A 113,997-nucleotide genomic window follows, 5' to 3' on the forward strand; every position below is an offset into this window, starting at 1 on the left:
TGCGAGCACCAGATCGTCGTGACCCACGGCGGTTCGTTGACCTTTGTGGTGGCGGCCTGGATCCGGATGCCGGTCGAGTCGGCCGGGTACGTGAGCTTCCGTGCACCGGCGGGCAGCATCACCACGCTGGACGAGGACGACTTCTTCCACAACCGCCGGCTGGCGGCCCTGGGCGACACCGCCCACCTCGCCCCGACGCCGTAGCGAGCGCACCCCTCTCACCGTCCGACGGACCGCCGTACGCCCTTGCTGCACGCCCGCACGCCCGCACGCCCGCACGCCCGCACCTCCGCGCCCGCACCTCCGCGCCCGCACGCGCGCGCCCAGCGCCGACCCTCGCCGGGGTCGGGTCAGGGGGTGTGAGCGGGGGCTTCGACGGGTGCGGGTCTGCCGAAGCGGGTGATCAGCAGTCCGGCGACGGCTGCGGCCGGGCAGCAGAGCACTCCGTAGACGGCGGCGGGCACGGCCAGGCTCACATCACCGAGCACGGCGATGGCGATGGTCATGGCGACCGCGCTGTTGTGCACGCCGATCTCCATGGAGGTCGCGATGGCCTGGCGCTTGTCGACGCCCACCATTCGCGGCACCAGATAGCCGACGGCCAGGCTCAGCGCGCAGAAGATCAGCGTGGCCGGTCCGGCGTCGGCGAGGTGGCTGCCCATGTCGCTCCACTCCGAGACGGCCGTGCCGACGACGATCCCCACCAGCGCGAGGATCGACAGACGGCGTACGGGCGTGTCCATGCGCGCGGCCCACGCGGGCGAGCGACGCCGTACGAGCAGGCCGATCACGACCGGGATCAGGACCACCACCAGCACCGGGACGACCTTGTCGAACTGGAGGCCCACACCGTCCTGGCCGATGTCCGGGTCGAAGTAGTGCAGCGAGAGGTTGGCGACTATCGGCATGGTCACGATCGCCAGCACCGCGTTCAGCGCGGTGAGCGTGACGTTGAGCGCCACGTCGCCGCCGAAGAGGTGGCTGTAGAGGTTCGCGGTCGTTCCGCCGGGGGAGGCGGCCAGCAGCATCATGCCGACCGCGAGCACGGGGGAGAGGCCGAGCGCGATGACCAGGCCGAAGCAGGCGGCGGGCAGCAGCAGCGACTGACAGAACAGCGCCACGACCACCGCGCGCGGGTGCCGCCGTACGCGCCGGAAGTCGTCGACGCTCATGGACAGCCCGAGACCGAACATGATCACAGCGAGTGCGAGCGGGACAAACACGGCGGCGAAAGGGGTGTCCATGCGCTGCTTCGTCTCCTGGCGGGGTGGGAGCGGACGCCGAAACGGGTACGCGTGGCACCGGGGTGGGGCGCTGTGCGCAGGCTCGGCCCTACCGCGTCCCCGTGGTCGGGCCACAGGGAATCGAACGGCTCGGCGCGATGCAGTGTAGGCACTGTTCGGCCGTCCGAAGAACCCTTTAACGCCTTCGTCAATAGGTGTCCGGGGCAGCTTCCGGCCGTGTTTGCCAAACGCTCCCACCAGGCGAACAAGCCGTACCGTGCATGCGGTTTGGCCGCAACCGGCCACAACTGGCCGCAAGTCGCCGCAAGCCCCCGCATTGGCGATCACGGGGTGACCGCGTGGCGACCCTCCGTCGTCAGGCCGGCCGCGGTGCGCCTCCGCCGAGCCGTCCGAACGCCGGCCGGAGGGTGAATCCGGCGGCTTCGCGTACGCGTTGGACTTGGGCGCGGTGGTGTTCGGTGTTGATGCGTGGTGGTGGGGTGGGTTCGCCTCGGCAGGTGCGGCAGAGTCCGCCGGGGAGGGCGTGGGGGCGGCCGGGTTTCTGGCAGAGGGTGCATTCCATGAGGGGGCCGGTGGGGTCGGGTGCGGGTGCGTGGGGTGGGAGTTTGTCGTGGAGGCGTCGTCGGACAAGTGCCGCCGGGTGGTGGACCGTTGACGGCAGCCCCGCGGTCAGCACCCGTACGGCCTCCTGCTCGCCGGTGCCGCGCACGAACCACTGCCGCAGCAGCGGCTCCAGCGCCGCGCACTCGCCCGCACCCAGCGTGAGCCGCGGGTCCGTCCGCCCGAGGCCCGCCAGCACCCGGTACGCCTGCGACCTGGCCGGCGCCGCGGAGTCGGCCGTCCGGCGGCGACCTCCCGGCGGGGCGGCGCCAGTGTCCGCGTGTCCGCCGGCTCCCGTCGCGTCGGTGGGGTGTTCGCCGCGGGTGTACGCCTCCCACCAGCTGTCGGGGCGCGGTGTGCGGGAGAAGTGGGTGCGGGTGATGTGGTGGTAGGAGCCGTCGGTGCCGAGGACGGTTTCGCGGGTGCGGCGCAGATGTCCGGCTTCGGAGATCAGGCGCAGGGCGGTGCGCAGGGCGCACTGGCCGTACGGGGTCGTGCGGGCGAGGGTTTTGACGGAGATGTCGGCGCCTTCGGGGAGGCGGTCGAGGTAGCTGGCGATGCTTGCCTCGCGGGGCGGGAGGTGCCCGAAGTGCGGGTCGGCGTCGCGGTGTTGGCCCGGTACGGCACGCTTTCCGAAGCCGGGAGCGGCCTTCGGACAGGTGTCGGCGGGCAGCTCACAGATAAGCTGGGCCACAGCCATTGGGATCGGTCCTTCTGCTTGGTTTGCGATCTCGGTGGTCAGACCCCGGCACGGTGTTGGTAGCACCTGTCGGGGTCGTCCTATTTGCAGTTGTTGGTCAGAAAGTAACCCCACTCCACCCCGTGTGGCAACTCCGTCACTGAGTGCCATATGCGCTGCTGAGTGCGGCAGTTGGGGAGGGTGGGCGGGTAGGACCCACCACCCATTCCTCTGAGAAGGCGCCCGACCCCCACGACTTGAGCCCCGGGCCGTGCGGCGGGCGGATCCGCCACAGGCCCGACGCGGCAGCTGCCGCACGGCACGGCTCCGACGCAACCGAGTCGCCCGAGCTCGGGGCGAGAGCGGCCAGGAGCTCGACCGTTCGGTGATGTGGCGGTGGCCGTCGTGGTCCCGATGTCGAATCCGCCCGCGTCCGGCGGACGTTGGCACCGCTCCGACCGGCGGCGACGCTGTTTTCGATCGTCCGTTCGGGGCAGGCGGTCGCTGTGCGAGGCGCACCGCCCGCGCACGAGGAGGCGGACGCCATGGGAACAGTGACCTCGACCGTCGACGAGGGCAAGGCCACCGCGCGGCGCGCCGCGAACAGCGACGCGATGACAGCGGCGGCGCGGGCCGGCCTGTCCGCCCGCGGGGCGATCTACCTGGTGATCGGGCTGCTGTCGGTGCAGATCGCGTTCGGCGGTTCGAGCGAACAGGCGGACCGCGGAGGAGCGCTGGCGCAGGTCGCGGAGCAGCCGTTCGGCATGGCGCTGCTCTGGGCCCTGGTGGTCGGTCTGGTCGGGATGGCGCTGTGGCGGCTGTCCGAGGCGTTGTTCGGCGCCGCCGGCCCGGACGGGCACAAGGCGCACAAGCGAGGGCTCTCCGCCGGTCGCTTCGTCCTGTACGCGGTCATCGCCTACTCGGCGGTGACGTTCGCCCTGGGGGGCTCCGGCAGCGGCTCCAGCGACGAGCAGTCCAAGGACGGCACCGCCAGTGCGCTGGAGATGCCGTTCGGCCAGTGGATCGTCGGCGCGGTCGGCGCGGGCTTCGTCATCGGCGGAGTCGTGGTCGCCGTCAAGGCGGGGATGCGCAAGTACCACGAGGAGATGCACCGGTCGCGCATGTCGCCCTGGCAGCGGAAGCTGGTCGACCTGTTGGGGGTGCCCGGCGGGATCGCCCAGGGGCTGGTGCTCGGCGCGACGGGCGTCTTCGCGATCAAGGCGGCGCTCGACTTCGACCCGGACGAGGCCAAGGGCATGGACGACACCCTGCGGGCCTTCACCGACACCCCGGTGGGCCCATGGCTCCTGGTGGCGGTCGCGGTCGGGCTCGCGCTGTTCGGCGCGTTCTCCTTCGCGATGGCCCGTTGGGGACGGGTGTGACACCTCCGCACCGGCTGCCCCGGCCGTCCGGCGGCCCGTGCCCGGGTCGGGGTCGGGGTCGGGGTCGGGATTGGAGAAGGCCCAACTGCTCGGCGGAACGGGATCGTTGGGCGGGCGTCAGAGATTGTGCGGGATCACGAAAGAAGTCCCGCACCGTCTTTCCGGTGCAGGGCCTCCGGTCTGCTCATACCGTGCGCGCTCGGCAGGATTCGAACCCGCAACCTTCCGATCCGCAGCTCTGTCCAGCTCGGTCACCGACGCTAGAGTCTGCGAATGAGACGCGCAGCAACGGGTCTGGTGGCGACGGGGATTGCGGTTCTGGCGGTGAGCGAGTGGCTGAACCGGCGTTGGTCCCGGATGCTCGTGGGAAACAGCCGGGGCGCCTCCACCGCTGTGGTGGTCTGCGGTTATCGGAACCCCCGGACTAGGGCGAACCTCATCAACCGGTGGCGGGTCCGCGCTGGTATTCGTTCCCTCGAAGCTGACCAGGCAGAGGATGCCCGCTTGATCTTCAGCGGTGGCGCGACCAGCGGCAGTGCGGCCACCGAGGCTCAACTGATGGCCGAATACGCGCGGTCGGAGCTCGGATTCAACGGCACTGTGCTCCTGGAGGACCGGTCCACGACGACATGGGAGAACATCACCAATGTGATCCCGCTGCTGGAGGAGGCGGACCGCATCAAAATCGTCTCCCAGCCGGCTCACGCGCTCAAAGCCCGTGCGTATCTGCTGCGGCAGCGCCCCGACCTCGCGGAGAAACTGGTACGCGCCGAGGACTACCGCCCCGGTGAATGGCTGTTCGCCAAACCGCTGTTCGCCGCGTACGGGCTGTGGGCGCTTCACGGCCTCCGGGCAGAGGTGCGAAAACCCCTGCCGTAGGCGGCCGTTGGCGTTCCGCGGGCTGTCGGGCCGGCCGGAGCCTCAGTGCAGGTCGTGGCTGCGCAGGGCGGTGACGAAGGCGGTCCAGTCGGTGTGCCGGAAGGTGAGTACGGGCCCGTCGGGCGTCTTGCTGTCGCGCACGGGCAGCACGTCGTATCCGTCCGCCACCTCGACGCAGGAGCCGCCGTTACCGCTGCTGTAACTGGATTTGCGCCAGGCGCGCAGGCTGATCTGAGCGGGAACGTTCATGGCTTCGGTACTCCTCCGTCACGGATTCGAGGAAGTGCAGAGAGGTCCTGGGCGACAGTGCTGAGGACCGCGTCAAATCATAGGCGTCGCGGCACTTTTGCACGCGGTAGCTTTCGTCTGCATCGACCACCATGTTGGTGTGCACGCCCTCGACATAGGCCAGTTCAGGCGCGTTGTCGAACTTCATCAGGGTCACGAGGGAGTCCATGGCGGCGTGTGCTCCTTCGGAGAAGGGCATCACCTGAAGTCCGATGCGGCCCACTCTCGTCAACGCCGCGATGTGAGCGAGTTGTTCGGCCATCAGGGCGGGACCTCCCACCACAGTGCGCAGAACAGCCTCGGACAGGATGTACCAGAGCTGTGGGTGTTGCTGTTCGAGGATCTTGGTCCGATTCATCCGATTGACAATGAGAGTGTCAAGCTCTTCGGGCCTCCAGGAGAACTGTGCGGATCGGTGCACTTCCAGCGCGTACGGCCTGGTCTGGAGGATGCCGGGTACGAGTACCGGGGCGTACTCCTCGATACGAGTCGCATGGGCTTCTGCTGTTGCCACGCGTTCGAAGCGCCTTGCGTAATCGTCCTTTCTGAGGAACCTGACGAACGTGCCGCCGGTCTTCAGGGTCTGATCGAGTCGGGAGGCGTCCCGAGGACCGGGCATGCGTCTGCCCGCCTCCCAGTGAGCGACGAGGGAAGAGTGAACCGCGAGCAGATCCGCCAACTCCTTTTGAGTGAGTCCTGCCTCCTCCCTGCGGGCGCGCAACTCCTCGGAGTACGGCTCCCGTTCTGCCTTCGGCACTTGCCCTCCCGTTGACCGATGGATTGTCAACCCACGCCCCCTTCCCACGGTACGGGGACTGAACGCATGGTGTGAGGGAAACAGTACGGAGGGCAATGAATACCTCTGTCTTCCATCACGTCGAAGGAGTTGCCGTGATCGCCTGCGGCCTGCTGACCACTGCTGACGGAGCCGTGAACGTGCTCCGCGCCGCACCGCGCCCCATCGGTTCCGCACGTCGTGGACCGAGAGTTGACCCGTATGTGTGGAGTTCCGCGGAGGGCGGGACGGCCGTGCTGCGGGAACCCGGTTTCCGAGGCCCGGAACTGGGCATTCAGCTTGCCGATGTCATGCGCCGAGGAAGTGTGCCGCGATGACCGGCGTCGAACCCGTCTCCCCGTCGGGCAGGCCGCCCTCGCCCTGTCCCGAATGCGCGAGGTGGCGTGCCGAGCGCGCCCGTGCTCGCGCCGCCGGTGACCGCACCCGCGCCTCGGACTGCGTGGTGCTGCTGCGCCGCCACCAGGCCGCCGTACATCTGCGGGTGGTCGGACGGTGAGCGACGTCAACCTCCCCACCGGGCCGAAGGACGCCCCGCGAGAAGGCGCGCCCGCCTCCGGGGCGGAGACCGAGGACGCCGCCCGCGCCCCGAGCGCCGGGCCGGACGCCGACACGGGCGCGACCCGTGCGGGCGGGCCGGCGTCGCCGGAGGCCGTACGTGCCGATCTCGCCGCGCTGGTCGCGGAGTTGAGCGACACGGTGCGGGCCCACCTGGAGAGCCTGGGGCGTCTGCGATGAGCGGGCAGCGGCGCCGCTACCGCTCGTTCACCGTCACCGCGGACCTGGAGCCGGACGCCGAGCCGATCACGTTCGCGATGGCCTGCTGCGTCTGCGGCGCGACCGGGCCCGAGTCGACCGATCCGGACCTCTCCTCCGCCTGGGTCCCCACGCACCTCAAGCACCGCCCGGAGCACCTCAGTTACCGCGAGACGGTGACGCGTCCCTACCGCGCGATACCGGGCCCCTGGCTGTAGCGACCGCGGACCCACCAGCGGCTGGGCCTCGGTCCGCCCGCTGATTCCGTGCGTCGGGTGTCATGGCGTTTCCGGGTGGAGCTGCTCGACCCGGTTTCGCTCTGTGTACATGTCCCAGTACTGCTCGGCGAGGTCGTCGGGGTCGACGACCGGAAACCCCGAGGTGGTCCCGGCGCGGGCGATCAAGGCGCTCAGCTCACTGCGGGCGATCGTCGCGTTCACGGAGAGAGTGCCGGCGTAGATGCCCGCCTCGGCCAGTTCGCCGTGGAGCGAGTGAAGGTAGTTGCGGGCGGCGGCGCCGAGGGGGGCCAGTCCGCTGAGTCGAGGTACGGGGTTAACGGCCGTCGCCCCGGTGGTCAGGAGGAAGGCACCGTCTCCGCGCTCGGTCCATTCCGGCAGGACGGCGCGCACCACCTCCACCGGGGTCAGCAGGAACAGCGGGAGGCCCCTCCGGAGGGTGGCGGCGTCCGTCTCGGCGGCCGGGGCGAAGCCCTGGTCGGTGCTGAACGGCCCGTACTCGACGACGTCGATGCGGCCGAATCGGTCGCGGATGGCCGCGATCAGCGTCGGTACCTCGTCGGGGCGCGACAGGTCGGCCGGGAAACCGGCCGCCTCGATGCCGTCCTCCGTCAACTGCCGGGCAATGGCGTCCAGTTGTTCCTGTCGGCGTGCCACCAGGGCGACTCGGAAACCCTCACGGCCGAAGCGGCGGGCGAGAGAGGTGCCGAGGCCGGTGCCGGCGCCGAGTACGGCGATCACTCGTGACATGCGAGGCCTCCTGATCGATTAAGTTGACCGAGTGGTCAACTTGGTCTTCGACGGTAGCATGTAGATTGACCGAAGGGTCAACTTGTCTGGGTGGGCAGGGCCCGGAAGGTGGTGACAGAGCGGGGAAGGGGCTGGTATGCGGGCGGATGCGCAACGCAATGCGGACAAGCTGCGGGCGGCAGCTGCGGAGCTCTTCCGGGAGCGCGGCCTTCAGGTGCCGCTCAAGGAGATCGCCAGACGGGCGGGAGTGAGCCACGGCACCCTCTACAACCTCTTCGGCACGCGCGAGACGCTCATCGACGAGGTGGTGGCCGATCGGGCGGCACATCGTCTGAACGAGGTGGCCGAAGAGGCGCTGTCCGTCGAAGACGCCTGGGCGGGCTTCGCGCACTACGTCGAGAAGCTCTGTGAACTCCAGGCCGCCGACCCCGCCGTCGCCGACGTGATCAGCGGTCGCTATCCCGGTGCCGAACGCCTCATGGCCGCGTGCCGCCACACCATGGACGCTGCCCGGCAGATCGTCGAACGGGCCCACGAGGCCGGCGCTCTCCGCCGCGACTTCACCAACGCTGACCTGGTGTTCGCCTTCGCCGCCAACGCGCTGCTGGCACGAGCCACCGTCGAGGCGGCCCCGAACGCGTGGCGCCGCCAGGTCGCCTTCCTTCTGGACGGACTGCGTGCCGCGTCCGTCCACGATGCCCCTGCCGAAAGCCCGCCGACGCGACAGGAAGTCCACGCAGCTCTGGAAAGCCTCGCCGACACGTCGTGGTCCGGCAGAACGACACGGTGACGCAGGTCGCGGGTCGAACCAACCGTCTCGCGGTGACGCAGCGCCGTCCCGCACTCGTGGTCGACAGCCGGCGCCGGTGGCGGGCACCTCCCGGTTCCTGCTCGGGGTGCACCGCCATCTGCTGATGTCGGTGCGGCAGTTGGGCTGAGCGCTCTCGCTTTCGCGGTGACCGCGTCGTGTCAGCGCTCCTTGCTAGCGTGCGCTGTTGTGACGGACGAAACGGGACAGCATTCGACAACCGGGCAGCAGCCGACCGCGGGAGAGCCGGTGGAGGCGGGCCGTCGGGCGGTGGAACAGCCGGGGGCGACCTTCCGGATCGGTGGTGAGCGGGAAGTGCGGCGGCTCGGATTCGGTGCCATGCGGCTGCCGACCGAGCAGGGCCCCGAGCGGGCCGAGGCGCTTGCGGTGGCGCGGCGGGCGGTGGAGCTGGGCGTGAACTTCGTCGACACCGCCCACATGTACGGCTGGGGCGCCAACGAGGAGCTGCTCGCCGAGGCGCTGCACCCCTACCCCGACGGCTTGTTGATCGCCACGAAGGTCGGCATCGTCCGGGCCGAACCGGGCACCGGGCAGGAGAGTCCGGTGGGCGAGATCGCCCAGGACGCCCGGCCCGAGGTGCTGCCCGGTCAGGTCGACGAAGGGCTGCGCAGGCTCCGCGTGGAGCGGTTGGAGCTGGTCCAGCTTCACCGCCTCGACCCGCAGGTGCCGATCGCCGACCAGGTCGGGGCACTCGCCGATCTTCAACGGGCCGGCAAGATCGGCCACATCGGGCTGTCCGAAGTGAGCGTCGCCGAGCTGGACGAGGCCCGTCGGCACGCCGAGATCGCGAGTGTGCAGAACCGCTACAGCGTTCTGCACCGGGAGCACGAGCCGGTGTTGGAGGCGTGCGAGGCGGCCGGTGTCGCCTTCCTGCCCTGGCGCCCGGTCGCCGAGGCCACCCCCGGCGAACTGCCCGGCGCCGGAGCGGAGGCGGCAGCCGAAATCGCCGCGGTGGCACAGGAGTTGGGCGCCACCGCCGCTCAGGTCTCGCTCGCCTGGCTGCTCGCGCACTCTCCCGTTCTGGTGCCCATCCCCGGCACGTCCTCGGTGCCGCATCTGGAGGAGAACGTCGCCGCGGCATCCCTGCCGCTCACCGCGGAGCAGCATCTGCGGCTCGCGCGGCTCGGTCGGGCCTGAGCGGGGGCGACCACTGTGGAGCACGGCGCGGACCGGAACCAGGACCGTCCCGGGGAGCGGGCGTCCGTCGGGCCCCGGCCCGAAGCCCGGCCCGAAACCCGGCCCGAAACCCGGCCCGGAACGGCCCGCACTCCGGCCGACACGGCGGCAGACGCACGGTCCGAGGCAGGCCGCACCAGGGCCGACCCGGCGGCCGGACTCGCCCCTGCGGCAGGGGAGTTGCGGGTCGCCGGGCGTGGGCCGGGTGTGCTGGTCAGGTCGGCTGTTCCGGCTGACGCGGGCGGTATCGCGGTGGTTCAGGTGGACGGCTGGCGGGCCGCGTACGCCCACATCCTGCCGCCCGCCGAGCTGGCCGGGCTCAGCCTCGTACGGGCCGAGCAGCTGTGGCACGGCGTGATCGGCGGTGCGCGGGAGAGCGGGAAGCAGGTCCTGGTGGCGGAGGGCGCCAGGGGCGAGGTGCTCGGCTTCGCCGCCCTCGGCCCCGAGCGCGCCCCCGTGCCGTACCGCACCCCCGCCGGCGCCGACTCCGCCGCCGACACCGGGCCGGCGGCCGTGGCGGAGCCCTCGCCGGAGTCCGGGCCGGAGCGGCAACCGGGGCACGAACCGTCGCCGGCGGCGGAGCACACGCTTCCGGCGGGCGAGTTGTACGCCTTCTACGTCCACCCGCGCCACTGGCGGCACGGTGTCGGCCGAGCGCTCATGGACGCCGCGCTCGGCCGCTGGACGCAGAACGGGGTGCGTGCCGCGGTGCTCTGGGTCTACGAGCGCAATGTCTCCGCCCGGGCCTTCTACGAGGACCACGGTTGGCACCACGATCCGCACACTCCGCCGACCGGCACGCCGCCCGACGAGCTGGAGCTCTGCTACCGGCGCCGCCTGCCCCTGCCGGTGCGCGGGCCCGGTCGGCCGCCCCGCGCCTCGTAGCGCGCACCCCCGCCCGCAGCCCCGCCCGGCGACTGCCGCGAGGTCGACTGCCGCGAAGGGGGCTGCCGCGAAGGGGGCTGCTGCGTGAACGGCGGTTGCCCGGACCGGGGCTGCCGGGACTGGGATTGCCCGGACCGGGATTGCCGGGACTGGGATTGCCGGGGCTGGGGCTGCCGGGACGTGGGTTGCGGCGATGGGGACTGCGGTGACGATGTGCGCCGGGACGGTTCCGGCGGCGCGGGCCGGCGGCAGACCAGTGGGAAGAGGTCCGCCCACTGCCGTGCCGAGAGGTGCTTGGGCAGTGCGGTCGGCGCCAGGCGCTGCTGGCCCAACCAGGACCGTACGTGCCGGACCGGCACACCGTCCCCAGCGGCGGTGAGGATCTCCGCGAGTCCGCGTCCGCGGCCGGTGAAGACGCGTCGTACGAACTCCTGGTAGCGCTCGCGTTCGGCGTCCGGCACCAGCGGCACAGTGCGGCGGGTGACCGTCAACAGCCCGCCGTCGACGCCCGGTCGGGGCCGGAACGCGGCGGCCGGCACCCGGCGGAGCAGGCGGAACTCGTACCAGGGCCACCACTGGGCCGTCATCATCGTCGCGCCGCCCACACCCGCCCGGCGCCGCGCCACCTCCCACTGGAGCAGCAGCACGGCGTCGGTCCACCGAGGGGCGTGCAGCACCCGCCGCAGCATCGCCGTGGTCCGGTGGAACGGCAGGTTCCCGACGAGCACATGGGGCGTCCGGGGCATCGGCCACTCCAGGAAGTCCGCGGTGACGACCGCGGTGGACGCTGTGGTGCGGCGTCGCAGCCGTGCGCTGCGGCGGTCGTCGATCTCGACGGCGGTCAGCGGTCTGCCCAGCCGCTCCAGCGGCAGCGTCAACGCGCCGTCCCCCGCGCCGATTTCGACCAGCGGGCCGGAGGTTGCCGCGACGGCGTCGAGGAGGTCGCCGATGACGGCGGGGTCGACGAGGAAGTTCTGTCCGAGCTCGTGCCGGCCCGGTCGGTGGGTACGCATGGGAGGTCTCCGCGGCTCTGTGGTGAGCCGGGCAGCACTGATCGCCCGCCCGGCGCTGACTCACGCAGGCGGCGGTTCCCTCAGGGTGTGCGCGAAGGACCCGCCGCTAGAAGCGGCGCATCCTGATCAGCGCGAAGACACTCATGGCGGGCACGCTACGGAGCCGCCCGCACAGGCGGCAACCGGTTTTCCCCCGCCCGCCACCGGCCCGGCCGGGCGCGTACGAGCCCGCACGAGCGCGTGCGTACGCGCCCCGTCGGGCCCGGAAACGGGCCGGGCAGGGGCCGGGCAGGGGCCGGGCAGAGGGGCCGGACAGAGGGGCCGGCAGCGGCCCGTGCGCGGGGCGAGCGGGCCGCCCGTCCCGCGCACGGGCCCGGGTCAGTCGGCCGGTCCGCCGTAGGCGACGCCCGCCAGATCGGCGATCTCCCGCTTCCAGGCGACGAGGTCGTGTCTGTTGAGCTTCCCGAGGTGGTCGTGGCCGCAGGCGCGTGCCATCACCTGCATCAGCTCGACCGAGGAGGTCATGAAACGGGCCAGCCGCTCCGCCCCCTCGTCGACCGGCAGCCGCTCCCGCAGATGCGGGTCCTGGGTCGCGATGCCCACCGGGCACTTGTTGGTGTGGCAGGCGCGCATTCCGACACAACCGATCGCCTGCATCGCGGAGTTGGAGACGGCCACCGCGTCCGCGCCGAGCGCCAGCGCCTTCAGGAAGTCGGCCGGCACCCGCAGTCCGCCGGTGATGATCAGGCTGACGTCGTCGCGCTCGCGCCGGTCCAGATGGCGGCGGGCCCGCGCGAGCGCGGGGATCGTCGGCACCGAGATGTTGTCGCGGAAGAGCAGCGGCGCCGCGCCCGTACCGCCGCCGCGGCCGTCGAGGATGACGTAGTCGACGCCGATGTCCAGCGCCGCGTCGATGTCGTCCTCGATGTGCTGGGCGGAGAGCTTGAAGCCGATCGGGACGCCGCCCGTCACCTCCCGCACCTCTGCCGCCACCTCGCGGAAGTCCGCGACGGTCGTCAGATCGGGGAAGCGGGCCGGCGACACGGCCGCCTCGCCCTCCGCCAGTCCGCGGACCTCGGCGATCCGCCCGGTGACCTTGTGGCCGGGCAGATGGCCGCCGGTGCCGGTCTTCGCGGCCTGACCGCCCTTGAAGTGGAACGCCTGGCAGCGGGCCACCTTCTCCGGCGAGTAGCCGAAGCGGGCCGAGGCCAGCTCGTAGAAGTACCGGCTGTTGGCGGCCTGTTCCTCCGGCAGCATGCCGCCCTCGCCGGAGCAGATGCCGGTGCCCGCCAGCTCGGCGCCCTTGGCGAGCGAGGTCTTCGCCTCCTGGGAGAGCGCACCGAAGCTCATGTCGGAGACCATCAGCGGGATCTCCAGCCGCAGCGGGCGACGCGCGCCCGGGCCGATCACGACCTCGGTGCCGACGGCGTCCTCGTCCAGCAGCGGCGGCACCGCGAGCTGGGCGGTGACGAACTGGAGGTCGTCCCAGGACGGCAGTTGGGAACGCGGCACGCCCATCGCCGCCATCGCGCCGTGGTGCCCGACCCGCGTCAGGCCGGTCGCGGCGAGCTTCTGGATCTCGCCGACGTGCGGTTCGTCGGGCGTGCCCTTGAGGTCCGCGTAGGTGCCCTGGTAGCGGTCGCGGCGGAAGTGCTGCGGGTTCGTCCTCTCCCACGCGGCGATCTCCTCCTCGTCGACCCAGACGCCGCCGTCCTCGGTCCAGGAGGTGAAGCGCTCCAGATCGGCGCCCTTGTAATGGGTGTTGAGGCCGGTGCGAACGTCGTACGTCGAGCCGTGCAGCCCGCAGACCAGCCGCTCCCCGTACACCTCGGCGTCCGACATCAGCGCCCCGCGGTGCCGGCAGCGGCCGTACATGACCGCGACCTCCGGCCGGTCGGAGGCGGAGCCGCCACCGGCCGACCCGCCGCCGTCCCGACCGTCGCCGTCCCGACCGTCCCCGGCCGGCGCGCCGCTGCGGGCCGGCAGGCGCACGACGACCAGGTCGACGTTCGCCACCAGGGCGTACGCGGGCCGGGACTCCGGCAGGTCGCTCAGTTCGGCGATCCTCGTGGCACGCATCCGGTTGCTCCTCGATCTCATCGGTACGGGGCCTCATCGGTACGGACTCCTGCGGACTCGTACGGGCTCCGCGCCGATCGTGCCGCATTCGCGACGTTCCGGTGCGGAGTTTCCCGCTTCCGCGGCGCGGGCTCCGTGCACCCCGTGCGCAACAGGCGCCCCGCCAGGGCCGGTTGGCGGCCCGACCCGCCCCGGCACGGCGGCCGGCCGACCCGCCCGGCACGGCGGCCGGTCACGCGGCGCGGCAGCCGCACGGCGCACGGCCGGAGTCCGCTCGGCGCGCGTACGTACGGGCGGGCAGGCGTGCGCAGAAGCGGGCGGGCGGCGCTCGGGTGTCGGGGGTCGGTTCAGCGGGTCCAGGTGTGCCGGTAGCCCTCCCGCAGCGGGCCGCCGACCAGGTCGAGCAGCTCGTGGGCGGCCTCCAGGAGCGGGGCGGGATCGGCCCGTTCCGCGAGCACCCGGTGGCCGCTCAGCAGCGCTCCGCCGCGCGCCGGGTCTGCGGCGAGCAGCCTGCGGGGCAGCCATTTGCCGATGCCGGTCCAGGCCCGGTGGTGTGCCGTCAGCAGATGTGCCGCCTCCCGCAACAGGGCGTCCGCCAGGGCCAGTTGCTCGAAGCGCTCGGCGGGGTCCGCGTCACCGAGATCGTCCAGCCGGCAGGTCAGCACGTACCGGCCCAACTGCCACTCGTCCTCGCTCAGCGGTGGCGGCCCGGACTCCAGCACCGCCCGCGCCCGTTCCCGGGCCCGGGCGACGTGCCCGTACGGATCGGTGAGCGTCAGGCCCTCCGCGTACAGGAACACCACGGTCGCCCGCCGCCGCCCGCGGTCCCACTCGAAGAAGCCGGGCAGTTCGGCGATCGCGTTGCGGAAGACCTCCACCTGCCGGCCCTCGTGCCGCACCACCTCGCGCCCGCTGGGGTGGCCCTCCGGCAGCAGCACCCCGATGTCCAGATCGCTGCCCGCTCCAGCCAGGCCCGTCGCCGCCGAACCGCCGAGCACCGCGCCGCGGGCGTCCGGGTACAGCTCGGCCACCGCCCGACGCGCCTGCGCCGTCACCGGCGCTCCCGGACCGCTGACCCCGGGCCGCGCTCGGCGTCCGGGCCGCGCTCGGTGTCCGAGGTCCGCTCGGCGTCCGGGCCGCGCTCGGCGTGCGAGTTCCGCTCGGTGTCGGGGGTGGCGGGGGCCTCGGAGGCGGTGTCGTCGATCCGCTCGAAGGTGTGGGACCGGCCGATGACGGTGAAGTCCCTTCGGCGGTACCAGTGTCGGGGCCAGTCGGACTCGTCGGCGAGCAGGAAGCGCAGCCCGCAGCCGGCCTCGGAGGCCCGGTGCAGAGCCGTGGCGAGGACGGCGTCGGCGTGGCCCTGTCTGCGGTGTGCCGGATGCGTGACCAGGTCCTCCAGCTGTGCGACACCGCGGGCCGGGTCGAGATAGAGGTCGGCCCAGGCGGCCGGCTCGCCGGACTCGGCCCGCGAGGCGAGGAACTCCACCGCCGGCGCGGCGGATTCGCGTGCGGCACGGCGTTCGACGAGGTCGCGCACCACCTGCTCGTCGGTGCCGGCCGGCAGCAGTTCGCGCAGAAAGGCGGCGACCGGTTCGCGCAGGGAGTCGAGGTCCACCGTCTCGGCCCGCCGGCCCCGCGGTGCGGGCGACGCACCGGTGTGACGCATCACCAGCAGCGGCTCGTGGGCGTAGCCGGCGTGCAGCAGCGCCTCCCGGCAGGCGTCCGCCGTCTCCTCCCGGAGCACACAGAGGCGCCGGTACGGGAGATGGCCGAGCGCCGTCTCGGCGGTGCGCAGCAGGGCCTCGGGAGAGGGATCGCCCTCGACGACGAGCTGGTTGTCCGCCCGGGAGTGCGGATACCGCTCGTTGAGCGCCGCGAACCCGCCGGGCACGTCGACGACTTCGCCCGCGCCCGCTCGTGCGAAGTCCGCGAGGAAGGTGTTGGCTCTCGTCAGTGCGCTGTCGCTCATGTGCCGACCCTTGGTCGGGAGACGCGGGGGCGCAACCACTTTTCCCGGCGGGTCGCCCGCGAGGATCGCCCCGTGCCGGAGAGCCGTGCCCGTGGGCGCGGGGCGGTGCGCGCCGCGGGCGGCTGTCGGGCAGCCGCCCGCGGCGGGCTTGTCGGGTGTTACGCGCCGCCGACGATGCGGCCGGTCACCTCGCCGAGGCCCAGCCGTCGGCCGTTCGCCGCGGGTGCCCAGGCGGTGAGCGTCACCTCGTCGCCGTCCTCCAGGAACGCCCGCTGCCCGAAGGGGAGTTGGAGCGGTTCCCGGCCGCCCCAGGTCAGCTCCAGCAGGCAGCCGCGCTGGTGCTTCTCGGGGCCGGAGACGGTGCCGGAGGCGAAGAGGTCGCCGGTGCGCAGCGACGCGCCGTTCACCGTCATGTGCGCCAGTTGCTGCGCCGCCGTCCAGTACATCGCCGCGAACGGGGGTTCGGCGACGACCTCGCCGTTGAGCGTCACCGTGATCCGCAGGTCGAGGCCGGCCCGCTCGACGTCGTCCCCGCTGTCGTCGAGGTACGGCAGCAGGGCGTGGGTTCGCTCGGGCGGCGAGGTGCGGGCGGCGTCCAGGGCGTCCAGCGGGGTGACCCAGGCCGACACCGAGGTGGCGAAGGACTTGCCCAGGAACGGGCCCAGCGGCACGTACTCCCAGCCCTGGATGTCCCGCGCGGACCAGTCGTTGAGCAGGCAGACGCCGAAGACGTGCTCCCGGAACCGCGACTGCGGCACGGACTGCCCCAGCCGCGTCGGGGTGCCGACGACGAAGCCGACCTCGGCCTCGATGTCCAGCCGACGGGACGGGCCGAAGCTCGGCACCTCCTCGGTCGGCGCCTTGCGCTGGCCGTGGGGACGCACCACGTCGGTGCCCGAGACCACCACCGTGCCGGCGCGGCCGTGGTAACCGATGGGCAGATGCTTCCAGTTGGGGGTGAGCGGCTCGCCGTCCGGACGGAAGAGGCGGCCCACGTTGGTGGCGTGGTGCTCGCTGGCGTAGAAGTCGACGTAGTCCGCGACCTCGAAGGGCAGGTGGAGTTCGACCTCGGCCAGCGGACGCAGCAGCGGCAGCAGTCGGTCGTGGATCTCCTCGCCCGCGTCCGGGTGCAGCCAGCCGCGCAGCTCGGCGCGCACCTCCCGCCACACCGTCAGCCCCGAGGCGAGCAGCGGGCCGAGGCTGTCGGCGCACAGCACCTCGGTGTGCGGGGAGCCCAGCGCGCTCGCGGCGCCACCGAGGTCGAGGACGGCGTCGCCGAAGCGGACGCCCAGCCTCCGGCGGCTCTCGACATCGGTGCTGAACAGCCCGTAGGGCAGATTGTCGCGTCCGAAAAGGTGCTCTTCGGGTACCTGAAGCAGGTTCGCTGCTGACATGGGGTACTGCCCTCGCCTTCGAGGTCGTCGCCGGTCGGGACCGGGCACAGGCTATCGAGGGACGCGCCTGCGGTGATCCGGAGGTGACCGGTTACGCTGCCCGTAATGGTGAACAATGCCGCCCTATGAGTCCTTGACCAGCTCAAAGGGCGCTGACCAGCTGAGCAACACTGCAGACAGGAGATCTCGTGGCCGTCGTCGAGCCATTCCGGCTGACCGTGCGGGACCAGGCCCTGGAAGCCGACATTCAGGCCGGGCTCTCTGCTGTCGAGGAGTCCCTGCTCGCGGGGACCAAGAGCGATGTGCCGTTCCTCACCGAAGCGGCCCAACATCTGGTGCTGGCCGGGGGCAAGCGCTTCCGTCCGCTGCTGACCCTGCTCGCTTCGCGTTTCGGCGACCCGCAGGCCCCCGGAGTCGTACCGGCCGCCGTGGTCGTGGAGCTGACGCACCTCGCGACGCTCTACCACGACGACGTCATGGACGAGGCCGATGTGCGCCGCGGGGTCCCGAGCGCCAACGCCAACTGGGACAACTCGATCGCCGTGCTCACCGGCGACTTCCTCTTCGCCCGCGCCTCGCGCATCCTCTCCGACCTCGGTGACGAGGCCGTGACCGTCCAGGCCGACGCCTTCGAGCGGCTGGTCACCGGTCAGATGCAGGAGACCGTCGGCCCGCGCGAGGGTCAGGACCCGATCGACCACTACCTGGAGGTCCTGGCGGGCAAGTCTGGTTCGCTGATCGCGGTCGCCTGCCACTTCGGCGCGATGCTGGCCGGCGCGCCCGAGCAGGTCGTGAGTGTGCTGACGCAGTACGGCGAGCGCATCGGCATCGCCTTCCAACTCGCCGACGACATCCTGGACATCGCCAGCGAGAGCCGCGAGTCCGGCAAGACCCCGGGCACCGATCTGCGCGAGGGCGTGGACACCCTGCCGATACTGCATCTGCGGGCCATGGCGCGCGAGAGCGGTTCCGCCGGGGACCGGGAGCTTCTCGCCCGCATCGACGGCGATCTTTCGGACGACGGCCTGCTCGACGAGGTCCTGGTGAGCCTGCGCGGACACGCCGCGCTCGACCGCGCCCGCAAGGACACCGTCGACCACGCCGAACGCGCCCGCGAGACGCTGGCCCCGCTTCCCGAGGGCCCGGCCAAGGACGCGCTCTCCCTGCTCTGCGACGCCGTGGTGCACCGCGCGGGCTGAGACCCGCCGTCCGGGCCGTACGAGCCGTACGAGCCGTACGAGCCGCCGGTGTGCGCCGTACGCGGGCCGTACGGCGCGGGCCGGGCCTCGCGGACGGGGCGCGGGCCCGAGCCCCGCGGCAGTGCGCGCCGTGCGGCCGGGCTCGTGCACGGGCGGAGCCCGGCGGCGTCCGCGCCACCGCCAACACCCGCGTGGCGTACGCGGGTTCGTGACGTTCCTCTCTCCGGAAGCCGACGCCGAGTGTCGACGCCGAGTGTCGACGCTGACGCCGCCGACGAGCGTCGAACGGACGGCGTGGGGCGGTGTGCGGGGCGCGGTCTCCGGGCCCGACCCGGAGGCCGACCCCTACGGGTGGGGGAGTCGGGATCATCCCCAAGGGGTAGCCATGAGCGACCGGGGGCTGACGCGCACCGCCGCCGATTCTGGTGCCATGGTGAGTACCACCCCGCACGATTGTGGGTCGTACGGGCGAGCGCAGGGGTGGACGTCGCCCGGATACGGAGGTCAACTCAGATGACAGGTACGGAAGACACGACCGGCTCCACGGACGCCGCGGCACCACGTCCACGGCGTCGCGCGGCCAGGTACGCCGTGCCGGTGGCGGTGCTGACGGTGGCGGTGGCGAGCATCGGGCTCGTCCCGGCGCTCGCCGACAACGGCGACCCCGATCTGCCGTCCCTGTCCGCCGAGGAACTGGTGGCGAAGATCGCCGAGTCGGACGTCGAGCACTTCTCCGGCACCGTCAAGACCCGGGCCGACCTCGGCCTGCCGGGCGGCTCCCTCCAGGACATGCTGCCCAGCGGCGACCCCTCTCTCGGTGACAGCGCCGCCGGCGACGTGGACGCCTCCGCCAGGCTCGCCTCGCTGCTGACCGGAAAGCACACGGTCGACGTGGCCGTCGACGGCCCGGAGAAGCAGCGCGCGACGCTCAAGGGCGACCGCGGCTCGTACACGATGGTGCACAACGACGGCTCGGTGTGGGGCTACGACAGCGAGTCGAAGACGGCGTTCCGCGGCGAGGCCCCCGACGGGGCCGACCGCAAGGGCGCGCCCGAGGACGCGCTGCCCAAGGGCGCCAACCCCCAGCAGCTCGCCAAGGAGCTGCTGGACCGGCTGGAGGACACCACCACCGTGTCGGTGCAGGGCACCACCAGGGTCGCCGACCGCGACGCCTACCAGCTGGCGGTCAAGCCCAAGGGCGCACCGGACTCCACCATCGACGCACTGCGCATCGCGGTGGACGCGGAGAACGGCGTACCGCTGAAGGTCACCCTGGACGCCAGGGGCGGTGGCGACCCGATCGGTGAAGTCGCCTTCCAGGACGTCGACTTCGGCAAGCCGGCGGCCTCCACCTTCGACTTCACGCCGCCCAAGGGCACCACCGTGATCGACGAGGAGGAGCTGGCCAAGCACCGCCCGGAGCCGGGCGACGCGCTGGGCTCCCTCCCCGGGCTGGAGGAGTTCCCCGGCATCGACGCGCTGCTCGACGGCAAGCACGCCAAGGACGGCAAGCACCCCGAGGGTCTGAAGGTCCTCGGCAAGGGCTGGAACACCGTGCTGGTGATGGAGGCGCCCGAGTCGGCCAAGGGCGAGAAGGCGCAGGAGCTGCCCGAGGGCGGCCGGATGGGCAAGCTGCTCGACGCCTACACCGACCGCGTCGAGGGCGACTTCGGCAAGGGCCGGGTCGTCGGCACCAAGGTCGTCAACGCGCTGCTGACGGACGACGGCAGCGTCTACGTCGGCGCGGTGACCAAGGAAGGTTTGATCAAGGCGGCCAACGCCGGCTGATCACAGGGCCGTTCGCGGCCCGCGGCGGTTGCCGGTGGACCCGGCAGCGCGTCGGAAGTTCGCCGCAGTGGGAGCGGAGAGAGCAGAAGACCGGAAGAGGGAGAAGAGCAGGGAAGCAGTAGAGCAGTGGGGCGGGGCACCAGGGTATGGGTGCCCCGCCCTCGTTCTGTGCGCGCTGCTCAGACGCAGATCCTGCCGCCCCACTCCGGCTCGTAGCCGTCCTCGACGACGCCCGCCCGGTAGCAGCCGGGGCGGATCGTCGTCGCGGTGCCGAACTCGTGCTTCTGCCCGGCGTCCAGCGTCTCCAGATGCGGACTGGCGACGACGGTCGGGACGGGCGCGGCCGTGTTCGCCGTGTTCTCGGCGTTCGCTGTGTTCTGGGAGTCCGCAGCGTTCTGGGAGTCCGCCGTGTTCTGGGAATTCTCGGAGTTCTCGGCGTTGCCCGTGTTCGCGGCGGTCGGGCTGCTCTGGGCGCCGGTGTCGGCCGGGGCGACGCGTTGGTAGAGAAGGCTGCCCGGTCGGGAGGCCCGGTCGGCGTCCCGCTGGTAGGTGACCTTGATCGTTCCTCGGTGGCCGGTCTCGGTGATCAGCAGGCACAGCCGGCCGGAGCTGACCTGTGTGCAGCTCAGCGCCTCGCGCGGGACCTCCGCCGGGCCCGCGGCGACGTGCTGCCGAGCGACCGAACTGCCCGCGGGCAGCAGCGCGAGCACAGCCGCGCCGGCGACGAGGGCGGTCCCCGCCCTGCGCAGCGCTCGCGGACGGTGGAGGGTACGGCGGGCTGCGGGCATGTGATCTCTCCTCGGATGCGCTGCGTCGGGCGGGCCTCGGCGGCGCGCACGGGGCTGCCGCACGCGCCACCGGCCCACCTTCCTGCGCGTTCCCGCCGCCCGCATCCGCTGCGTCGCGTCCGGGATCCGTATGGGGGAGAGGGCCAGCCGTACAGAGGCACGGGCCCGTGTTCCGCAGGGCCGGCGAACGTCCGGCGGGACCTCGGCCGAGGGCTCAGCGGGGGCCGTCCCCCTCCTCCGGGCTGCGGCGCCCGCCGCTGCCGTCGGTGGGCCCGCGGCCACCGGACTCCTGGCTGCGCCGATAGCGCACGATCGCCAGCGTCACCGCCCCCGCGACGAGGGCGATTCCGGCCAGCAGCAGGAGCACCGAGGTGCCGGAACCGCCGTCCGGTTCGGGCGGGGCGACGTCGGTCAGTCGGATCGTCAGCATGTCGGTCGGCCTTCTCTCTGGTCGCGTTCGGGACGGTCCGGGGGTGGCGGTTCCGGACCGGTGCCGCCACCCCCGGACCGGAGTTCGGAGGTGCGCAGTCGCGGGTCGGCGGTGTGCGGGTCGTCCGGCGGCGGGCGGTGGGTGCGATGGGTGTGGTGCGTGTCGGCGTGGGTGCGGGTGGGTGCCCGGGTGTGGGCCTGGGCGGTGAGTCCCAGCACCAGCGTCAGCAGCACCGGGAACTCCAGGTACGCGTGGTACGTCGCCACCGCCGCGTACAGCTGCTTGCCGGTCGCGTAGTCGCTCGCGAACAGCGCCGCCAGCGCGACCGTACCGGCCAGCCCCAGCAGCCAGACGCGTACGCCGCGCAGTACCGGCACCCGCCGCTCGAACGAGGCGGTGGCCGCGGGCGCGTAGCGCGGCAGGAACCACACCCACACCACGTAGTGCATCGTCTGGAGGAACGCGAACACCGCCAGGAACCGCAGCGCGACCGGCGAATCCGTCCAGGCGGGCGGGGTGTGCGCGGCGGAGAGCCGGTCGGTCTCCGCGCTCCGTTCCGCCAGCAGGCCGTCGAGGGCGCCCAGGAGCAGAAGCAGCGGGAGCACCACCACCCAGACGAGCTGAAGCGCGCGGAACAGCCGCCGCCCGCGGGCCAGTTGGCGCGACCACTCCCACAGGAAGAGCAACGGCACCAGATTGTGCAGATGCGTCAGTACGACGAAGTGGTGCGCCGGGTTGGCCAGCGAACAGGCCGCCGCGAGGCCCAGCACCGCACAGGCGCCGGTCAGCAGCATCGGACGGCCGCGCAGCCCGTACCGGCAGGCGAGGCCCAACAGCCCGTAGGCCAGGCAGATCTCGGCCGCCCGGCTCAGCTCACTCGCGGGGACCGCCCGGCAGAGCACGATGCCGGTGCAGAGCGCCAGCAGCAGCTTCAGCAACGGCCCTGCCAGTACGCCGCCGAACCGGCCCAGTACGTAGCGCAGTTCGGTGACGTTGTGCAGCAGCCCGAAGAGGGCGAGCCCGAACACCGTGGTGGCGGCGGGCAGTTGGAGCGCCAGCGCGAGCGCGACCGAGATCGCGGCGACGAACGCGCACAGCGCGACCGTGCCGGGCGCCGGTTCTTCGGACGCGGTCTGCCCGGAGACGGTTTTCCCGGAGGCGTTCTGCCCGGGCGCCGGGGGCCGTTGGTCCGGCGCTGACGGCAGTGACGGCGGCGCGGCGTCGCCCGGCGGTCCGACTGCCCCGGTCGGCAGGGGAGTCGGCGGTGTGCGGTCCGTGCGCATCGCGCCACCTCTCCCGTGGCACGATCGCACCCGTGCCCTACGCCCTGGCTCTCGGCCTCACCCTGCTGGTCGAAGTCCCGCTCTGCACAGCGGTGTTGACCCGGACGAGCCCCGTTCCGGCGGCTCGGGCACTGGCTGCGGCCGTCCTCGTCAACCTGGTGACGCACCCGCCGTTGTGGTGGTTCCTGAGCACGGCCGGGCACGACGGAGCAGCACCCTACTTGCTGCTCGTCCTGACCGCCGAAGCGGCCGTCTGCCTGGTCGAGGCCCTGCTGCTGCGCCGGTGGCTGCGGTTGAGCGGGGTGCTCCCGTACGCGACCGCGCTCACCACCAACGCCGCCTCGGTGCTCGTGGGCGGGCTTGTGCTCGGCTGAGCGCGCGCGGGCGCCGCCGGGCGCCGTTGCCCGTGCAGGCCGCCGGGTGCAGGTGGGCCGGGTGCAGGTGGGCCTTGCTCAGGTGGGCCGGGTCAGCGGCCCAGGGGGAGCCGTCCTCTGCGCGAGGCGGCGAACAGCGCCTCGACGGTGGCCAGTTTGACCCGTGAGCGGCCCTCCCGCGCACCCGCGGCCAGCTCCACCCGGTGGATGGCCGCCAGCCCCCGGGCGTTCACGGTGCGCCGGGCACGGCGCCGTACCAGTCTGGCGAACGCCCGTGCGCTGCCGCGGGGTTCGGGCAGTCGGCCGGCGATCGCGTCGGCCAGCAGCGTGCCGATCGTCTCCGCGGCGCAGACGCGGTTGGCGCCGATGCCGCCGGAGGGGCCGCGCTTGATCCAGCCCACCACATAAGTCCCCGGCCGGTCCGCCACCCGGCCGGCCTCGTGCGGCACCGTACCGCTGTCCTCGTCGAAGGGGAGCCCGGCGGGCGGCCTGCCCCGGTAGCCGACCGCACGCACCAACGCCCCTGCGGGCAGGTCGACTTCGGCCTCGGCGCCGGTGGCGCGCACCGCCCGTACGGCGTCCTCGCCCAGCGCGGCGACCGGAGCGGAGTGGAAGCGCAGCACGATTCGGCGGCGGCCCTCGCCGGGCGCGCGCGACCAGTCCACCCGCTCGCGTGCCACGTCCGCCAGCACGGCGGCACGGTCGGAGGGCGCCGCGCCGTCGATGGTCGCCCCGATGCGGGCATCGTGGTCGTCGACCACCAGATCCACGTTCGGAAGATGCTTCAGTGCCAGCAACTCCGAGGCGGTGTACGCCGCGTGCTCGGGGCCCCTGCGGCCCAGCAGCACGACCTCCCGCACCCGCCCGTTGCGCAGCGCCGCCAGCGCCGGACCGGCGATGTCGGTGGCCGCGAGCGCGTCCGGGTCGGCGACCAGCAGTCGGGCTACGTCCAGCGCCACATTGCCGTTGCCGACCACGACGACGCGCTCCGCCGCCAACACCGCGGCACCCGCGTCCGGTTCGGCGTCCGGATGGGCGTTGTACCAGGAGACGAGCGAGGTGGCGGCGACGCTCCCGGCCAGCTGCTCGCCGGGTATCCCGATGCTGCGGGCGTCCGAGGCCCCCACCGCGTAGACGACCGCGTCGTGGTGCGCGGCCACCTCCTCGACGCTGAGGTCCTCGCCGATCTCGACGCCCAGCCGCAGCCGAGTCCGGGGGTGGTCGTGGAACCGGGCGAAGGACTCGCCCACCTTCTTGGTCGACGGATGGTCGGGTGCGACCCCGTAGCGCACCAGCCCGCCGGCCATCGGGAGCCGGTCGATCAGCGTGACCTCGGCGTTGGTGTGCAGCAGCAGATCCTCGGCCGCGTACATCCCGGCGGGGCCGGTGCCCACGACCGCGACGCGCAGCGGACCGAAGTCGGCGGGCAGCACGCGGTCGAAGCGCGGCGCGCCCCAGTGGTGGAAGTTCGGCGAGGGGTCGGCGGCGGGTGCGGGCTCGGGCGTGCGGGCCCCGGGCGCGGCGGTTTCGGCGGGTACGGCGGTTTCAGCGGTTTCAGCGGTTTCAGCGGTTTCGGCGGTGGCTTCCGCGGTGGGCGTGGTGGCGGCGTCGGGTGACGACTCGGTCGAACTCGGCTCGTAGTAGGCCGCGTTGAGGGCCGCGTACTCGCGCTGGCTGCTGGGCAGCGCCGGCACCGGGAGGATCGCGTCCACCGGGCAGGCGTCCGCACAGGCACCGCAGTCGATGCAGGCCCGGGGGTCGATGTGCAGCATCTCGGTGCTGCCGAACGCCCGTTCCTCGGGGGTGGGGTGGATGCAGTTGACCGGGCACACCGCGACACAGGTGGCGTCCTGGCAGCAGGTCTGGGTGATCGCGTAGGCCATGATTCAACGTCTCTGTGTCAGGCCCGGCCGAATGCGTTCGGGCTCGTCGGGGGTGTGCGTCGTCGGGTCGCGGGTGCGTGGGGCGGCGCCGGAGCGGGGCGCGTACGAGCACGCGGAGTGGGATGGTGCGGGCGTGCCCGTACGCGGACGGTGGGGTGCTCGCCGCAGGCCGGTCCCGGCTGCCGCGCGGGCAGCCGGGACCGCCGGGGCGGGCCGAACGAACCGGATCGGTCGGACGATCCGGCGGCGGTCGGGCGGGCAGGGTCGGTCGGTCCGGCGGGCAGGGGCGGGTGGGCTCAGATGAGATGGGCCCGCTTGTAGAACACCAGCGCCGGCTTGGTCAGGAGCCCGGCCGAGGCCAGGAACTCCATCAGGCCCGCGCAGCTGGATCGCATCATCGACTTGTGGTGCTCGTTGGCCGCCGCCTCGGAACGCGCGCGCTTCTCGTCCAGACCCGCGTTGCGGTACACGTCGCGGCTCACCATGCTGGTGACGATCACATACGCGGCGATCGAGATGACCAGCGCGCTGAACCGCCTGCGGATCGGGCCGGCGCGGCGCATCTGCCGCAGCGTCTCGTCCCTAGCGAACTTCATGTGCCGGGACTCCTCGACGACATGGATGTTGTTGATGGTGCGCACGAAGGGCACCACCCGCTCGTCGCGCATCCAGTCGCGCTGCATCACGTCGAGCACCTCCTCGGCCACCAGGATCGCCGCGTACGCGGCCTCGCCGACCGCCAACGTCTTGAATCCGCGGCCCAGTTCGATCGCGGCGCGGCGCGGGCGGTACGCCGGGGCGCCCAGCTTCGCCGCGCCGCGGGCGAACATGATCGAGTGCCGGCACTCGTCGGCGATCTCCGTCAGCGCCCACTGGAAACGGGCGTCGGTGGGGTCCTTCGCGTAGAGGTCCCGCAGGATCATCTGCTGGAGGATCATCTCGAACCAGATGCCCGTGCTGGCGACCGACGCCGCCTCCTGGCGGGTCAGCTCCTTGCGCTGGGCATCGGTCAGCTCGTCCCAGTAGGCGGTGCCGTAGAGCGTGCTCCACTCCGGGCTCGCACCGTGGAAATCCTTGTCCAGTGGGGTCTGCCAGTCGACCTCGGTGACGGGGTCGTAGGACAGCATCTCCGAGGACTCCAGCAGTCGTTGCGAGATCTGCTCGCGGCTCTCGTCGCGCGCGGGCTCGTCGTGCGTGTCCGGCCGTATGTCGATGCCTGCCATGCGGGGCTCCTCGTCGAGTTGCCTGAACTTCCTCGAGTCTGTGGGGAGTCGGTCTGTCTCCGGTGGGTTCTCGTGCCGTCGGCGGTGCCGGCGCTGCCGCGCGCCCCCGGACCGCTCCGGACGGGACCCGACGGCCGCCGTCCGACGGGGCGGGCGACGGTCGACCGATCGCTTGTTAGACGGAATGTATAACAAGGTACCCGGTGGGGCCCACCCTCATGCTGTGAAGAATCCATGCAGCCCGAACCGGCCCGTCCGCCCGTGCGGACACGCCGCCGCGCCCCGCCTCCGGCGAGGTGCCGGAAACGGGGCGCGGCGGGAGCGTCCTGCGGTGGGTGGCGTCGTACGGGGCGTACAGGGCGTGTGGGGCGGAGGTGACGTACGCGGCGGGGTGTGGGTGCGTCCCGTCTGTCCGTCGCGGGGCCTCGTGCGGCCGAGTCCCGCCTGTCGGGCCCACCGGCTCAGGGGGCGATGCCGATGCCTTCGATCTTGGACCACCGGCGCTCCTGCGCCGAGGTCATCGCGGGCCAACGGTGGCCGCCCGGGCGGGCGTTGACCCGTGAGGAGTACGGGGCGGGGCGGTAGGTCGGATCGTAGAAGCAGCCGGTGTCGTACTTCTGGTCGAAGTCCGCGCAGGAGGCCGCGAGTGAGCGGGGCGTGGGCCGCCGACCGTCGCGGACCCAACTGTCCAGCGCGGTGACGGAGTTGGCGTACTCGGCCGCGCTCAGTCCGCTGTGCTCGCTCTCCCGGGTGAAGCTCTGCACCAGGTGGTGGCCGCGGTGTGCGGCGCGCAGGGTCGACCGGTAGGCGGACTCGTTCTCCACGTAGACGGTGGGGTCGTCGATGGCGTGCAGGGTGAGGACCGGGACGTCCACCCGGCCGGTGAGGTCGCTGTCCCAGGCGAGGTCGCGGGCGGCGCTCCGGTCCGCGGAGAAGCGTTCGACACCCGCGTTCAGCGCGGCGTCGTCGTGGGAGCCCGAGTAGCGAACTCCCTTGTTGCTGAAGGGGTTTCGCCCGTCCAGCCGGTTGTTGACGAGGTCGCGGAAGGTGAAGACGGAGAAGCGCAGATGGGACGCGAGCTCATGCTCGGGCACCCCGGTGACCGCGAGGATGTCCGTCAGCTTCCGCTGCTGCTCGGCGGTGCGTTCGGCGGGCTGCGAGGAGTGGCCGGTGCATTCCTGGAGCCGCGCGTTCACCTCGCCCGTGGTCAGGTCCGAGTCGGCCGGGAGCCCCTGCCACACCGGGTACTGCGGCTCCGAGGGGCGCGGGAGGTTCTGGCAGTAGAACTGGTAAACGGCGCGCAGGTCGACGCGGAAGTCGTAGCCGCGCGAGCCGCCGGCCAGCAGCCCGTTGGTCATCAGCGCGCCGTCGTACGGCCCGGACCTCGCGCCGCCCGTACCCGGCGCCGCGTCCGCGGACCGTGAACCGCCGTACGTCTCAAGGACTTTGGCGGCCACGTTGCCGCCCCAGGACTGGCCGTGCAGATAGGTGCGCCGCGGTTCGCCGAACTGTGCGACGAACGCGCGCCGCACGTTCTCGGTGTCCGCGGCCGCCATCCTGGTGCCGTAGCCACCGCGCCGGTAGGAGGAGCCGACCCAGGCGTACCCCTCCTCGACCATCACCGACCAGCGCTCCAGGTCCTCGACGCTGCGTTCGGGGTCCGAGCCGTCGCCGAGGCCGGGGCCGCCGTGCGCGTGGACGACGAGCGAACGGTTCCACTCGTCCGGAATCGCCACGGTGTAGTACGCGCCGTTGTGGTCCCTGCCCGCGTAGCAGGTGGCCGCGGCCTTGAGCCCGTCCGGGCACTCGGCGGCCTCCGCGCTGCTTCCGCCGGCGGACGGACCGCCGGCGGGCGCGGCGGGTGTTGCGGGTGTTGCGGAGGAGAACGAGGGGGCGGCCAGCAGCGAGGCCGCCACCGTGCCGGTCAGCACCGCCGCCCACGCCGTACGCCGCCGACGGCTGCTCACGGAGGGCAGCCCGGCGCGGGCCGCGATCCGTCCGGCGGGCCCTCGCGGACGCCGGGCGCCGGAGCCTCCCCAGCGCCGTGCGCCGTCGGCTGCCGCCCCGTCCGGTGCCGCGGCGCCGTCCGGTCTGCTCGGTGTGCTGGGTCTGCGGCCCATGGCGTGCTCCTTCGCTCGGCGCCGTGTCCCTCCGGCGGAGGCCCGATGTTAGGAAGCGCGTGTGACTGGGGCCACAGGGCGAGTTCATTCTTAAGACAGAGTTGTGGTTGGTCCGCCGCCGTGCCGCGCCCCCACCGCGGGGCGCCGTCGCCGTACCGTCGCGCGGCGAGGCGCCCCGCCCGGGTGCCGGGCGCCCGGAGCCGCCCCGCTCGGAGCCGCCCCGCTCGGGTGACGGGCGCGCGGCCCGCCGCCGAGTGGGGCGTTCCGTCCGTGGAGCGTCTGCGGACCGCCCCGGGGCGGTCAGCCGAACTGGCCGGCCGTGTAGTTGCCCCCGGTGTTGCGGGTGGCCACATTGAGCCGGTTGTAGGCGTTGATGAGCGCGATCTGCGTGACCAGCGCCAGCAGTTGCTGCTCGTCGTAGTGCTTCGCGGCGTTCGCCCAGACCTCGTCCGGGACGCCGCCCGCCGCGTCGGCGATACGGGTGGCCTCCTCGGTCAGCTCCAGGGCGGCGCGCTCGGCCTCGGTGAAGACGGTGGCGTCGCGCCAGACCGCGACCAGGTGGAGCCGTACGTCCGTCTCGCCCCGGGCCGTCGCCTCCTTGGTGTGCATATCGGTGCAGAAGCCGCAGCCGTTGATCTGGCTGGCGCGGATGTTGACCAGCTCCGCGGTCGTCGCGGACAGCGCGGCGTCCACGACCTCCTTGTGCACCGCGGCGAGGTGGCCCATCGCCTTGAGCGCCTTGGGCTGGGACATCAGGTTCATACGCGGTTCCATGGGTGCTCCTCGCTCGGTTGCCGAAGGTGTTCACCACTAGGACCGATCCGCCCGGCGAAATGTGACACGAACCCTCGGCCGTGCGCCGAATCCCCCCGTTCGGGCGCGGCACAGGGCCCGGCGGCGCCCGGCCCGCGACCGTACGGGTACGGGATCGGGCGCGACGGGGTACGGGCGCGGCGGCGGGGCCGAGCCGGGGTCAGACCCGGCGGATGTGCTTGAGGCTCGTCCAGCCGCGCCGCAGCGATGCGCGCACCGGGCTCGCGGTGTCGGGTGCCAGCTCCAGCCCTGCCGCGGCGGCGAGCCGTTCCGCGACCGTCGACACGGTCAGCCCGTCGGTCCACAGCTGCTCGTGGAACTCCGGCTCCCGCAGCCGCTCGACACACAGGTCCAGCCGGTCGACCGCCCAGCTCTCCCGTTGCAGCGCCCGCTGCCTGCCGAGGACCCGGCCGAGCCCGCGTCCGCTCAGCCGGTCCAGCACCGTGCCGCGTTCGGCGAGCAGCCCGAAGTGCCGTACGTCGTGGCCCGCTTCGCGCAGCCGTCCGACCGTCTCCCGGAAGTACCGCGGCTCGTACACGGTCATCGGGGCGATGACCGGTCCCGGCCGTCCCTCCTCGCGCTGCTTGCGCAGCACCAGGTCCAGCACCTCGAAGACCCCGCTGCGCCAGGCCGGCAGGTGCTGGAAGTCCTCGCGCAGCGCGGGCGGCGTCATCCGGTGCAGGCCGTAGCCGACCTCCTCGGGGTCGCACACGACGCTGCCCGGCAGTCGCCGGTGCAACTCGTGCGCGGTCTGCGTCTTGCCGCCGCCGTACGGCCCGTTGATCCACAGGAGCATGCCCCGAGCTTAGGCAGCGGCGCCGTGTGCGGACCCGGCCGCCCGGTGCCGGGAAGGTGCAGGGCGGGTGGTGGGCCGCTGGATACGCTGCCCGGCGGAAGCGGCCGAACGGCGACGGCGCGAACGGCGCGAACGGCGCGAACGGCGCGAATGCGCGAAGGTGCGACGGCGTGATGTGGACGGGGGTGGCGGGGGATGCGGGAGCCGGTGGTGAGCGATCTGCTGCGGAGCAAGGTCGAGCGGTCGGGGCCGGCGGGCGAACGGTGGCTCACGGAGCTGGCGGGGCGCGTCCGGGAGTGCGAACGTGCCTGGGACTTCACCGCCGAGGCCGCACTGCCGGGCGGCAGCGAGGCGTACGTCGTACGGGGGCGGCGGGGAACGGGCGAGGAGGCGGTGCTCAAACTCGCCCCGCCCGGTGGGCGGTTCGCCGACGAACTGCGCACGCTCACCGCGGCGCGGGGGCGGGGGTACGTCGCGGTGCTGGCGTCCGATCCCGACGGTGGGGCCGCGCTGCTGGAGGCCCTGGGGCCCTCGCTCGACGAGCGGGCGGCAGCGTCCGGACAGCGGGAGGCCGGCCGTGCGCGGTGGGTGATCGAGGTGCTGTGCGCGACCCTGCGCCGCGCCTGGCAGCCGCCGCCCGCGGACGCCGTACCGTCCGCGGACCGGAAGGCGGCCGAACTCCTCGCGCTGATCGAGCAGTTGTGGCAGGAGCTGGACCGTCCCTGCCCGGAGCGCGTCGTGGCACGGGCACGGACGTACGCCCGTAGGCGCGCCGAGGCGTGGGACCCGGGGCGCGCCGTCGTGGTGCACGGCGACCCGCACCCGGGCAACGCCCTGGCCGTGCGCACACCGCGCAGCGGTGCGGAGCCGGGCCATGTCTTCGTCGACCCGGACGGCTTCGTCGGTGACCCCGCCTACGACCTCGGAGTCGTACTCCGGGACGGGTGCGGGGAGTTGGCGCTCGCCCCGGACCCGGTGGGAACGGTGCGCTCCCCCTGCCTGGGTGCCGCCGCGGCCACCGGCGTCGCGGCCGACGCCGTCTGGGAATGGGCGTACACGGAACGTGTCTCCACCGGTCTGTATCTGCTCGCGCTGGGCGAGGAGGAGTGGGGCCGGGGCTTCCTGCACACCGCCGAACTGTTGTCGGAGTGACGCAGCGCCCCCGCTCATGACGGACGGTGAAAGTCAACTCCCCTGTGTGCTAACGCTGTTACCTGTCGTTACGTCGCTGTTGCAACCGGCCGGGACCGGGGTGACGTCTTGGGCAGCAGTTGGGGAGGAACGCGTCGCGAAGAACTGACGCAACCTCAACTGTTTGTCGGGGAAACGAAGTTCAGGGGGAGAGACCATGCGCCGTCGTGCATCCGCACTGCTGTTGACCGCCGCGCTCGCCGGAGGGGTCGCGTTCACCGCGCCCGCCGCCCACGCCGCGCCTGCCGCGTCCACCGTGTCCGCGTCCGATTCGGCGGAGTTCGGGACCGCTTCCGTCTGCAAGGACAGGGCGAAGACGGCGAAGAAGATCGCCGCGCTCCAGGCCGAGGCCGAGAAGCTCTGGAAGCTGGGCCGCAAGGCCGAGGCCACGAAGAAGAAGGCGGAGGCCGCCAAGCTGGCCGCCGCCCTCCGGAAGTGCCCCAAGCCGATCTGATCCCGCGCACCCACCACCGTGCGCACCGACCACGCGCACCCATCGGCACGCGCACCGACCGGCGCGTGCACCCACCACCGTGCGCACCGACCAGCACGCGCATCCACCAGCGCGTGCGGTCGGCGCGCCCAGCACGACCGCGTACGGGCGCGGCCCGTTCGGGACGCCCCGCGCGGTGCGGAACGTACGCCGCGGCCACCTCGGGCGTACGCCACCCGGTACGGGGGTGCCGGGTGAGCCCGTCGGCGCAGGGGGACGCCGGCGGGTACGACGGAGCCCCGCTGTCCTGTCGGGGGTGACGGGACGGCGGGGCTCTGCCGTGGTGCGGTCGGTCCGCGGAAGTCGGCCGGCGGCCCGCGGCCTGCGGCTGGTGCGCCTGCGCCGCGATCCGACGATGGTCAGGGGCTGACGGCCAGCGCGATGTACGCGGCGAGCAGCGAGAGGTGGACGCCGCCCTGGAGCGGGGTCGAACGGCCGGGGATGACGGTCAGGATGCCGACGACGAAGGTGAGCGCCAGCAGCACCATGTGGACGCCGCCCAGGCCCAGGTGGAGCGGGCCGTCCATCCAGATCGAGGCGATGGTGACGGCCGGAATCGTCAGACCGATGCTCGCCATCGCGGAGCCGAGGCCCAGGTTGAGGCTGGTCTGCACCCGGTCCCGGCGCGCTGCCCGGGCCGCGGCGATCGACTCGGGCAGCAGGACCAGCAGGGCGATGATGATGCCGACCACGGACGCGTCCAGGCCCGCCGCGGAGACGCCGGACTCGATGGCCGGCGAGACCGCCTTGGCGAGACCGACGACGGCGATCAGCGAGACCAGCAGCAGGCCGACCGACTGCCAGGCGACCTTGGCGCTCGGCGGCTCGGCGTGCTCGTCCTCGGAGGAGATGACCTCGCCCTCGGGCGTGACGGGCAGGAAGTAGTCGCGGTGCCTGGCCGTCTGGGTGGCGATGAACAGGCCGTACAGGGCGAGCGAGGCGACCGCCGCGAAGACCAGCTGGCCGGTGGTGAAGGCCGGACCGGGCGAGCTCTCGGTGAAGGTCGGCAGCACCAGGCTCAGCCCGGCGAGCGTGGCGACGGTGGCGAACGCGGCGCCGGTGCCCTCGGGGTTGAAGACCGCGACCCGGTGGCGCAGCGCGCCGACCAGCAGACACAGGCCGACGATGCCGTTCAGGGTGATCATCACGGCCGCGAAGACCGTGTCCCGGGCGAGCGTGGCGCTCTTCTCCCCGCCGTCCATCATCAGGGTGACGATGAGCGCCACCTCGATGATCGTCACCGCGACGGCGAGCACCAGCGCGCCGTACGGCTCCCCGACCTTGTGGGCGACGACCTCGGCGTGGTGCACGGCCGCCAACACGGCACCGGCGAGCACGACGCCCGCGATGCCGATCATGACTCCGGGCAGGTCACGCCCCCAGGTGAGGACGAGCATTACGGCGGCGAGCAGCGGTACGACGACTGTCGCTGCCTGGCCTCCCTTGATCCGTGCGGTCATGAACTCATTCCCTCGTAGTCACAGCTGGCCGATGCACCAACCGCGTATTCTGCCGGTTGGCCGATTTCGTCCGGAGACCGGGCACCTGCCGAAGGGGTTACCGCGCAGTAGTGCCGGAACGGATCACACGCGCGACGCCGGATACCGCGTGCGGCCGGTGGCGAGGGTGCACGCTGTGGGGATGGATCTCGCAGCGGAGCTACGGAAGAACGTGCGCGGCGACGTGGAGTTCGATGCCGCGAGTCGCGCCCTGATGACGATGGACGCCTCCAACTACCGCCGCGTCCCCGTCGGTGTGGTCGCGCCCAGGGACGCGGAGGACGTGGCCGCGGCGCTGGCCGTCTGCCGTGCGCACGACACCCCGATCGTGGCGCGCGGCGCGGGCACCAGCATCGCCGGGCAGGCGACGGGGACCGGCGTCGTACTGGACTTCACCCGGTACATGAACCGCATCCTCTCCCTGGACCCGCACGCCGGCTCGGCCGTCGTGCAGCCCGGCGTCATCCTCGACACTCTGCGGGACGCGGCCTCCGTCCACGGCCTCACCTTCGGGCCCGACCCCTCCACCCACAGCCGCTGCACCCTCGGCGGGATGATCGGCAACAACTCCTGCGGCGCGCACTCCGTCGCGTGGGGCACCACCGCCGACAACGTCCAGCACCTCGACGTCCTCACCGCCGACGGCACCCCCGCCCGCCTCGCACCCGGCGGCGAGGGCGTGCCGGCCGCGCTGCGGGAGCCGGTCACCGCACTGGTGGCGCGCGAACTCGCCCGGCTGCGCACCGGGTTCCCGGAACTGCCGCGCCGCATCTCCGGCTACGCGCTCGACGCCCTGCTGCCCGAGAACGGCGAGAACTGGGCACGTGCGCACTGCGGCAGCGAGGGCACCCTCGCGCTGCTCACCGAGGCCCGGGTCACCCTGGTGCAGACCCCGGCCGCCCGGGTGCTCGCGGTGCTCGGCTACCCGGACGAGACCGCCGCGGCCGAGGCGGCGTCCGCACTGCTGACGCACGGGCCGCTGACCGTCGAGGGCATGGCGAACGATCTGGTCGGCCCCTCCGCCCGCGCCTCGCTGCCGCGCGGCGGCGCCTGGCTCTTCGTCGAGGTGGGCGGATCCGACGAGGGCGCCGCGCGGTCCGCCGCCGAGCAGCTGTGCACCGCCGCGGCCTCGGACGGCACGACCGACCACGCGCTGATCGTCGAACCCGCAGCCCAGCGCGCGCTGTGGCGCATCCGCGAGGACGCCTCCGGCACCGGAACCCGGCTGGCGGACGGCAGCGAGGCGTGGCCCGGCTGGGAGGACTGCGCGGTCCCGCCCGCCCGACTCGGCGCCTATCTGCGGGACTTCCGCGCGCTGCTCACCGAGTACGGGCTGCGCGGACTGCCGTACGGCCACTTCGGCGACGGCTGCATCCATGTGCGGATCGACTTCGACCTGATGAGCGATCAGGGCATCGCTGTATTCCGAAAGTTCAGCACCGAACTGGCCAAGACAGTGGTGGCGCACGGCGGTTCGCTCTCCGGCGAGCACGGCGACGGACAGGCCCGCGCCGAGCTGCTGCCCACCATGTACGGGCCCGAACTCGTGCGCGTCTTCGGTGAGTTCAAAGACCTCTGGGACCCGACGAACATGCTCAACCCGGGAATCCTCGCCCGCCCGCACCGACTGGACGAGAACCTCCGCTTCGAAGTCCTGCCCCGCACGCCGCCCGAGACCGCCTTCGCCTACCCGCACGACGGCGGCGACTTCTCGGCCGCCGTCCGCCGCTGCGTGGGCGTCGCCAAATGCCGGAACACCAGCGCGGGCGCGGGCGTCATGTGCCCCTCCTTCCGGGCCACCGGCGAGGAGCAGCACTCCACCCGCGGCCGGGCCCGACTGCTGCACGAGATGCTCGCCGGCGACGTCGTCAAGGACGGCTGGCAGTCCGACGAGGTCGACGAGGCCCTCGACCTCTGCCTGTCCTGCAAGGGCTGCCGCAGCGACTGCCCGGTCGGCGTCGACATGGCCACCTACAAGGCCGAGTTCCTGCACCAGCGCTACCGCGGACGCCTGCGTCCGGCAGCGCACTACGCGATGGGCCGGCTTCCGCTCTGGCTGCGCCTGACCGACGTCCTGCGCGCCGCACCGCTGCTCAACCTGCTCGCCCGCACCCCGCTGGCCGCCGTCGCCAAACGACTGGGCGGAATCGCACCGGAACGCGACATCCCCGAAGTCGCCGCGCGCTCCTTCGTCCGCCGGTGGCGGGGGCGCGGGGACCGCCGCGAGCACGGCGACGGACAGCGGGTCGTGCTGTGGCCGGACACCTTCACCAACCACCTCTCCCCGGAAGCCGGTGAGGCCGCGGTCGAGGTCTTCCACGACGCGGGGCTGCGGATCGCGGTGCCGCCCAAACCGGTCTGCTGCGGGCTGACGTACGTCACCACCGGTCAACTCGACCTGGCCCGCGCCACGTTGACCCACACCCTGGACGTGATGGAGCCGGCGATCCGCGCCGGGCTGCCCGTCGCCGTACTGGAGCCGCCGTGCGCCGCGGCGCTCCGCACTGACCTGCCCGAACTCCTGCCGGACGACCCGCGCGCCGCCCGACTCGCCGGCCTGGTGCGAACGTTCGCCGAGACGCTGGAGAGCTGCGCCCCCGACTGGCAGCCGCCGAGGCTGGACCGGCCCGTCGCCGGCCAGAACCACTGCCACCAGCACGCCGTGCTCGGCGACCGCGCCGACCGTGAACTGCGCGAACGCGCGGGCCTCACCGGCCAGTTGTCCGCGGGCTGCTGCGGACTGGCGGGCAACTTCGGCTTCGAGAAGGGCCATTACGAGGTCTCCGCCGCCTGCGCCGAGGACACCCTGCTGCCCGCCGTACGCGCCGCCGAACCCGGCACCGAACTCCTCGCGGACGGCTACTCCTGCCGCACCCAGCTGCAGCAGCTCGCCGGCCTCCGCAGCCGCCACCTGGCCGAGGTCCTCGCCGAAGGCCTCCACACCACCCGCGCCGAGGAACTTCCGTGAGGAAGGGGGCTGTTGACGGGGTCCGGCGCTCGGTGCGTTCGGTGCTCGGCGCTCGGGCGGGGTGACCGCGCTCGGGCGGGCCTAGCTCTCGGAGGTGAGCTTCTGTGCGATGCGGCCGAGGGTGGTGAGCTCGTCGGGGGTGAGGCGGTCGACGAAGTGCCGGCGCACGGAGGCGACGTGGGAGGGGGCGGCCTCCCGGAGGGTGTCCCGGCCGGTCGCGGTGAGGGTGAGCAGGCAGCCGCGTCCGTCGGACGGGTCGGGGTCGCGGCGGATGAGGCCGCGGGCCTCCATGCGGGAGGTGTGCCGCGACAGCCGGCTGCGCGACCAGCCCATCTTGGCCGCCTGCGCGTGCAGCGGGCTGGTGCCGTCCGGGTGCTCGGACAGGGTGCTGAGCACCTCGTAGTCCGGTTCGGAGAGGCCGAGTTCGGCCAGGTCCTGCGCGGTGCGGACCTGGACGGCGGTGACCATGCGCAGATACGCCCGCCAGTCGCGTTCCTCCTCGGACGTCAGCCAGTCGACGGGTGGAGCATCCTCGTTCGTTGACATGTAACCAAGCTACCGGTTAATTTCATTTCCATGACAATGAAACGCCTCCGTGTCCTCGTTCTGGTGTGCAGCACCCGCCCCCGGGCGCTCGGTCCGCTCGTCGGGCAGTGGCTGACCGACTCACTCGGGTCGAGCGCCGAGAGCCTGGGCGTGGACCTCGTCCCCGTCTCCCTCGGCGATCTCGACCTGCCGTTCCTCGACGAGGAGGAGCACCCCTCCACCGGCGTCCACCACCACGAACACACCCGTCGCTGGAGCCGGATCGTGGACGAGGCGGACGGCTTCGTCGTCGTGACGCCCGAGTACAACTACGGGATGCCCGCGACGCTCAAGAACGCCCTGGACTTCCTGGGGCCCGAGTGGGCCTGGAAGCCGGTGGGCTTCGTCAGCTACGGCCACACCTCGGCCGGAACCCGCGCGGTCCAGCACGCGAAGCAGGTGGTGACGACGCTGCGGTTGGTCCCGCTGGGGGCCACCGTGGCGCTGCGGATCGCGGACGCCATGCCCGGCGACCGGCTGGAGCCCGCGGCGCGCCACGCGGAAGCCGCCCGCGGTCTGTTGGTCGAACTGGCAAACCTCGCAAGGGCGTTGACGCCGATGCGGGAGCAGGCGCACGCCACCTCGGTCGAAGGGCCGCTGCCCGGTTCGTACGCGCGACGGCTCCGCCCCGACGACGCGCACGAGGTGACCGTGCTCCAGCGCTGCTGCTGGACGGAGGAGGCGATCGCCAACGACACCCTGGCGATTCCGGCGCTCCACGAGTCACCGGCCGATGTCCGCGACTGGCTGGGCGGTTGGCACACGACGGGCCTCTGGCGCCACGGCCGTCTCCTCGGCATGGTCCGCACCCGGCGCGACGGCGCCGACCTGCACGTGGGGCGGCTCGCCGTCGCCCCCGACCTGCGCGGACGAGGTGTGGGGCGCTGGCTGCTGCGCGCGGCCGAGTCGGCCGGCGGAGACTGCGCCCGCATCGTCCTGACCACCGGGGCCGCCAGCCACCGCAACCTCTCCCTCTACCGCCGCCAGGGCTACGTTCCGCTGCCCGACGTCCACGGGGACGGCGTGGTGGGCCTGGTCAAGCCCGTGGCGGCCTGACCGGCGGTCGGCTGCGGGGCGACTGCGGGGTGACTGCGCACGGGGTGCGGGCCTGCGGGCGTACGGGTGCGGGCGTACGGGTGCGGGCGATCGGGCGGAGACGTGCGGGCGGGGGTACGGGTGAAGGCGTGCGGGCCGGCGGGTGTGGGCGAGGCGGGGTGAACGGCCGGTGTGCGCCCGGGTGTTGGGCCGGGGCGTGTCGCGTGTCCGTCTTCTCGCCTCTTCCCTCCCGCATGAGGCTTTTGGCTTCATTGGACGGGTGCGATGATCTTTTCGGGGTGCGGGCACAGTGTTCCGGGCCCGGGGGCGAAGGGGGAGCACGGTGCAGGCGCTCAGGAGTGTCGATCCGCAACGGATCGGCCCGTACCGGCTGTTGGCGCGGCTCGGCGAGGGCGGGATGGGTACGGTCTACCTCGCCCAGGACGCCCGCGGGCAGCGGGTCGCGCTGAAGGCGATCCGTGCGGACGCCTCGCGGGAGGACGGTTTCCGGGCGCGGTTCGTCCGGGAGATCGAGCACGCGGGACGTGTCGACTCGCCGTGGACCGCGCGCGTCCTCGACTCGGAGCCGGGCGCGGAAGGGCGGGAGCCGTGGGTGGCCACGGAGTTCGTGCCCGGCCCCTCCCTGCAGGAACTCGTCGCGGGCCAGGGCCCGTTGCCCGTGCGCAGCGCCGCTGCCCTGGGGGCGGGGCTGGCTCGGGCGCTGGACGCGGTGCACGGGGCGGGGCTGGTGCACCGGGACCTCAAACCGTCGAACGTGATGATGGGCGTGGACGGCCCTCGGCTGGTCGACTTCGGTGTCGCGCGGCTGGTGGACGCCTCCACCACCGGAGGCCTCACACGTACGGGCGCCTCGGTCGGCTCGCCCGGCTACATGTCGCCCGAGCAGGTGCTCGGCAGGCATGTGACCTCGGCGACGGACGTGTTCTGTCTGGGCGGGGTGCTCGTCTTCGCGACCACCGGTCGGCTGCCCTTCCCGATCGACGACACCGCCAACCAGTACGCGTTGATGTTCGCGGTGGTCCAGGACGAGCCCGAACTGAGCGATGTGCCACAGGAGTTGCACACACTTATCACCGCATGTCTGGCGAAGGACGCCGCTGCCCGTCCTGAAGTCGACGCTCTCGTGGACGAGTTGGCCGAGCACGCGGCCAACGGGCCCGGGACGGGCGTCACTTCGGAGCCCTGGTTGCCCGCGCGGGCCCTGGTCGAGGTGGCGAGGATCGCGCAGTACGCGGTGACCCGGGGAGTCTGGCGCGCCGACGAGACCGTCCCCGAAGGCGCCACCGCAGCAGGCCCCGAGGGCGGCCCGGCGGACGCCGGCCCCGACCCCGCAGCGGACGCCGGCCCCGACCCCGCAGCGGCCGACGCCGGCCCCGGCTCGGGCGCCGGGCCCGGCCGTCGCGGCGCCGCGGACCCTCGAATCGCCGGCCCCCGAGCAGCGGACGACCCCCGAGCCGCCGCCTCCCGAGCGGCGGACTCCGGGGCGGCGGACGAGACCGTCGCGCCGCAACCGCCCCCGCCCACCCGGGTGGAGACCGGCGCGCCCGCCCGGCCGTCGCAGTCGCCCCCGCCGTCCCGGCCACCGTCGCGCCCGCAGCCCCGACAGACGCCGTCGGTCCCGCCCGTACCGCCCTCGCCCGTACCGCCGCAGCCGGAGCCGCCTGCCGCGCCGGTGCCGCCTGCCGCGCCGGTGCCGCCTGCCGCGCCGGTGCCGCCGGATCACGTCGTACGAGCGGGCGCCCACTACGTCGCGCCGCCCTCCGGTGTGCACCGCGCGGTGCCGGCCGGCTGGGGCGGTGCTCGGCCTGCGGTGCGCTCGCCGTACGCCTGGGCCACCGCGCTGTACTGGGTGCTCGGCCTGTACACCGCGTTGAAGTGCGGGATCGTGCTCGCCTTCGCCGGTCACTCGGGCGAGATCTCGCAGTGGAAGGAGAAGAACTGGGCCGACTGGGAGGAGATCGACGCGGTGCTGGGCAGCGTCGGCCTGCTGATGGGCCTGGACTCGCTGATGCTGTTGGTGTTCATCGCGCTGCTGATCACCTGGTTCTGGCATGTGCGGAGCAACGCGGAGGCGTTCAGGCCGGGGGAGTGCCGCTACTCGACGGGGATGGCGGTCGGCGGCTGGTTCATTCCGCTCGCCTTCTGGGTGCTTCCCTACCAGATCGCCCGCGACGTCTGGCACGCCTCGCTTCACCGGGGCCCCGACCACGAGTCGGATCTGCGCAGTTGGAGCGCCGGGCACGCGTGGCAAGGCCAGGTGCTGCTGCGCTGGTGGTGGGCGATGTACGTGGTGAGCGGCTTCGCCGGGCTCGGGCTCTACGGGGTCGCGGCGGCGATGGAGGGGGCGCCGGACCGGGAGGCCAACCTCGTCGACTTCGATCTGATGATCTCGATGGCCGACTGGGCGATCGTGCTCAACCTGCTCTGGATTCCCCTGCTGATCCTGACGATCGTGGTGGTCCGTCGGCTCACCGAGTTGCAGGGCCACCGGGCGTGGGAGCTGCGCGAGGGGCGTTGAGGCGGGGCTCCCGGTGCGGCGGCCCGGCCCCGCGCGGGCACCGCGAGAGGTCAACGGGTCGCACGGAGCGAGCGGTGCCGAACCAGGAGAACAGGCCGCGCGGAGCGGGGCGGTGTCCGTGAAACAAAAGAACAAGCACGCTTGATTGTTTCTTCTCCGGCTGTCACGCTGACCGGGCGTCCACCGAGGAGGAACCGACGTGCTGCGTATCGGCAACGCTTCCGGGTTCTACGGCGACCGCTTCGACGCGATGCGCGAGATGCTCGAAGGCGGTCCGCTCGACGTGCTGACCGGGGACTACCTGGCCGAGCTGACCATGCTCATCCTCGGCCGCGACCGGTTGAAGGACCCGGAGCGCGGCTGGGCGCGGACCTACGTCCGGCAGTTGGAAGAGACGCTGGTGCTCGCTCGCGAGCGGGACGTCAAGCTGGTCACCAACGCCGGTGGGCTCAACCCGGCCGGTCTCGCCGAGGCGGTCCGCGCGCTCGCCGAACGCCTCGGGGTGCCGGTCCGCATCGCCCGGGTCGAGGGTGACGATCTGCTCCAACGAGGCTGGGGCGAGGGCGTGTTGACCGCCAACGCCTACCTCGGCGGCGCCGGGGTGACCGCCGCGCTGCGGGCCGGTGCCGACCTCGTCGTGACCGGCCGGATCACCGACGCCGCCATGGTGACGGGCGCGGCGGCGGCCCATCACGGCTGGGAGCTGGGCGACTGGGACGAGCTGGCCGGCGCCACCGTCGCAGGCCATGTCCTGGAGTGCGGCACCCAGGCCACCGGCGGCAACTACGCGTTCTTCACCGAGCTGGACAGCGCCGAGAACCCGCTCGCGGCGCGCCGACTCGGCTTCCCGCTCGCCGAGATCCACGCGGACGGCAGCAGCGTCATCACCAAGCATCCGGGCACCGGCGGCGCCGTCACCACCGGTACGGTCACCGCCCAACTCCTCTACGAAACCGGGCCCGTTCGCTATCTCGGACCCGATGTCACCACCCGGCTGGACACCGTGCGTCTCACCGAGGACGGGCCCGACCGGGTCCGTGTCGACGGGGTGCGCGGCGAGCCGCCGCCGCCGACGCTCAAGGTCGGCCTCACCGCGCTCGGCGGCCACCGCAACGAGGTGACCTTCGTGCTGACCGGCCTGGACATCGAGGCGAAGGCGGCCTGGCTGAAATCGCAGGTGGCCGCCGAGTTGCGCGGCCGGGAGCCGGCCGAGCTGCGCTGGACTCTGGCCCGTACCGACCACCGCGACGCGGCGGTGCAGGAGGAGGCCGCGGCGCTGCTGCGGCTGGTGGTGCGGGACACCGATCCCGAGCGGGTCGGCCGTGCGGTCAGCGGCGCGGCGATCGAGCTGGCGCTCGGCAGCGTCCCGGGCTTCCACGTCACCGCGCCGCCGGGCCGGGCGAGCCCGTACGGGGTGTTCCGCAGCGCACGGGTGCCGGTCGAGGAGGTGCCGCACACGGTCGTGCTCCCGGACGGGACACGGCAGTCCGCGCCGCTGCCGCCCGTCACCGGCGAGGTGCGCGAGGCGCCGGGCGCGGCGCTGCCGGAGCCGCTGCCGGACGGCCCCTGCCGGCGTGCGCCGCTCGGCCGGGTCGTCGGCGCGCGCTCCGGCGACAAGGGCGGGGACGCCAACATCGGTCTCTGGGCGCGCGACGACGTCGGCTGGCGCTGGCTCGCCCACACGCTCACCGTCGAGCGGCTGCGCCAACTCCTGCCGGAGACGGCGCAGTTGGAGGTCGTACGCCATGTGCTGCCGAATCTGCGCGCGCTGAACTTCACCGTCGCGGGGCTGTTGGGGGAGGGCGTCGCCGCACAGGCCCGCTTCGACCCGCAGGCCAAGGCCCTCGGCGAATGGCTGCGCGCCCGTGAACTGGACATCCCGGAGGTGCTGTTGTGACCGTGCTGGCATCCGCGCTGGACCCGGCCGACCCCGAGTACGGCGCCCACCGCGAAACCATGCTCGTACGCCTCGCCGAGCTGGACGCCGAGCACGCCAAGGCGTTGGCCGGCGGCGGCGAGAAGTACGTCAAACGCCACCGGGAGCGCGGCAAGCTGCTGGTCAGGGAGCGCATCGAGCTGCTGCTCGACCCCGACACCCCCTTCCTCGAACTGTCGCCGCTGGCCGGCTGGGGCAGCGACTACACCGTCGGCGCCTCGCTGGTCACCGGTATCGGGGTGGTGGAGGGCGTCGAGTGCCTGATCACCGCCAACGACCCGACGGTGCGCGGCGGCGCCAGCAACCCGTGGACGCTGAAGAAGGCGCTGCGGGCGAACGAGATCGCGCACGCCAACAGGTTGCCGTGCATCAGCCTCGTCGAGTCCGGCGGCGCCGACCTGCCCAGCCAGAAGGAGATCTTCATCCCCGGCGGCGCGCTCTTCCGGGACCTCACCCGGCTCTCCGCCGCCGGCATCCCCACCGTCGCCGTCGTCTTCGGCAACTCCACCGCCGGCGGCGCGTACATCCCGGGGATGTCCGACCACGTGATCATGGTCAAGGAGCGCTCCAAGGTCTTCCTCGGCGGCCCGCCGCTGGTGCGGATGGCCACCGGCGAGGAGGCCGACGACGAGGAGCTCGGCGGCGCCGACATGCACGCCCGCACCTCGGGCCTGGCCGACCACTTCGCGCTGGACGAGCCGGACGCCCTGCACCGCGCCCGGCGCGTGGTCGCACGTCTGAACTGGCGCAAGGCGCACGCCGATCCGCCCGCCGCCGAACCGCCGAGGCACGACGAGGAGGAGCTGCTCGGCATCGTGCCCGGCGACCTCCGCACACCCTTCGACCCGCGCGAGGTGATCGCGCGGATCGTGGACGGCTCGGACTTCGACGAGTTCAAGGCGAGGTACGGATCGTCCCTGGTCACCGGGTGGGCGCAGCTGCACGGCTATCCGATCGGCATCCTCGCCAACGCCCGCGGTGTGCTCTTCAGCGAGGAGTCGCAGAAGGCCACCCAGTTCATCCAACTGGCCAACCAGCGCGACATCCCGCTGCTCTTTCTGCACAACACCACCGGCTACATGGTCGGCACCGAGTACGAGCAGGGCGGCATCATCAAACACGGCTCGATGATGATCAACGCCGTCTCCAACTCCCGGGTGCCCCACCTGTCGGTCCTGATGGGCGCCTCCTACGGCGCGGGCCACTACGGCATGTGCGGCCGGGCCTACGACCCCCGCTTCCTCTTCGCCTGGCCGAGCGCCAAGTCCGCGGTGATGGGCCCCCAGCAGCTCGCCGGGGTGCTGTCGATCGTGATGCGCGAGTCGGCCGCCGCCAAGGGGAAGCCGTACGACGAGGAGGCCGACGCCGGGCTGCGGGCGATGGTCGAACAGCAGATCGAGTCCGAGTCGCTGCCGCACTTCCTCTCCGGCCGGCTCTACGACGACGGGGTCATCGACCCGCGCGACACCAGGACCGTACTCGGCATCTGCCTCTCCGCGATCCACACCGCCGAAGTGCGCGGTGTGCGGGGCGGTTTCGGCGTCTTCCGGATGTGAGGGGCAGCAGCAGTGAGCACATCTTCGATCCAGTGCCTCCTCGTCGCCAACCGCGGCGAGATCGCCCGGCGGGTCTTCCGCACCTGCCGTGAGCTCGGCATCACCACCGTCGCCGTGCACTCCGACGCCGACGCCCGGGCCGCGCACACCCTGGAGGCCGACGCCGCGGTGCGGCTCGCCGGAGACGCCCCCGCCGACACCTATCTGCGCGGCGATCTGCTGGTGCGGGCGGCGCTCACGGCCGGCGCCGACGCCGTGCACCCCGGCTACGGCTTTCTCTCCGAGAGCGCCGACTTCGCCGAACAGGTGCGGGAGGCAGGGCTGTTGTGGGTGGGTCCGCCGCCGTCGGCGATCCGGGCGATGGCCGTCAAGACCCGCGCCAAGGAGCTGATGCGCACCGCCGACGTACCGCTGCTGGAACCGCTGGACCCGGCCGCCGTCACCGAGCGGGACTTTCCGCTGCTGGTGAAGGCGGCAGCCGGCGGCGGTGGCCGCGGAATGCGTGCGGTGCGCGAACCGGCCGCGCTGGAAGGCGAGTTGGGGGCTGCCGCCCAGGAGGCGGCAGCCGCGTTCGGGGACGGCGAGGTCTTCCTGGAGCCGCTGGTCGAGCGCGGACGCCACGTCGAGGTGCAGATCCTCGCCGACGCGCACGGCACCGTCTGGGCACTGGGCACCCGGGACTGCTCGGTGCAGCGCCGGCATCAGAAGGTCGTCGAAGAGGCTCCGGCCCCAGGGCTGGAGCCGGAGCTGCGCGAGCAGTTGCACGCCGCCGCCGTACGGGCCGCCCGCGCGGTCGGCTACACCGGCGCCGGCACCGTGGAGTTCCTGCTCGCGCCCGACGGGCGGCCGTACTTCCTGGAGATGAACACCCGCCTCCAGGTGGAGCACCCGGTCACCGAAGCGGTCCACGGCGTCGACCTTGTCGCCCTCCAACTCGCCGTCGCCGAGGGGCAGTCGCTGCCCGCACAGCCGCCACCGCCCACCGGGCACGCCGTGGAGGCGCGGCTCTACGCCGAGGACCCGGCCCGCGACTGGCAGCCGGGCGTGGGCACGGTGCACCGCTTCGAACTGCCCCTACTGCCCGGACTGCGGGTGGACTCGGCGGTCGTCGACGGCGACACCGTGACCCCGTACTACGACCCGATGCTCGCCAAGGTGATCGCCCACGCGCCGACCCGGGAGGCCGCGGTGCGCAAGCTGGCGGGTGCGCTCGCCGCGGCGCGCCTCCACGGGCCGGTCACCAACCGGGAGTTGCTCGTCGCCACGCTGCAGCATCCGGAGTTCCTCGCCGGTGCACCCGACACCGGCTTCTACGACCGCCACCTCACGGCGCTGCTCCGCGCTCCGGGCGAGCGCGCCGCGAGCGGCGAAGTCGGCGCGGACACCGCCGCGTTGGCGCTGGCGCTGGCGGACGCACAGGGCCGCTCCCGGTTCGGCACCACTGTTCGGTCCGGTTCCGGCGCGGTGGCGGGAGTGGGCTGCGGCTGGCGCAACGTGCGGGCGCAGCCGCAGCGGCGCTGCTACCGACTCCGCCCGGACGACGAGGAGTTCGCGGTCGACTACCGGCTGGGCCGGGACGGGCTGCGGGCGCCGGGCCACCCGGGCACGGTGCTGCTGCACGCCGATCCGGACCGGGTCGAACTCGAACTCGAAGGCGTACGGCGGTGGTTCACCGTCGCCCGGTACCCGGACGGCAGTCGCTGCGTGGACAGCGCACTCGGCTCCTGGACGTTCACCGAGGTCTCCCGCTTCCCCGACGCGAGCACCCGCACCGAGCCGGGTTCGCTGCTGGCGCCGATGCCCGGCACGGTCACCCGGATCGCCGACGGGCTCGCGGTGGGCGGGCCGGTGGAGGCCGGCCGGCCGCTGCTGTGGCTGGAGGCGATGAAGATGGAGCATCTCGTCGCGGCCCCCGCCGGCGGTTCGCTCACCGCGCTGAACGTCGCCGTCGGGGACCAGGTCGAGGTGGGCACCCTCCTGGCGGTGGTCGGCCCACCGACCCCCGAGGACGCCCCCGAGGACGAGACGGCGCACGTCCCCGCGGACGTCCCCGCGGACGACGCGCCGACCGCCGCACCCGCACCCGCACCCGCACCCGCACCCACGGACCGTGCCCCCTCCGGCGACGCCCCCTCCGGAGACGTGCCGCCGGTCCGGCCGCCGCGCACCTGACCCGTACCGACCGGTCCACCTTCCGCCCGTGCAACCGAGGAGAACCGACGCTGATGGCCACAACTCCCGTATCCGCACACGCACTTCTGGAGACCGACGAGCAGCGCGATCTGCGCGCCGCGGTCGCCGCCCTCGGCAACCGCTACGGGCGCGACTACTTCGAGCGCGTAACCCGCGAGGGTGAGCACACCGACGAACTGTGGAGCGAGGCCGGCGCGCTCGGCTACCTCGGCGTCAATCTGCCCGAGAAGTACGGCGGGGGCGGCCGTGGCATGGTCGAACTCTCGCTCGTCCTGGAGGAGTTGGGGGCTGCGGGCTGTCCGCTGCTGATGCTGATCGTCTCCCCGGCGATCTGCGGCACGGTGATCGCCCGCTTCGGCACCGACGAGCAGCGCGAGCGCTGGCTGCCGGGGCTGGCCGACGGCAGCCGCAAGATGGCCTTCGGCATCACCGAACCGGACGCGGGCTCCAACGCGCACCGCATCACCACCACCGCCCGCCGCGATCCGGACACCGGTGAGTGGCTGCTCACCGGGCGCAAGGTCTTCGTCTCCGGTGTGGAGATCGCCGACGCCACACTGATCGTCGGCCGCACCGAGGACGCCAGGACCGGCAAGCTGAAGGCGTGCCTGTTCGTGGTGGAGCGCGACACCCCCGGCTTCGAACACCACCACATTCCGATGGAACTCGCCGCCCCCGAGAAGCAGTTCGAGCTGGTGATGGACGAAGTCCGGCTGCCCGCCGACGCGTTGGTGGGGGACGAGGACGCCGGTCTGCTCCAGCTCTTCGCCGGGCTCAACCCCGAGCGCATCATGACCGCCGCCTTCGCCCTCGGCATGGGCCGCTACGCGCTCGGCAGAGCGGTGGAGTACGCGCGGGTGCGCACCGTGTGGAAGGAGCCGATCGGCGCCCACCAGGCCATCGCCCACCCGCTCGCCCAGGCCCACATAGAGCTGGAGAGCGCCAGGTTGCTGACGCTCAAGGCGGCTCTGCTCTACGACGCGGGCGACGACGCGGGTGCCGGCGAGGCGGCCAACATGGCCAAGTACGCAGCCGCCGAGGCCAACGTCAACGCCGTCGACCGGGCGGTGCACACCCTCGGCGGCAACGGCCTCGCCACGGAGTACGGCCTGGCCACGCTGCTCAACGCCGCCAGGGTCGCCCGGATCGCACCCGTCAGCCGCGAGATGATCCTCAACTACGTCTCGCACCAGAGCCTGGGCCTGCCCAAGTCCTACTGACCGCCGCCCGCACCGCCCGCACCGCCCGCACCGCACCGCCTGCTCGCACCGCACACCCGATACGGCCACTGTGCCCCGCGCCACCCGCCCGACCCCGCCACCCGCCCGATCCCGTCAACCGCCCCCGAACGAAACGGAGTTGGCCCCCGCCATGCCCGCACTCGTCCACCGCGCGGACGCGCGCGGCATCCGCACTCTGACCCTGGACTCGCCGAGGAACCGCAACGCGCTCTCCCGCGACCTGATGGAGCAGCTGCACTCCGAGCTGACCGGGGCGGCCGGCTCCGAGGACGTACGGGCCGTCGTCCTCAGCCACACCGGCAACACCTTCTGCGCCGGTGCCGACCTCACCGACCCCACCTCCACCCCGGAGGCGCTGGTACGGCTGCTGCGGACCATCGTCGAGCTGCCCAAGCCGGTCATCGCCCGGGTCGACGGCCACGCCCGCGGCGGCGGCCTCGGACTGGTCGGCGCCTGCGACATCGCCGTCGGCTCCGTCGCCTCCCGCTTCGCCTTCGGCGAGGTGCGCCTCGGCGTCGCGCCCGCCGTCATCTCGCTCACCCTGCTGCCCCGGCTCGATCCCCGGGCGGCGAGCCGCTACTACCTCACGGGCGAGGTGTTCGACGTCGCCGAGGCCCACCGCATCGGTCTGCTCAGCGATGTCCACGCCGAGGTCGACACTCTGCTCGAAGGCATCACCGACGCGCTGCGCCGTTGCGCCCCGCAGGCGCTGGCGGAGGCGAAACGCCTGGTCATCGCAGAGGTGCTGGCCGCCTTCGACCGCGAGGCGGATAGTCTCGTCGCACTGTCCTCGCGGCTCTTCGCCTCCGACGAGGCCCGCGAGGGCATGACGGCCTTCCTCGAACGACGGGACCCACCATGGGCGCGGTGACACCTCCCAAACAGGACCGCAGCCGCCTCACCCGGCAGCGGCTGCTGGAGTCCGCGGTGACCTGCCTGGCCGAGCGCGGCTGGTCGGGCAGCACGGTGAGCGTGGTCGCCGAACACGCCGGAGTCTCCCGCGGGGCCGCCCAGCACCACTTCCCCACCCGCGAGGACCTGTTCACCGGAGCGGTTGAGTACGTCGCCGAGCAACGCTCGCTCGTACTGCGGGAGTTGCCGCGCCCCGCCTCCGTCGCGGAGGCCGTCGAGGCGATCGTCGGACTCTTCACCGGACCGCTCTTCCGCGCCGCCCTCCACCTGTGGGTCGCCGCCTCGCACGAGCCCCAACTCGGCCCGCGGGTCACCGACTTGGAGGCGCGCATCGGCCGGGAGACCCATCGGATGGCCGTCGCCCTGCTCGACGCGGACGAGAGCGTGCCCGGCGTGCGGGAGTCCGTGCAGGGCCTGCTCGACATGGCGCGCGGGCTCGGCCTGGCCAACCTCCTCACCGACGACTCCACCCGCCGCGCACGCGTCGTCGACCAGTGGGCCGTACTGCTGGAGGAAGCAGTGCGCAAACCGGCCGGCCGCAAACCCGCCGGCCGCCGGCAGCCCGCCCCGCAGACGCGCGACGCCCGCCGCCGGACCGGGAAGGGGTCCTGACGACGGGCGCCACGGGGTGTGCGCCGGGTCGGCGCCTCAGCGCACCAGCGCGTCGTACCCGCCGATGGTGCGCGGGTCCCGGGTGCCGGGGCCGACGTAGCGGGCGGCGGGACGCACCAGTCGGCCGGTGCGCTTCTGCTCCAGGATGTGCGCCGACCAGCCCGCGGTGCGCGCGCAGGAGAACATCGAGGTGAACATCTGCGCCGGCACCTCGGCGAAGTCCAGCACGATCGCGGCCCAGAACTCCACGTTCGTCGCCAGCACCCGGTCCGGACGCCGTGCCTGCAGCTCGGAGAGCGCGGCCTGCTCCAGCGCCGCGGCGACCTCGTAGCGCGGCGCGCCCAGCTCCTTGGCGGTACGCCGCAGCACCCGGGCCCGCGGGTCCTCCGCACGGTAGACGCGGTGGCCGAAGCCCATCAGCCGCTCGCCCCGGTCGAGCTGCTGTTTGACGTACGCCTCGGCGTCGCCGGTGCGCTCGATCTCCTCGATCATGCCCAGCACCCGGGAGGGCGCGCCGCCGTGCAGCGGCCCGGACATCGCACCGACCGCGCCCGAGAGCGCCGCCGCCACGTCCGCGCCGGTGGAGGCGATCACCCGGCCGGTGAAGGTGGAGGCGTTCATGCCGTGCTCCGCCGCGGAGGTCCAGTAGGCGTCGACCGCCGCCACGTGCCGGGGGTCCGGCTCGCCGCGCCAGCGCCGCATGAACCGCTCGACCACGGTGTCCGCCTTGTCGATCTCGCGCTGCGGCACCATCGGCTGGCCGGCCCCGCGCGCCGACTGCGCGACGTAGCTCAGCGCCATCACCGCGGCCCTGGCCAGATCGTCCCTGGCCTGTTCGGCGTCGATGTCCAGCAGGGGCCGCAGCCCCCACACCGGGGCGAGCATGGCCAGCGCCGACTGCACATCGACCCGGACATCGCCGGAGTGCACCGGGATCGGGAACGGCTCGGCGGGCGGCAGCCCGGGGTCGAAGCTCCCGTCCACCAGCAGGCCCCACACATTGCCGAAGGAGACGTGCCCGACCAGGTCCTCGATGTCGACGCCCCGGTAGCGGAGCGCGCCGCCCTCCTTGTCCGGTTCGGCGATCTCCGTCTCGAACGCGACGACTCCTTCGAGCCCGGGTACGAAGTCGGACATCAGGCAGCTCCTTGTGACAGCGGTTTCCACGACGGGCGCGGAAACAGGCTTATGGGTCGAGCGGCGATCGGACGCGAGGCACCACGGCTGTTCGGTTCTGCGCAGGTGCTCCTTCGGTCGGCCCTGGTCGGCACGGGTCTCTCGGCGTTCGGCGGAGCGCGGCACGACGTTGCGTGCTGTACGACTCCCACAGCTCTCGTGTCCGTGATTTTGGCGCCTTCGTCACATGCGGGGAAGCGTGAGAAGCGGCACAGTGCGGGGTTCTTCGACGGCTGGTGTACGGCGGCGGAAGAGTGGGCAGACTCAGCGTCCGCCAGCCACGGCGATGCTGCAAGATATGCCCGTGCCTCCTCGTGACGTGAACCCCGCCGACCCTGCCGCGAGCCCCGACCACGGCTCCGCCGGCCGCCCCGCGACCGACTCCGGCGCAGAGGGCTCCGACACCGCCCGGAGCTCCTCCGGCCCCGCCCGCCGGTCGCTCGACCCGGCCGCGATGCGTGCCCACTACCGCGAGGTCGGCCTCGCCGAGTCCGACCTCGACCAGGACCCGATCGAGCAGTTCGGCCGCTGGTTCGGGCAGGCCGCCGAGAGCGGTCTGCACGAGGCGAACGCCATGGTGCTCTCCACCGCCGACGACCAGGGCCGCCCCAGCTCCCGCACGGTGCTGCTCAAGCAGTACGGCGGCGACGGCTTCGTCTTCTTCACCAACTACGGCTCCCGCAAGGGCCGCGAGCTGGCCGCGAACCCGTACGTCTCACTGCTCTTCCCGTGGCACGCGGTGGCCCGCCAGGTGATCGTCGAGGGCCGTGCCGAACGTGTCGGCCGGGCGGAGACCACCGCCTACTTCCGCACCAGGCCGCACGGGTCCCAGCTCGGCTGCTGGGCCAGCGAGCAGTCCTCCACCGTCGCCTCCCGGCAGCAACTCGACGAGCTGTACGCCGAGTTGGCCGCCCGCTACCCCGAGGGCGAGGATGTCCCGGTGCCGCCGCAGTGGGGCGGTGTGCGGGTCGTGCCGCACGCGGTGGAGTTCTGGCAGGGCCGGGAGAACCGGCTGCACGACCGGCTGCGCTACCGGCGCACCGCGGACGGCTGGCACGTCGAGCGCCTGTGCCCCTGACGCCGTACGCCCCGCGGACGCGTTGCGGGGGGCTCGGGACGTGGGCGGGCGCGGCGCCGCCGCGGACCGCGGGGCGCCGTTGCGGGGCGTCGCTTTCCGGCCGTACCGGCGCGTACCGCACCCGCTTCGGACTTGTGGCGCGCCCGGCGCAACCTCGCCGCCCCCACCGACGTCTACCGGTCCGTCGGACGGCCTCGTGGCCGCGACCGGGTGACCAGGACTCTCGGGTGACCAGGAACACCGCTACCGGGTGTCGACGGCGAAGGGCGGGGGAGCGGGCGCGCGGAGCGCTGCCGGCGCGACAGTGACGACCAGGCCCGAGGAGACCCAGCAGACCGACCGAGGTCACGGGCCCGAGCACGCCCGTCCCCGGAAGCCCGCCGACGAGCACCGCCCCGAAGGCGCCCAACCGCCCGGCCACGACCGGGCCACGGACCACGACCGGGCCGCGCACCACGACCGGGCTGCGCACCACGACCCGGAGACGTACGGCGACCCGGAGACGCACGGCGACCCGGAGACGTACGGCGACGGGGAGACGTACGGCGACAGGGAGACGTACGGCGACGGGGAGGCGGACGGCGAGCGGGAGTTCGCGCGTCGGCTGAGCGCCGGACGCCGCCGCGCCGAGCTGGCGCTGCTCGTTCTCGCCGTCGCCATCGCGGCGGGCGGCCACGCCGGCGCGGGCCTCGCGCTGGAGGGCAGGCTGCCCTCCGGGTACCTCCCGTACGTGCTCGGCCTCTCGACGCTCGCGCTCCTCGCCCACCTCGCGGTGCGCCGCTTCGCCCGGTGCGCCGATCCGCTGCTGCTGCCGCTGGCCGTCCTGCTCAGCGGTCTCGGACTGCTGCTCCTCTCCCGGCTCGACCACTCCTACGTGCGCGAGTACGGCGGCGAGGAGGTCGCCGCGGGGCAGGCGCTCTGGTCGGCCGTCGGCGCCGTCGGACTCGTGCTGCTGCTCGCGGTCGTCCGCCACCACAGGGTGCTCCAGCGCTACCCGTATCTCGTGATGTCGGTGGCGCTGGTGCTGCTGATGGCGCCGGCCTTCTTCTCCGGCGACCGGTACGGCGCCAAGCGCTGGATCTTCGTGGGCCCGCTCTCCCTCCAGCCCGGCGAGTTCGTGAAGATCATGATCGTGATCTTCTTCGCCGCGTACCTCACGGCGAACCGGGACGCCCTCGCCCTCGCCGGCCACCGGGCGTTCGGCGTGACGCTGCCGCGCGGGCGCAACGCGGGCCCGGTCGTGGTGGTGTGGGTGCTCAGCCTGCTGGTGCTGGTCTTCGAACGGGACCTGGGCACCTCGCTCATCTTCTTCGGCGTCTTCGTCGCGATGCTCTACATGGCGACGCACCGCACCAGTTGGGTGCTCTTCGGGGTGGCGATGGCAGCGGTCGGCGCCTTCGTCGTCGGCTCGTTGGAGCCGCACGTCAAGGGCCGCGTCACGGCCTGGCTCAACCCGCTGGCGATATACCTGCCGCCGGACGAGCGCCCCGCCGGGATCGTCTCCGACCAGCCCGCGCAGGCCCTGTTCAGCTTCGCCACCGGCGGGCTGACCGGCACCGGCCTCGGTGAGGGACAGCCGTGGCTGATCAGGTTCGCCGGACGCAGCGACTTCATCCTCACCACGGTGGGCGAGGAGTTGGGGCTGCTCGGCGTGACGCTGGTGCTGCTGCTGTACGCGCTGCTGGTCGAGCGCGGGCTGCGCACGGCGCTGGTGGCGAGGGACCCGTTCGGCAAGCTGCTCGCGTTCGGGCTCTCGGTGACCCTGGCCCTGCAGGTCTTCGTGGTGGTGGGCGGGGTGACCGGCCTGGTGCCGCTGACCGGCAAGGCGCTGCCCTTCCTGGCCCAGGGCGGATCCTCCGCGGTCGCCAACTGGCTCCTGGTGGCGCTGCTGATCAGAATCAGCAACAGCGCCGCGGAAGCCGCGCTGCACGGGGCCGGTACGGGCGCGGGGAGGACTGGTGCGACCGGAAAGGGCGCGACCGGGAAGGGTCCGGCCCGGAAGGGCACGACCGGGAAGGGCGCGGCCGGGAAGGGTCCGGCCAAACCGGGCGGGGCCGACAAGGGCTGAAAACCGAGGGCCGCACCGGGACAGCAGACGACCCGCGGGCCACTCCCCGCGCTCCGGACGGATCCGGGCTGCGGGGGCCGGTCGGACCTGCCGACGGCACCGCGGGTCGGGTGACTGCTCTGAATTGGCCGGAAGGGGCTCCGACCTGCGCTGTGCGCGACTCTCGGCCCCTAGGCCGCAGTCACCTCACGCGTCCGGTTCTTCATCACTCCGGAACCACCTCCCTTCTCGTGTACCCATCACGCTAGACCCGTGAAATCACACCCGGCAACAGGATTTCGGGGGTGCAACAATTTGGTCGAAGACGATGTGTCCTGAGTCACTTTCGCGTTGAATGATCGAGTGCGTGAAGGACGGTCACGGTCCACGGGGAGAAGCGCACGGTGCGTACCGGCCGTACGACGACGTACGGCCACTTCGAGCGGGGGTGCCAGCCATGGCTGCTCAATCAGATATGTCCGAGACCCAGTCGGGTCCGGCCGGCAAACGGGCGCGCCAGGGCCGTGGCGGACGTGCCCGGGCACGCAGCCGGGCGGAGGCCGGTGAGACCCCCTCCGAGGGCGAGTTCACGGCCCGCGACGAGCGCGAGCAGGAGGAGCAGGCCAAGGGCGCGGTCCTGCTCGCCGCACTGCTGGACGGCATGGATGCCGCGCTCTGCGCCTTCGACGCCGAGGGCAGCGTCACCCACTGGAACCGCGAGGCCGAGCGCATCCTGGGCTGGACCCCCGAGGAGGCCGTCGGCCGGCGCGGGCTCGGCGGCTGGGCGGTGCTCGGCGCCGACGCCGACGAGGTCGAGTCGCGGCTGCTGTCGGCGATGCACTCCCCGGACCGGCAGGTGCACGAGTTCGCGCTGGTCACCAAGGGCGGCGGCCGGGTCCTGGTGCGCACCCAGTCCGCCGGTGTGCGGGACGCGGACGGCGTCCCCGCGGGTGTGTACTGCGCGTTCAGCGAGGTGCACACCCAGGTCGACCTTGAGCGCACTCTCGCGCTCAGCGAGGTGCTGTTGGACGACGCGCCCTGGGGCGTGGTGATCCTGGACGTCGATCTGCGCCCGGCGGTGGTCAATCTGCGCGCCGTGCGCTCGCTGCGGATGAGCCGTTCGGCGCTGCTGGGCCGTCCGCTCGGCGAGGTGCTGCGCGCGGGCGCCGAGGAGCTGGAGGCGGCGATCCAGCACGTGATGGCGGACGGGCCGACCGCCGAACTCGCCGACATGTGGGTCACGTTGCGGACATCCGGCAGCGAGTCGGGCTCCGGCGGCGTACCGCACTCCCGGCGCTGCTGGCGCAGCGGCTTTCTGCGCCTGGGCTCGCCGCTGGCCGAGCAGCCGGTGCCGCTCGGTGTCGCGTGGATCTTCCAGGACGTCACCGAGAGCAAGCTCGCCGAGCAGCGCGCCTCCCGGTCCCGTTTCCGCGACGCCCAGCTCCAGCGGGCCGCCAGAGCCGCGGCGGAGTGCGAGGACCCGCGCGAGGCCGCCGCGCTCCAACTGGACTTCGCGCTCGCCGGCTTCGCCGACCACGCCTTCGTGGACCTGGCCTACGGCCGCCGGCTGATCCGCGCCGCACGGAGCCCCGCGCCGGGCGGCGGGCACACCGCTGCGGTGGCCGCGGGCGCGGTCCCCGCCCCCTACGACGACCGGCACCCGGCGTCCCAGTGCCTGGAGCGGGGCGGCACCGTGCGCACCAGCGTCGGCGGGGCCGAGGTCGAGGGCTGGGCACAGCACCGTTCCTGGCCCGCCGAAACGGTGCACGGGATGTGCGTGCTGCTCCGCAGCCGCGGTCGGGACCACGGGGTGGTGACGTTTCTGCGCGGAGCCTCGCGCAGGCCGTTCGACCGGCTCGACGCACAGCACGCGGAGGACGTGGCGATCCGGATGGCGTCATCGCTCGACCTCGCCGCCGCGCTCGACCGTGCGAGGGCGGCCGAGGAGCGCGGCCTCTGCTGACCGGGGACGCGGGTCCGGCCGGGCGGCGGTTGTGAGCCGGTGCGGCCGTTGCCGGCGCGCGGTCGATCGCCGCGCGGCGCACGGGAGTTGAGGCGCGACGCCCCTGCCGGCGGTCGCGCCCGGGGTCGGCGGGCGTGCCCCGGGGTCGGCAGTTCTGCCGGGTCAGCGGTAGAAGATGCGGTCCGCGTGCTCGGTCATGACCTTCTCGTTCCACTCGGTGCCGCCGTCGACGTTGCCCGAGCGCAGCAGCGGGGGCGGAGTGCCCCGACGGGCGAGCTCCGCCGCGGCGGAGGCGACCGTGGCCTGGAGCAGCGCGCTGAAGACGATCGTGGAGGCCGGGGCGAACGGCGCCGGGATGCCGGGCGCGGTGAGCGTCGCGTCGCCGACCGGGACGTGGCAGTCCAGCACGAGGTCGCAGTGGTCGGACATGAAGGTGCCGGAGTGGTGGCGCGAGCCGGTGTCCGCGTAAGCGCGCGAGGTGACACCGATGACGCGCAGCCCGCGGGCGCGGGCGTGCTGGGCCATCTCGACCGGCAGCGCGTTCCGCCCGGACAGCGAGATGATCACCAGCAGGTCGCCCTCCCGGGCGGGGCTGGCGTCGAGCACGGTGGTGGCGAGGCCGTCCACCCGCTCCAGCGCGCTGCCGAGCGTGGCGGGCACGACGTCCACGCCGACCGCGCCGGGAACGGCCAGCAGGTTGATCACCGCGAGACCGCCCGCGCGGTAGACGACGTCCTGGGCCGCGAGCGCCGAGTGGCCGGCGCCGTAGGCGAAGACGCGGTTCTCCGCGGCGATGGTGTCCGCGAGGAGGGCGCCGGCGGCGGTGATCCGCTCGGCCTCCGCCTCGCGCACCCGGGTCAGCAGCTCGATGGCCTGGTCGAAGAACCGCTCCGGCAGCTCGTGCTCACTCATGCGGCGACATTAGTGGTCTGGACCACAGCGGAACAAGGGCGGGAGCAGCCGCGGCGGGCGACGGGCGCCCGTGCAGACGTCGGCGGGGGAGCGGTGCGCGGGCGGTGCGGGAGCGCTCGACCGGGAAGTTGGACCTGCTGTGACTCAGTTGTCGGTGGGATGCGTCAGAATTGGGTCAGGGCCACGCCACGAGCTGACGAGGGGCACGAATGTCCGGACTCATCGACACGACGGAGATGTATCTCCGCACCATTCTTGAGCTTGAAGAGGAAGGCGTTGTGCCCATGCGTGCCCGCATCGCGGAACGCCTGGACCAGAGCGGCCCCACGGTGAGCCAGACCGTGGCGCGGATGGAGCGCGACGGGCTGGTGCGGGTCGCCGGCGACCGGCACCTGGAGCTGACCGCGGAGGGCCGGGTGCTCGCCACCCGCGTCATGCGCAAGCACCGCCTCGCCGAGTGCCTGCTGGTGGACGTGATCGGCCTGGAGTGGGAGCAGGTCCACGCCGAGGCGTGCCGCTGGGAGCACGTGATGAGCGAGGCGGTCGAGCGCCGGGTGCTGGAGCTGCTGCGCCACCCGACCGAATCGCCGTACGGCAACCCCATCCCCGGTCTGGAGGAGCTCGGCGAGCCCGGCGAGGCGGGCCCCTTCCTGGACGAGGCGATGGTCGCGCTCAGCGATCTCGACGCGGGAGCCGACGGCAAGACCGTGGTGGTCCGCAGGATCGGTGAGCCGATCCAGACGGACTCCCAGCTGATGTACACCCTGCGCAGAGCGGGCGTGCAGCCCGGCTCCGTGGTGACGGCGACTCCCGGCTCCGGCGGGGGAGTTCAGGTCGGCAGCGGCGGCGAGAGCGCCGAGCTCAACCCCGAGGTCGCCTCGCACGTGTTCGTCGCCAAGCGCTGAGTGCGGGGCGCGGCCCGTACACCCGCGGCCGGGCGCCGGCGGCGCCCTGCGGCAGCAGGAGGTCCGGCCGGTCTCGCGGTGCCCGGTGGCGGCGAACGGCGGCCGTTGGTCGGCTGCTTGTGCCGGTCGGCGGTCTGCCGGACTGCCGGTCTGTGGGTCTGCCGGTCCGTGGGTCGGCGGTGCGGCGGTCTGCCCGAGGTCCGGCGCTCGTGCCGGGCGCCGGTGGCGGCGGCCCGCTCCGGGAGGCCGGGGTGTTCGGGGCTCGGGAGTGTGCGCGGTGCGTGCGGTGCGTGTAGTGCGCGCGGTGCGTGTGTGCGAGGTGGGCGGGGTTGTTCGGCGGGCGCCCGTCCAGGGGTGCGGACCGAAGTGTGCGGGGGCATTGTGACGCCCAACAAGCCACTTCCGCCCCGAAGTTGACGTAAAGCTCCCACTTCCGTCGCAGACCTGTCACCCTGGCGCTGAGAGCTTCGAGTGGCGGGAGGCGTCACACGGGAGAGCTCGTGAGCTGTCCGGACCGAGGCCCCGGCGGTGCTCCGCCGGGGCCTCGCCCCTCCCTGTCGCCTCCCCCGCTCGTACGGCCCGGAACCCCGAGCGTGCCGGGCCGTGGTGCTCCCGAGCGCGACGATTCCTCCCGACTTGTGTGGCGCTCGGCCCCGTTCGATGTCTTTCCCGGTGGCCGGCCACCAACCTCCGGGGACTGTCACTCGAACGAGGGGTCTCGCCCCGTCGAGCCCTTTGTTCGAATAGAAGTTCGATACCGTGGTTCTGTGATGCAGGCACACGAGGTCGACGGAGGAGGGATGGGGGTGTCAGCCAGCATGGTGCGTCGTACGGACGTCCTGGGAGCCGGTGGAGTCCGGCTCGCTGCCTGGGAGTTCGCGGATCCGCCGGAGGGCAGCCGGCCGGGCCGGGCCGCCGCCGCGGTCGGCGGGCAGACCGTCGAAGCGGTGCGGACAGCGCTGCCGGGCCAGCGGACGGCGGCGCCGACAGCGCCGCGGATCGCCGAGCGCGAGCCCTCGGTGCTGCTGCTCCACGGGCTGATGGGCCGCGCCTCGCACTGGGCCCAGACGGCCCGCTGGCTCGCCGAGCGGCACCGCGCGGTCGCGCTCGACCAGCGAGGCCACGGCCGCAGCGAGAAGCCCTCGGAAGGGCCGTACGACCGCGAGGCGTTCGTCAGCGACGCTGAGGCGGCGCTCGACCAACTCGGCCTGGGGCCGGTGGCGTTGGTGGGCCATGCGATGGGCGCGCTGACGGCCTGGCAGCTCGCCGCCCGCCGCCCCGACCTCGTGCGGGCGGTGGTCATCAGCGATATGCGCGCCTCCGCGCTCGGAGAGCCCTCCCAGCGCGCCTGGCGCGACTGGTTCCGGAGCTGGCCGCTGCCGTTCGGCTCGCTCGACGAGGTGCAGCGCTGGTTCGGCGAGGAGGACCCGGTGCTGGAGCGGCCGAGCCCCGCCCGCGGCCGCTTCTACTCCGAGGTGATGGTCGAGCGCTCCGACGGCTGGCGTCCGGTCTTCTCCCGGAGCCAGATGCTGCTCGCCCGCGAGCCCTGGGTGTACGACGCGCACTGGGAGGAGCTGGCCCAGGTCCGCTGCCCGGCGCTGGTGGTGCGCGGTCTGGACGGCGAGTTGGGCCGGGCCGAGGCGCAGGAGATGGTCAGAGTGCTGCCCAGAGGCCACTACGCCGAGGTGGAGGACGCGGGGCATCTGCTGCACTACGACCAGCCGGGCGGTTGGCGGGCGGCGGTCGAGCCCTTTCTCCAGGAGGCCCTGGAAGCCCCGTAGTCGGGATGCTCGCGGACCGGACTCGGATCTACTCCCAGACCGCGGTGTCCGGGTCGAGGCCGTGGGCGCGAGCGCTCGCGTCGACGATCTCGCGGAACCAGGCGGCGAGTCCGGTGCGCACGGCGTCGTAGTGGGCTCGGTAGCCCGGATCCGATTCGTACATCCGGGCCAGGCAGACCTGCATCTGCCGGCTGAGGGGGAAGTAGGCCGCGAAGACCTCTCGGTGTCGTTCGACGAGCCGGTTCGCCTCGGGGCTGCCGGGTGTCACGCCCGCCTCCATGGCGTCGCCGAGCGCGCGGTCGAGTCCACCGACCGCTTCGGCGACGGCCTGCCACTCCTGCGGCCCGCGCGCCGCCGCGCGCTCCGCGTACTGCTGCCACTGCGGGGTGTCCCCGTAGCGTTCGCGCGCCTGCGCGGGCCACTTCGGGTCCCAGCCGGGACCGAAGACCTCGGTCTGCTGCTCGCTGGTGAGCAGCAGACCGCGCTCGTGGGCGTCGATCATGCGGTCGAGCCCGGTGCCGAGCCTCCGCAGCCGGTCGATCTTCTCGGTGATCCGGTCGCGTTGGGCGCGCAGTGCGTCGATCACCCCGGTGGCGGGATCGTCCAGTACCGACCGGATGCGGTCGAGGCCGAGGCCGATCTCGCGGTAGACGACGACGCGGTGCAGCCGTTCCAGATCGGCCGCGGTGTAGAGCCGGTATCCGGCGGCGGTGCGCAACGACGGCCGGGCGAGGCCGATTTCGTCCCAGTGGTGCAGCGCGCGGACGGTCACCTCCAGATGCGCGGCGACCTGCCCGACGGTCAGCCCGTCCCCGTCCCCGTCCGTGTCACCGTCCGCCCACCGGTCGCCGGGGCCGTCCCCGCCGCCGGTGGCGTGCCCGACGGACCGGTGGTTGCCGGGGTCGTCGGGTCCGCGTTCACCGGGGGCGGGGACGGGGTGATCGATGGAGTGGGGCACGTTGCTCATTGTCGCGGCGGGGCGCCCGGATCGTCGGTCCGGGTGCCCTCCGGCGCGGTGATGCCGATGGCGGCGAGGTTCCGCGCCTCCTCGCTGTCCGGATCGAAGGGCTTGGCGGCGGTCAGCGTGATCCGTGCGTTCTCCGGTGTGATCACCACCGCGTCGCGGGTGTTCCACGGGGTGTCGTACGGGCCCTCGACCGAACCCGGGCGCCTGGCACGGCAGTTGGCGACCAGCTCGTCGAGCTGGCTGAGCACGCAGGCGAAGCTGAGGCTCATGGCCGGTGCCTGCGCCGGGGCTTCTCCCGGCACCAGAAGCACGTCCTGGAACGCCCAGCGCCGCAGATGAACCAGTTGGTCGGTGATGCCGAAGAGCTCGAAGAACCCGAGTCCGTGCACCCAGAACTCCACCGAGGCCGCGAGATCGTCGGTGGGGAGGGTCGCGAAGGCGGGCATCCCGTAGATGCCGCGGTAGGGCTCCGGCGGCACGGCGTCCGGTCCGGGTGCGGGCACGGGACTGACCTCGAACGCGTTGTAGTAGTCGCTCATGGGCACCACGTTCCAGCCTCCCGCGGCGTGAGGGTCAAGTCCGCGGCCGGGCAGCCGGCTCGCCGTCCGCCCTCGGACCCGAAGCCCACACCACCCGTGCCGTCACTCGTCCCCGTACCGCCACCCGTCCCCGTACCGGTGTGCGTACCGGCAGTGGCGGCCGGGTCAGCCCTTGCTGACGGCGCTCAGGATCTCGGGAAGCCGGTCGGCGGTCCGTGCCGCCGCCACGCGCAGCCCGCCGTAGGCGACCGCCGTGCCGTACACGACGCCGAGCGGCAGCAGCACCCAGGTCGCTCCCGCGGCACTGCCGCTCAGCACGGCGAGCAGTGCGATCAGCGGCAGGCACAGCAGCGAGCCGACGACCGCGCCGAGAAAGAAGCTGAGGTACGCCAGCGCGCCCTGCCCCGGTGCCACGTTGCGGTAGCCGCTGTCCTGCGGAATCGAGTACGGGTGGTACGCGGAGGAGACCGCGCCGAGTCCCACGAGCACCCCGGCGACCGCGAGCGCGATGCCGAGCGCGGGTGCGAGACGCCCCCAGTCGTCCAGCATCGCGGCGGAGACGGCGACCACCACGACGGTGAACGGCACCGTGATCAGCGCGATCGCCAACGACCGTGCCCGCAGCTCCACATAGGCGTCCCGGCGGTCGGAGATCGTCGCGGCGACCATCCAGAACGCCGAGGTGTCCTGGCCGAACTGGTTGTACATCAGCAGGCCCATCATGCCCGCGACCCAACAGGCGCTGTAGACACTGCCCGAAGTGATGAACGGCATCAGCAGACCGAGACCGATGGAGGTCGCCCACGCCGTCTTGGTCTTGGGGTCCCGCCAGGCGTAGCGCAGGGTCCGCTCGATCACCACGGCGGTGCGCCCCTCGGGGAGCAGCCTGCCGATTCCGCGCTCGGCCGAGTCGCCGGACGGCTTGCGGGCCTTGTCCTGTGCGGGCTGGATGGTGGAGGAGTCGGGGTCGACCATCAGCCGCGTCAGGCTGCGCAGCCACCACCAGAGCAGGGCGAGGAGCGCGAGTGCGGTGGTCGCCAGCCCGAGCGCCGCGAGGGCGTACTCCCCGGCACCGGCGGCGCGTACGGCTTCGACCGCAGAGGCGGGCGGCAGCCACCGCAGCACATCGGAGTAGGGGCGCAGCGCGCCGAGGCCGCCCTGGTCGCCGATCTGCTGGAGCCCGAGGTTCACGGCCTGCATGCCGAAGGCGATCACCAGGCCGCTGAGCAGCGCGAGGTCCTTGCCCTTGCGGCTGGAGAGCATGCGGCTGTTGGCCGTGGCCACCGCTCTGGCCAGCACCACACAGGTCAGCAGTGTGAGCGGTACGGCCAGTGTGCCGACGAGCGCCCCCGCCGCGCCGTGTGCGAGGGCCAGCGTGCAGCCGAGTGCGAGCAGCAGAGTGAAGAGCGGGCCGACGCCGACCAGCGAGGACGCCGTCAGCGCGGCCAGCAGCGGTCGAGGTCGCAACGGCAGCATGGCCATGCGTCCCGGGTCGAGGGTCTCGTCCCCGCCGCCGGCGAAGAGCGGCAGCACCGCCCAGCCCAGCGCCGTGGTGGCGGTGAGGAAGACGGCGAGCGCGTCCGCGTTGACCCGGCCGCGCATGGCGAGCAGACCGAGCAGCAGCAGCCCGCCGACGACCACCGCGAGCACGGCCGCGGTGACGAAGGCGGCGGTCCGACCGGCCGACTGCTGAAGGCCGTTGGCCAGCAGCGACCACTTCAGCCGCACCATGGTCGCGGTGACAGCGGGGCCGGAGGGCACGGTCCGCGCCCCCGCGGTCACGGAGGTGCCGGCCGTCGCGGCGGGGGTCGCGGGCACGGAGGGGGCCTTCGGGTCGGCAGGGGCTTCCGGAGCGGAAGGCAGGGGCGTCCCGTCGGCCGGCGCGGCGCCCTTCGTGGTCGGGTCGGTGCTCTCCCGGTCCGCCGCCGGCTTCATCGCGAACCGCCGTCCGTGGCGGCCGGGTTGGAGCCGGCGGAGTCGGTAGCGGTGGCGGCGTCCGCGGTGCCTCCGAGCCAGTCCAGTTCGTGGCCGCTGCCGCGCTCGCCGGCGCCGACCAGCTCCAGGAAAGCCTCCTGGAGCGACGACGCCTCGCCGCGCACCTCGCTGACCGGGCCCTGGGCGCGGATACGGCCGGCGGCCATCACGGCGACCCAGTCGCAGAGCGACTCCACCAGCTCCATCACGTGGCTGGAGAAGACGACCGTCGCGCCCGAGCCGGTGTAGCGCTCCAGAACGCCGCGGATCGTCTGTGCGGAGACCGGGTCGACGCCCTCGAACGGCTCGTCGAGGAAGAGGACTTCCGGATTGTGGAGCAGCGCGGCCGCCAGACCGATCTTCTTCCGCATACCGGTCGAGTAGTCCACGACCAGCTTGTGCTGGGAGGCGGACAGGTCGAGCACATCCAGCAGCTGACCGGCCCTGCGCTCCGTCTCGGCCTTGGAGAGTCCGCGCAACTGGCCGGTGTACATCAGCAGTTCACGGCCCGAGAGCCGTTCGAAGAGGCGCAGCCCCTCGGGCAGCACTCCGATGCGGGCCTTCACCGAGACGGGGTCGGCCCACACGTCGTGCCCGGAGATCCGCACCGTGCCCGAGTCCGGCCGCAGCAGCCCGGTGACCATCGAGAGCGTGGTGGTCTTGCCCGCTCCGTTCGGTCCGACCAGCCCGACGAAGCGGCCTGCGGGAAGTTCGAGGTCGACGCCGGCGACGGCGACATGCTCGCCGAATCGCTTCCACAGGCCCTCGATCCGGACCGCCGCGGCGCCCCCGACCGGTGTGTGGACGTCGGGCTCTACCGGCTGGCTGGACACGTGGCCCCCTCGCATGTGTACCGCGGGGCCCGGTTCGCGGCTGCGACGCCGCGGCAGAACCCCCGTTCTCCCGGCCACCCTACGGTCCTCGCGGATGCCTCTGGCAAGCCCCCGGGACGGGCCGCGCCCCGCGCACGGGCAGGCCGTCCCGTCCGTCCCGCTTCGCCCCCGCACGGCGAACGCGGGGTGTGAACGGGACACGGCCACGGGTGACCGCGGGGGCGCACGCGAGCTCGCGGCGCACGCGGCGCCCGCGGGAAGGAGCCCTGCGCGCCGAGCCGGCTTACGTGCCTGGCCGACGTACGCGCCGGTCCGGGGCACGCGCCGAGCCGGGTCACGCGCCGGTCCGACCTACGCGCCGGTCCGGCGTACGCGGGAACGGGTGCGGGGCCCGCTCCGGGCGCTCAGCCGGCGCGGGCGGCGGCGGCCTCCTGCCCGCAGGCGTACGCGAGTTGGGCGATGACCTCCTCCGCGTTCGGCAGCCAGCGGTTGGCGGCGTTGGGCTGTCGCACCCACTGGACCAGGCCCCGGCGCATCCGGGTCGGCGGTGCCGCGACCCAGTGGCCCTCGCCGTGCGTCACCAGGTCGATGGCGCCCGGCGACCAGCCCTGGCGGCGCACCAGATCGGGCACGGTGGCGGCGGCGCCCGGCAGCACCAGGAAGAGCATCCGGCCGTACGGGGTGCAGGTGACCGGTCCGACGTCCAGCCCCATCCGCTCCATCCTGGCCAGGGCGAGACAGCCGGCGACCTCCGGCACGTCGATCGCGTCGAACGCGCGGCCGGTGGGCATCAACACCGAGGCGAGCGGCCTGCGTTCCCACAGCCGGCGGGCGGCGGAGGCGCTTCCGGTGGCCTGCTCGGCCCACCCCCCGTCCCGGGGGTGCGCGCCCGGCGCATCGCAGCGCGCGGTGCCACAGCTGCACCGGGGCACACCGTCGACGGTCTCCAGCCAGGTGCCGGGGAAGACGTCCCAGGCACGTTCCTTCGCGTACCGCACCGCGTGTTCGAGGGTTCCGCGGTCACGCTGCGCGGGGATACGTCGGGTGGGCGCTGCCGGCGAGGCGGCCCTGTCAGCTGCGATGGTCTCTTCCACGCATGTCACAACTCCGTTGCGGGGGAAGGGTTACGGGGCCGGACACTCACGGCGCGCGGTTGCTTCCCGAGGGCGCATCGGAGCACGGCCGGTGGTACTCGTGCGAGCCGATCGGCCCGCGAGCGGGGGTACTTGGGAGTAGGTGCCCTCGGGCGGTTGTTCGGTCGTTGTCATGCTTCGAGCGGTTAGAGCCGTTTCCCGCATTCACGCCGTTTTCGCGGGGAACTGATGCTTCGATCCGAGTACCGCCTCGACCGGGCGGACGACTCGGGGTCCCGGCCGCGCCCGCGCGGCCGGGACCGTCACGACCACCACCACCGACCACCACGACCGACGCGACCGCGGGCCCGGCACGCGACCGCCAAGTCCCGCACGACACCTCACCACCCGCAAGACCCTTAAGACACCGCACGACCAGCACGACACCTCACGACAACCCGGACCGCCGGGACAACCCCGGTCGCCTCGATCACGAGTCGTACCAGACCGCTTTTCTAAGGGGAGCCGCCGATGGCCGCACGACCTCTTGTCGCCAGACAGCCCAACGAACAACTCGCCGGACTGATCCGCGAGGCGTCCTGCTCGCACGCGGGGCTCGCCCGCCGCGTCAATCTGGTGGGCGCCGAGCACGGGCTCGATCTGCGGTACGACAAGACCTCCGTGGCACGTTGGCTGCGCGGCCAGCAGCCGCGCGGCAGGGCACCCGAGGCCATCGCCGAGGCGCTGGGCCGCAAGCTCGGCCGTACGGTCGGGCTCGACGACATCGGCATGTCGCGCGACAGCGGTGCGGGCAGCGCCGGTCTCCACTTCGCCGGCAGCCTGCCCGCGGCCGTCGAGGCGGCCCGCGAGCTGTGGCGCGGCGACGTGGGCGGGCGCGAGTCGCTCGGCAGCCGCTCCGTCGCCGCCTCCGCGCTGGTGGAGCCCAGCCGGGACTGGCTGATCGGCATTCCGGACCAGCGCGTCGCGCACAGCGGGGCAGCCGGCCGGGTGGGACTGGCCGACGTACTGGCGATCGAGGCGACCACCGAGGCGTTCGCCGAGCTCGACCACCGCTTCGGCAGCGGCAACCTCCGTCCGGCGGTCGTGCACTACCTGGACAGCGTGGTTTCCGAACTCCTGGCCGGCACCTACCGGGAGTCCACCGGCCGGCGGCTGTTCGCAGCCGCCGCCCGACTGACCGAACTGGCCGGGTACATGGCCGTCGACAGCGGGGAACCCGGCCTGGCCCAGCGCTACTACATCCAGGCGCTGCGGCTGGCACAGGCCGCCGACGACCGTCCGTACGGCGGCTATGTGCTGGCCGGAATGAGTCATCTGGCCTGCGAGCTGGGCAGCCCCCGGGAGATCACCCAGCTCGCCCGCGCGGCACAGGAGGGCACCAGAGGGCTGGTCTCGCCGCGTGTGTCCGCGATGTTCCACGCCGCCGAGGCGCGCGGTCACGCGGCGGTCGGTGACGCGCACGCCTGTCAACTGGCCGCCGGCCGGGCCCTGACCGCCATGGACCGGGCCGGCAGCGCCCCGGGCGGAGTGGACGAGCCCCGCTGGATCGCCCACTTCGACCACGCCTACCTAGCCGACGAACTCGCCCACTGCCACCGCGACCTCGGCCAGACGCTGCCCGCGATCCGCCGGGCCGAGGAGGCGCTGGCCGCACTGCCCTCGGACCGCACCAGACGGCGAGTGATCGATCTGCTGCTGCTGGCCCAGACCAGGCTGCAACTGGGGGAGTTGGGGCACGCCTGCGGCACCGCGACGGCCGCGGTCAAGCTTCTGGCCGGGCTGCGCTCGGCGCTCGGGCAGCAGTATCTGGACACCTTCCGCAGCCGGTTGGTGCCCCACGGCAGAGAGCGGGAGGTGCGTGACTTCACCGCGCGTCTTCAGGGGCTGACCGTGAGTTGAGACACCGGTCGGGGCGAGGGGAGCGAAGGGCGGTACCCCGGTATGGGCGCGACCAGCGGGGATGGGGGTCGGTGTCCCGGACATGCGGTTTCGTCCGGGGGACGGCGTGGTCTGGTGTGCGAATGAACCGGTAGCGTGAACCGACGGTTTCACGGCCGACGCAGCCCGACACAGGCCCAGCAACGCCCCAGTTACAAGGAGTTCCGGTGACAGCGCAGTACGGACAGGGCGACGCCCCGCGTGAGGGCGTGGTGCTCCCCTCCGGCGGTGACCGGCCAACCGGTGAGGACCGCAACCGGATGGCTGACCAGGCTCCTGCCGCGGGCGCTCCCTGGGGCACGCCCTGGGGACCGGAGTCCTCGCCCGCTCCGGGCCAGGACCCGAACAGCGGGTCCGGGTACGGGTATCCGGCGCACGACGACCGTACGGGCGGCGCCGGCTACGGCTACCCGCAGTCCGCGCCGCCGCAGCCCGGTTACGGATATCCGCAGTCCGCGCCGCAGCCCGGCTACGGGTATCCGCCGGTCGACGGCAGCAGCGGCTACGGCTATCCCGGGCCCGGCGCGTCCGCCCCCGGAGCCGCCCCGCCGCCGTCCCCGCCCGCCGGACTCCAGCCCGTACCGCCCACCGCCTCCGTACCGCTGCCGCCCGCCGGACCGCCCGCGGCTGCACCCGCCGGACCGCCCGCGGCAGCGCCGATGCCGCCTCCGGTGCCCCCGACCGCGCCCCCGGCGCCGCCGGCCGTGCCGCCCACCGCCGCGCAGCCGTTGCCCCCCTCCGCGCAGTCCGGCCCGCCGCAGGGCGCTCCCGAGCTGCACGCCCCGCCCGCGGCGTACCAGCAGCCGGCCCAACTCCCGGGCCCGCTCCCCGAGTCCACTCCCGCGCACGCCCCCGAGCCGTACGCTTCGGGCCCGTACGCCCCCGAGCCGTACAGCCCCGACCCGTACGCGGACCGGTCCTTCGGCGGTTCGCCGTCCGGGGCCTGGCAGCCGGCGGCGCCGGGCGGCGACGCCGACTCGACGCAGTTCCTGCCGCCGCAGAGCGACGGCGGCGCGCACGGGTCGCAGCAGCCGTCCGAGGGGATGGACGCCACCCAGTACATACCGGCGCAGCAGGCCCAGGAGATGGACGCGACGCAGTTCATCCCGCCGCAGTCGGGCGAGGCGCTGGACGCCACCCAGGTCATCCCGCCCTACGCCGACGGCCCTTCCGGTCCGCAGCAGTCCGGCGCCGCCCCGCACGGTCCGCAGGGCTACGAGCCGAGCCGCGACCCGCAGCCGCGGAGCGCGCAGCACGCCCCGGACCAGCCGGTGCCCGAGGCGCCGGGCCGTGCTCCGTACGGCATCCGCCCGGGAGCGCCCGGGGACCGTCAGCCGCCCGCCGAGTTCGAGATGCTCTTCCGTCCCGACAACGGCGATCGACCCACCGGGCGCGCGGGCCGACTGCCCGACAGCGGGACCCAGCCGCTGCCGGTGTTCGAGAACGCCGTCGCCTCCCAGTCGGCCTCGGCCGCGCCCCGCAAGGACACCCTCGGCGCACCGGAGCCCGCGCCGCGCAGCCGACGTGCCGGCGCCTCGGGCGGACAGGGCGGCGGACACGGCACTTCCGGCGGACACGGCGGCGGTTCCGGCGGCGGTCGCAGCCGCCCGCTGCTGATCGGTGCGGGCGGTCTCGCGCTGCTGGTGGGCGCGGGCCTGCTCGGCGGTGCCGCTCTCGGCGGGGGCGACGACGACGGCAAGGACGACAAGAGCTCTTCCTCCCAGGTGGACGAGAAGAAGGACCCGGAGCCGAGCCCCGAGCCCTCGGAGGAGAAGCCGGATCCGGCCGAGGCGCAGGCCAAGGAGCTGGACAAGCTGCTCGCCGACAGCAACAACAGCCGGGACGCGGTGATCCGTTCCGTCGAGAACATCAAGAAGTGCGAGAAGCTGCCCGAGGCCGCGTCCGACCTCAAGGACGCGGCGGCGCAGCGCAACAGCCTGGTCGTCCGTCTCGACAAGCTGACCCTCGACAAGGTTCCGCAGCACCAGGCCCTGACGGAGCAGCTGCGCAAGGCGTGGCGTGCCTCGGAGTCGGCCGACAAGCACTACGCGTCCTGGGCGAACCAGGTCCAGCGGCCGAAGTACTGCAAGGACGGGAAGGCGCGCCCCACCCCGCACCTCGCGCGAGGCAACCGCGAGAGCGGGACGGCGACCAAGGCCAAGGCGGAAGCGGCCAAGCTGTGGAACCCGACGGCCCGCACCTACAAGCTGCCCGAGCGCCAGCCCACCCAGCTCTGACCCACCCAGCTCTGACCCGCGCGGTGCCGGTCGTCGGGCCGGCGCCGGTCGTCGGACTGGGACCGGTCGTCGGACTGGGGCCGGGGCCGGAGTGCGGCGGAAGCAGGGTGAGCGGGGGCAGTGGCCGAGCCCGGGCGGAAGCCGCTCGGGCCCCGACTCGGGCGCCCCGTACGCCGGTTGCCCGAGCCGCCCCGCCCCGTACGCCGGTTGCCGACCGGGCGGGGCGCAGGTCAGTTGCGGCGGCCCGCACGCTCCAGGATCGGCGCCACGTCCAGTTCCTCCTGTCCGGAGGCGACCAGCACTCCGCCCTCCACCCGCTGCAGGCTGACCTTGGAGTTGACCAGCCGCGGGTACGAACGGGTGCCGAGCAGATCGTCGTAGCGCCAGGCCAGCGGCGGTGTGATGCCGCCGGTGGACACCGGGGGTCCGGAGTCCAGCCGCTGCTGGACGGTGTGCCGGGTGACCTCGCCCTCGATCGACTCCACCACGCGGCGCAGCACCGTGTACGCGACCCAGGTCGTCTGGACGCCCGGGTCGTAGGTGTCGATGCGGTTGTCGCCGAAGGCGTGCTCGCGCACCACCTCCTTCATCCGCTCCCAGACGGGATCGCCGCCCGCCGGGTACCAGCTGGTGACGTACGAGCCCTCCAACGGACTGCCGCTGCCGCCGGTCCGGTTGACCAGCGCCTGCTGGACGCTGCCCGCGACCGAGCCGAGCAGCACCCGCTCGTGGTCCCTGTGCAGCCGGTTGAAGGAGTCGAGGAAGGTGCCGGTGCGACCGCCGAGCGCCGCGGTGACGCAGGAGCCCTCGGCGCGGGGCCGCACCGGGCCGGCGGCGCCTTCCGGCAGCTTCCGCGAGCCGGCGCCGGACAGGGCGCGTTCGGCCTCGCCGGTGTAGTCGGCCGAGTCCTCCGGGGCGAGCACGTCGGCGGCGGGTTCCCGGTCGCGGCCGGCGAGACCGGCGTTGAAGAGTTCGGGGAGTTCGTCGCCCGCGGTGGTGTCCGGCCGCACCAGCGCGACCTGTTCGCAGGAGCCGGCCAACTGGCTTCCGCTGCCTGCCAGCAGCGCCGGCTGGCCGCCGTTGACCGGATAGGAGAGCGGGCTGGTGAACTCCTCCTCGGTGAAGCCGTATCCGCCGAGGTGGGGGATGCCGACGCTCTCCAGGTGCGGCATGAACGACTGGCCGTGCTGGCTGTAGGAGCCGACGACGGCGACCACGCCCTCGTCCTTCGCACGGCGGGCGCACTGGGCGGCGCGCACGCCGGTGTTGCCCTCGTTGCAGGTGATCACCCGCAGCTCGCGGCCGTTGAGACCGCCCTCGGCGTTGACCCACCGGGCGTACGCCTTGGCGAGCGCGGTGACACCCGGCATGTTGGTCGCCCTGGTCTTCACCGGCGCCCACGTCATCACGGTGATCGGCCCGTCCTCCTCCTCGCCGGGGAGGACCCCGCAGCCGGAGGCGAGCAGCGCGAGACCGAGCACGGCGCCCAGGGCGGCACCCGGCCGCGACGGTCCGGTGGCGGCTCCGCGTGCGGAGTTCGTGCGGGCCTTGTGAAACAGGCGTCGGGGAGCGGTGCGGGGACGTATCTGGCGCCGTGCGGTCATGTCCGCTCACGCTGCCGGAATGCCCGGAACGAGCAAGTGACGAATGGCGAACGGCCGGTGAGTGCGGGGTGAACGGTGGGGGCCGGGGATGTCCTGCTTGGGGGCGGAACGTACGATCGACAATCGTGCGAGCTCAGGAGAAGCCTTCCCGTCGCGGCCGTCGTTCCCCCACCATGGTCGGCATGCCGGTCCAAGACGTGCCCTGGTGGCGCTGGCGCACCAACGTGCGGTCAGCGCTGCACATGCTTTCCGATTCCGCCTTCCAACGTGAGAACTGGATGTCCGGAAGCCCCGCCTACGGCGATGTGACGGACGCCGTCTACCGCCTGGTCGAGGACACCTGGCTGGACAACTGGTCCGCCGACAAATACGTGGGGACGGTGTTCCGGGACGCCCAGGAAGCCGCCCTGGTGGACAGCGCGGTGCTCCGGGTGCTGCGCATCGTGCACCAGGTCGGCGCCGACGCCCCCGCGCTCACGTACCTCCAGCACCCCAACTGGCCCGAGGCGGTGCAGGCGTCCCGCGAGGCGCACGTGCTGCTCGCCGGCAACGACGGGGAGGACCCGGACGAGCCGCCGCGCACCCTGGAGGTGCTGGCCGCCATGCTCCGCGCGGTCTGATCCGCCGGGCCGCACGCCGACTTCCGGTGTGGGGCGCGGCGGGCGTCCCGTGCGCCGGAGCGGGCGCGGGCCGCGTGTTCGCGACGGGGCGCGCTTGCGGCGGATGCGCCGGTGGTGTGTGCCCGCAGTGCGCGCCGTCCGCCGCCGAACGCGCCGCCGAACACGCCGCCGTCCGCCGCCGAACGTGCCGTCCGACCCGCTCGCTCCCCGGACACCGTCCGTCCGCAATGGGCAGTTGTGGGACTCTGTGGGAATGAGCAACCCGGAGCCCGGACCGGCGCCCCGCCCCGCGCCGCCCACCCCCGCCGACCAGGTCGTACAGACCGAGCACACCGACCAGTACGTCCTCATCCTCTCCTGTCCGGACCGGAAGGGCATCGTGCACGCGGTGGCCAGCTATCTGCTGATGACGGGCTGCAACATCGAGGACAGCCAGCAGTTCGGCGACCACGACACCGGGCTCTTCTTCATGCGGGTCCACTTCAGCGCCGAGGAGCCGGTGACGCTGGAGAAGCTGCGGGCGAGCTTCGCGGCGATCGGGGACTCCTTCCAGATGGACTGGCAGCTGCACCGGGCCGATCGGCGGATGCGGGTCGTGCTGATGGTGAGCCGGTTCGGCCACTGTCTGAACGATCTGCTCTTCCGTTCCCGGATCGGCGCGCTGCCGGTGGAGATCGCCGCGGTGGTCTCCAACCACACCGACTTCGCCGAGCTGGCCGCCTCCTACAACGTGCCGTTCCACCACATCCCGGTGACCCGCGACACCAAGGCGGAGGCGGAGGCCCGGCTGCTGGAGCTGGTGCGGGCCGAGGACGTCGAACTGGTCGTCCTGGCCCGGTACATGCAGGTGATCTCCGACGATCTCTGCAAGCAGCTGGAGGGCCGGATCATCAACATCCACCACTCCTTCCTGCCGAGCTTCAAGGGCGCCAAGCCCTACCACCAGGCGCACGCCCGGGGGGTGAAGCTGATCGGGGCGACCGCGCACTACGTGACCGCCCAGCTCGACGAGGGCCCGATCATCGAGCAGGAGGTCGAGCGGGTCGCCCACGACGTCACACCGGAACAACTGGTCGCCCTGGGCCGCGATGTGGAGTGCCAGGCGCTGGCGCGCGCGGTCAAGTGGCACAGCGAGCACCGGGTGCTGCTCAACGGCCACCGCACCGTCGTCTTCGCCTGAGCCCCTCGCCCGCCCGGGCGGCCCGCGCCGCCCCGCCGGACTCGCCCGGGACGGCGACGGACGCGCCGCCCCGACGACGGACGCGCCGCCCCGACGCCGGATGCGCCCGGGGCGGCGGGGTGCGCTCAGAGCCGGGACATCGAGGCCGTCGCGAACAGCACGTCCCTGATCGCCTCCGGGTCGCCCTCCGCGCCCGCCGCCGCGTCGAGCGGCGAGACGTGACCGGCGACCAGCTGGCAGAACTCCACGCCGTCCAGGGCGACATGGGCCACCGCGCCGTCGGCGGTGCCGGAGCCGTCCGGGGAGTCCAGCGGGATGAACCAGTCCCCGCCGCCGCTGCCCTCGACCTCCAGATGCAGCGTGCGGCTCGGGGCGTCCGCCGCCGAGAACCGCTTCGGCGGCGACGCCATCCCGGCCCGTCTGCGGTCGGCGAGCACCACCGGCAGCATTCTGGCGGCGAGTTCGACGAGCTGGTGGAGATGGCCGCCCTCGGGCGGCTTGTGCGGATAGTCCACGGCCTCGGCGATGTCGCAGGCGTGGACCCAGCACTCGAAGGCCCGGTCCAGGAAGGCGTCCCGCAGCGGCAGTTCGAGCCCCGGCACGGGCCGGCCCGCGAGCGAGCGGTCGACCAGCGAGGCACCCCGTACGAGCGCATGGGTCTGCTCCCGCCAGGGGGCGCGCACCAGCGGCCCGCCCGGGGCGACGGAGGAGCGCCAGTACGCCTCGGTGCGCCCCAACGGGCCCAACCGGCCCACGGGACGGCCCTCTTCGCCCGCGATCCCGGCCTCGACCAGCGGGTCGGCCATGCCGAGCGCGCCGGCGGCGAGCCCGTCCACCGCCATCAGATGGCTGATCACCTCGGCGACGGTCACGGTGCGCACCCGCATCCGGTACCCCTCGAACCAGCGCAGCCGCACCGGCGCGCGCCATTCGTCGTCGGCCATGTCGCGGAGCAGGGCGTCCAGTCGAGCGGTCTCCGCGTCGAACGGCTCCGCCCAGGCTGGTATCGGAATCCGCGCCGGACGCCGGTCGAGCGCGCCCTCCAACACCCGTCCGCGCAGCCGGGGGTTGAGGTCCAGGCTGTCCTCGGGGTGCAGCAGGGCCACGGCGTCGCGCAGCCGCAGCGCCTCCCCGGCGCACGGCGCACAGTCGGTCAGATGCGCCTCGACGGCCTGGGTCTCCTCGGCGGAGCAGGCGGACAGGGCCCAGGCGCCCAGCAGCGACTTGAGCACACCGTGCTCCCACTCGACGGCCCGCCCGACCGCCGCCGGCTCAACGCCGGCCGAACCGCCGACCGAGCCGCCGGCCGAACCCGCCGCGGGGCCCCGCACCGGGCCGGTCGGGCGCGGGACGGTGCCGCCGGGTTCGGGCGGGTGCTCGGGCACCGCGTCCGACCAGGTGTGGCGATCCTCCCGCGCGACACCGCGCTCGTGGCCCTGCCCGCGCTCCAGCCGCTCGTCCCGCTCGTGGCGGTCCTCGCGCTCGCCGCGCTCCCGGGGGAACTCGCGCGGAAGGTCGCGCGGCGCCTCCACGGGGGAGTCGTGCGCCTGGTCGTACGGGCGGTCCAGGCGCGCGGAGGCCGAGTCGGCGGCGGCGCTCCACCGCTCCTGTCCCTCGGGGGCGTCCTCGGGCGACTCCGGTCGCTCCCGCCACAGGGCGTCGTGGCCCCGCGGCCCGCGAACCCGCCCCCGGCCGCTGTGACTTCCCTCACCTCCGCGCGGGGAGGGGATGCCGTGCGGTCGCGCGGGCGGCGGCCGGTCGTCCGCCGCGGCGCGCGGCGGCGGGATGAGGGGTGGCTGCTCCGGGTCGTCGTCGCCCGGGTAACGGCCGGGTTCCTGCGGGTCGTTCACCGCTGACTCCCGAGTCCTGGGCGGCCGAGCTGTGGCAGCGCGCCCTTCGATGCGGTGGACAGCAGCTGGAGGCCGAGCCGCAGCCGCCGCCTGGCCTCGTCCTCGGTGACCCCGAGGTGCGCGGCCGTCTGTCGATAGTCCCTGCGGTGAATGTACGCCAGCTCCAGGGCGGCCCGGAGCGACGCCGGCATCGAGGTCACGATGTAGTCGGCGCGGGCCGCGGCGGACGCGGCCTGCACGTGCTCCTCGACCTGCTCGGCGGGCCCGTTGCGCTCCTGGTGCAGCTGCCGCAGCCGCTGGACGGCGAGCTGACGGGTGAGGGAGGCGATCCAGGAGCGCAGCGACTCCTTGCGGGGCTCGAAGTCCTCCGGGTGCTCCCACACTCGGGCGAACACCTCCCTGGTGATCTGGTCTGCCGCTTCCTCGTCGTCCAGCACGCGATGTGCCATTCCGTGGACGAGCACGGCGAACTGGTCGTACAGCTCGCCCAGCGCGGCGGCCTCGCCCCGGGACAGCCGCTGCTGCATCTTGCGGTCCCAGCGAGGTGGTGTGTCGTGCGCCATGGTGATCCGCCCCCAGCCCTCTGCGTACATCGAATGTAGTGCGAGGGGATGACAACGTACGCCCCTTTACGGCAATGTGCGCCCCCTGATCCGCTGCGGAACGTGCTGAAGTCGTCACCTTGCGCTGAGTTGACCTGCTGTTGTCCGTGCTTTGTGAAGATTTTGGCGAGTTGAGGGGGATCGGGGTGACATTTCACCCAGCAGTGACCGGGGCCAACCGGAACAAGGGGAGAAAGAGGCCGTCTTGCACGTACGCTCGGGAAGGGCAGTTCGTTTCGGCCGAAGCCCGCAGGGCAGGCGAAGCGGGGAAGGGCTGTTCCTGTCGGGGCGGCGGACACGACCGAAAGGTGCGGGACGAGTGACGCTCAAGGTCATCGAGGAGAAGCGAGGGGAGTGGACCGTGCTGCGGGTGGCCGGCGAGCTGGACCTCGTGACCTCGCCGCTCGTCAAGCAGCATGTGCACGACGCGGTGGCCGAGGCGAAGCGCGACGTCGTACTCGACCTCACCGAAGTGCTGTTCTGCGACTCCAGCGGAGTGGGTGTGCTGATCGCCGCCAGGCGGCTGATGCACTCCTGCGCGGGTCGGCTGCGGCTGATTTTGCCCGCCAAGGGCGCGGTCGACGGCTCCCATGTGAACCGCGTGCTGGCGGCGCTCGGTGTGCGGCGGCTGTTCGCCTGCTACCCGGATCTCGACGCGGCGACCGACGACGCCGCCCGCCCGCTCACCGCCTGAGGCCGGGTGCTCGGGCGGTCCGCGCGAGCGCCCCGTCGAAGTCGGCCGATTCTGAGCGGTCCCCTGGGTGTTCCCTCGGTGGTGCCTGGGCGGTCCCTTGACGGTCCCGGGCGGTTCTGAAGGGATTCGCGCGGCTCCTCGGCGGGCTGCTCCGAGGTGGGCGGGTGCGCCGCCGGGCGCACTGCGGTCGGGGAGTCGACGCGTCGGACGGTCGGCGCAGTCGAGAAGTTGACGGGACGGCTGCCCGGTTCGGGCGTTTCCGCCCTTTGTCGCTTCCACAACTTGCGAACGCGCGGCTGTCCTCAAGGTCGGAAATCGCCCTGCCCGTCCGGGTATCGCGCTCCGTCTGTTTCCACAAAGCGGGACTCTCCCTGTCGGAGGGTCTCGCTTTGTGTGCCCGAAGTCCCTAGATTCAGCTGCCAGTTCGAGAGATCCCCCCATTCCCGCACCGAGCTCGCCCACCTTCGAGGCTCACTCCTCGAAACCCCCACGGAGGCACCCATCGTGCGAACTGGCAGATTCCTGACCGCGGTCGGCATTGCAGTGGCCGCTGTCGTACCCCTCTCCCTGACGGCGCAGGCCGGCCCCGGCCCGAAGGCGGACGCCGCCTCCGAGGACCGCGGCGCCGACGTCCGTGTCGAGGTCTTCGACGAGGAGCGGCCCGTCGGTCACGCCGACGTCCCCTCCCGCGCCCCGCAGGCGCTGCTGAAGAACGGCCGGGCGAACACCGCCGCGGACGGAGACGTCCACGAGATCATCAAGAACGGCGAGGTCGGCGACCGTGTCGACATCGTCTTCGTCGGCGACGGCTACACCGAGGCCGAACTGCCCGACTTCCACACCGACGTCAAGGAGAAGTGGAAGGACATCACGGACATCGAGCCGTACACCACCCACGCGGAGCTCTTCAACGTGTGGGCCGTGGACGCGGTCTCGACCGACTCCGGAGTCTCCGGCGACCCGACCGCCGACGTGCAGAAGAACACCGCGCTGGGCTCGCACTTCTTCTGCAACGACACCGAGCGCCTGCTCTGCGTCGACCTCCCGAGGGTCGAGTCCTACGCGGGGAAGGCCCCCGCGGCCGACCTGGTGATCGTGGTCTCCAACTCCGAGAAGTACGGCGGCGCCGGCTACAGCGGCGTGGGCTCCCCGGTCGGCTACGACGGTGTCGCCACCCTCTCCTCCAGCCACGACGACTCGGGTCAGATCGCCATCCACGAGACCGGGCACTCGCTCGGTCTGCTGGCCGACGAGTACTGGTACGACGAGTCCCGCTACGAGGGCGACGAGACGGACTCGATCAACACCTCCGTGTACGGCGCCGACGAGATGGCCCAGCGCCAGACCAAGTGGCACCGCTGGCTCGGCGAGGAGTCGCCCGACGGCGGCACGGTCGGCACCTACGAGGGCGCGAGCTACAACGCGTACGGGATCAACCGGCCGACCGACAACTCGATGATGCGCACCCTGGGCAGGGAGTTCAATCTGCCGGGTCGCGAGGCGATGGTCGCCGGCTTCTACCGGTACGCGACACCGCTGGCCACCGACCGTCAGACCGAGGCCGCCCGGAAGTCGATCCGCGACCCCGAGCTGCTGAAGCTGGTCGACGCCAAGTAGTGCGTCACATCACCCAGGGTGCTGAATCGCCGGTGATCTTCCGGGCAACAGGCGCCCAAACCCGGTGACTTATGACTTTCCGTGACCGCCGCCCTGCTCTGGGCGGCGGTCACGTCTCATGTGTCGAGACGTTGTCCGCTCGTGACTGATCGCCTCTCCGGGGTTCGCGGGTGCTCGGGTACGCTCGCTCGAATGCGAGGGGTCCAGCGGTGTGCGCGAGTCGGGGGGCGGCGTTCGAGCCGCATCGTCCGGAGTCGCACACGGTGCCGTGGGCGTACTCCTTTGCGCCGGTATATAGCGGAACCCCTTGTCGGCAAAACGATTCATCCAGCACGCTGTGGTGCTCTGGGGTTGCTCTCCGTGACCCCGTCGGTTTTGGTGGTGTGAGCAGTGCAGGTGCTTCAGGTGCAGCTGGAGATCGGTGCCGATCCGATGGAGGTCGGCCGCGCTCGTCGCTGGGCGAGGTCCCGGCTCGCCGCTGCCGGGATCAACGCGGACGGCCCGCTGGGCGAGACGCTGATCCTGCTGATCTCCGAGCTGGTCACCAACGCCGTGGTGCACGCCGGATGTCCGGCCGTCCTGCGGATACTGCTCCCCGGCCCCGCGCAGCAGGCGTCGGTGCGGGTGGAGGTCGCCGACGGCAGCAGCGTCGCGCCGAACCCCCGCTGTGCCGGCGGGGAGGACACCGGCGGTCGCGGACTGGAGCTGGTGGACGGGCTGGCCGACCGCTGGGGCTGGGACCCCGAGGGGAAGGGCAAGCGGATCTGGTGCGAGCTGGACCAGTCGCGTGCTCCGTCGCTCGGTGAGGCGGCCGTCCGCGGCGGATTCTCGTCCGGATGCGGCATGCAGAATCGGGCAATTCGTGCGTAAGTCGTCAAGTTCGGTCGTGGTGTTGACGACTGGAGGGCGGCTGATCAGTCTGTACGGAGCGATGCGTGGCGAGGGGACGCCGAGGGTGTAGGTCCTCGGCGAGTGCGGGTCGCGGTCCGGTGCCGAGCTCTCGGTGAGCGCAGAGCGGGTCGCCGGAGCCGGGTGGCGGGCCGTACCGCGGTGCAGAGCGTCTCGGCGCGCGCACGCCACCCCGGCGGGATCGCCGGCGCCCCGACCCGGCGCGCTCCTTCACTTCTCGGCTCTCCCGGTGCGCGCCCTCCCGGTGCCCCGCGGAGTCGGAGCCGGCAGTCGCCGCTGTTCCGCGCCTACCGCTCGTCGGGCTCCCGGGTCGCGCCCCGGTAGGCCACCCGGTACGTCCGCGGCGAGACGCCGACCGTCGCCTGGAGGCGCTGCCGCAGCGTGGTCGCCGTACCCAGGCCGGACTCGGCCGCCACCCGGTCCACGGTGTACTCCGTCGACTCCAGCAACTCCCGGGCCCGCTCGACCCGTTGCCCGTTGAGCCACTGGATGGGCGTCTGGCCGGTCTCCTCGCGGAAGCGCCGGTTGAAGGTGCGTACGCTCATCGACTCCCGCGCCGCGAGTGCCCGCAGGGTGATCGGCTCCCCGAGGTGGGCCAGTGCCCACGCGCGTGCCCGGCCCGTCGACGCCCCGCTCGGCTCCGCCACCGGCCTGCGGACGAACTGCGCCTGCCCGCCCTCCCGGTGGGGCGGTACGACGGTGCGGCGTGCGACCTCCGCGGCGACGCCCGCCCCGTGGTCGCGGCGGATCATGTGCAGGCAGAGGTCGATGCCGGACGCCTCGCCCGCCGAGGTCAGCACGTCCCCCTCGTCCACGTAGAGCACGTCCGGGTCCAGCCGCACGGCGGGGAAGAGCGAGCGGAAGCGCTCAGTCTCGTGCCAGTGGGTGGTGGCGCGCCGACCGTCGAGCAGCCCGGCCGCGGCCAGTACGTACGCCCCGGTGCAGATCGAGGCGAGCCGGGTGCCGGGTCGTACCCGCGCCAGCGCGGAGGCGAGCGCGGCGGGCAGCCGTCCTTCGGTCTCGGTCGCGTCCGGGAGGTGGGTGGCCGGGAGGATCACGGTGTCCGCCTCGGCGAGCGTCGCCGGCCCCGCGGAGACGACGATCGGGAAGTCGGCGTCGGTGCGCACCTCGCCCGGTTCGAGGGTGCAGGTGACGACCTCGTACAGCGGCGTGCCCCGTGCGGTGCGCGCCTGCCGGAACAGCTGGTGGACCAGGCCGAGTTCCATCGGCATCACGCCGTCGCGCACCAGTACGGCGACCCGGTGGCGCCCGTCGCCCCGGAAGACGTCGCCGGGCCCCTCGGAGGGGGTCGTCGCGGAGGGCGCGGGCGCCGTCGTCGCGGAGGTCCCGGCGGAGGGCGGTTCGGTGCGGGAGGCGTCGTCGGGCGGGGCGCCGTCCGGGGGGACGTCGTCCGACGGGGCGCCGGCGGGGGAGTGCATGGCCAGATTCTTTCATATGGTGGCACTCTGGCCACTCGTTCGCCGGTCGCCGCGGTCGCAGTCTCGAGCCATGAACATTCTCTGGATCTTCGCCCACCCCGAGCAGCGCTCCCTCAACGCCTCGTTGCGGGACGAGGGACTCGCCGAACTCGAAGCGGCCGGACACAGCACCCGGCTCACCGACCTCTACGCGATCGGCTTCAACCCGGTCGTCGACCGCTCCGACTTCGAGGGCGACCGCGCCCGGGCCGAGGACGCGGACCACGACAGCGGCGGCCACGACGGCAGCGACCACGACCGGACCGCGCGGCTGCGGGTCGGGGAGGCGCAGGAGCGGGGCCACGCCGAGCGCACGCTGAGCGCGGACATCCTGGCCGAACAGGAGAAGGTGGCCTGGGCCGATGTGCTGGTCTTCCAGTTCCCCCTGTGGTGGTTCGGCCCGCCCGCGATCCTCAAGGGCTGGTTCGACCGCGTCTTCGTCCAGGGTTTCGCCTTCGGGATCGAGGACGAGCGGGGCCGGGTGATGCGCTACGGGCGCGGACCGCTCTCCGGCCGGCGCGCACTGGTCGTCACCACCGTCGGCGGACGGGCCACCGCCTTCGAGGGGCGGGGCGTGCACGGCCACATCGAGGACGTGCTCCACCCACTGCTGCACGGCACCTTCTGGTACGCGGGCATCGAGGCGCTGCCGCCGTACCTCGTGCCCGGTGCCGACCGCCTCGACGAGCGGGGGTACGCCGACCACGTCCGCGCGCTCCGCACCCGGCTGCGCGAACTCCCCGTGACGGCACCGATCCCGTACCGCGCCCAGAACGACGGCGACTACGACGACCGGATGCTGCTCCGCCCCGAGATCGCCCCGGGCCGTACGGATCTGGCAGCCCATCGCACCGATTCGGCCGCCCTCCGCGCCGATGCCGGTGCGCAGGTGCCCGACGGGGACCCGGCGGCGGGACGGCCCTCAGCGGCGGAACGGGCTTCGGGGGCGGGACGGGCCTCAGGGGTGGACGGTGTCGGGGTGGCTGCCGCTGTTGGCGGATCGGAAGGTGCGCCGGTAGGTGCTCGGTGAGACGCCCAGCGCCTCCTGGAAGTGCGCCCGGAGCGAGGCGCCGGTGCCGAACCCGGCTTCGGCGGCGATCCGGTCGACGGCGAGGTCGCCGGCCTCCAACAGGCGCCGGGCCCGCTCGACCCGCTGCCGGGTCAGCCACTGCTGCGGGCTGAGCCCGGTCTCCTGCCGGAACCGCCGGGTGAAGGTGCGCACGCTCATCGACTCCCGCCCGGCCAACTCCCGCAGGGTGAGCGGCCGGTGCAGCTCGGTCAGCGCCCACGCCCGTGCCCGGCCGGTCGAGGCGGTGGCGGCGGTGGGCACCGGGCGCTCGATGAACTGGGCCTGGCCGCCGTCCCGGTGCGGCGGGACCACGGTCCGCCGGGCCACCGAGGCGGCGACCTCCGAACCGAAGTCGCCCCGCACGAGATGCAGACAGAGGTCGATCCCGGAGGCGACTCCGGCGGCCGTCAGTACCTCGCCCTTGGTCGACGTACAGGACCTCGGGGTCGACGCGTACCCGCGGATGGAGTCGGCGGAGCCGGTCGCAGTGCATCCAGTGGGTGGTGGCGCGGCGTCCGTCCAGCAGCCCGGCCGCCGCCAGGACGAAGGCGCCGGTGCAGATCGAGGCCAGCCTGGTCCCCGGCCGGACGAGTGCGAGGGCGTCCGCCAGCGCCGGGCTCAACTCGCCGCGCAGCAGCGGCTCGTCGGCTTCGTGGGCGGCGGGAACGATCACCGTGTGCGCCTCGGCCAGCGCGCCCGGACCGTGCTCGACCTCGATCCGGAAATCCGCGTCGGTGCGCACCGGTCCGGGTGTCAGCGCGCAGGTCAGCACCTCGTACAGCGGTCGGCCCGACGCGCTGCGGGCGGAACCGAGGATGCGGTGGGCGATGCCGAGCTCGATCGGCAGCAGTCCGTCGCGGACGAGCACGGCGACACGGTGACGACCGTCGTCGCCGAAGGCGGAGCGGTTGGCGGGCATGGCCCGATCCTTGCAGACGCTGGCCAACGGGCCACTCGTCCGTCGGCGCCGAACTCACGACGATGAACGACGTGACCCGGAACGCAGAGCAGTCCCCGTCCCCTTCCGTCCCACGGGCCCCGCGTGTGCACCGAGCGTGGTGGGTGGCGGCGGTGGCCTTCCTGACGATCATCGGCGCGGCCGGATTCGCCTCGCTGCCGGGCCTGTTGATCGATCCGCTGCACAACGAATTCGGCTGGTCGCGCGGCACGATCAGCTTCGCCGTCACCGTCAACATGGCCCTCTACGGGCTGACCGCCCCCTTCGCCGCAGCCCTGATGGACCGCTTCGGCATCCGCCGCGTCGCCGCCTGTGCGCTCGCGCTGATCGCTCTCGGCGCCGGCCTCACCACGGTCATGACCCAGGCGTGGCAGCTGATGCTCTACTGGGGCGTCCTGGTCGGACTCGGCAGCGGCTCGCTGGCGCTCGCCTTCGCCGCGACGGTCGTCAACCGCTGGTTCGTCGCGCGCCGGGGGCTGGTGACCGGACTGCTCACCGCCGCCGGGGCCTCCGGCCAGCTGGTGTTCCTGCCGCTGCTGTCCTGGCTGGTGACGGAGCTGGGGTGGCGGCCCGCGACGGTGACCGTCGCGCTCGCGGCCCTGGTGGTCCTCCCGCTCGTACTGCTGCTGCTCCGCGACCACCCCGCCGATGTCGGCGCGCGCCCGTACGGCGCCCACGAGTTCACGCCGAGGCCGGCGCCGGTGCCGGGCGCCGCGGACCGCGCGCTGCGGGTGCTGGGCAGGGCGGCGCGCACCGGCCCGTTCTGGCTGCTCGCCGGTACGTTCGCGATCTGCGGCGCCTCGACGAACGGCCTGATCCGCACCCACTTCATCCCCTTCGCGCACGACCACGGCATGCCGGTCACCGCCGCCGCCTCGCTGCTCGCCCTCATCGGGGTCTTCGACGTGGTGGGCACCGTCGCCTCCGGCTGGCTCACCGACCGTTTCGACGCCCGTCGACTCCTCGCCGTCTACTACGCGCTGCGCGGGGTCTCGCTCGTCCTGCTGCCACTCCTGCTCGCGCCGCAGGTGCAGCTGCCGATGGTCTTCTTCATCGTGTTCTACGGGCTCGACTGGGTCGCGACGGTGCCGCCGACGATCGCCCTGTGCCGGGAGTTCTACGGCGAGGACGCCGCGATCGTCTTCGGCTGGGTGCTCGCCTCGCACCAGATCGGCGCGGGGCTGGTCGCCTTTGCCGGCGGTGTCGCCCGCGATGTGTTCGGTTCCTACGACCCGGTCTGGGTCGCCTCCGGCGCGCTGTGCGCCGCTGCGGCTCTCATGTCCCTGGTGCTGAGCCGCCCCTCGCCTCCCGCGCTCCCCGCGACCGCGACTGCGACCGGGCCCGGGCCCGGCTCCGTGAGCGCGGGTCCGGTGGGGCCGGAGTCGGGCCGGGGGAGCGGGCGGGAGGCGAACTCCGTTGCCGACCGGGCGCGTTGAGCCCGGGCGCGTCGAGACTCGGCGCGTTGAGGCCGGGCGAGGTCGCGGCGATCGTCGAACCGGCCCGTTGCGGGTGCCGGTGCCGGTCCGTGGCGGTGGTCAGTGGGACAGGGCGCGGGCTATCCGGTCCGCGTCCCTGCCGATCTCGCGGAGGGCGCCGGATACCGGGTGGCGATAGCCGGCGAAGTAGAGGCCGGGAAACTTCGCGGAGGTGACCGAACGGGCGGCGCGGAGCGCACCGCCACCGACCGCGGGGCCGCCGTCCGCGTCCAACGCCGTCTCGTCGCCGAGGAGTTCGGCGAGACCGTGGGTGTAACCGGTGGCGGCTATCACCGCGTCGGGCGTCAGCTCCGTCCCGTCCGCCAGCCGTACCCGGTCGCCGTCGAGGGACTCCAGCGCGGCGACGGGCTCGACCTCGCCGCGGCGTATCGCGCGCACCAGGCCGCTGTCGCGAATCGGCTGCGAGCCCTGCCGGGCGCGGGTGACCAGACCGGCCTCCGGCCGCGGCAGACCCCGGGCGCCGAGGTCGGGCACCGTGACGCGGGCCACTCCCGCGCCCAATGCGTCGCCCAACCGTGCCGGCAGCCGGCCGACCAGTACACCGGTGCGCTGCGCGGACCAGCCCAGGGTGCTGCGGCGCAGGATGTGCGGAGGGGTGCGCACCGCCAGCCGGACCCGCGCGGCACCGCCGCGGTGCAGGTCGACGGCGGTCTCCGCCCCGGAGGCCCCCGCGCCGACCACCAGCACGTCCTTGCCCTCGTACGGGCGTGGACTGCGGTAGTGCGCGGAGTGCAGCAGCTCGCCGGTGTAGCTGTCGCGGCCCGGCCAGTCGGGCACCCGGGGGACGCCACACAGCCCGGTGGCGACGACGACGGCGGGGGCGGCGAGTTGACGGCCGCCGTTGGCGTGCAGCAGCCAACCCTCGTCGGGGGCGCGCTCGACGCTGTTGACCTCCACTCCGGCGGCGATCTCCAGGTCGTGTTCCTCGGCGTAGCGCTCCAGGTAGCGGACCATGTCCGCGCGGGCGACCCAGCGTCCGGCGGACCGGGGTATCGCGAGGCCGGGGAGCGCGGAGCCGCGCCTGGGGGTGTCCAGGCGCAGCCGGTCGTACTGTCCCCGCCAGGAGCCGCCGACGGATTCGCCCCGGTCCAGTACGAGCACGCGCACGCCGCGCCGTTGCAGCGCCGCGGCGGTCGCCAGTCCGGCGGGGCCGGCGCCGATGATGTGGACGGGACGGTCCTGGTCGGTCATGGGCATGGCGTGAGCTTAGCTTTGCGGTGTACGGCGTCTTCGGCCGCCCGCGCTCCCGTCGTCCGCCCTCCGCCCGGCGCACGCCGCGCACAATTCGTTCGCCCGCAGCGCCCTGCGCTGTTTCACTCGGAACATGCTGCGCGAACTTCCCGAACCGCGTGAACTCACCGCTGGGCACTGGCGGTTGAGGCCCTGGCGCGACGACCCCGACGAACGTGCCGCGCTGCTCCGTGCGTTCGCCGATCCCCTCTACCGGCGCTGGAACACCGCGTCCGCGCCGACGCCCGACGAGCGGGGGGTGCAGCGCTTCCTCGATCTGGCGGCACGGGGCCGGCGGGAGCACACCCATGTGTACTGGGCCGTCACCGAGCCGCCCGCCACGGGCACCTCGGAACCGTCCGTCGCCGAGCCGCCCGCCTCCGTCGCCGAGCCGCCCGCGGTCGGGCCCGGAAGTGTGCTCGGCGGCATCTCTCTGGGGCCGATCAACCGCACCGCGCGCACCGCCTGGATCGCGTACTGGCTCCTGCCGGAGGCCCGCGGCCGGGGTGTGGCGACCGGTGCGCTGTGCCGGGTCGCCGACTGGGCCTTCGCCGAACTGGGCCTGCACCGCATCGAGTTGGGGCACGCGGCGGCCAACGGGGCTTCCTGCCGAGTGGCTCTGCGCGCCGGTTTCGCCGGTGAGGGTCTCTCGCGCGAGGCGATGGTCGCCACCGACGGGACGACCCGGCACGATGTCCACCAGCACGGTCGTCTCGCCACCGACGCACCGCCGGGCGGCTGCGCGGCCGTGCCGCTGTGACCTGCGTCCCGTTCGCCGCATCGGCCGCGAACCGGGCGGTGACACCGAGCGGACAGCGGCACTAAAGTGCCATGCCATGGGGCAAGTCGTGCACAACTCCGCCGAGGACCGGTCGACCGCCGAGCTCGCGGGCCATCTGCTCGCGCTGGGGGTCGACCCGGACGCCGTGGGCCTCTACCGGCGGCTGCTCTCCGGCGCCCCGCTGAACCTCGGTGAGGCCGACGCCCCGGTCGTCGACCGCCTGATCGAGCTCGGCCTGGCGGTGGACAACCCCGACGGGCCGCACCAGCCCCTGCTGCCCGTGCCGCCGGGAGCCGCCCTCGACCTGCTCACCCGCCGTGCCGCGCTGCGGCTGGAGGAGGCGAGCGCCGCGGTCGCCGGCGCGTACGAGAGCTGGCGGCGCCGGGTGCCCGCCCCCGGCGGGGGAGTGGTGGCCGAGGAGGTCACCGGTGCCGACATCGAGAAGCGCCTCGGCGAGGCCACCGCGGGAGCCCGAAGCGAGGTGCTGCGCTTCGACACGCCCCCCTACTTCTGGGACAGCGCCCGGGGAGCCGACACCGAGATCGCGATGCTGCGCCGCGGCATCGCCCACCGCGCCGTCTACGCCCGCGCCTCCCTGGCCCACCCCGGCCATCTCACCACCAACATCCAGCCGTGCATCGACGCCGGCGAGCAGGCCAGAGTGCTTCCCGAACTGCCGGTCAAACTCACCATCATCGACGACCGGATCGGCTTCCTCGGGCTGTCCCTCGCGGACGTCGACATCAGCGGCAGCCTGCTGGTGGTGCGCCCCAGCGGTCTGCTGACCGCGCTGCGCGCCCTCTTCGAGGCGTGCTGGGAGCGCGCGCTGCCGATCCAGGCGACCGGTGTCGTGGCGACCACCGCTCCCGGCGCCCGTCCCGGACCGACCGAGCGGCGGATCCTGGCGATGCTCGTCGCGGGAGTCCCGGACAGCCAGATCATCCGCGAACTCGGCGTCAGCCGCCGCACGTTCTTCCGCCGGATGGAGCTTCTGATGGCGCAGGCGGGGGCCGCCTCGCGGTTCCAGCTGGCGCTGCAGGCCCAGCGTCGCGGGTGGCTCTGACCGCCTGTCCGGCGCGCCCGAACGCTGCCCGTGTCGGCCCCGTTCGCGCCCGTGCGGAACCGTGACGGCGATCACTGGGACGAAAGCGGGCGAACCGCCCTGTGTAACACCGGTGTTGCGGCAGTGAGAACGGAGACGTCCGGCACACGGGCACCTTGGTGTCGCTGGCACAGGTGTGCCTCATCCGGCACGGGCCTTCCGCTAGAACCGGCTGCGAGCCACCCCCCACGCCCTTCATAACCTCCGGGAAGGCATCCATGAAGCGACCAGGTCCGATACGACTCGTACTGGGCGCGGGTGCCGCGGTCGTCGCGGTACTGGGAACGACCCTCGGCGTCGCAGGCGCCGCGGACTCGGACCCGGCCCCGTCCGCGGAGATACGTGGAGCCGACCGCGGTGAGGTCATCGAGGGTGAGTACATAGTGGTCCTCAAGGACCCGGGCTCTGCCGCCCGTTCCGCTCGGCCCGCCGCCAGGGCCGAGAGCCGGGCAGCCGTCGTACGGGCCGAGGCGAAGGAACTCCTCGGCCCGTACGACGCATCGGCGGCACACACCTACTCCGCGGCGCTCGAGGGCTTCTCCGTGAAGCTGTCCGAGGAGGACGCGACCGAGCTGGCCGCCGACCCCTCGGTGGCGTACGTGGAGCCCAACCGGGTCGAGCGCGGCGACGACACCCCCTCCGCGACCGCGGCGCCAGTCTGGGGTCTGGACCGGATCGACCAGCGCGACCTCCCGCTCGACGGCGCCTACGAGGCCGACGGCGACGCCTCCGACGTCACCGCGTACGTCATCGACTCGGGCATCCGCATCAGCCACGACGAGTTCGAGGGCCGCGCCAGCTACGGCTACAACTTCGTGGACGGCAACACGCAGGCCTCCGACTGCCACGGCCACGGCACCCATGTCGCGGGCACCGTCGGCGGCAAGACCTACGGCGTCGCCAAGAAGGTCAAGCTCGTCGGCGTCAAGGTGCTCAACTGCGAGAACTCCGGTGCCACGGACGGCATCCTGGCCGGCTACGACTGGGTCGCCAAGAACGCCAAGGCGCCCGCGGTGGCGAACGTCAGCATCGGCGGCAGCCCCACCGACGCCAAGGACGAGGCGGTCCGCAAGCTCGTCGAGTCCGGTGTGACCGTGACGGTCTCGGCGGGCAACAAGAGCACCGAGGCGTGCGAGCAGTCGCCCGCCCGCGAGCCCAGCGTGATCACGGTCGCCTCGACCACCAAGGACGACGAGCGCAGCGAGTTCTCCAACTACGGCGACTGCGTCGACCTCTTCGCGCCCGGCAGCGGCGTCCAGTCCGCGGGTCACTCCTCGGACACCGCGAACGCCACGATGAACGGCACCTCCATGGCCGCTCCGCACGTCACCGGGGTGACCGCGCTCTACGTCTCGGCCAACCCCGAGGCCACCCCCGCCGAGGTGACCGAGGCGCTGCTCGCCGCCGTCAGCAAGGACAAGGTGAAGCAGCCGGGCAGCGGATCGCCCAACAGGCTGCTCTACAACCGCTTCTGAGCGACGCCCCGCGCAGGTACGGGCGCGTCACGTCCAGGCCCACGGGCCGGACGGGCGCGCCCTGCTCGTGCGCCACGGGCGCCCTGCTCGGCCCCGGCACGAGCGCCGCCCGTGCCGTACGAGCCCGCGCCGTACGCGCTCCCAGAGCCGCGCTCCCGGGCCCGCGTCGTACGCACCCCGCCGTACGCGCTCTCCGGCACTCGCCGCCCGCCGCAACGCTCCTCCGCAGGCGCCGTGGGCCTCTCCCGTGTGCGTGCTGCCGCCAACCGCGCGGTGTGCTGCGGAAGTCGGGCGCTCGGCGCACGACGCCGGGCCGCCGGGAGCAGCCGCGCTCTGCGCGGTGTCCGGCGGCCCGTGGGCGTCGGGATCGGCCCGTGCGGCGGGTTCGGTGCCGGCTCGGGGCGAGTGTCGTTGGGGCGGCGACCGGCGCGGAACGACGGTGCGGGGGCGGATGTGCCGGCCGGGCCGAGGACAGGGCCGGCCCGTGGCACCACCCTGACGAAACGATCCGCCCAACTCCGGTGCCGGCGCCGTTCGTTACTTCGTGGGCTTGCGCCCGGTGACGCCGAGGTGGACGAGCAGCGCCAGATTCGGCTTCAGCTCGGCCTGCTTGACGCCCCAGGTCTGGAAGCCCTTCTGATGGCCGGCGACCGAGGCGAGCATCGTGACCAGTGAGCCGGCGATCGCTCCGGCGTTCACGCTGTCGTCGACCCGCCCCTTCTCCTGGAGTTCCTCGATCGCCTCGCGCAGTGAGCCGGTGACCGGGGTCAGCAGCTTCATCCGGATCTTGTAGAAGCGCTTGTCGCCCTCGGCCGCGCCGAGGTCGATCACTCGCAGGATCGCGTCGTGTCTGCGCCAGAAGGCGAGGAATCCGTCGACCAGTTCCTCTGCCGACTCCCTGGCGGCCTTTCCGGCCCAACTGCGGCCGGCGGCAAGCCCGGTGAGCGAGGTGGCTTCCTTTGCGGTGGTCTCGGCGATCTCCAGTACCGCGCCCTCCACGTCGGGGAAGTACTGGTAGAACGTCGCGGGCGAAGTCCCGGCCTTCCGTGCGACGTCGATGACCTTGACGTCTCGGTAGGGGGACGAGCTGAGCATCTCGCTGAGGCAGTCGAGGAGCTTTTGACGTGTGGCCTGACCACGCCGTCCGGCTACTCGGCCGTCAACCGTGCGTACCTGTCCTGTCATGCCGTCAGCTTACCGATGGCGGTAGTTGGCGCGATTCGGCCGCAGGCAAATGGGTTTCCGCAGGATATGGGGGTGCTCCGCGGTCGCAGCTCTGGCGCAAACCATTCCTTTTGCCGTCGCGTTCCTCTTGCTGCGCCCGGTTCGACCGCCCGGCGAATTCTCCGTATCCGCTCACGGACGGTCCGTTACTGCCCGGAATGGCGACTCGGGCGAACGCTGTCAAACTGTCACCAATGCTCACAATCCGCGGAAGCGCGCACGCACGGGCGCGCAGCGGTGCCGGCGCGGGCACGGAGCAGGCGAGCGGACGAGCCGAGGAAAGCCGAGGAAAGGGGCCGATGATGGCCGAGACCGTCGTGGGCGTTCCCTGCTGGGCGGATGTGATGCTGCCCGACCTGGCCGCGGGCAAGCGCTTCTACGGCGCCCTCTTCGGCTGGACCTTCGACGAGGAGGCGGAGGGGGCCGACAGCTACGCCCCGGCGCTGCTCGACGGCAGGTTCGCGGCGGCGCTCGGGCAGAAGACCGACGGCCGGATGCCGACCTCCTGGACCCAGTACCTGGCCGCCCCCGACGCGGCGGAGACCGCCGAGCGCGTTCGTGCGGCCGGCGGGGTGGTGATCACCGAGCCGTTGGAGGTCGGCAGCGCACCCGCCGGGGTCCTCGGCATCGCAGCCGACCCCGGAGGTGCCGTGTTCGGCTTCTGGCAGTCGCTGGGCTTCGGCGGCTTCGAGGTGTCCAGGCGCCCCGGCGCCTACGTCTGGACCGAGGTGTACGTGCGGGAGAAGCACCGCGTGGACGCCTTCTACCGGGAGGTGTTCGGCTACGGGACGGCCGACATCAGCGAGGAGGGTTTCGACTTCCTGCTCTGGGCGCCCGAGGGTGAGCCGCCCGACGAGACGAACGCCGTCGGAGGCCGCTGCATGATCACCGACGCCTTCGTCGAGGAGATGCCTCCGCACTTCCTGACGTACTTCATGGTCGAGGACTGCGAGCAAACCGTGCTGCTCGCACAGGAGTTGGGTGGCCGCGCGGTCTTCCCGGTGGAAAACAGCCAGTACGGGCGCTTTGCTGTGATCGCCGACGACCAGGGAGCGACGTTCGCGGTACTGGATCCGGCCCCGAGCGGCCCGGAGAGCTGACGCCCGGGGCGTTGGTGCCGCAGCATGGGGTGAGCCCGGCCCGGGGCCGAGGAGGGACCGGTCCGGGGCGCGGAAGTTCGTCCCACCGGTATCGGCCGGGCCGGACGAGGGGTAGACGGGGGAGACACAGTGCCATCGCTGTCAGCGAGACCGGCTGCGCCCGCAGCCGCGACCAGCACGGTCGCGGCTCGGCGCGGATCGGATGGATCATGGAGCCGGGGGACTAACCACACCCCGGTTCGCGGTTGTCAGTGCCGACAGGAAGAATCACCTCAGCCGGGACGGTTCGCGCCGTCCCCGGCCGCCGGAGCACAGACAACCGCGCCCGAGGCGGCGCCCGCGAGACGCCCCTTCGGGGAGGTGGAAGGACAGTGGTGGACCAGCTGACGCAGCACGACCCGCGGCGTATCGGGCCCTTTGAGGTGCTCGGACGCCTGGGTGCCGGCGGTATGGGTCTGGTCTACCTCGCCAGGTCCGCCTCGGGGCGCCGGGTCGCGATCAAGACCGTCAGGACCGAGCTCGCCGAGGACCAGCTCTTCCGGGTGCGTTTCACCAGGGAGGTCGAGGCGGCGCGCGCGGTCAGCGGCTTCTACACCGCCGCCGTGGTGGACGCCGACCCCAGAGCCGCGGTGCCGTGGCTGGCGACGGCGTACGTGCCCGCCCCCTCGCTGGAGGAGATCATCCACGAGTGCGGGCCGATGCCGGCCCAGGCCGTGCGGTGGCTGGCCGCCGGCATCGCCGAGGCGCTGCACTCCATCCACGGCGCCGGGCTGGTGCACCGCGACCTCAAGCCGTCCAACGTGCTGGTGGTCGAGGACGGCCCGCGGGTCATCGACTTCGGCATCGCCTCCGGCGTCTCCAACACCCGGCTGACCATGACCAACGTCGCCGTCGGCACGCCCGCGTACATGTCGCCGGAGCAGGCGCGGGACTCCCGCAGCGTGACCGGCGCCAGCGACGTCTTCTCGCTCGGCTCGACGCTGGTCTTCGCCGCCACCGGCCACGCTCCGTACCACGGCGCCAATCCGGTCGAGACGGTCTTCATGCTGCTGCGGGAGCGGCCCGATCTGGACGGGCTGCCCGACGAGCTGCTGCCACTCATCGAGAGCTGCATGGCGCCCGAGGTGGAGATGCGGCCGAGCCCGGCCGATCTCCAGTCACAGCTCGCTCCGCACCTCTTCTCCTCCGGCGGCGACGACAGCGGCACCGCCTCGGCGTGGCTGCCCGCCGGGGCGGTGGAGCTGATCGAGCGCAAGCGGGGCGGTCGCGGGCGGATACCGCGCGGCCCGGTGCAGCGGCCGGCCGAGCCCGAGCCGCAGAGCCCGCCGCAGGCACCGCGCACTCCGCCAAGACCCCCGCAGGCACCGCCCGTTGACGCTCCGATCGCCTCGGGCGGGCCTGCGCCGTACGCCGGCGGGCCGGCCGCCGCGCCGCCGCTGCCGCCGGGGGACGACCGGGTGCAGCTGCCCGGCGCCCCGGTGCCGATCGGTCCCGGCCCGCGCCGGGCCGAGGGCCGTCCGGCGCAGCCCGTGGTGTCGAGCTGGCTCAGAGCTCCGGAGTCGGGGGCACTGGCCGGTTCCACCAGCGGCCCGGTCCAGCCGCCGCAGGTGCAGGCCGCGCCGCAGCAGCCCGTCGGCGCGCCCGCCACCCAGCCGGCCCCGGTTCCGGGCGACCCGGTGGGCGGCGCCGGGGCGCCCGCGCGCTGGCGGCCCTGGCGGTTCCGGATGTCCAACGACCTCTGGGGCACGCCGGTCGTGGTGGAGGACCTGCTGTACGTCACCTCCTTCGAGGTGCACGCGCTGGACGTCGCCACCGGCAAGCGGCGGTTCAAGACCAACGAGGTCGCCTGGTCCATGGCGGTCTCCGGCGGCCGGGTGCACGCCTCGGACGGCCCGAGCCTCTTCGCGCTCAACGCCAAGGACGGCAGCGAGCGCTGGAAGGTCGCCGTCGACGGCTGGGTGTACTCCCTCCACGTCGACATGGGCACCGTCCTGACCGGTACGCGGGGCGGCGGCGTCCAGGCGTGGGAGTCGGCGACCGGCGAGCTGCTGTGGACGATCGCGGGCGCCCAGACGGACTTCGAGACGCCCGACGCCGGTCCGCTGGTGCGCGGCGGCGTCGCCTACGTCTGCGCCGACGGCCAGCTGTACGCGCTGGAGGCCCGTACAGGCGCCGAGCGCTGGCGCTACCCGGTCGGCGACAGCTCGGCCACCGGCGGCGCCCCGGTCCGGCTGGTGCCGGCCGAGGACGGCACCGTCTATGTCTGCGCCGGCTCGCGAGTGCTCTGCCTGGACGGAGCCTCGGGCGCCGAGCGGTGGAGGTTCGACGCGCCCGCGGCGTTCCTCAGCCCTCCGGAGCTGGCGCCCGGCGCCGCGGTGTCCGGCGGCGGCGTCTATGTCGTGGACTACCTCGGCACGGTGTACGCCCTCGACCCCGTCAACGGCCACGACCGCTGGCGGGTGCCCACCGAGGCGCGCTCCTCCACGGAGCCTGTGGTGGTCGCGGACGGCCTGGTGCACGTCGCCAGCGGGAACGCGCTCTACACCATCGACGCCGTGCCCGGCTCGGCCCGCTACCGCTTCAGCGCGGGCAGCGAGATCGTCGGCCGGCCGGTGGCGACACAGGGCCGGGTGCACTTCGGATCGGGCGACAACTGCCTCTACACGCTCGACGCGGTGGCCGGCACCCTGCGCTGGAAGCTGGAGACCGGCGGCGAGATCACCGGCACCCCGCTCGTGGCCGGGGGAGTGCTGTACGCGTGCAGCAGGGACCGCTGCGTGTACGCGCTGGACGCCGCCAAGGGCACCGGCCAGAGCTGACGGTTCGACAGCGTGACGGCCGTTCCCCGGCCCGGCGGGTGAGCCGGGGAGGGCCGGTCGCTGCCCGTCGGGTGTGGCCAAGTCCGGTCGGGCGACGGCGACTTGGGAATCCCTTTGCCATGTGTTGACCTGCGGGAATGCAGCTCTTTGCGGTTGCCCCGCAGTTGCCGGAACATCGGCCCAAGTCGCCGTGTTCGGCCGGAACCGGCCCGATCGGTGTCCGCGTCTCCAGCTCCGCAAGCAGCCGATTTTTGCTGTGGACGTGTCAATTTTCGCGGAGGATTTCCATGAGGCGTAGTCAGCTCAAGCTGGCCGCGGTCGTCGGGCTGGTCGTACTCGTGCTGAGTGGTTTCACACCGGCCAAGCGGAGCGGCGGCGGTGGCGACGGCGGCGACGGAGGTGGCTGCGGCAAGGACGGCGGCAGCAGCAACAGCAGCAGCACCAGCAGCGGTACCGACGGCGGCAGCAGCACCACCTCGGTCGGCGGGACCGGTGGCTCCAAGCCCCGCCCGACCACGAGCATCACGGAGTGCATCGGCCAGTCGGGCAACGCCGCGACCGTCCGGATCACCGCTCCCTCGGGCTTCTCCAGGAGCTACACGCTGAAGGTCACCTTCCTGAACTCCACCGGTGACGTGGTCACCAGCGGCGAGCAGTACGTCAGCCTGGAAGGCAGCGAGACCCGGTCCGTGAAGGTGCCGGCCCGCGACACCACGATGCTGGACCAGGTCACCGAATGCCGTCTGGACCCGGTGCGCTGAGGAGGGGTCAACTTCCTTCTCGCGCAGCAGAGTCGGCGCCCGTACACAGATCGCGTGCGGGCGCCGTCCGGTTCTGCGGGGCCGGTCGCGGGGCCGGTCGCGGCACGGGAGGATGCCTCCGGGCGGTCGGGTGCGAGAGGGCGCTGCGCGCGGGCTCCCGGGAATTGTCAGTGGTGGTTCCTACGCTGGAACCAGTGTCGACGGTCCCGGAGTTGAGGAGCGAGAGCCATGGCGTTGTCCCGCGAAGAGCGCGAGGAGTTTCTGGCCGAGGCGCAGGTCGGGTCGCTCGGTGTGGCGGCCGGTGCGGAGCGCGGGCCTCTGGTGGTGCCCATCTGGTACGCCTACGAGCCCGGCGGCGAGGTGTGGGTGGTCACCGAGGCGGACTCCAGAAAGGCCCGACTCATCGCGGACGCGGGCCGGTTCACCATGCTCGCGGAGCGTACGGCGCCGACGGTGCGCTATGTGTCGGTGGAGGGCCCGGTGGTCGAGCAGCGTCCCGCCACGGACGAGGAGCACCGGCGGATGGTGCGGCGCTTCCTGCCGGGAGAGGCGGGCGAGCAGTACCTGGCCATGACCGAGGAGATGTTCGGCGAGCTTCAGTACATCTCCATGAGGCCGCAGCGCTGGCTCTCCTCGGACATGGGGTCCTTCTGACCGGGCCGCGCATCCGCCGCGGTGCGGTGTCCGCGGGCTGAAGGCTGCTGCCGCGCGGGCGAGTCGGGGCGTGCGGGCGAGTCGGCCGCGAGGCGGAGTGCGGGCCGCCGGGGGCCGAGCACGGGCCCGACCCCCGGCGGCGCGCACGAAGTCCGTGCGAGGAGCGTCAGCTGCCCTGGTAGTCCTGCACGACGACCAGGCTGCCCTGGTAGTCGCTACTGCCCTGGTAGTCGCCGGAGGAGCCCTGGTAGTCGTCGGAGCCACTGCCCTGGTAGTCGCCGCTGCCCTGGTAGTCGGCGGCGTCGACGGTCTCGGTGCGGTGCTCGGTCAGAACCGGGGCGGCGGTCAGGGTGAGGCTGCCCACGGCGAGGGTGCAGACGGCGAGAGCGCGTCGGTTTCGTGGCACGGATCTTCTCCTTGGACGAGTGGGACGGGTCAGTGGTTACTACCCGGAAGCCGGCTCCGGTCGCCGCGTTCCGTCAACGATGGCCGGATCGCGACGACTTCGGGGCGTGATGTGCGGCAGCGGCCCCACGAACGGATGGGGCCGGTGGTGGTGGCGCCCCCTCCACGCCACCACCACCGGCCCTGGCCGGTCCGTCCGCTCCGGTGGGCCTGCCACCCGAGCGGACGTCTCGTCACCTCGCGGGCTCGCTCGAACCCTGGTGGTCGCCGGCGACGGAGACGTCGCCGTGTCCGGTGGAGGTGTTGGTCTTGTTTTCCTCGACCGCGTCGTCGGTCTTGGGCTGGGCCTTGTTCGTCTGGTTCTTCCTGGTGTCCCTGCTCATGACTTCTCTCCTCATGTGTTGTGCACGATGAGCCCCGGCGCGTCTCCCCGTGACTCCCCCGAGCGCTGGACTGGCCTTTCTGGCGGCTCACCGTATGAGGTGCGCCTCCCCCGTGGCTCGCCGCTCCCCCCGATGCGACGAACCAACGTGCCACAGCATGGCAATCGCCAATAAACGTTTGATGAACGTGCCATCGCCCGCCGGGGCGGCGCCACAGCGGAGCAGGGTTCGATACGAGACCAGGACAGCCCTGAGACGTGTACGCACCCGTTCGCCGTTGTGCGGAACGGGAGTTGGGGCGAGTCGGGGCCGCGGGCGAGGACGGCTCCGGAGCGGACGCACCGTCAGCCGGGAGCGGGCGGCACCGGCCCCGTCGGCACCCCGCGTCGGCGCTGCCGGTCGCACGACGGCCTGCCCGGGCCGCCTGTCCGCCGTACGGCCGCCTCGCCGTTTCGCTCGCCTCGACGTACTGCGCGCCGCGCCGTACGCCTGCCTGCTCGGGGCCTGCTGGGCCGTGCCCATGCGCCGCCCGCCCGCCCGCGGGGCGGGGCGGGTCAGCGGTGTGCGGTGGCGGCCAGGAGCTCCCGCACCTCGTGCCGCTCCGGGGAGTTCCGCGTCTCCAGGACCTGCTGGGCGTCGAGCCAGCAGGCCTGTGCCCTGCCGTGCTGGCCGAGTTCGGCCAGTGCCTTGCCGAGGACGATGAGGACGGTGCCGCGGCGCCATTCGCCGCCGATGGCGCGCAGGGTGATGGCGCGTTCGGCGTGGGTGGCGGCGGTGCCCGCGTCCCCGAGCGCGAGGTGCGCCTCGGCGAAGCGGAAGTGCGTCACACCCACCCAGCGGTCCTGGCGGCTGTCCTGGAAGACCTCCAGCGCGCGCTGGAGCTCCACGAGTGCTTCCTCGGGCCGGCCCGCCCTCGTCAGTGCGCAACCGAGTGTGTAACGGGCGTTGGCCAGTCGGAGGGTGAGGCCGATCCGCTGGTAGAAGGAGACGCCTTCCCGCGCGAGCCTGATCGCGCTCTCGTGCCGGCCCAGCGCCATGTGGATGCGCGAGAGGTTGCAGATGGCGCTCGCCTCGCTGGAGGTGTTCCGGTCGTCCCGGAACGCCTCGATGGCCTGGAGGATGAACGGCTCGGCGCGCTCGTAGTCGCCGAGGTAGGTCGCGATGATGCCGCGCTCGTTCGGCAGGTAGGAGGTGGAGAGCGGGTCCTCCGCCGACAGCGCCAGCAGCATCGCGTGCGTGGCCTCCTCGTCGGCCTGCTCGAACCGGCCGGAGTCCGCGTGGCTGTGGGTCAGTGTGACGCGGGCCCGTGCGCCGACCAGCGCGTCCCCGGCGGCGTCGGCGGCGTCCCGTACGGCGGTGGCGGCCTGCTCGTAGCTCTGGGAGTGCACACCGGAGTCCGAGAGGTCGATCGTGGCGAAGAGCAGGTCGACGGCGGGGCGCAGCAGGGCGGGTGTGCAGGCGCTCTGCCGGACGCAGGCCAGCAGGCAACTCGCTTCGGTGAAGAGCCAGTCGAGGGCCTCCTCGCGGTGCTCGAAGTCCAGCCCCGGGTGGTTTGCCTCCAGCAGGTGCTGTGCGGCGCGCTCGGCGGGTCGGTCGAGTGCGAAGGCTCGTTTGCCGGTGGCGAGGTAGAAGTCCAGCAGACGGGCGTGGGCCAGATCGCCCTCGGAGACCGCGGCGGTTCCGTCCGCACCGGCGTCGGGCCGCTGCGAACCGTCCTGCTCCGTGCGACGGGCGCGGTCGCGCGCGAAGAGGCGGAGCAGGTCGTGGAAGCGGTAGCGGCCGGGTGCGGCCGACTCCAGGAGGCTGGTGTCGACCAGCGACTCCAGCAGCTCCTCGGCCTCCTCCGGATCGCGGTCGAGCGCAGCGGCAGCCGCGTGCAGCGAGATGTCCGATCCGTCGGCCAGCCCCAACAGCCGGAAGGCCCGGGCCTGTTCGGTGTCGAGCTGGCCGTAGCCCAGCTCGAAGGTGGCGCGCACGGCCTGGTCGCCGGCCTGGAGCACGTCGAGCCTGCGCCGCTCGTCGGCGAGTTTGCTGGCCAGCACCGAGACGGTCCAGGTGCGGCGGGCGGCGAGCCGGGCGGCGGCGATGCGGATGGCGAGCGGGAGGAAGCCGCAGGCGGCCACGACGTCCATCGCGGACTCCCGCTCCGCGCGCACCCGTTCCTCGCCCACGATCTTGGTGAAGAGCGACATCGCCTCGTCGGGGCTCATCACATCCAGGTCGACCAGGTAGGCGCCCGCCAGGTCGACCATCCGGGTGCGGCTGGTGATCAGCGCCGCGCAGCCCTCGTTGCCCGGCAGCAGCTGGCGGATCTGCGCGGCGTCCCGGGCGTTGTCCAGGACGGTGAGCACCCGGCGGCCGGACAGCAGGCTCCGGTAGAGCGCCGCGCGCTCCTCCAGGCTCTCCGGGATCGCGCTGTCGGCGATGCCGAACGCCCGCAGGAAGGAGGCGAGCACCGCCCTCGGTTCGGTGGGGCTGGCGCTCGCACCCTGGAGGTCCGCGTACAACTGCCCGTCGGGGAACCGGTCCTTGGCGGCGTGGGCGACGTGGATGGCGAGGGTCGTCTTGCCGACTCCGCCGATGCCGGCGACCGCGGAGACGGCCATCACCGCACCGTCGGCGTTCGCCAACTCGTCGCGCAGCTCCTTGACGAAGGACGAGCGGCCGGTGAAGTCGGTGACACTGGCCGGGAGTTGGTGCGGCGTGACCCAGTCACCGGCGGAGCCGCGGGCGCCCGAGGACGCGAGGGCGAGGCCCTCGTCCGCGCGCAGGATGCGCTGGTGCAGCTCGGACAGCTCGGCGCACGGGTCGATGCCCAGCTCCTCGGCCAGCAGCGCCCGGGTGTCGTCGTAGACCGCGAGCGCCTCCGCCTGGCGGCCACTGCGGTAGAGCGCGAGCATCAGCAGTTCGCGCAGCCGCTCCCGCAGCGGATGCGCGGCGCTGACCGCGGTCAGCTCGGAGACCGCCTCGGCGTGGCAGCCGACCTGGAGGTCGAGGTCGAAGCGGTGCTCGAGCAGCGAGAGGCGCCACTCCGCGAGCCGCACCCGCTGGGTCTCGGCGTACGGGCCCGGCAGATGCGACAGCGGTTCGCCGTCCCACAGCGCGAGCGCCTCGACGTAGTGCTCCCTGGCCTTGCAGAGGTCGCCCTCCGCCGCGAACTTCTCGGCGAGCGAGGCGAGTCGGGATGCCTGGTCGAGGTCGAGCGAGACACGGGGAGCCGAGGTCTGGATGGCGTAACCGCCGGACTCGCTGAGCAGCGTCCGGCTCCCCAGCACCTTGCGCAGCCGGGAGGCGTACGTCCGCAGCGCCGCGAGCGCCTGCTGCGGCGGCTCCTCGCCCCAGATCGCGTCGACCAGCTCGGGGGCGGTGGCGGTGTGCCCGCCGCGCAGCAGGATCGCCGCGAGCAGGGCACGTTGCTGTGGTGAACCGGTGCTGAGCTGTGTGCCGTCCCGCCAGGCCCTGACGGGCCCAAGCACCGCGAAGCGCAGCCCCGTACCAGGGTCGGCGACCATGAGTGCTCCCTACTCTCACCTGAATCTCGGTGCCCGACCCATCAGTGTGCCTTCTCAACTCCCGTTGCGGCAGCCGCCCGTCGGCCTCCGAAAGCGTCGGCTTCGGCCAAGGGAGCGGAGCGACAGGGGTGTTGGTGACACTCTGCTGAAAAGGTCTGACGTTGAGTCAATTGCCTTTGCGCTGAACGCTGTTGGGGGCCCGGCGACCGTGTGCGGGTGCGAGCGGGTGCCCCGTCGTCGGACAGACGGACCTGTGGTGCCGAGGGTGCGCGCCCCGCCTGTGCGACGCGCTTCCGGGCCGCGGGGCGGTCCGGCTCGGCGTCGCCCCCGCGGCCGGACACCGAGCGGTTCGGAACCGGTTCGGTGGCTGTGGTCGCTGCGGGTCGTGCCGGTTGGTGCCGGGTCGTGGCGGTACGGACGACGGTGCCGCCGGTCGGTGTGCCGAACACGGTCGTACGGGCCCCACCGGCCGTGCGCCCGACGGTGCGGGCGCGGCTGTCGGGCCCCGGAACGGCGGGGTTCAGCGCTCCAGGTCGAACTCGCCGTCCCTGGCGCCCAGTACGAAGGCCTCCCACTCGGCGGCGGTGTAGCGAAGGACCGTGTCGGGATCGGCCGAGTTCCTCATCGCCATGCCTCCGCCGGGGAGTTGGGCGATCTCCACGCGCTCCTCCTCGGGTGCTCCCGGAGCGTGCTGCCACTCCACACCGGAGATGTCGAGGGCGTACAGCTCGTCCTTCTCCTGCTGGGTACCCATGGCGCCAAGTCCTCTCGTGCAAGCTCGCCGAGGTGCTGCGGTGCACCCCGTCCAGCTGATGACCCCCGTCAACTGCTGCAAACGGTCCGGCTGTCGAGCCTATCGTCGTGAGGGGCCCGGCTGTAGCGGGGGAGCGGAAAATCACTACGCCCATCAGGTCCGCGCGAGTACCGTTCCCGTCCGTGAGCGGTAGCAGTTGCGTACGACACCTTCCCTTCCGGCGCTGCTCCACCGGCCGCGCGGGCTCCGTGCCGAGGGCCGGGCGGTGAGCCGAACAGCGCTGTTCACGGACGTGCGGCCGCTGCGTTCCAGCAAGCGGTTCAGGGAGTTGTGGATCGGCACCTCGCTCGGCCTGTTCGGCGGTCACCTCGCCAACGTGGCGGTACTGCTCCAGGTCTGGAACATCACCGGAAGTCCGCTGTGGACGGGGGTGATCGGCCTCGCCGGCGCGCTGCCGATGACTGTCTTCGGTCTGTTCGGCGGCGCGCTCGCGGACGCGATGGACCGCCGGACACTGGTCGCGCTGGCCACCTCCGCGCAGTTGCTGGCCGCGATCGGGTTCACCGTGCAGGCGCTGGCCGGCAACGGCCGGGTACTGGTGCTGCTCGGTCTGGTCTCCCTCTCGGCGGCGTGCATCGGTCTGGGCTCCGCGGCCCGCAGAACCCTCCCGGTACGGCTCCTCCCGGGCAACGAACTGGCCGCCGGCCTCGCACTCCAGAATTTCGCCTCCCAGGCGGCGATGCTCCTCGGCCCGGCGGCGGCCGGGTTTCTGATCGCGCGCTCGGGGACGGCCGCCGCGTACCTCGTCCAGACGGTCGCGGTGGCGGTCTCGCTGCTGGCGGTGCTCCGGCTCCCGCCGATGCCCCGGCTGCCGGCGGCGGACGCCGGGAGCGCCGAACAGCGGCCGGGGGAGAGCGCGCCGGCCCCGGAGCCGAGTGGGCCGGGGCCGTACGGCCCGGAGCCGAGTGGGCCGGAGCCGGGCGGATCGGCGCTCGGCGCCCCCGCGCGGAAGTCCTGGCGGCCGCCTCGGGGCGGCTGGCGGATCATCACCCAACGGCCCACTCTCTGGGGCTCGTTCGCCACCGATCTGGCCGCGACGCTGCTGGCCATGCCGATCTCGCTGTTCCCACTGGTCAACGAGGCCCGGTTCGACGGCGATCCGCGCACCCTGGGGCTCTTCCTCTCCTCGATCGCGGTCGGCGGGATCTGCGCCGGCCTGCTCTCGGGCACCTATACGCGGGTGCGCAGCGCGGGACGGCTCCAGTTGGCGGCAGCGCTGGTGTGGAGTCTGGCGCTCGCCACCTTCGGACTGGCCGAACCGCTCTGGCTTGTGCTCGGCGCCCTGGTGGTCGCGGGCGCGGCCGACACCGTCTCGGTGGTCACGCGCGCGGCGCTCGTGCAGATGGAGACACCGGACCGCTTCCGCGGCCGGGTCTCCTCGGTCGAACTCGTCATCGGCGCCGCGGGGCCCGAACTCGGCAACTTCCGGGGCGGGTTGGTCGCCTCCCTCACCTCCGCGTCGTTCGCCCTCGCCTCCGGCGGTCTGCTGGCCGCCGCGGTGGTCTCCGCGATCGCCGCGGTCAACCGTCCCCTGCGGCGCTACCGGCTTCCGCCGGCGCAGTGACGCCCGCCCCGGTGGCCCGCGGCGGGGCGGCACGCGGCCGGGCGGCATGCGGCCCGCGTTCGGGGCCGGTTCGCGGCGGCCTTGGGCCGGGCCCGGTTGCGGGCCGCGCCCGGGGCCGTTGGGCGGGCCGGGCGCGGGGCGGTGCGGAGAAGCTCATCGCGGCGGGGCGGCCTCCAGCCGGATCGGGTTGGTCATCGCGGCCATGGCGCCCGGGAGCCGGCCGTCACCGCCCGGGTGCCGCACCTCGGCGCGTACGTACGAGGCCAGTGAGGCGGTGGTGCGCCACTCCAGTCCGTTCGCTGCCGGTCCGGACAGCAACTCGCCCTGGTCGGTGAGGAGTCGGGCGACCGCTCCCTCGGGTGCCCCGTCGACCGAGAGCCGTACGGTGACGTCCGCGGTCGGCGAGGTGCGCAGCCGTCCGCCGATCGTCGCGTGTCCGCCGCGTTCGTCGGAGGCGGTGAGCTCCACGGAGATCCGGGAGGACTCGGTGAGGTAGCTGCGTCCCGCCCTGATGCCCGCGAGCACGTCCCCGCGGGTGAGGTCGTCGGCGTGCACCACCGTCTGCGGCAGGCCCACGTCCTGCCCCTCGCTGTGCGCGTCGCTGCAACCGAGCGCGGGCAGCCAGTCGCTGCCGCGCTCCACCAGCATGTTGTCCCAGGCCGCGAGCGCCAGTTCGTCGTCCGGGGTCCACGGACCGTTCCACAGCTCGACCGCGTCCGCGCCCTCGTAGCCGAACTTCCACTGGCAGCCGACGTAGGGGCAGTTGGGGTGCGCCGGCACGACCAGACCGCCGGCGCGGTGGATGCGGCGCACCCAGCGCTCGTACGCGTCGTCCCGAGCACGGTAGCGCCAGTCGACGAAGGTGCCGGGGTCGGTGCCGAGGGCCAGGTAGTGGCCGTTGCGGGTGGTGACCTCCTCGCCGCAGAGCACCAGCAGATCGTCGCCGAACAGCCCCTCCCAGGCGGCGTGCCCCGAGGTGGTGTTGTGCTCGGTGCTCACGATGAAATCAAGTCCCGCCGTACGTGCGGCAGTTGCCACCTCCGCCGGGGTGCGTCGGCCGTCCGAGTGCACGGTGTGCAGATGGCAGTCGCCGCGGTACCAGGCGCGCCCGCGGCCCCGGGCGCGCTCGGCGGGGTGGACCGGTTTCGGCATGCGTCCCGGCCTGCCGGTCGTGAGGGTGACGGTCAGCTCGTACCGCATGCCCTGCGGCGCGACCGTGTACGGGCCGAGCACGACGTGCCAGGTGCCGGGAGCGACCGGACCGGGCAGATAGCCCGGCGTCGCCCGCTCCGCGCTGATCGCGAACTCGGTGCGGAAGCCGCCCGACCAGCCGCGGAAACCCTCCGCGCGGGGAGCACCGCCGCGCGGGTCCGTACCGCGCGGATCGAAGACGCCGATGTCCAGGGCGTTGCCCGGGGTGCCCTCGGGCACCTCCGGCTTGTCGTAGCTGTAGGAGACGGCGATCTCCCGCACACCGCGCGGCACTTCGACCGGGACGTAGACGAAGTCCGGCGCGCCGGTGGGCAGTTCGCCCGTGATGGTGCGGGAGAGCGGCGTCGCGGAGGAGCCGTCCCGCGTGCCGCCGTCCGCCGCGCGGGCGAAGTCCATCGGGGCGAGCGTGACCGCGCCCGCCATGCCGACCGTGGACCTGAGCATGTCGCGTCTGTGCATCGCTGCCGGCTCCCTGGGGTCGAGGACCTGGAGAGACCGTTGTACGGGCGGTGGCCCGCGGAGGTAACCCCGCGCGCGTGAACATCGGCAGAAGGGCCGGCGGTCGGAGGCGTGCCGGTGCGGTGCACGGCGGAGCAGGTGCCGGTGCGGCGCGGGTCGGTTGGTGCGGTGCGGGCCGGAGGCGTGCCGGTTGGCGCGGGCCGGTTGGTGCGGTGCGCGGCGGTGGGGGCGGGCGCGACTGCGGAGCCTGGGGCGACCGGCCCGGAGTGGACCGGGGCTGCGGGGTCGGTGGTCAGCCGCGCGGGTAGCGGCGCAGCCAGCCGGTGGAGGCGCTGGGCGCGGCGGGGGAGTGCAGGGCGGGGCCCTGCGTCATCTCCATGGCGAAGTCGTCGGCCAGCTCCAGCATCGTCGCGCGGCCCTCCAACTCGGTCACCCAGTTCGGGGGCAGGGCCGTCTCGCCGTGCTGAACTCCCAGCAGATTCCCGCAGATCGAGCCGGTGGAGTCGGAGTCTCCGCCGTGGTTGACCGCCAGCAGCAGCCCGTGGCGCACGTCCTCGGCGACCAGCGCGCAGTACACCCCGATCGCCAGAGCCTCCTCCGCCGTCCAGCCCTCTCCGAGCGACTCGACGCGCTCCGGCGACGGCATCCCCTGCCGCACCGCGCCGAGCGCCCGCTTGAGGGCGTCGGTGGTCTCCTGGTGGTCGGGCCTGTTCACCAGCTGCGCCAGGGCCTGTTGGACGCCCGCGTCCAGAGTGTCGCCGCGCGCCAGCGCGTGCACGATCACCGCGAACGCACCCGCCGAGAGCACCCCGGTCGGATGGCCGTGCGTCTGGGCCGCGCACTCCAGGGCGAGTTGGAAGACCAACTGCGGCTCCCAGCCCACCAGCAGACCGAACGGCGCGGACCGCATCACGGTGCCGCAGCCCTTGGAGTTCGGGTTCTTCGGCTGCTCCAGCGTGCCCATCCGAACGTCCCCGAGCCCGCTCAGACAGGCGTTGCCGGGCGAGCGCCGCGCGTACAGCCACTCCTCGCGGGCCAGCCAGCCGTCGTTCTCCCGCCGCTCGTCGGGGCCCCAGTCCCGCTGGGTGGCGGCCCAGCGCAGATGGGCCGCGTGCACGTCGGTCGGCGGGTGCCAGGCGCCGGTGTCGCGCCGCACATGGGCCCGGATCAGACCGTCCACGGTGAACAGCGTCATCTGGGTGTCGTCGGTGATCGCGCCCCGCAGCCCGTACGCGGGAACCAGATCGGTGATGCCGTCGGGGCCGTGTGCCTCCCGGATGTCGGCCAGCGAGTGGAACTCCACGCCGGCGCCGAGCGCGTCGCCCATCGCCCCGCCCAGCAGGCAGCCCCGTACGCGGCTGCGGAAGTCCTGCTGCTCCGTACGTCCCCACATGCTGGTACCGGTAGCCGCCACCGACGCCCTCCCCATCGCTCATGACCGGCTGGCATGGAGCACCCTAGACGACCGGTCGGGGGGTGCAGCAGTCAGTCTTCGGTCCGCTTCGGGTCCGTTTGCTGTCCGGTTCGGATCGGGCGGCGGGCGCGGGGAGCCGGGCGGCGGGAGGTCGGCCCGGCTCCGGTGACGGCCCGCCCGGCACGGGTGACTGCCGGCCGGAGCACGCCGACCGGCTCAGGAGCGGGCCGCGCGCAGCGTCAGCACCGTGATGTCCGGCTCGGCCCCGACCCGTACCGGCGGACCCCAGGCGCCCGCGCCGCGGGTCACGTACAGCTGGGTGTCGCCGTACCGCTCCAGCCCGACCAGGGTCGGATTGGCCAGCGCGGCCAGGAGGTTGCCCGGGAACATCTGGCCGCCGTGGGTGTGGCCGGAGAGCTGGAGGTCGATGCCGTGCTGCTTCGCCTCGTCGATCATGGCCGGCTGGTGCGCGATCAGCACCGCCGGGCGCTTCCCGTCCCGACCGGCCAGTGCCTTCGGCAGGTCCGGGGCGTCGCCGTGCTCCTCGCCCGCGAGGTCGTTGACGCCGACGATGTCGAAGTGGCGCAGCTCCTCGCGCTCGTTGCGCAGCACGCGGATGCCGAGAGCTCCGGCGAGATGCGCGTTCCACTCCTCGTACCCGGAGTAGTACTCGTGGTTCCCGGTGGCGAAGAAGACGCCCTCGCGCGCTCTGAGCCGGCCGAGCGGCCGGGCGGCGCCGCGCAGGTTCTTCACCTGCCCATCCACCAGATCGCCCGCGATGGCGATCAGATCCGGGTCGGTGGCGTTCGCCCGCTCGACGATGCGTTCGGTGACACCGCGGCCGATCACCGGGCTCATGTGGATGTCGCTGATCAGCGTGATCCGGTAGCCGTCGGCGGCCGGCGGGAGCTTCGCCAGGGTGACGTCCACGCGCTTGACCTTGGGCCCTGCGGCGAGCACCGAGTGCGTACCGGCGCCCACCGTCATCGCGGCGACCGTACCGGCGGTGATCGCCGCGGCGCGCGCGACGAAACGGCGGCGGGAGGCGTCCGCCGGGCCGTCACCGTCGCCCGGCGTTGCGGGGGTGCCCGGTGCCGGCGGGGACGTCCCGAGCAGGTGCGAGCCGGTGCGCCCGGCGGGGCTGTCGGGGTGGGCGGGGTCGTCGGAGGCGCTGCCCGCGTCGGCGGCAGGGGGCGCGGCGGTCGCGGTGACCGGCTTGTCGGCGACAGCCGTGGCGGTGCCGCACGCGGACTCGGAGTCCGGGCCGAGCGCGGCCTCGACCGGCGGTGCCGCCTCGGCGGACTTGGCGGGCTCGGTGTGACCGGCCACGGAGGTGGCGGGCCGGTCCGCGCCGGAATCGGAGTGCGCGGATCCGGTCGTCGGCAGGGCGGCGGGCACCTCCTCGGCGGCCGGCCGCTCACCGCCCTCGGCGCCCGCACGACGGGCGTCCCGACGGCGCAGCAGCCGCAGCACCAGCGGCCGTACAACCTCCAGCACCAGCAGGGTCAGCAGCAGATAGACCACCACCGCGAACCACATCAAGCCCGGCCAGGCGAGCGTCCGCTGAAGCGCGAACGGCACGTCGGAACGCGTGGTGACCATCGCGGCGACCAGCAGCGCCGGCATCGCGAACGCCAGCACCGTGCCCGTACGCCGCCACCAGCCGCCGGGGGCCGACACATCCCGCACCAGACGGCGCCACAGATACCAGTGCGCCGAGACGACCACACAGGTGATCACCAGAAAGACCACTACGAACATCGCTACGCCGCTCCCACACCATGGCCGTCTTCGGACTTCGTCCGCAGCGCACGCAGGCCCCTGAGGCCGATGACGCCGACCGCCGTCCCCAGCAGGAACGAGGTGACCGCGAGGAGCAGATGCACCCAGAAGTACCCGGTCGGATCGCCTGCCTCGTCGAAGGCCAGTCCACTGCCGTCCTTCCACAGATTGCGGACGAACGAGATCCAGATGAACCAGCTCCACACCCCGAACGCGAGCAGGAACCAGGACACGGGGCGGCTGAGCTTCATACCTCAAGTATGAACAGCACTCCCGCGGCCCTCGTCCGAGGGGCGACGCACATGCACCGTCCAGCAGAACGGCGCGGGCGGCCGAGGAGTTCCGGAAACCGGGGTGACATTCGCCCGGTGTCCGGGCCGCGCCTCGCCGGGCCGCGGACCGCGCCTCCTGGGTCGCCCGCCGCCGGTCGCCCCGCGGCCCGTGCCCGCGCGGCCGTACGCGCACGAATCCCGTGCGTCTGCGCCCGTACGTGCGCGGTCCCGTACGTCTGCACGCGTACGTGCGCGGTCCCGTACGTGTGCGGCTCGTACGTGTGCGGCCCGTACGTCTGCCTCCGTGTGTCCGCCGCCGAACGCCGTCCGTGGTGCGGGGTGCCGCGTCGTCCGCCGAACTGCCTGGCTGTCGGGGGCGGTTCGTGATCGACTGGGCGTCATGGACGCGATAACGGCGGTCATCGCGGTGGCCGGAACCCTTGCCGGCGGTGTCCTCTCACACCTGCTCCAGAGCCGCGCCACCGCCGCGGCCAACCGCGAGACGCGGGAGGAGCGGCGCCGCGAGGAACGGTTGGAAGCGTGCGTACGGTACGCGGCGGCGGTCTACGACTGTCGGCGGCTGATGAGCTACCGCTGGTACCGCAGCAACGGGCGCGGTGGCTCGGAGGACCCCAGTGAGGTCTCCAGCCAGGCATTCGACGTGCGGACCACCATGATGGAGAGGTTGACCCGCGTCCAACTCCTGGTCGTCGACGACGAGTTGCGAGCCGCTGCCGACGCGGCAGCGGAAGCCGTGGCGGAGCTGTACGAGAAGGACACGCCGGCCGAGGAGTTCCGGGCCGCGCGCGACCGCAGCCTTCGGGCCCACGACCGCTTCGTGCGCGCAGCCGCCGCCCATCTGCGCTGACGCCGCCGCCCGAGCAGTCCCGCCGCCCCCGGAGCCCCAGCCGCCACAGCGGCGTCGCAGCCCCGAGCGGGCGATCCGCGCGGCCCGTTCGCCGGAGTCCGCAACCCCGGAATAACCGGGTGCGGCGGACGGATCCGGCGCACTAGGGTCGCCCGCCATGACCTACACCGCGCCAGAGCGCATCCGACCGCCCTTCACCGCAGACGAACGCGACCAGTTGAGCGGCTGGCTCGACATGCAGCGCAACATCATCCACTTCAAGTGCGCGGGGCTCTCCGAGGAGGCGGCCCGGCGTTCGGTGATACCGACCTCGCCGCTGATGACGGTGGCCGGTGTGGTCGCGCATCTGCGCTGGGTCGAGCACGCCTGGTTCGAGGTGATGTTCCTCGGCGGTTCGGAGAAGGAGAACCCGAGCTTCCTCGACGACCCCGAGGACGCCGACATGCGGCCGGCCGCGGACGTCCCCCTGGAGCAGCTGCTCGAGGAGTACCAGGCGCAGTGCGCGCGCAGCAACGAGATCGCCGCGGCGGCCTCGCTGGACGACACGGGCAGGCGCGCGGACTTCAAGGCCGGCCAGGCGTCGCTGCGTTGGATGCTGGTGCACATGATCGAGGAGACGGCGCGGCACGCGGGCCACCTCGACCTCATCCGCGAACTCCTCGACGGCGAGACCGGCTACTTCTGACCTCCGGCCGACACGACCACGGCACGACCGGGCGGCGCGACGCGCCTGGCGCGGCCCGGCCCGGCGGCGCGCGCTCCCGCGTTCCGAGCCCCGCGCCGCGCGAACCCGCGGGCGCAGGGCTCGGCGGTGCACGCCGCGGGTGCGGTACGCCGTGTGGGGCGAGCCTCCGTCGGCCCGACTCCCGTCGGCGGAAATGCCGTTGAGGGCCCGGGGGCCGCTGTCTACGCTGCGGCGATGACCACCTCCGCGCCGCGTCTCGAAGTGCTCACCCCCGCCAACGTGGAAGCGGCCTGCGCTCTGGAGGTCCGCCCCGACCAGCGCGGGTTCGTCGAACCGGTCGCGACCTCGCTGGCCGAGGCGTACGTCTGGCCGGGGGTCGCCTGGCCCCGGCTGATCGTCGACGGCGACACTCCGGTCGGCTTCGTCATAGCCTTCCACGACATCCACTTCAACCCCGCGGTCCCGGACGACCACCGTTCCGGGCTCTGGCGGTTGAACATCGCCGCCGACCAACAGGGCCGCGGATACGGGCGGTTCGCCGTCCGCGCCGTCGCGCAGGAGATCCGTCGCCGAGGGCGGCACTCCCGCCTCTTCACCACCTGGGAGCCGGGCGGATCCGGCCCCGAGAACTTCTACCTCCGGCTCGGTTTCCGTCCGACCGGGGAGCTGAGCGGAGGCCAGACAGTGGGAGCGCTCGATCTGGACTGACGCCGTACCGCTCGCGGGTGCCGCTGCCCGTTGCGGGGGCGCCCCTCCCCGCCTTATTGTCATAGTGACGATAAAATGGGGGAAGGGAAACCACGATGACCGCTTCCGCGCAGAGCCGACGCGCCGCCACCGGAACGCTGCTCGGGCTCGCACTCGGGGACGCGCTCGGCTATCCGACCGAGTTCGACGGTGTGCCCGCGATCCTCGCCGCCTGCGGGCCCTGGCGCGGGATGGAGCTCCCCGCCCGGGCCCTCGTCTCCGACGACACCCAGATGGCACTCGCCGTCGCCCGCGCCCTCACCACCGCACGGGCCGGGGAGCACCTCGGTCCGGAGGGGCTGGTGCGCCCGCTGCGCGAGGAGTTCATCGCCTGGTACCGGTCGCCGGAGAACAACCGCGCCCCGGGCGGCACCTGCCTCGCCGCCTGCGCACTGCTGACGGTGGAGGACCGGCCCTGGCAGGAGGCCAGCAGGATCGACTCCAAGGGCTGCGGAGCGAACATGCGTGTCGCGCCCGTCGCGCTCGTGCCCGGGCTCGACGACCAACAGCGCGCCGGCGCCGCCCAGTTGCAGTCCGCCCTCACCCACGGCCACCCGACCGCCCTGGCGGCGTCGGACCTCACCGCGCACGCCGTGCGCCTCCTCGCCGACGGCGTCGCCCCGGCCGAGCTCGTACCGCGGCTGCGCACGTACGCGCACGACAACCGCACCCGCTACCACCAGGACTGGCTCGGCGACCTCTGGACCCGTGCGCAGGACTCGACCGCCGAGCACTTCGCCGCACGCGGCTGGGACGAGTGCCTGGCGATCCTCCACCGGCTCGAAACGGCGGTGCGGACGGTCTCGCCGGAGGACGACCCGTGCGCGGTGACGGGCGCCGGCTGGATCGCCGAAGAGGCCCTGGCAACCGGCCTGTTGTGCTTCCTGCTCTTCCCCGACGAGCCGGTGCTCGCACTGCGCCGAGCCGCCTGCTCCTCCGGCGACTCCGACTCGATCGCCTGCCTCACCGGCGCGTTCGCGGGCGCCCACCTCGGAGCCGACGCCTGGCCCGGCGCCTGGGTGGAACGGATCGAGCACCGCGACGAACTCCTCGCCCTCGCCGCCCCCTGGAACCCCCGACCGCCCGTGCCGGCCCCCGCTGCTCCCCGGAACCCGTGACCGCCCGCGCCCGCCCCTCCGCGTCCCGGAACCCGACCGCCCGCGCCCGCCCCTCCGCGTCCCGGAACCCGACCATCCGCGCCCGCCGCGCCCGCCGGGGCCGTCGGGGTCCGGTCAGCGCTCCTGGTACACGGGGTTGTGCTCGCGGCAGGTTTCCACCGCTTCCGGGGGCAGCTGGGCGCCCAGGTCGAGACCGCCCTGCTCCTCGTCGACCTCGACTCCCCGCGCGCCGTTCTTCTTCAGACACTCCGCGTACTCGCGCAGGGCACCCACCCAGCCGTCCGGCAGATCGGGGGTCCGGCTGTCGCCCACCTGCACATCGCCGCTGGGCTCCTGGCGCGGCGAGGGCCGGGTCTCGGAGGTGTCCCCGGCGGCGCCGCAGGCCGCGAGCGCGCAGACGACGGAGAGCGTGAGGAGCGTGAACGAGACGGTCAGAGGCCCGCGTTGCCTCATCGGGAGTTCACCTGCTCGCTCAACCGCCCCTTGCGCAGGGTGAGTACACGGTCGGACTGGGCGGCCACCTGCTGGGCGTGACTCACCACCACCACGCATTTGCCCTGCTCGTGGGCGAGTTCGCGGAAGATCTCGACGATGCCCTGCGCGGTGTCCTCGTCGAGGTTCCCGGTGGGCTCGTCGGCGAAGAGGATGTCCACGTCGCAGGCGAGCGCCCGCGCGATCGCGACGCGCTGCTGCTGACCGCCGGAGAGCCGCAGCACATTGCTCCGGGCCATGTCCCGGTCCAGACCGACCTGTTGGAGCAGTTCGAGCGCGCGCGCCCGTCGACTGCCCGACGAGGGTTTCGCGCCGGTGATCTCCATGGCCGTGGTGACGTTCTGGAGGGCCGTCATATAGGTGAGGAGGTTGTACTGCTGGAAGATCGTCGCGGCATGCCGGTTGCGGTAGCGTCCCAGGCCCAGTTCGGCGAGGTCCCGGCCGTCGAAGCTGATGCTGCCCGCGGTGGGCGCGTCGAGCCCGCTGGCGAGGCTGAGCAGCGTGGTCTTGCCGCTGCCGGACGGGCCCAGCACCGTGTAGAAGGTGCCCCGGGCGAAGGCGTAGTCGATGTTCTTCAGCACCGCGGTGCGACGCCGCCCACCGGCGTAGGTGTGACTGACACCGGTGAGCCGCAGAACGGTCCGGTCGACGCCGCCGCTCCCGTCGACGGCGCCGCTCCCGTCGGACGGACCGGGAATGCCCGGGGCGTCGGCGGTCCCGGAAGCCGCGGAGGTCCCGGAAGCCTCGCGGGCCTCGGCGGGCGCGTGCGTACCGTGCGTGGCGGCGGTGTCGGGCGTCCCGGACGTCTCGGGGCGCTCGGGCGTCCTGCCCGCGTCGGATGTCGAGAGGTTCATGGCGGTCACTTGCCCTTCGTGAGGATGGCGCGGGGGTTCAGTCGCAGCACGGCGGCGGCGGGTACGGCGGTGGCGAGCACGCCGACACCGAGTCCGACGGCGCCGACGGTGGCGAGGTCGGAGGAGGAGAGCGCGACCGTGATCCGGTCCACCGGGTCGGCGTTCTCGACGGGCCGGTCGTCCATGTCGATGCCCTCGCCGATTCCGGTGCTGCCGGGCGGCGGAGGCTGCCAGGAGTCGAGCTTCTCCTCGGCCGCGGCGGCCTCCCTGCCGAGCAGCGCCTGACCGGCGCTCTGCGTCAGGGCCGGGGCGAGAAGCGAGCCGAGGCCGATCGCCACCGCCGCCACCAGGACGACTTCCAGGGCCTGTTGGGCGATCAGGCTGCTCTTGCGCTCACCCATCGCCAGCAGGACTCCGTACTCCTTGCGTCGCTGCTTGACCGCGAGATTGGCCAGAAGTGCGAGGACGGCGGCACCGGCGAGGGCCATCAGCCACATGGCGGCGGTGGCCGTGCCGCGGATCGAGTCCAGCGGGCCCGTCATCTGCTCGATCGCCTTGTCGTTTGCCGCCAGCGCGAAGCCGTCGAGTTCCGATCCGGCCGCCTTCTCCGCCGCCGTCGTGAACGCCTCCTGCGCCTCCGCGTCCTGGAGGAGGTACGTCGCCCTGCTGACCCGGAGCCCGTTGTCGTTCTCCGAGCTGAGCGAGCCGAGGCCGCCCACCGACCCGTAGAGCATGTTGGCCGGGCTGATGCCGTACTCGGCGTCCGGTTCGTCGGTGGGGCGCGGATCGCGGTAGACGCCGGCCACCGTGAAATCGCCCTCGGTCTTCTCGTCGTTGCCGGTGAGGCTGATCCGGTCGCCGACCTTCAGCCCGTTCTCCTCGGCGAAACGCTCCTCGATCAACAGGCGTTTGCGGTCCCGGTCGGCCGAGGTCAGATGCTCACCGGACAGCAGGGTGAACCGGCCGCTGCGGAAGTCCGGCAGCAGCGAGGTGTCCAGCACGCCCATGCCGACGGTGCCGCGTTCGCCCATCGGGTTCTGCGGACCGCCCCCGACCAGCTTCTGCGCCTCGTCCAGGATCGCGCGGTCCCACACCTCGTACGTGTACTTCTGCACCTGCGGCAGCCGGCCCAACTCGTCGACGGTCCCGGCGTCGATCCGAGGCGCCTGCAACCCGGCACTCGCGCCCAGTTGGCCCGGGTCCATCTCCAGGTTGATCTCGGCGCCCACCGACCGCTTGACGTCCTGCTCGGCCCGCGCGGTCGCACCGTCGATCAGCACGCCCGCCAGCACCATCACGGAGATGACGAGGAAGGCGGCGAGCGTGATCAGGGTGCGTCCCTTGCGCGCCCAGAGGCTGAGCCCCGCGCGTTTGACGAAGTTCATGGCTTGTCGGCTCTCTTTCGTACGTGGAGTGGGGCGGACGGTGTCGACGTGGGCGTTGTGCGGCGGGGTCGGCGGGGTCGGCGGGATCGGCGGTGCGGCGGGGGCGGCGGATCGGCGTGGGCGACGCGGGTGACGGCGTCAGCCGGAGTGCCTGCCGGTCGGCGTCCGGCCCTGTCAGTCGGTGTCCGTGAGGATCGAGCGGGGGTGCAGCCGGAGGATCGCGACGCCCGGTACGACGGTGGAGACCAGGGAGATCCCGAGGCCGACACCGGCGACCCTGGCGACGTCGGCGGGTTCGACCCGTACGGTCGGCGGCGCGATCCCGCCGCCCGGAGCAGGCGGCTTCCCACCGCCCCCGTCCGACTCCTCGCGCCCGGCGGCGCGGTCGGTGTCGGCGGCGCTTCCCTTCCCGGAGGAGCGCGGGCCGAGCAGTGCGTCGCCGACGGGCTGCCCGGCGAGGGAACCGGCCAGTGCGGCGAGTGCGACGGCGGGCAGCGCCAGAGCCGCCATCTCCACCAAGTGCTGGCCGACGAGCTTCCACTTCCGCTCGCCCATCGAGAGCAGCACCCCCAACTCCGAACGCCGCTCCCGTATTTGGAGCATCACGATCAGTCCGAGGATCAGCGCGCCCGCCAGCGCGATCACCCAGACGAGCAACCCCGCGAACGTGCCCATCCGTTGGATCGGGCGCACCTGGTCGCGGTACGCCCTGTCGTTGACCTGGAAGTCGAACGAGCCCGCGCCCAGCAGCCGTTCGGCCTCCGCGTGCAGCTGCTCGGCCAGCTCCGGAGAACCGATCCGGTAGACCGCCGACTCCACCGACGGAGCACCCGCGCCCTCGTTCCCCTCGGCGGCGGCGTCGTCGTCGTCCGCTGAAGCGGTGTCGCCACCCAGCTGCCGGGCGGTGCCGACCGGCACGTACAGCCTGTTGCCGGGCAGCTCGTACGACGGCTGCCAGTCCGTCGGGGGCGGCGACGGGTCCTGGAACACGCCGACGACCTTCAACGGAATCGCGCGCCCGCCACCCGCAGGTCGCATCCGTACGGTGTCACCGGGCTCGATCCCGTTCCGCTCGGCCAGCCGCCGCTCGATCAGCGCGACGTGTCTGCCCCGGTCGGCCGCGGTGATGCCCCGGCCGTCCGTGACCTTCATCGTTCCGTACGAGAAGGGCAGCAGCATTCCCGAGTCGCGCACTCCGACCGCGCCAAGTTCGCCCTTCGCCCCGCGGTCCGCGCCCCCGGGCGGCGGTGCGTCCGGGACGAGCGGCTCGAAGCCGTCCGCGTCGGCCCGTACCGGAACCTCCGCGTTGTGGCGGTGCACCAGTTCGGAGCGGCCGAGCCGATCGGCGAGAGCCGGGCTGAGACCGTCCTTGCGGACCGTGGCATCGACGCCGATGGCGCGCTGGGCATCTGCCTCCTGGCGGGCGGCGGCTCCCTGGAGCAGGAACCCTCCGAGAAGCAGGACGCAGATGACGAAGAAGATCCCCAGCAGTCCGGCGGTCCTCGACCTCCTGGCGCCGAGGCTGGTCCCGGCACGCTTGACGAAGTTCATGCCGAGGACGAAAGCAGTCCGCCCTTTGCAGGGAGATAAGAGCGTCACAGCGGCATAAGGAGCTCAACCACGGGCGACCGGCCCGCCGTTGGGCCTCCGGCGGGCGTCCGGCGCACGCGTCCCCGCGGCGCCCTGCCCGCTCCCGCGCCGGTCTCGCCCTCCGCGCGTCGCCGGCCTCGACACACGCCTCCGTGCGCACCCGCGCGCACCCGTCGTCGCCCGGCTCGCTCGCCTGCCTGCCTGCCTGCCTGCCTGCCCGCCTGCCCGCCTGCCCGCCTGTCGGCCGTCTCCGTGCGCAGCCGACCGATCACGTCCTTATCCGGCCGCAATCGCCGTCTTGGTTTCATGTGCGCATGAGAGTCCTGATAGCCGAGGACCATCGCGTTCTGGCCCGCACCATCGCCACCGGTCTGCGCCGTCAGACGATGGCCGTCGACATCGCCTCGACCGGGGCCGAGGCCGAACAGATGTCGCTGCTGACCGACTACGACGTGTTGATCCTCGACCGCGACCTGCCGGTCATGAGCGGCGACGAGGTCTGCCGGCGGCTGCGCGAGCTGCACGACCCGCCGCGCATCCTGATGCTGACCGCCGCCGGTGAACTCACCGACCGCACCTACGGACTCACCACCCTCGGCGCCGACGACTACCTGGCCAAACCCTTCGACTTCGCCGAACTGGTCGCACGCGTACGGGCGTTGAGTCGCCGCGCCCCGAAACCGCTGTCCACGCTGCTCCGGTTCGGCGATCTGACGATGGACGGAACCCGTCGTCTGGTCTCGGTCGCGGACCGCCAACTGGAGCTGACACCCAAGGAGTTCGCCGTTCTGCGGCTGCTTCTGCTGGCCGCGGGAGCGCCGGTGCCCCACGACGAACTGGTGCGTCGTGTCTGGGACGAGAACCTCGACCCCCGCACCAGCGCGGTGCGCACCACCATCAGCCGGTTGCGCGGAAAGCTCGGCCATCCGGTCCAGATCCTCGCCGACCGGGGTGAGGGGTACCGGCTGTGCGAATGAGCCCACGGGCCCTGGTGGACAGGATGCCCTTCCGCGCCCGCCTCGCCGCGGCGTTCTCCGGACTCTTCCTGCTCGCCGGAATCGCGCTGCTCACCTTCGTGGTGCTCCTGGCGCGCTACGGGACCAAGCAGCAGGCCGCCGGCATCTCCGTCCGCATCAGCGACCACGAGAAGCCGACCGGCCCCGACGCCCCCGGCCGGGACGGCTCCGGCGGACCGGAGGCCGAACTCCCGGGCGGAAAGACCGACTTCGCGCCCACCGGCCCCGGCCCCCACCCCTCCGGACGGACCGCCCACCGCGGCGACGGCGCCGCGATCCAGCAGCTCGAACAGTCCGTACAGGCCGTCCAGGACACCGCGCTCCGCCAGATGCTGCTCTGGTCGGGCGT

94 protein-coding genes and 3 pseudogenes (2 of these 97 only partly in view) are annotated in these 113,997 nt (G+C 73.0%); 51 read left to right on the top strand and 46 right to left on the bottom strand.

Features of this window, described 5'->3' with window-relative positions:
• On the top strand, positions 1–204 hold the end of the coding sequence (locus MTQ01_RS11680) for a histidine phosphatase family protein (RefSeq protein WP_247489407.1). It extends 432 nt beyond the left edge of the window; the window shows 204 of its 636 coding nt (coding positions 433–636); its start codon lies beyond the left edge, outside the window; its stop codon occupies positions 202–204.
• A 146-nt stretch (positions 205–350) separates the two neighbouring features.
• Here the strand turns inward: MTQ01_RS11680 and MTQ01_RS11685 are convergent, their stop codons facing one another.
• Positions 351–1,244, bottom strand: a complete 894-nt coding sequence (locus MTQ01_RS11685; protein WP_247489409.1) for a bile acid:sodium symporter family protein — start codon at positions 1,242–1,244, stop codon at positions 351–353.
• Positions 1,245–1,599: 355 nt separating this feature from the next.
• The gene (locus tag MTQ01_RS11690; protein ID WP_247489411.1) at positions 1,600–2,544 is read right to left on the bottom strand and encodes a hypothetical protein; all 945 of its coding nucleotides are present in this window, start codon (positions 2,542–2,544) and stop codon (positions 1,600–1,602) included.
• 524 nt (positions 2,545–3,068) lie between these two features.
• On the opposite strand from MTQ01_RS11690, the gene MTQ01_RS11695 reads away from it, so the two are divergent.
• Both MTQ01_RS11695 and MTQ01_RS11700 read left to right on the top strand, forming a co-directional pair.
• Positions 3,069–3,905 (top strand): DUF1206 domain-containing protein, encoded by an 837-nt coding sequence (locus MTQ01_RS11695; protein WP_247489413.1) that lies wholly within the window; start codon positions 3,069–3,071, stop codon positions 3,903–3,905.
• A 273-nt stretch (positions 3,906–4,178) separates the two neighbouring features.
• Positions 4,179–4,784 (top strand): YdcF family protein, encoded by a 606-nt coding sequence (locus tag MTQ01_RS11700; RefSeq protein WP_247489415.1) that lies wholly within the window; start codon positions 4,179–4,181, stop codon positions 4,782–4,784.
• A gap of 42 nt (positions 4,785–4,826) precedes the next feature.
• Here MTQ01_RS11700 and MTQ01_RS11705 read toward each other — a convergent pair whose 3' ends face one another.
• Positions 4,827–5,033: a DUF397 domain-containing protein gene (locus tag MTQ01_RS11705; protein ID WP_247489417.1), complete on the bottom strand. Its 207-nt coding sequence runs from the start codon at positions 5,031–5,033 to the stop codon at positions 4,827–4,829.
• Positions 4,972–5,829: a helix-turn-helix transcriptional regulator gene (locus MTQ01_RS11710; RefSeq protein WP_247489419.1), complete on the bottom strand. Its 858-nt coding sequence runs from the start codon at positions 5,827–5,829 to the stop codon at positions 4,972–4,974. Before MTQ01_RS11710 ends, MTQ01_RS11705 begins: the two co-directional genes overlap by 62 nt.
• 352 nt (positions 5,830–6,181) lie before the next feature.
• Here MTQ01_RS11710 and MTQ01_RS11715 point away from each other — a divergent pair, with 352 nt between their 5' ends.
• From MTQ01_RS11715 to MTQ01_RS11725, 3 genes are read left to right on the top strand one after another with little or no spacing between them, the layout of a single operon-like run.
• Positions 6,182–6,364: a hypothetical protein gene (locus tag MTQ01_RS11715; RefSeq protein ID WP_247489421.1), complete on the top strand. Its 183-nt coding sequence runs from the start codon at positions 6,182–6,184 to the stop codon at positions 6,362–6,364.
• Positions 6,361–6,603, top strand: a complete 243-nt coding sequence (locus tag MTQ01_RS11720) for a hypothetical protein (protein ID WP_247489422.1) — start codon at positions 6,361–6,363, stop codon at positions 6,601–6,603. Before MTQ01_RS11715 ends, MTQ01_RS11720 begins: the two co-directional genes overlap by 4 nt.
• On the top strand, positions 6,600–6,839 hold the full coding sequence (locus MTQ01_RS11725; protein WP_247489423.1) for a hypothetical protein: 240 nt from the start codon (positions 6,600–6,602) through the stop codon (positions 6,837–6,839). Before MTQ01_RS11720 ends, MTQ01_RS11725 begins: the two co-directional genes overlap by 4 nt.
• Positions 6,840–6,899: 60 nt before the next feature.
• Here the strand turns inward: MTQ01_RS11725 and MTQ01_RS11730 are convergent, their stop codons facing one another.
• Entirely contained in the window at positions 6,900–7,607 is a 708-nt protein-coding gene (locus tag MTQ01_RS11730; RefSeq protein ID WP_247489424.1) for an SDR family oxidoreductase, read from the bottom strand.
• A 136-nt stretch (positions 7,608–7,743) separates the two neighbouring features.
• Here MTQ01_RS11730 and MTQ01_RS11735 point away from each other — a divergent pair, with 136 nt between their 5' ends.
• The 3 genes from MTQ01_RS11735 to MTQ01_RS11745 all read left to right on the top strand — a co-directional run bounded on the left by MTQ01_RS11735 (position 7,744) and on the right by MTQ01_RS11745 (position 10,497).
• Positions 7,744–8,397 carry a TetR/AcrR family transcriptional regulator gene (locus MTQ01_RS11735; protein ID WP_247489427.1) on the top strand — a complete coding sequence of 218 codons (654 nt, stop codon included), beginning with the start codon at positions 7,744–7,746 and terminating at the stop codon, positions 8,395–8,397.
• Between the two features lie 288 nt (positions 8,398–8,685).
• On the top strand, positions 8,686–9,573 hold the full coding sequence (locus MTQ01_RS11740; RefSeq protein WP_308294395.1) for an aldo/keto reductase: 888 nt from the start codon (positions 8,686–8,688) through the stop codon (positions 9,571–9,573).
• A 291-nt stretch (positions 9,574–9,864) separates the two neighbouring features.
• Positions 9,865–10,497 carry a GNAT family N-acetyltransferase gene (locus MTQ01_RS11745; RefSeq protein WP_247489429.1) on the top strand — a complete coding sequence of 211 codons (633 nt, stop codon included), beginning with the start codon at positions 9,865–9,867 and terminating at the stop codon, positions 10,495–10,497.
• A 260-nt stretch (positions 10,498–10,757) separates the two neighbouring features.
• On the opposite strand, the pseudogene erm reads toward MTQ01_RS11745, so the two are convergent.
• The 5 genes and pseudogenes from erm to fahA all read right to left on the bottom strand — a co-directional run.
• Positions 10,758–11,510 (bottom strand): annotated as a pseudogene (erm, locus tag MTQ01_RS11750) (23S ribosomal RNA methyltransferase Erm); the annotation flags it as partial.
• 378 nt (positions 11,511–11,888) lie between these two features.
• Positions 11,889–13,589, bottom strand: coding sequence for a glutamate synthase-related protein (locus MTQ01_RS11755; protein WP_247489434.1), 1,701 nt, complete (start codon positions 13,587–13,589; stop codon positions 11,889–11,891).
• 347 nt (positions 13,590–13,936) lie between these two features.
• Positions 13,937–14,644: a nucleotidyltransferase domain-containing protein gene (locus MTQ01_RS11760; RefSeq protein ID WP_247489436.1), complete on the bottom strand. Its 708-nt coding sequence runs from the start codon at positions 14,642–14,644 to the stop codon at positions 13,937–13,939.
• Positions 14,641–15,558 (bottom strand): GNAT family N-acetyltransferase, encoded by a 918-nt coding sequence (locus MTQ01_RS11765; RefSeq protein ID WP_247489438.1) that lies wholly within the window; start codon positions 15,556–15,558, stop codon positions 14,641–14,643. Before MTQ01_RS11765 ends, MTQ01_RS11760 begins: the two co-directional genes overlap by 4 nt.
• A gap of 158 nt (positions 15,559–15,716) precedes the next feature.
• Complete coding sequence (fahA, locus tag MTQ01_RS11770) at positions 15,717–16,952, bottom strand: fumarylacetoacetase (protein ID WP_247489439.1); 1,236 nt, start codon at positions 16,950–16,952, stop codon at positions 15,717–15,719.
• Between the two features lie 188 nt (positions 16,953–17,140).
• Between fahA and MTQ01_RS11775 the strand changes: the two genes are divergently transcribed.
• Together MTQ01_RS11775 and MTQ01_RS11780 are read left to right on the top strand one after the other, a co-directional pair.
• Positions 17,141–18,151: a polyprenyl synthetase family protein gene (locus tag MTQ01_RS11775; protein ID WP_247489441.1), complete on the top strand. Its 1,011-nt coding sequence runs from the start codon at positions 17,141–17,143 to the stop codon at positions 18,149–18,151.
• A gap of 513 nt (positions 18,152–18,664) precedes the next feature.
• Positions 18,665–19,939, top strand: a complete 1,275-nt coding sequence (locus tag MTQ01_RS11780; protein WP_247489443.1) for a sigma-E factor regulatory protein RseB domain-containing protein — start codon at positions 18,665–18,667, stop codon at positions 19,937–19,939.
• 179 nt (positions 19,940–20,118) lie between these two features.
• On the opposite strand, the gene MTQ01_RS11785 is transcribed toward MTQ01_RS11780, so the two are convergent.
• The 3 genes from MTQ01_RS11785 to MTQ01_RS11795 form a co-directional block, all read right to left on the bottom strand.
• On the bottom strand, positions 20,119–20,727 hold the full coding sequence (locus MTQ01_RS11785) for a hypothetical protein (protein ID WP_247489444.1): 609 nt from the start codon (positions 20,725–20,727) through the stop codon (positions 20,119–20,121).
• A gap of 214 nt (positions 20,728–20,941) precedes the next feature.
• A complete protein-coding gene (locus MTQ01_RS11790) occupies positions 20,942–21,157 on the bottom strand; it encodes a hypothetical protein (RefSeq protein WP_247489446.1) in 216 nt (71 codons plus the stop codon).
• Complete coding sequence (locus MTQ01_RS11795; protein ID WP_247489448.1) at positions 21,151–22,440, bottom strand: hypothetical protein; 1,290 nt, start codon at positions 22,438–22,440, stop codon at positions 21,151–21,153. The genes MTQ01_RS11790 and MTQ01_RS11795 overlap by 7 nt, the downstream gene beginning before the upstream one ends.
• A 32-nt stretch (positions 22,441–22,472) precedes the next feature.
• Here MTQ01_RS11795 and MTQ01_RS11800 point away from each other — a divergent pair, with 32 nt between their 5' ends.
• A complete protein-coding gene (locus MTQ01_RS11800; protein ID WP_247489449.1) occupies positions 22,473–22,814 on the top strand; it encodes a hypothetical protein in 342 nt (113 codons plus the stop codon).
• A 92-nt stretch (positions 22,815–22,906) separates the two neighbouring features.
• On the opposite strand, the gene MTQ01_RS11805 is transcribed toward MTQ01_RS11800, so the two are convergent.
• The 5 genes from MTQ01_RS11805 to MTQ01_RS11825 all read right to left on the bottom strand — a co-directional run bounded on the left by MTQ01_RS11805 (position 22,907) and on the right by MTQ01_RS11825 (position 29,649).
• Entirely contained in the window at positions 22,907–24,697 is a 1,791-nt protein-coding gene (locus MTQ01_RS11805) for an FAD-dependent oxidoreductase (protein WP_247489451.1), read from the bottom strand.
• 296 nt (positions 24,698–24,993) lie between these two features.
• Complete coding sequence (locus tag MTQ01_RS11810) at positions 24,994–25,920, bottom strand: diiron oxygenase (RefSeq protein WP_247489453.1); 927 nt, start codon at positions 25,918–25,920, stop codon at positions 24,994–24,996.
• A gap of 461 nt (positions 25,921–26,381) precedes the next feature.
• Positions 26,382–28,040 carry a S9 family peptidase gene (locus MTQ01_RS11815; protein WP_247489455.1) on the bottom strand — a complete coding sequence of 553 codons (1,659 nt, stop codon included), beginning with the start codon at positions 28,038–28,040 and terminating at the stop codon, positions 26,382–26,384.
• 300 nt (positions 28,041–28,340) lie between these two features.
• Positions 28,341–28,814 (bottom strand): carboxymuconolactone decarboxylase family protein, encoded by a 474-nt coding sequence (locus MTQ01_RS11820; protein WP_247489457.1) that lies wholly within the window; start codon positions 28,812–28,814, stop codon positions 28,341–28,343.
• Between the two features lie 199 nt (positions 28,815–29,013).
• Positions 29,014–29,649: an AAA family ATPase gene (locus MTQ01_RS11825; RefSeq protein ID WP_247489459.1), complete on the bottom strand. Its 636-nt coding sequence runs from the start codon at positions 29,647–29,649 to the stop codon at positions 29,014–29,016.
• Between the two features lie 210 nt (positions 29,650–29,859).
• On the opposite strand from MTQ01_RS11825, the gene MTQ01_RS11830 reads away from it, so the two are divergent.
• Positions 29,860–30,801 (top strand): aminoglycoside phosphotransferase family protein, encoded by a 942-nt coding sequence (locus tag MTQ01_RS11830; protein ID WP_247489461.1) that lies wholly within the window; start codon positions 29,860–29,862, stop codon positions 30,799–30,801.
• Between the two features lie 196 nt (positions 30,802–30,997).
• Entirely contained in the window at positions 30,998–31,294 is a 297-nt protein-coding gene (locus MTQ01_RS11835; protein ID WP_247489464.1) for a hypothetical protein, read from the top strand.
• A gap of 398 nt (positions 31,295–31,692) precedes the next feature.
• On the opposite strand, the gene MTQ01_RS11840 is transcribed toward MTQ01_RS11835, so the two are convergent.
• Positions 31,693–32,793: a calcium:proton antiporter gene (locus tag MTQ01_RS11840; RefSeq protein ID WP_247489466.1), complete on the bottom strand. Its 1,101-nt coding sequence runs from the start codon at positions 32,791–32,793 to the stop codon at positions 31,693–31,695.
• A 181-nt stretch (positions 32,794–32,974) separates the two neighbouring features.
• Here MTQ01_RS11840 and MTQ01_RS11845 point away from each other — a divergent pair, with 181 nt between their 5' ends.
• The gene (locus tag MTQ01_RS11845; protein ID WP_247489468.1) at positions 32,975–35,800 is read left to right on the top strand and encodes an FAD-binding and (Fe-S)-binding domain-containing protein; all 2,826 of its coding nucleotides are present in this window, start codon (positions 32,975–32,977) and stop codon (positions 35,798–35,800) included.
• Positions 35,801–35,881: 81 nt separating this feature from the next.
• Here MTQ01_RS11845 and MTQ01_RS11850 read toward each other — a convergent pair whose 3' ends face one another.
• Positions 35,882–36,346 (bottom strand): MarR family winged helix-turn-helix transcriptional regulator, encoded by a 465-nt coding sequence (locus MTQ01_RS11850; RefSeq protein WP_247489470.1) that lies wholly within the window; start codon positions 36,344–36,346, stop codon positions 35,882–35,884.
• 30 nt (positions 36,347–36,376) lie between these two features.
• Between MTQ01_RS11850 and MTQ01_RS11855 the strand changes: the two genes are divergently transcribed.
• The 8 genes and pseudogenes from MTQ01_RS11855 to MTQ01_RS11890 all read left to right on the top strand — a co-directional run.
• Entirely contained in the window at positions 36,377–37,441 is a 1,065-nt protein-coding gene (locus tag MTQ01_RS11855; RefSeq protein WP_247489472.1) for a GNAT family N-acetyltransferase, read from the top strand.
• A gap of 322 nt (positions 37,442–37,763) precedes the next feature.
• Entirely contained in the window at positions 37,764–39,959 is a 2,196-nt protein-coding gene (locus MTQ01_RS11860) for a protein kinase (protein ID WP_247489473.1), read from the top strand.
• Between the two features lie 199 nt (positions 39,960–40,158).
• On the top strand, positions 40,159–41,856 hold the full coding sequence (locus MTQ01_RS11865; RefSeq protein WP_308294387.1) for an acyclic terpene utilization AtuA family protein: 1,698 nt from the start codon (positions 40,159–40,161) through the stop codon (positions 41,854–41,856).
• Positions 41,853–43,451, top strand: coding sequence for a carboxyl transferase domain-containing protein (locus MTQ01_RS11870; RefSeq protein WP_247489475.1), 1,599 nt, complete (start codon positions 41,853–41,855; stop codon positions 43,449–43,451). Before MTQ01_RS11865 ends, MTQ01_RS11870 begins: the two co-directional genes overlap by 4 nt.
• 12 nt (positions 43,452–43,463) lie before the next feature.
• Positions 43,464–45,623, top strand: coding sequence for a biotin carboxylase N-terminal domain-containing protein (locus MTQ01_RS11875; protein ID WP_247489478.1), 2,160 nt, complete (start codon positions 43,464–43,466; stop codon positions 45,621–45,623).
• Positions 45,624–45,676: 53 nt separating this feature from the next.
• On the top strand, positions 45,677–46,864 hold the full coding sequence (locus MTQ01_RS11880; RefSeq protein ID WP_247489480.1) for an acyl-CoA dehydrogenase family protein: 1,188 nt from the start codon (positions 45,677–45,679) through the stop codon (positions 46,862–46,864).
• Positions 46,865–47,015: 151 nt separating this feature from the next.
• On the top strand, positions 47,016–47,756 hold the full coding sequence (locus tag MTQ01_RS11885) for an enoyl-CoA hydratase family protein (protein ID WP_247489481.1): 741 nt from the start codon (positions 47,016–47,018) through the stop codon (positions 47,754–47,756).
• Positions 47,744–48,319 (top strand): annotated as a pseudogene (locus MTQ01_RS11890) (TetR/AcrR family transcriptional regulator); the annotation flags it as partial. The gene MTQ01_RS11885 and the pseudogene MTQ01_RS11890, both read left to right, overlap by 13 nt.
• A 126-nt stretch (positions 48,320–48,445) precedes the next feature.
• Here MTQ01_RS11890 and MTQ01_RS11895 read toward each other — a convergent pair.
• Entirely contained in the window at positions 48,446–49,546 is a 1,101-nt protein-coding gene (locus tag MTQ01_RS11895) for a citrate synthase 2 (RefSeq protein WP_247489485.1), read from the bottom strand.
• A gap of 493 nt (positions 49,547–50,039) precedes the next feature.
• On the opposite strand from MTQ01_RS11895, the gene pdxH reads away from it, so the two are divergent.
• From pdxH to MTQ01_RS11910, 3 genes are all read left to right on the top strand, one after another.
• Positions 50,040–50,663 carry a pyridoxamine 5'-phosphate oxidase gene (pdxH, locus tag MTQ01_RS11900; RefSeq protein ID WP_247490009.1) on the top strand — a complete coding sequence of 208 codons (624 nt, stop codon included), beginning with the start codon at positions 50,040–50,042 and terminating at the stop codon, positions 50,661–50,663.
• Between the two features lie 604 nt (positions 50,664–51,267).
• Complete coding sequence (locus tag MTQ01_RS11905; RefSeq protein ID WP_374207728.1) at positions 51,268–52,731, top strand: FtsW/RodA/SpoVE family cell cycle protein; 1,464 nt, start codon at positions 51,268–51,270, stop codon at positions 52,729–52,731.
• A 436-nt stretch (positions 52,732–53,167) separates the two neighbouring features.
• Positions 53,168–54,673, top strand: a complete 1,506-nt coding sequence (locus MTQ01_RS11910) for a PAS domain-containing protein (RefSeq protein ID WP_247489487.1) — start codon at positions 53,168–53,170, stop codon at positions 54,671–54,673.
• Positions 54,674–54,835: 162 nt separating this feature from the next.
• Here the strand turns inward: MTQ01_RS11910 and MTQ01_RS11915 are convergent, their stop codons facing one another.
• Complete coding sequence (locus MTQ01_RS11915) at positions 54,836–55,585, bottom strand: SIS domain-containing protein (protein WP_247489489.1); 750 nt, start codon at positions 55,583–55,585, stop codon at positions 54,836–54,838.
• 209 nt (positions 55,586–55,794) lie between these two features.
• Here MTQ01_RS11915 and MTQ01_RS11920 point away from each other — a divergent pair, with 209 nt between their 5' ends.
• Both MTQ01_RS11920 and MTQ01_RS11925 read left to right on the top strand, forming a co-directional pair.
• Positions 55,795–56,490, top strand: a complete 696-nt coding sequence (locus MTQ01_RS11920) for a metal-dependent transcriptional regulator (RefSeq protein ID WP_247489491.1) — start codon at positions 55,795–55,797, stop codon at positions 56,488–56,490.
• A gap of 818 nt (positions 56,491–57,308) precedes the next feature.
• On the top strand, positions 57,309–58,271 hold the full coding sequence (locus tag MTQ01_RS11925; RefSeq protein WP_247490013.1) for an alpha/beta fold hydrolase: 963 nt from the start codon (positions 57,309–57,311) through the stop codon (positions 58,269–58,271).
• A gap of 28 nt (positions 58,272–58,299) precedes the next feature.
• On the opposite strand, the gene MTQ01_RS11930 is transcribed toward MTQ01_RS11925, so the two are convergent.
• From MTQ01_RS11930 to MTQ01_RS11950, 5 genes are all read right to left on the bottom strand, one after another.
• Positions 58,300–59,076, bottom strand: coding sequence for a MerR family transcriptional regulator (locus MTQ01_RS11930; protein ID WP_282613599.1), 777 nt, complete (start codon positions 59,074–59,076; stop codon positions 58,300–58,302).
• Between the two features lie 158 nt (positions 59,077–59,234).
• Positions 59,235–59,777, bottom strand: a complete 543-nt coding sequence (locus MTQ01_RS11935) for a VOC family protein (RefSeq protein ID WP_247489493.1) — start codon at positions 59,775–59,777, stop codon at positions 59,235–59,237.
• A gap of 165 nt (positions 59,778–59,942) precedes the next feature.
• Entirely contained in the window at positions 59,943–61,508 is a 1,566-nt protein-coding gene (locus MTQ01_RS11940) for a transporter (protein ID WP_247490017.1), read from the bottom strand.
• 200 nt (positions 61,509–61,708) lie between these two features.
• Complete coding sequence (locus tag MTQ01_RS11945) at positions 61,709–62,599, bottom strand: ABC transporter ATP-binding protein (protein WP_374207709.1); 891 nt, start codon at positions 62,597–62,599, stop codon at positions 61,709–61,711.
• Between the two features lie 389 nt (positions 62,600–62,988).
• Positions 62,989–63,678 (bottom strand): bifunctional DNA primase/polymerase, encoded by a 690-nt coding sequence (locus MTQ01_RS11950; RefSeq protein WP_247489497.1) that lies wholly within the window; start codon positions 63,676–63,678, stop codon positions 62,989–62,991.
• A gap of 510 nt (positions 63,679–64,188) precedes the next feature.
• Between MTQ01_RS11950 and MTQ01_RS11955 the strand changes: the two genes are divergently transcribed.
• Both MTQ01_RS11955 and MTQ01_RS11960 read left to right on the top strand, forming a co-directional pair.
• The gene (locus tag MTQ01_RS11955; protein ID WP_247489499.1) at positions 64,189–65,577 is read left to right on the top strand and encodes a transcriptional regulator; all 1,389 of its coding nucleotides are present in this window, start codon (positions 64,189–64,191) and stop codon (positions 65,575–65,577) included.
• A 206-nt stretch (positions 65,578–65,783) separates the two neighbouring features.
• Positions 65,784–67,853, top strand: coding sequence for a hypothetical protein (locus MTQ01_RS11960; RefSeq protein WP_247490066.1), 2,070 nt, complete (start codon positions 65,784–65,786; stop codon positions 67,851–67,853).
• A gap of 230 nt (positions 67,854–68,083) precedes the next feature.
• Here MTQ01_RS11960 and MTQ01_RS11965 read toward each other — a convergent pair whose 3' ends face one another.
• Positions 68,084–69,457 carry an ABC transporter substrate-binding protein gene (locus tag MTQ01_RS11965; RefSeq protein WP_247489501.1) on the bottom strand — a complete coding sequence of 458 codons (1,374 nt, stop codon included), beginning with the start codon at positions 69,455–69,457 and terminating at the stop codon, positions 68,084–68,086.
• Between the two features lie 173 nt (positions 69,458–69,630).
• Between MTQ01_RS11965 and MTQ01_RS11970 the strand changes: the two genes are divergently transcribed.
• Together MTQ01_RS11970 and purU are read left to right on the top strand one after the other, a co-directional pair.
• A complete protein-coding gene (locus tag MTQ01_RS11970) occupies positions 69,631–70,077 on the top strand; it encodes a hypothetical protein (protein WP_216815086.1) in 447 nt (148 codons plus the stop codon).
• 253 nt (positions 70,078–70,330) lie between these two features.
• Positions 70,331–71,257, top strand: a complete 927-nt coding sequence (gene purU, locus MTQ01_RS11975) for a formyltetrahydrofolate deformylase (RefSeq protein WP_247489503.1) — start codon at positions 70,331–70,333, stop codon at positions 71,255–71,257.
• Between the two features lie 125 nt (positions 71,258–71,382).
• Here purU and MTQ01_RS11980 read toward each other — a convergent pair whose 3' ends face one another.
• Both MTQ01_RS11980 and MTQ01_RS11985 read right to left on the bottom strand, forming a co-directional pair.
• Positions 71,383–73,107 (bottom strand): zf-HC2 domain-containing protein, encoded by a 1,725-nt coding sequence (locus MTQ01_RS11980; protein WP_308294388.1) that lies wholly within the window; start codon positions 73,105–73,107, stop codon positions 71,383–71,385.
• Positions 73,104–73,670 (bottom strand): RNA polymerase sigma factor, encoded by a 567-nt coding sequence (locus MTQ01_RS11985; RefSeq protein WP_247490021.1) that lies wholly within the window; start codon positions 73,668–73,670, stop codon positions 73,104–73,106. The genes MTQ01_RS11980 and MTQ01_RS11985 overlap by 4 nt, the downstream gene beginning before the upstream one ends.
• 358 nt (positions 73,671–74,028) lie before the next feature.
• Between MTQ01_RS11985 and MTQ01_RS11990 the strand changes: the two genes are divergently transcribed.
• The 3 genes from MTQ01_RS11990 (at position 74,029) to MTQ01_RS12000 (ending at position 76,890) form a co-directional block, all read left to right on the top strand.
• Positions 74,029–74,403, top strand: a complete 375-nt coding sequence (locus MTQ01_RS11990) for an STAS domain-containing protein (protein WP_211042261.1) — start codon at positions 74,029–74,031, stop codon at positions 74,401–74,403.
• A gap of 504 nt (positions 74,404–74,907) precedes the next feature.
• Entirely contained in the window at positions 74,908–76,020 is a 1,113-nt protein-coding gene (locus MTQ01_RS11995) for a M64 family metallopeptidase (protein ID WP_247489505.1), read from the top strand.
• Between the two features lie 390 nt (positions 76,021–76,410).
• Positions 76,411–76,890 carry an ATP-binding protein gene (locus tag MTQ01_RS12000; RefSeq protein ID WP_247489507.1) on the top strand — a complete coding sequence of 160 codons (480 nt, stop codon included), beginning with the start codon at positions 76,411–76,413 and terminating at the stop codon, positions 76,888–76,890.
• A 326-nt stretch (positions 76,891–77,216) separates the two neighbouring features.
• Here MTQ01_RS12000 and MTQ01_RS12005 read toward each other — a convergent pair whose 3' ends face one another.
• Entirely contained in the window at positions 77,217–78,161 is a 945-nt protein-coding gene (locus MTQ01_RS12005) for a helix-turn-helix domain-containing protein (RefSeq protein WP_247490022.1), read from the bottom strand.
• 277 nt (positions 78,162–78,438) lie between these two features.
• Here MTQ01_RS12005 and MTQ01_RS12010 point away from each other — a divergent pair, with 277 nt between their 5' ends.
• On the top strand, positions 78,439–79,437 hold the full coding sequence (locus MTQ01_RS12010) for an NAD(P)H-dependent oxidoreductase (RefSeq protein ID WP_247489509.1): 999 nt from the start codon (positions 78,439–78,441) through the stop codon (positions 79,435–79,437).
• Here MTQ01_RS12010 and MTQ01_RS12015 read toward each other — a convergent pair.
• Positions 79,366–80,395, bottom strand: a pseudogene (locus MTQ01_RS12015) (GlxA family transcriptional regulator). The gene MTQ01_RS12010 and the pseudogene MTQ01_RS12015 overlap by 72 nt on opposite strands.
• Before the next feature lie 62 nt (positions 80,396–80,457).
• On the opposite strand from MTQ01_RS12015, the gene MTQ01_RS12020 reads away from it, so the two are divergent.
• Positions 80,458–81,870, top strand: coding sequence for an MFS transporter (locus MTQ01_RS12020; RefSeq protein ID WP_308294389.1), 1,413 nt, complete (start codon positions 80,458–80,460; stop codon positions 81,868–81,870).
• A gap of 99 nt (positions 81,871–81,969) precedes the next feature.
• On the opposite strand, the gene MTQ01_RS12025 is transcribed toward MTQ01_RS12020, so the two are convergent.
• Positions 81,970–83,121 carry an NAD(P)/FAD-dependent oxidoreductase gene (locus MTQ01_RS12025; RefSeq protein ID WP_247490024.1) on the bottom strand — a complete coding sequence of 384 codons (1,152 nt, stop codon included), beginning with the start codon at positions 83,119–83,121 and terminating at the stop codon, positions 81,970–81,972.
• Between the two features lie 133 nt (positions 83,122–83,254).
• Between MTQ01_RS12025 and MTQ01_RS12030 the strand changes: the two genes are divergently transcribed.
• From MTQ01_RS12030 to MTQ01_RS12040, 3 genes are all read left to right on the top strand, one after another.
• A complete protein-coding gene (locus MTQ01_RS12030; protein ID WP_247489511.1) occupies positions 83,255–83,920 on the top strand; it encodes a GNAT family N-acetyltransferase in 666 nt (221 codons plus the stop codon).
• A gap of 76 nt (positions 83,921–83,996) precedes the next feature.
• Positions 83,997–85,004, top strand: a complete 1,008-nt coding sequence (locus tag MTQ01_RS12035; protein WP_247489513.1) for a LuxR family transcriptional regulator — start codon at positions 83,997–83,999, stop codon at positions 85,002–85,004.
• A 257-nt stretch (positions 85,005–85,261) separates the two neighbouring features.
• Positions 85,262–86,518, top strand: coding sequence for a S8 family peptidase (locus tag MTQ01_RS12040; protein ID WP_247489515.1), 1,257 nt, complete (start codon positions 85,262–85,264; stop codon positions 86,516–86,518).
• 537 nt (positions 86,519–87,055) lie between these two features.
• Here the strand turns inward: MTQ01_RS12040 and MTQ01_RS12045 are convergent.
• On the bottom strand, positions 87,056–87,703 hold the full coding sequence (locus MTQ01_RS12045) for a TetR family transcriptional regulator (protein WP_247489518.1): 648 nt from the start codon (positions 87,701–87,703) through the stop codon (positions 87,056–87,058).
• Positions 87,704–87,936: 233 nt separating this feature from the next.
• Between MTQ01_RS12045 and MTQ01_RS12050 the strand changes: the two genes are divergently transcribed.
• From MTQ01_RS12050 to MTQ01_RS12065, 4 genes are all read left to right on the top strand, one after another.
• Positions 87,937–88,842 carry a VOC family protein gene (locus tag MTQ01_RS12050; RefSeq protein ID WP_374207711.1) on the top strand — a complete coding sequence of 302 codons (906 nt, stop codon included), beginning with the start codon at positions 87,937–87,939 and terminating at the stop codon, positions 88,840–88,842.
• Positions 88,843–89,213: 371 nt separating this feature from the next.
• Positions 89,214–91,661 carry a serine/threonine-protein kinase gene (locus MTQ01_RS12055; protein ID WP_247489519.1) on the top strand — a complete coding sequence of 816 codons (2,448 nt, stop codon included), beginning with the start codon at positions 89,214–89,216 and terminating at the stop codon, positions 91,659–91,661.
• Positions 91,662–91,948: 287 nt separating this feature from the next.
• Complete coding sequence (locus MTQ01_RS12060; protein WP_247489521.1) at positions 91,949–92,422, top strand: hypothetical protein; 474 nt, start codon at positions 91,949–91,951, stop codon at positions 92,420–92,422.
• Between the two features lie 228 nt (positions 92,423–92,650).
• The gene (locus MTQ01_RS12065) at positions 92,651–93,076 is read left to right on the top strand and encodes a pyridoxamine 5'-phosphate oxidase family protein (protein ID WP_247489523.1); all 426 of its coding nucleotides are present in this window, start codon (positions 92,651–92,653) and stop codon (positions 93,074–93,076) included.
• 166 nt (positions 93,077–93,242) lie between these two features.
• On the opposite strand, the gene MTQ01_RS12070 is transcribed toward MTQ01_RS12065, so the two are convergent.
• The 4 genes from MTQ01_RS12070 to MTQ01_RS12085 all read right to left on the bottom strand — a co-directional run bounded on the left by MTQ01_RS12070 (position 93,243) and on the right by MTQ01_RS12085 (position 98,130).
• Positions 93,243–93,482: a hypothetical protein gene (locus MTQ01_RS12070; RefSeq protein ID WP_247489525.1), complete on the bottom strand. Its 240-nt coding sequence runs from the start codon at positions 93,480–93,482 to the stop codon at positions 93,243–93,245.
• 232 nt (positions 93,483–93,714) lie between these two features.
• A complete protein-coding gene (locus MTQ01_RS12075) occupies positions 93,715–93,864 on the bottom strand; it encodes a hypothetical protein (protein ID WP_247489527.1) in 150 nt (49 codons plus the stop codon).
• 554 nt (positions 93,865–94,418) lie between these two features.
• Positions 94,419–97,376: a BTAD domain-containing putative transcriptional regulator gene (locus tag MTQ01_RS12080; RefSeq protein WP_247489530.1), complete on the bottom strand. Its 2,958-nt coding sequence runs from the start codon at positions 97,374–97,376 to the stop codon at positions 94,419–94,421.
• A gap of 520 nt (positions 97,377–97,896) precedes the next feature.
• A complete protein-coding gene (locus tag MTQ01_RS12085) occupies positions 97,897–98,130 on the bottom strand; it encodes a DUF397 domain-containing protein (RefSeq protein WP_247489532.1) in 234 nt (77 codons plus the stop codon).
• A gap of 265 nt (positions 98,131–98,395) precedes the next feature.
• Between MTQ01_RS12085 and MTQ01_RS12090 the strand changes: the two genes are divergently transcribed.
• A complete protein-coding gene (locus MTQ01_RS12090) occupies positions 98,396–99,754 on the top strand; it encodes an MFS transporter (RefSeq protein WP_247489534.1) in 1,359 nt (452 codons plus the stop codon).
• A gap of 153 nt (positions 99,755–99,907) precedes the next feature.
• Here MTQ01_RS12090 and MTQ01_RS12095 read toward each other — a convergent pair whose 3' ends face one another.
• From MTQ01_RS12095 to MTQ01_RS12110, 4 genes are all read right to left on the bottom strand, one after another.
• The gene (locus tag MTQ01_RS12095; RefSeq protein ID WP_247489536.1) at positions 99,908–101,425 is read right to left on the bottom strand and encodes a CehA/McbA family metallohydrolase; all 1,518 of its coding nucleotides are present in this window, start codon (positions 101,423–101,425) and stop codon (positions 99,908–99,910) included.
• Positions 101,426–101,717: 292 nt separating this feature from the next.
• Positions 101,718–102,854, bottom strand: coding sequence for an ADP-ribosylglycohydrolase family protein (locus MTQ01_RS12100; RefSeq protein WP_374207712.1), 1,137 nt, complete (start codon positions 102,852–102,854; stop codon positions 101,718–101,720).
• A gap of 201 nt (positions 102,855–103,055) precedes the next feature.
• Entirely contained in the window at positions 103,056–104,600 is a 1,545-nt protein-coding gene (locus MTQ01_RS12105) for a metallophosphoesterase (protein ID WP_247489538.1), read from the bottom strand.
• A gap of 2 nt (positions 104,601–104,602) precedes the next feature.
• On the bottom strand, positions 104,603–104,872 hold the full coding sequence (locus MTQ01_RS12110; RefSeq protein WP_247489540.1) for an SCO4848 family membrane protein: 270 nt from the start codon (positions 104,870–104,872) through the stop codon (positions 104,603–104,605).
• A gap of 421 nt (positions 104,873–105,293) precedes the next feature.
• Between MTQ01_RS12110 and MTQ01_RS12115 the strand changes: the two genes are divergently transcribed.
• From MTQ01_RS12115 to MTQ01_RS12130, 4 genes are all read left to right on the top strand, one after another.
• A complete protein-coding gene (locus MTQ01_RS12115; protein WP_247489541.1) occupies positions 105,294–105,761 on the top strand; it encodes a hypothetical protein in 468 nt (155 codons plus the stop codon).
• A 157-nt stretch (positions 105,762–105,918) separates the two neighbouring features.
• Complete coding sequence (locus MTQ01_RS12120) at positions 105,919–106,446, top strand: DinB family protein (protein ID WP_247489543.1); 528 nt, start codon at positions 105,919–105,921, stop codon at positions 106,444–106,446.
• A 234-nt stretch (positions 106,447–106,680) separates the two neighbouring features.
• Positions 106,681–107,154, top strand: coding sequence for a GNAT family N-acetyltransferase (locus MTQ01_RS12125; RefSeq protein ID WP_247489546.1), 474 nt, complete (start codon positions 106,681–106,683; stop codon positions 107,152–107,154).
• A gap of 95 nt (positions 107,155–107,249) precedes the next feature.
• Positions 107,250–108,311: an ADP-ribosylglycohydrolase family protein gene (locus MTQ01_RS12130; protein WP_247489548.1), complete on the top strand. Its 1,062-nt coding sequence runs from the start codon at positions 107,250–107,252 to the stop codon at positions 108,309–108,311.
• A gap of 114 nt (positions 108,312–108,425) precedes the next feature.
• Here the strand turns inward: MTQ01_RS12130 and MTQ01_RS12135 are convergent, their stop codons facing one another.
• From MTQ01_RS12135 to MTQ01_RS12150, 4 genes are all read right to left on the bottom strand, one after another.
• Positions 108,426–108,764 (bottom strand): hypothetical protein, encoded by a 339-nt coding sequence (locus MTQ01_RS12135; RefSeq protein WP_247489549.1) that lies wholly within the window; start codon positions 108,762–108,764, stop codon positions 108,426–108,428.
• Positions 108,761–109,657: an ABC transporter ATP-binding protein gene (locus MTQ01_RS12140; RefSeq protein WP_247489551.1), complete on the bottom strand. Its 897-nt coding sequence runs from the start codon at positions 109,655–109,657 to the stop codon at positions 108,761–108,763. Before MTQ01_RS12140 ends, MTQ01_RS12135 begins: the two co-directional genes overlap by 4 nt.
• Positions 109,658–109,662: 5 nt before the next feature.
• Complete coding sequence (locus MTQ01_RS12145; protein ID WP_247489553.1) at positions 109,663–111,042, bottom strand: FtsX-like permease family protein; 1,380 nt, start codon at positions 111,040–111,042, stop codon at positions 109,663–109,665.
• A gap of 174 nt (positions 111,043–111,216) precedes the next feature.
• Positions 111,217–112,593 (bottom strand): FtsX-like permease family protein, encoded by a 1,377-nt coding sequence (locus tag MTQ01_RS12150; protein WP_247489555.1) that lies wholly within the window; start codon positions 112,591–112,593, stop codon positions 111,217–111,219.
• Positions 112,594–112,946: 353 nt separating this feature from the next.
• On the opposite strand from MTQ01_RS12150, the gene MTQ01_RS12155 reads away from it, so the two are divergent.
• Entirely contained in the window at positions 112,947–113,609 is a 663-nt protein-coding gene (locus tag MTQ01_RS12155; protein ID WP_247489557.1) for a response regulator transcription factor, read from the top strand.
• Positions 113,606–113,997 carry the beginning of a cell wall metabolism sensor histidine kinase WalK gene (locus tag MTQ01_RS12160; protein WP_247489559.1) on the top strand. The gene runs 862 nt beyond the window's last position, so 392 of the gene's 1,254 nt are visible here — the first part of the coding sequence; its start codon is at positions 113,606–113,608; the stop codon falls past the right edge of the window. Before MTQ01_RS12155 ends, MTQ01_RS12160 begins: the two co-directional genes overlap by 4 nt.

This window comes from Streptomyces sp. XM4193, from assembly GCF_023072595.1.
GTDB lineage: Bacteria > Actinomycetota > Actinomycetes > Streptomycetales > Streptomycetaceae > Streptomyces.

Bases quoted from the DNA above. Each gene is read 5' to 3' on its own strand.
- MTQ01_RS11685 (WP_247489409.1), bottom strand. From the start codon at position 1,244: ATGGACACCCCTTTCGCCGCCGTGTTTGTCCCGCTCGCACTCGCTGTG.
- MTQ01_RS11690 (WP_247489411.1), bottom strand. From the start codon at position 2,544: ATGGCTGTGGCCCAGCTTATCTGTGAGCTGCCCGCCGACACCTGTCCG.
- MTQ01_RS11695 (WP_247489413.1), top strand. From the start codon at position 3,069: ATGGGAACAGTGACCTCGACCGTCGACGAGGGCAAGGCCACCGCGCGG.
- MTQ01_RS11700 (WP_247489415.1), top strand. From the start codon at position 4,179: ATGAGACGCGCAGCAACGGGTCTGGTGGCGACGGGGATTGCGGTTCTG.
- MTQ01_RS11705 (WP_247489417.1), bottom strand. From the start codon at position 5,033: ATGAACGTTCCCGCTCAGATCAGCCTGCGCGCCTGGCGCAAATCCAGT.
- MTQ01_RS11715 (WP_247489421.1), top strand. From the start codon at position 6,182: ATGACCGGCGTCGAACCCGTCTCCCCGTCGGGCAGGCCGCCCTCGCCC.
- MTQ01_RS11725 (WP_247489423.1), top strand. From the start codon at position 6,600: ATGAGCGGGCAGCGGCGCCGCTACCGCTCGTTCACCGTCACCGCGGAC.
- MTQ01_RS11730 (WP_247489424.1), bottom strand. From the start codon at position 7,607: ATGTCACGAGTGATCGCCGTACTCGGCGCCGGCACCGGCCTCGGCACC.
- MTQ01_RS11735 (WP_247489427.1), top strand. From the start codon at position 7,744: ATGCGGGCGGATGCGCAACGCAATGCGGACAAGCTGCGGGCGGCAGCT.
- MTQ01_RS11755 (WP_247489434.1), bottom strand. From the start codon at position 13,589: ATGCGTGCCACGAGGATCGCCGAACTGAGCGACCTGCCGGAGTCCCGG.
- MTQ01_RS11765 (WP_247489438.1), bottom strand. From the start codon at position 15,558: ATGAGCGACAGCGCACTGACGAGAGCCAACACCTTCCTCGCGGACTTC.
- fahA (WP_247489439.1), bottom strand. From the start codon at position 16,952: ATGTCAGCAGCGAACCTGCTTCAGGTACCCGAAGAGCACCTTTTCGGA.
- MTQ01_RS11780 (WP_247489443.1), top strand. From the start codon at position 18,665: ATGACAGGTACGGAAGACACGACCGGCTCCACGGACGCCGCGGCACCA.
- MTQ01_RS11785 (WP_247489444.1), bottom strand. From the start codon at position 20,727: ATGCCCGCAGCCCGCCGTACCCTCCACCGTCCGCGAGCGCTGCGCAGG.
- MTQ01_RS11790 (WP_247489446.1), bottom strand. From the start codon at position 21,157: ATGCTGACGATCCGACTGACCGACGTCGCCCCGCCCGAACCGGACGGC.
- MTQ01_RS11795 (WP_247489448.1), bottom strand. From the start codon at position 22,440: ATGCGCACGGACCGCACACCGCCGACTCCCCTGCCGACCGGGGCAGTC.
- MTQ01_RS11805 (WP_247489451.1), bottom strand. From the start codon at position 24,697: ATGGCCTACGCGATCACCCAGACCTGCTGCCAGGACGCCACCTGTGTC.
- MTQ01_RS11810 (WP_247489453.1), bottom strand. From the start codon at position 25,920: ATGGCAGGCATCGACATACGGCCGGACACGCACGACGAGCCCGCGCGC.
- MTQ01_RS11815 (WP_247489455.1), bottom strand. From the start codon at position 28,040: ATGGGCCGCAGACCCAGCACACCGAGCAGACCGGACGGCGCCGCGGCA.
- MTQ01_RS11820 (WP_247489457.1), bottom strand. From the start codon at position 28,814: ATGGAACCGCGTATGAACCTGATGTCCCAGCCCAAGGCGCTCAAGGCG.
- MTQ01_RS11825 (WP_247489459.1), bottom strand. From the start codon at position 29,649: ATGCTCCTGTGGATCAACGGGCCGTACGGCGGCGGCAAGACGCAGACC.
- MTQ01_RS11835 (WP_247489464.1), top strand. From the start codon at position 30,998: ATGCGCCGTCGTGCATCCGCACTGCTGTTGACCGCCGCGCTCGCCGGA.
- MTQ01_RS11840 (WP_247489466.1), bottom strand. From the start codon at position 32,793: ATGACCGCACGGATCAAGGGAGGCCAGGCAGCGACAGTCGTCGTACCG.
- MTQ01_RS11845 (WP_247489468.1), top strand. From the start codon at position 32,975: ATGGATCTCGCAGCGGAGCTACGGAAGAACGTGCGCGGCGACGTGGAG.
- MTQ01_RS11850 (WP_247489470.1), bottom strand. From the start codon at position 36,346: ATGTCAACGAACGAGGATGCTCCACCCGTCGACTGGCTGACGTCCGAG.
- MTQ01_RS11855 (WP_247489472.1), top strand. From the start codon at position 36,377: ATGACAATGAAACGCCTCCGTGTCCTCGTTCTGGTGTGCAGCACCCGC.
- MTQ01_RS11880 (WP_247489480.1), top strand. From the start codon at position 45,677: ATGGCCACAACTCCCGTATCCGCACACGCACTTCTGGAGACCGACGAG.
- MTQ01_RS11885 (WP_247489481.1), top strand. From the start codon at position 47,016: ATGCCCGCACTCGTCCACCGCGCGGACGCGCGCGGCATCCGCACTCTG.
- MTQ01_RS11895 (WP_247489485.1), bottom strand. From the start codon at position 49,546: ATGTCCGACTTCGTACCCGGGCTCGAAGGAGTCGTCGCGTTCGAGACG.
- pdxH (WP_247490009.1), top strand. From the start codon at position 50,040: ATGCGTGCCCACTACCGCGAGGTCGGCCTCGCCGAGTCCGACCTCGAC.
- MTQ01_RS11910 (WP_247489487.1), top strand. From the start codon at position 53,168: ATGGCTGCTCAATCAGATATGTCCGAGACCCAGTCGGGTCCGGCCGGC.
- MTQ01_RS11915 (WP_247489489.1), bottom strand. From the start codon at position 55,585: ATGAGTGAGCACGAGCTGCCGGAGCGGTTCTTCGACCAGGCCATCGAG.
- MTQ01_RS11920 (WP_247489491.1), top strand. From the start codon at position 55,795: ATGTCCGGACTCATCGACACGACGGAGATGTATCTCCGCACCATTCTT.
- MTQ01_RS11925 (WP_247490013.1), top strand. From the start codon at position 57,309: ATGGTGCGTCGTACGGACGTCCTGGGAGCCGGTGGAGTCCGGCTCGCT.
- MTQ01_RS11935 (WP_247489493.1), bottom strand. From the start codon at position 59,777: ATGAGCGACTACTACAACGCGTTCGAGGTCAGTCCCGTGCCCGCACCC.
- MTQ01_RS11940 (WP_247490017.1), bottom strand. From the start codon at position 61,508: ATGGTGCGGCTGAAGTGGTCGCTGCTGGCCAACGGCCTTCAGCAGTCG.
- MTQ01_RS11945 (WP_374207709.1), bottom strand. From the start codon at position 62,599: ATGCGAGGGGGCCACGTGTCCAGCCAGCCGGTAGAGCCCGACGTCCAC.
- MTQ01_RS11955 (WP_247489499.1), top strand. From the start codon at position 64,189: ATGGCCGCACGACCTCTTGTCGCCAGACAGCCCAACGAACAACTCGCC.
- MTQ01_RS11965 (WP_247489501.1), bottom strand. From the start codon at position 69,457: ATGACCGCACGGCGCCAGATACGTCCCCGCACCGCTCCCCGACGCCTG.
- MTQ01_RS11970 (WP_216815086.1), top strand. From the start codon at position 69,631: ATGGTCGGCATGCCGGTCCAAGACGTGCCCTGGTGGCGCTGGCGCACC.
- purU (WP_247489503.1), top strand. From the start codon at position 70,331: ATGAGCAACCCGGAGCCCGGACCGGCGCCCCGCCCCGCGCCGCCCACC.
- MTQ01_RS11985 (WP_247490021.1), bottom strand. From the start codon at position 73,670: ATGGCGCACGACACACCACCTCGCTGGGACCGCAAGATGCAGCAGCGG.
- MTQ01_RS12005 (WP_247490022.1), bottom strand. From the start codon at position 78,161: ATGCCGATGGAACTCGGCCTGGTCCACCAGCTGTTCCGGCAGGCGCGC.
- MTQ01_RS12010 (WP_247489509.1), top strand. From the start codon at position 78,439: ATGAACATTCTCTGGATCTTCGCCCACCCCGAGCAGCGCTCCCTCAAC.
- MTQ01_RS12020 (WP_308294389.1), top strand. From the start codon at position 80,458: ATGAACGACGTGACCCGGAACGCAGAGCAGTCCCCGTCCCCTTCCGTC.
- MTQ01_RS12025 (WP_247490024.1), bottom strand. From the start codon at position 83,121: ATGACCGACCAGGACCGTCCCGTCCACATCATCGGCGCCGGCCCCGCC.
- MTQ01_RS12030 (WP_247489511.1), top strand. From the start codon at position 83,255: ATGCTGCGCGAACTTCCCGAACCGCGTGAACTCACCGCTGGGCACTGG.
- MTQ01_RS12035 (WP_247489513.1), top strand. From the start codon at position 83,997: ATGGGGCAAGTCGTGCACAACTCCGCCGAGGACCGGTCGACCGCCGAG.
- MTQ01_RS12040 (WP_247489515.1), top strand. From the start codon at position 85,262: ATGAAGCGACCAGGTCCGATACGACTCGTACTGGGCGCGGGTGCCGCG.
- MTQ01_RS12045 (WP_247489518.1), bottom strand. From the start codon at position 87,703: ATGACAGGACAGGTACGCACGGTTGACGGCCGAGTAGCCGGACGGCGT.
- MTQ01_RS12050 (WP_374207711.1), top strand. From the start codon at position 87,937: ATGCTCACAATCCGCGGAAGCGCGCACGCACGGGCGCGCAGCGGTGCC.
- MTQ01_RS12060 (WP_247489521.1), top strand. From the start codon at position 91,949: ATGAGGCGTAGTCAGCTCAAGCTGGCCGCGGTCGTCGGGCTGGTCGTA.
- MTQ01_RS12065 (WP_247489523.1), top strand. From the start codon at position 92,651: ATGGCGTTGTCCCGCGAAGAGCGCGAGGAGTTTCTGGCCGAGGCGCAG.
- MTQ01_RS12075 (WP_247489527.1), bottom strand. From the start codon at position 93,864: ATGAGCAGGGACACCAGGAAGAACCAGACGAACAAGGCCCAGCCCAAG.
- MTQ01_RS12080 (WP_247489530.1), bottom strand. From the start codon at position 97,376: ATGGTCGCCGACCCTGGTACGGGGCTGCGCTTCGCGGTGCTTGGGCCC.
- MTQ01_RS12085 (WP_247489532.1), bottom strand. From the start codon at position 98,130: ATGGGTACCCAGCAGGAGAAGGACGAGCTGTACGCCCTCGACATCTCC.
- MTQ01_RS12095 (WP_247489536.1), bottom strand. From the start codon at position 101,425: ATGCACAGACGCGACATGCTCAGGTCCACGGTCGGCATGGCGGGCGCG.
- MTQ01_RS12100 (WP_374207712.1), bottom strand. From the start codon at position 102,854: ATGGGGAGGGCGTCGGTGGCGGCTACCGGTACCAGCATGTGGGGACGT.
- MTQ01_RS12105 (WP_247489538.1), bottom strand. From the start codon at position 104,600: ATGTTCGTAGTGGTCTTTCTGGTGATCACCTGTGTGGTCGTCTCGGCG.
- MTQ01_RS12110 (WP_247489540.1), bottom strand. From the start codon at position 104,872: ATGAAGCTCAGCCGCCCCGTGTCCTGGTTCCTGCTCGCGTTCGGGGTG.
- MTQ01_RS12115 (WP_247489541.1), top strand. From the start codon at position 105,294: ATGGACGCGATAACGGCGGTCATCGCGGTGGCCGGAACCCTTGCCGGC.
- MTQ01_RS12120 (WP_247489543.1), top strand. From the start codon at position 105,919: ATGACCTACACCGCGCCAGAGCGCATCCGACCGCCCTTCACCGCAGAC.
- MTQ01_RS12125 (WP_247489546.1), top strand. From the start codon at position 106,681: ATGACCACCTCCGCGCCGCGTCTCGAAGTGCTCACCCCCGCCAACGTG.
- MTQ01_RS12130 (WP_247489548.1), top strand. From the start codon at position 107,250: ATGACCGCTTCCGCGCAGAGCCGACGCGCCGCCACCGGAACGCTGCTC.
- MTQ01_RS12135 (WP_247489549.1), bottom strand. From the start codon at position 108,764: ATGAGGCAACGCGGGCCTCTGACCGTCTCGTTCACGCTCCTCACGCTC.
- MTQ01_RS12140 (WP_247489551.1), bottom strand. From the start codon at position 109,657: ATGAACCTCTCGACATCCGACGCGGGCAGGACGCCCGAGCGCCCCGAG.
- MTQ01_RS12145 (WP_247489553.1), bottom strand. From the start codon at position 111,042: ATGAACTTCGTCAAACGCGCGGGGCTCAGCCTCTGGGCGCGCAAGGGA.
- MTQ01_RS12150 (WP_247489555.1), bottom strand. From the start codon at position 112,593: ATGAACTTCGTCAAGCGTGCCGGGACCAGCCTCGGCGCCAGGAGGTCG.
- MTQ01_RS12155 (WP_247489557.1), top strand. From the start codon at position 112,947: ATGAGAGTCCTGATAGCCGAGGACCATCGCGTTCTGGCCCGCACCATC.